The sequence below is a fragment of the Streptomyces sp. H27-H1 genome (assembly GCF_026627445.1).
Classification (GTDB): Bacteria; Actinomycetota; Actinomycetes; order Streptomycetales; family Streptomycetaceae; genus Streptomyces.
This window is the reverse complement of the sequence record NZ_JAPNLJ010000007.1, coordinates 183,666-279,184: the sequence shown is the minus strand read 5'-3', so window position 1 is coordinate 279,184 and position 95,519 is coordinate 183,666. Positions and strand designations below refer to the sequence as shown.

Here is a 95,519-nt window from a genome sequence, read left to right as displayed (position 1 = left end):
CGGCACGTCGCCCACACATCCGGCCCGACCGTCTCCCCGACCCACTCCCCTTGAACCACAACAACGAGTCTGGCCCCGCCGCTGACGCGGCGGGGCCAGAACCCAACATCTTCATCAGCCTTCTAGGCCTCCTTCTGCGGAGGAGGCCACTCCTGGCCCCAGTCGGCGTCACGCGCCGCCTTGTACAGGTCGCCGTGGCGCTTGGTCACGTTGACGTGGGTGTGGCCCTCGCTCTCGGGGCCGCACAGCTCCAGCAGTACCAGCCCCTTCCGGATCTGCGGCCTGCGCGTGATCCGGGAGGCGGCCGGCTCCACCGGGAAGCGGGTGGCGGCCACGTAGCTGAACTTCTCGTCCTCGTACGGGAGGGAGCCGCCCTTGACCTGGCGGTGCAGGGAGGAACGGCTGACCCGGGTCGAGAAGTGGCACCAGTCCCGGCCGACCTCGATCGGGCAGGTCCCGTCGTGCGGGCACGGGGCCGCGACCCGCAGTCCGGCCTCGATCAGCTGGTCGCGGGCCTCGCGGATGCGCAGGTACCCCTCCGGCGTGCCCGGCTCGACCACCACCACGGCCTGACCGGCGCGGGCCGCCTCGGCGACGACCTCGCGGCGGGCCTCCGGGACCAGTTCGCCCAGCACGTACGAGACCGTCACCAGGTCCGCGTCGGGAAGCGCCATGCCGGCTCCGATGACGGTCCGCCGCCACTCGGCGGCCCGCAGTGCCGGGGAGTCGGAGGCCGCGGCCAGCTCCTTGCCGAGGACCAGCGCCGGGTCCGCCCAGTCCAGTACCGCCGTCTCGCGGGGCCCGCCCCAAATGGCGTCCACCGCCCAGGCCGCCGAGCCGGTGCCGCCACCGACATCCACGTGCGAAGCCGGGGACCAGTCCGGGGCCGCCTCGGCGAGGCCGTCCAGGGCGGACCGTGCGGCCTCGAAGGTGGCGGGCATCCGGTACGCCGCGTACGCCGCCACGTCCGAGCGGTTCCGCAGGACGGGGGTGTCGGTGGGAGTCAGCCCGCGGTAGTTGGAGATCAGCCGCTCCACGGCGGCCGTGGCCTGCTTCTGCGGGAGTCCTGCGAGCAGGCCGGCGAGGGCGCTGCGCAGGGTTTCGGCGGTGGTGGTGGCGGAGTCGTTCACCCGCGAAGTTTACGGGGCCGATCCCGTGCGGGTGGCCGGGCATGGTCTCGGCGCCTCAAACGCCGGCGGGGGCTGGGGTCGGCCCGGCGGGGCCGGAGGGTGCGGCGGCGTCGGGAGGCTCGGGGCTCCGCCCGGGACCCCGCGCCTCAAACGCCGGCGGGGCTGGAATTGGCCGACGCGGCTGGGATCGGCCCGACAGCGCTTGGGCCGGTCCCGCCGGGGCTGGATGCCCCGGCGGGAAGGAAGGTCGCAGGCTGGGAAGGAAGGGCGCCCGGGCCGGGGAAGGGCCCGGCCCGGGAGTGGTGCGGAGTCGGGAAGGTGCCGGCCCTCGGGGGGTCAGGGCTGGGTGGGGTGGGGGGTTGTGGGGCGCCAGGGGCGGCAGAGGGCTGTGAAGCAGAGGATTGCCAGGAGGGAGCAAGTTGTCTGGACGAGGGCCATCGGGATGGCCGTGTCCTCGCCGGCGATGCCTACCAGGGGGGAGGCGATGGCTCCCACCAGGAAGGAGGAGGTGCCGAGGAGGGCGGAGGCCGAGCCGGCCGCGTGCGGGGCGCGCATCAGGGCCTGGGCGTTGGTGTTCGGCAGGACCAGGCCCATCGCGGACATCAGGACGAACAGCCCGGCGCAGATCGCGAAGAGCCCGACCTCGCCGAAGACCCCGGCCGTCATCAGGAGCAGGGCGACCGACGCCGCCGTGATGACCGCGAGGCCGTACGCCAGGACCTTGTCCATGCTGACCCGGCCGACCAGCAGCTTGCCGTTGACCTGGCCCACGGCGATCAGGCCGATGGAGTTGACGCCGAACAGCAGGCTGAAGGTCTGCGGCGAAGCACCGTAGATCTCCTGCACGACGAACGGCGAGGCGGAGATGTACGCGAAGAGCGCCGCGAAGGCGAAGCCGCCGGCCAGCGTGTAGCCGGCGAAGACGCGGTCGGCGAACAGCCCGCGCATGGTCAGCAGCGCGGCGCCGACGCCGCCGGTCTGGCGCCGTTCGGGCGGCAGCGTCTCGCCGAGCCGCTGCCAGACCAGGAAGGTCAGGGCGGTGCCCACGACGGTGAGGACGACGAAGACCCCGCGCCAGTCGGCGAAGCGCAGTATCTGGCCGCCGATGAGTGGGGCGATGATCGGCGCCACGCCGGATATGAGCATCAGGGTGGAGAAGAACCGGGCCATCTCGACCCCGTCGTACAGGTCGCGCACGACGGCCCGTGCGATCACGATCGCGGCCGCGCCGGCCAGGCCCTGGAGCAGCCGGAAGCCGATCAGTAGCTCGGCGCTCGGGGCGAAGGCGCAGGTGGCGGTGGCGAGGACGTAGACGACCATGCCGATGAGCAGGGGGCGCCGGCGGCCCCATTTGTCGCTCATGGGGCCGATCACCAGCTGGCCCAGGGCCATGCCGGCGAGGCAGGCGGTGAGGGTGAGCTGGATGGTGGCGGCCGGGCTGTTCAGGGCCGTGGTGACCGCGGGCAGCGCCGGCAGGTACATGTCCATGGACAGCGGGGGGAGCGCGGTGAGCCCGCCGAGGACGAAGGTGACGAGCAGTCCGGTCCGGCGGGCGGCCGTCAGGGGTGGGGTGGTGAGAGGGGAGGGATTCGTGGTCGACGAGTCCTTCGAGGGCGCTGTCGCGGGGCCTCGCTCCGACATACGGAACTCCAGTCTTCTTATCGTGTCTTCACACCCCCTGATGGCCCCATGTTCTCAGCAATCGGAACGTCCCGGAGCCGAAGTCCCGTGTGACGTAGCCTGCGGCCCCATGAGCGCACGTGTGAACAAGATCGCCGTAGTGACCGGAGCGGGCTCGGGGATCGGCCGCTCCGTGGCCCTGACCCTGGCCGCCGCCGGTTGGTCGGTGGCCGTGGCGGGCCGCCGGGCCGAGCCGCTGGAGGAGACCGCCAAGGCCGCGAGTGAGGCCGACGCCGCCGCCGACGTGCTCTGCGTCCCGGCCGACGTCAGCGATCCGGACGACGTGGCCGCGCTGTTCGAGACCGTGCGGGAGCGCTACGGGCGGATCGACCTGCTCTTCAACAACGCGGGCACCTTCGGCCCGGCCGGAGTCGCCCTGGAGGACCTCTCCTACGAGGCCTGGCGCTCGGTGGTCGACGTCAACCTCACCGGTTCGTTCCTCTGCGCGCAGGCGGCCTTCCGGGTGATGAAGGCCCAGGACCCGCAGGGCGGCCGCATCATCAACAACGGCTCCATCTCGGCGCACGTGCCCCGGCCGAACTCGATCGCGTACACCGCGACCAAGCATGCCATGACCGGCCTGACGAAGTCCCTGTCGCTGGACGGACGCCCCTACGGGATCGCGTGCGGGCAGATCGACATCGGCAACGCGGCCACCGAGATGACCGAGCGGATGCAGAGCGGGATCATGCAGGCCAACGGGCAGCTCGCGGTGGAGCCCGTCATGGACGCCGCCGACGTGGCGCGCACGGTGCTGCACATGGCGGAGCTCCCGCTGGGGGCCAATGTGCAGTTCGCGACGGTGATGGCGACCGCGATGCCCTACATCGGGCGCGGCTGATCCCGGCTTCGGACGCGGCTGATCCCGACACAGGGCGCGGCTGATCCCCCGGCCCCCCGGGGGAATGCCCGCCGGCAGACCGGGGTTGTGGCGATCATGACTATCGAGGTATTGCGCTACACCGCCTTCTCCGACGACCCGGAGGGCGGCAACCCGGCCGGGGTCGTGCTCGACGCGAGCGGTCTGGACGAGGCGGCCATGCTGGGGATCGCCGCCGAGCTGGGCTACAGCGAGACGGCCTTTCTCACCGCCCCGCCCGAGGGTCTCGGCGGGGAGCCTGGACGGGCCTTCACCGCGCGCTACTTCAGCCCCAAGGCGGAGGTCCCGTTCTGCGGGCACGCGACCGTGGCCACCGCCGTCGCGCTCGGCGAGCGGGTCGGCCCCGGCGAGCTGGTGTTCGCGACCCGGGCGGGCACCGTGCCGGTGTCGGTGACCCGGGAGGGCGGCGGTCTGCGGGCCACCCTGACCAGCGTCGAGCCGCACACCGAGGAGGTGGCCCCGGCCGACCTTGCCGAGGCCCTGGCCGCGCTGGACTGGCCGGCCGCCGACCTGGACCCGCAGTTCCCGCCGCGCATCGCCTACGCAGGCGCCCGCCACCTGGTGATCGGCGCCGCCACCCGGGCCCGGCTCGCGGACCTCTCGTACGATTTCACCCGGCTGGAGGCGCTGATGCGCAGCCTCGACCTGGTCACCGTGCAGCTCGTGCACCGGGCGGGCCCGGCGGAGTTCCACGTGCGCAACCCCTTCCCGGTCGGCGGCGTCGTCGAGGACCCGGCGACCGGCGCGGCCGCCGCCGCGTTCGGGGCGTACGCACGCGAGAGGGGCCTGGTCCCGGCCGACGCCGTGCTCACCCTCCACCAGGGTGCCGACATGGGCCGCCCGGGCCGCCTCACCGTGGAGCTGCGCTCCGGCGACTCCCGGGTCCGGGTCGGCGGCGCGGGGACCCGGATTCCGTAATGCCCGTCGGGGGGACGCCCGTCGAGGTCCACGAGGTGCTGCCCGCCGGGCTGGCCGCGCGGGTGGCGGCCCTGGAGGCGCAGGCATGGCCCGGGCCGGCCCCCGGGCACGATCCGGCGCTCGCCCCGCGCGCGGTACTGCTGCTGGACGCCGACGGGCGCCTCGCCGCGTCCCTGGCGCAGTTCAGCTGCGACCGGGAGCTGGTCCCGTTCTACGTGGCCGCCGGCTTCGAGCCGCTTCCCGGCACGGTCCTGGTCGACGGCACTCCCGCGGACCCTCCCCCGGACTCCGTCCGGGACCCCCTGGCGACGGACGCCCCGGGCCTCGGCAAGACGGTGCTCGGGGCCTTCTTCGCCCAGGGCGCCGGCCCCGCCGACGGTGAGGGCGCCGACGACGAAGGCCGCGCGGACGAGGTCCGCGCGGCCTTCACCGGCATCCGCGTCCCCCTCTGCCCGGGGACGGTCGACAGGCTCTGGTGAGTCAGGAGCGGCTCGGCTCCGGCTGCGGCGCGGCCGACTTGGGCGACCCGGCCAGGAACAGCGCGAGCACCGGGACCAGGTACAGGGCCCACACCACGACCTGGAGCACGGTCGGGTCCGGCTGGAAGTTGAAGGTGCCCTTCAGCAGGGTCCCGTACCAGCTGTCCGGCGGGATCGTCTCGCTGATGTCGAAGGCCTTGTTGGCCAGCCCCGGCAGGAAGTCGGCCTCCTGCAGGTCGTGCACGCCGTACGCGAGCACGCCCGCGGCGACCACGACGAGCATGCCGCCGGTCCACGTGAAGAACTTCGACAGGTTGATCTTCAGCGCGCCCCGGTAGAACAGCCAGCCCAGAACGATCGACGACCCGATGCCGAGCAGGACGCCGATCAGCGGGGCCGCGCCGTCACCGGCCGCGTGCACCGAGCGCCACACGAACAGCGAGGTCTCCAGGCCCTCCCGGCCGACGGCCAGGAACGCCGTCGCCACCAGAGCGCCGGTGCCCATCGCGAGCGCCGCGTCGAGCTTGCCGTGGAGCTCGGCCTTCAGGTGCCGCGCGGTGCGCTTCATCCAGAAGACCATCCAGGTGACCAGGCCGACCGCGACGATCGACAGGGAGCCGCCGATCGCCTCCTGCGCCTTGAAGGTCAGTTCCTGCGTGCCGAATTCGAGGCCCGCGCCGAAGGCCAGTGACAGTGCGGCGGCCAGGCCGACACCCAGCCACAGGGACGCCAGCTTGTCCTTGTTCCCGGTCTTGACCAGGTAGGCGATGAGGATGCAGACGATGAGGCTGGCTTCCAGCCCCTCGCGCAGCCCGATCAGATAGTTGCTGAACACTTCGGTTCTCCCGGTCCCTTACGCGAACAGCGTCCGGCCCCACCAGTCGTCCTTGTCGCGGACGCCCGGCGGGACGGCGAAGACGGCCGAACCCACGTGCTGGATGTATTCGTTGAGGACGTCGGACTTGGCCAGCCGACGCTGGATCGGTACGAAGCCCTTGCGTACGTCGCGCTGGTAGGCGAGAAAGAACAGGCCCGCGTCGAGCCGGCCCAGCCCGTCCGTGCCGTCGGTGAAGGAGTAGCCGCGGCGCAGGATCGTCGCACCGTCGTTGCTGTCCGGGTGGGCGAGCCGTACGTGCGCCTCCGGCTTCATCGCCTTCAGGAACGGCTCGTCGCGCTCCTTGGACTTGCCGACGGGGGCACCCTCGCCCTTGTCGCGGCCGAAGATGTCCTCCTGCTCGCCGAGCGAGGTGCGGTCCCAGGTCTCGATGTTCATCCGGATCCTGCGGGCGACCAGGTACGAGCCACCGGCCAGCCAGTCCCCGCCGTCCCCGGCGCTGACCCACACGTGCTTGTCCAGCGCGGCCTTGTCCGTGCCCGAGATGTTCCGGGTACCGTCCTTGAAGCCCATCATGTTGCGCGGGGTCTGCTCGTCGGGCGTCGTCGAGGAGGTCTTGCCGAAGCCGAGCTGCGACCAGCGGACGGCGACCTTGCCGAAGCCGATGCGGGCGAGCTGGCGGATGGCGTGCACCGCGACCTGCGGGTCGTCCGCGCAGGCCTGCACGCACAGATCGCCGCCGGAGCGGGCCGCGTCGAGGTTGTCGCCGGGGAAGGCCTCCAGGTCCACCAGGGCGTCGGGGCGCTTGCCCTCCAGCCCGAAGCGGCCCTTGGCGAACAGGCCGGGCCCGAAACCGACGGTCAGGGTGAGACGGGAGGCCTTCAGGCCCAGCGCCTCGCCCGTGTCGTCCGGCGGCGCCTCCGGCAGGCCGCCGTAGCCGCCCTCGCCGACCGGGTGACCGGCCGTCATCAGCCGGGCCGCCTCCGTCCACTCCTTGAGGAGTGTGACCAGCTCGGCACGGTCCTTCGTCTTCACGTCGAAGGCGGCGAAGTGCAGGCGGTCCTGGACGGCGCTGGCGATACCGGCCTGGTGCTCCCCGTGGAACGGCACGGCCGCACCGGCCGAGGCCGCCGAGACCATGTCGGAGCCGGAGCCCATCGCCATGGCCGTACCGCCGGCCGCGGCGGCGCCGAGCGCGAGGCCCGCACCGCCCCAGCCGAGGACGGAGCGGCGCGAGGGCGCGGCCTTGGCCTGCCCGGGCGCATCGCCGCGGGCAGCATCAGCGGCTTCGTCCCGACCCTGCTCGGACACCGGCTCGTTCATATGAGGATCTCCCGCCTTCTCAGCTGATCCGGAGTTACTTCGCGACCGCGGCGGCCAGCTTCGAGAGCGGCTCGGCCAGCGCGTTGACGCCGTCGGAGAGCTCCTTGCGCTGCTCGTCGGTGACCTTGTCGTAGGCGGTGAACTCGTACGAGGCCTTGTTCGGGCGGTACTTCTCCAGCAGGTTGTTCAGTGCCGCGAACTGCTTGTCCAGCTCCGCGGTGAGCGCCGGGTCCGTCTTCGAGGTGACCGGCTTGAGCAGCTCGTACGCCTTCTCCGCGCCCTCGACGTTGGCCTTGAAGTCGACCAGGTCGGTGTGGCTGTAGCGCTCTTCCTCACCGGTCACCTTGCCGGTGGCGACCTCGTCGAGGAGCTCCTTGGCGCCGTTCGCCATCGAGGTGGGGGTGATCTCCGCCTGGCCGACCTTCTTCTGCCAGTCGGCCAGGTCGGTCATCAGGATCTCGGCGAGCTTCTTGTCCGCGTCGTCGATCTTGTTGCCGGCGAAGAGGGATTGCTCCAGCTTGTGCCAGCCGGTCCAGTCCTGGCCCGGCTCCAGGCCGTCCTCGCGGACGTCGACCTTCGGGTCGATGTCACCGAAGGACTCGGCGACCGGCTCGGTGCGCTCCCAGCCGATGCGCGAGGGGGCGTACGCCTTCTTCGCGGCCGCGACGTCGCCGGCCTTGACCGCGTCCGCGAAGGCCTGCGCCTTGGGGACGGTCTCGTCGGCCTGCTCCTGCACGTACTTGCGGTACGCGGCGACCGCGGCATCGGCCTCGGGGCTGCGCTTCTCGGTGCCGCCCGAGCCGGTGGCCTTGACGCTCTGGCGGATGCCGTCGCCCTTCATACCGGGCTTGCAGGCGACCTCGTAGTCGCCGGCCTTGAGCTCGGCGGTGATGGTGGCCTTGGTGCCGGGGCCGATGTTCTCGCGCTCCGCGACGATGCGGTCGTCGGGGAAGAGGATGTAGAGCTCGGTGACCTTGGAGCCCTTGTTCTCCACCTCGAACGCGACCTTGCCCGCGGGGAACTCCTTCGTGGAGACCTCGCAGGCGGAGTCGGAGGCCGCCACGCGCACCAGGTCCGCGCTGCCCGACTCGCTCTTCTGGGAGCAGCCGGTGACCGCGGTGATGGCGGCCACGACGGCGGCCGCGGCGGCGACGGTGAGGCGGGCGGGGCGCATAGGGAGCTCCTGGCAGTCTGGCGTTCGGCAGACGACCGCCCCGATCGGATGGGGGCGGCCGGTGAGGCGGACCTAACTTAACCGAGGCTTACCTCACCCATACCCGTGCGTCCAGTGATTCAGCGCACACCTTTCGAATCCGGACACGGAGCCGTTACGGCCTCCCCATGCCGACCCCAAGGCGGGGTCAAGCCGAGGTCAAGCCGGGGTGCGCGTTCCGTGCGGCGGAACGCGGCTCGCCCGCGTCCCGTACGGGGACCACCAGCGGCGCCCCGGTGCGCGGGTGCGCCAGGACCTCCACCGGCTGGCGGTAGACCCGGCGCAGCAGCCCGTCCTCGAACACCTCCGCAGGCGGGCCGTCCACCACTGTCCGGCCCTCGTGCAGGACGGCGACCCGGTCCGCGTACGCCGCCGCAAGGCCCAGGTCGTGCAGGACGACCCCGTCCCCGGCCGCCGCCCGCTCCCGGCAGATCCGCAGCACCCGCTCCTGGTGGCGCAGGTCCAGGTCCGCCGCCGGCTCGTCGAGCAGCAGCAGCGGGACCCGCTGGGCCAGTACGCGGGCCGGCGCGACCCGGGCCCGCTCCCCGCCGGAGAGCGCCGAGAACGGGCGCTCCGGGAAGTCCGTCACCTCGGTGGCGGCCATGGTGCCGGCCACCGCCTCCTCGCACCTCTACAAGGCCGAGTACAGGACCAGTCGAGTGCAAGACCAAGGGCGGGCTGCTCGCACTGAACGCCGTACGCGCGGCGCTCACCGCGGAAGGCGCCGCGGCCTTCGCCAACGACACCTCCGGCTCCATGTACAAGCCCGGAGACCGGCTCGACGACGTCAACCTGACCGTGTCCGTGGACAAGGGCGCCGTCCTGCCCGCCCGCGGGTGGCGCACGGCCCAGAACTGACCCGTGCTTGAATGCCCGCGTGAACGATCTCGACGTCCTGAAGGTGTTCTGCGCGGGTGACGGCAGCCACGGCAACCTGCTCGGCGTCGTACGCGACGGCCGGTCCTGCCCCGACGACGCGTCCCGGCAGGCGATGGCGGCCGAACTGGGCTACAGCGAGACGGTGTTCGTCGACGATCCCGAACGCGGGATCGTCGACATCCGTACCCCCGGCACCAGGATGTCCTTCGCCGGGCACCCGTTGGTCGGGGTCGCGTGGCTGCTCGACATCGAGGAGCTCCAGCCTCCGGCGGGCGCCGTATGGGCGCGCGACGACGGGGAGTTCACCTGGATCACCGCCCGGCCCGAGTGGGTCGTGGGCAAGCGCACGGAGCAGTACGCCGACGCCGCCGAGGTGGAGGCGCTGCCCGCCCCGCCGCCGGGCGAGGGCTGGCTGTACGCCTGGGCGTGGGAGGACGAGGCCGCGGGCCGGATCCGGGCCCGCGGCTTCCCGCGCCGGCCGGACGGGGCGATCGTCGAGGACGAGGCCACCGGCTCGGCGGCGATCCTGCTGACGGCCCAGCTGAACCGGGCCCTGAACATCACCCAGGGCGCGGGCTCCCAGATCCTCACCGCCCCCGGCCCGGACGGCACGGTCGAGATCGGTGGCCGCGTCCGCTTCGCCCCGGGCGGGAACTGAGTACGGGAGCCGGTACGCGGCGCTGCGCGCGTGAGTGCGGAGGAGGGGGGGGGGCCCCCGGGGCCCCCCCCCCCTCCACCGCACTCACGCCCCGGCGGCTACGGCTACGCGCTCATCGGGAACTGCTCGCCCAGCTCGCGGAAGACCGCGCCGTTGAAGTCGAAGGCGCGCTTGCACTCGTCGATGATGCGCTGCTTCTCCAGGTCGTCCGCGGAGATGGCGTCCAGCAGCTCGCGGTAGGTCCGCTTGAAGGCGGCCGGGTTGGAGATGTCCGCGAAGACGTAGAAGCGGACGCCGTCGCCCTTGCGCTCGAAGCCCCAGGTCCGCTCCGCCTTGTCGCGGATGATCTGGCCGCCGGAGAGGTCGCCCAGGTACCGGGTGTAGTGGTGGGCCACGTAGCCGCCCGGCCAGGAGGAGGCGCACTCGGCCACGCGGGCCGCGTAGGCCTCGGTGGCGGGCAGCGCGACCAGGCTCTCGCGCCATTCGGGACCCCGCAGGTGGGCGAGGTCCCGCTCGATCTCGGTCAGGCGCATCAGCTCGGGCTGGATGAACGGGCCGGCCACCGCGTCGTCCCTGAGGGCCTCGGCAGCGTCCTCCAGGGCCCGGTAGACGAACCACAGCTGCTCGGTGTAGCGCGTGTACGCGTCCACCCCGAGCCGGCCACCGAGCAGGTCGCTCATGAAGGTCGAGGTCTCTGCCTCGGTGTGCTGCTCGTGCGAGGCGACACGGATGACGGTGGAGAAGGCGTCCAAGGCGGACCTCCGAGAAATCGGAAGAAAAGGGGGAGCCGGGTGCGGCGGCCGTGCCGCCACACCCGATCCTCCTACTTAGGCTTACCTAAGTCAATGTGTTCCCGACGCCTTGTCGGTAAAACCTCCGGGAGGTGAATTCCTCGGACGGGTCAGGGCAGCGTCAGGATCTCCGCCCCGGTGTCCGTGACCACCAGCGTGTGCTCGAACTGCGCGGTCCGCCTGCGGTCCTTCGTGACGACCGTCCAGCCGTCCTCCCACATGTCGTACTCGTGGGTGCCCAGGGTCAGCATCGGCTCGATGGTGAAGGTCATCCCGGGCTCGATGACGGTGGTGGCGTGCGGGCTGTCGTAGTGCGGGACGATCAGGCCGGAGTGGAAGGACGAGTTGATCCCGTGCCCGGTGAAGTCCCGGACGACGCCGTAGCCGAAGCGCTTCGCGTACGACTCGATGACCCGGCCGATGATGTTGATCTGCCGGCCCGGCCTCACGGCCTTGATGGCCCGGTTCAGGGACTCGCGGGTGCGCTCCACGAGCAGCCGCGACTCCTCGTCCACGTCCCCGCACAGGTACGTGGCGTTGTTGTCGCCGTGCACCCCGCCGATGTACGCGGTCACGTCGAGATTGACGATGTCGCCGTCGCGCAGGACGGTCGAATCGGGGATCCCGTGGCAGATGACCTCGTTGAGCGAGGAACACAGGGATTTCGGGAAACCGCGGTAGCCCAGCGTCGAGGGGTAGGCGCCGTGGTCGCACATGAACTCGTGGGCGACCCGGTCCAGCTCATCGGTGGTCACCCCCGGCGCGATCAGCTTGGCGGCTTCTTCCATCGCCTGGGCGGCGATCCGGCCGGCGATGCGCATGGCCGCGATGGTCTCGGGCGTCTGCACCTCCGGTCCGGTGTACGGAGTGGGCGCCGGCTTGCCCACGTACTCGGGCCGGCGGATGTTTCCGGGAACGGAACGGACGGGAGTGAGCTCGCCTGGTACGAGCAGCGACTGGCCAGACATACGAGCGAGTGTATCGAGCGGGTATGGGGCAGCATGGCGACAGAGAGAGGAGCCTGACGATGGCCCTGTTCAAGAAGCGCCAGGTGGGTAAACCGGGCGAGTGGTACTACTGCCTGGTCCACAAGAAGGTCGAGGAAGGCCCCGAGTGCCCGGCGAAGGACCGTTTCGGCCCCTACGCGACACCCGAAGAGGCGACCCACGCCATGGAGACGGCGCAGGAGCGCAATCTCGAATGGCAGAACGACCCCAAATGGAACGACAAGACCCGCGAGGAACAGGAAGGCGAAGCCACTCCCTGAAGCCCCGGGGCTACCAGCGGCTGGGCGGCGGCGCGGCCAGCTGGTCGGCCAGCCGCGCCAGCCGGTCCCGGAACCGCCTGGGCCCGCGCTGCACCGGCAGGCTGTTCTCCCCGGCCGCCGCGCTGACCAGGTGCTGCACCGTGTCCAGGTCCAGCTCGGCGGCTCCGGCCGGCACGGACAGCACCTCGTGCGCGAGCGTCCCCAGATCCGCGTCCCCCCCGTCCAGGGACAGGACGGTCGCCCCCGCACGCCGGGCGTCGTGCACCCGCTCCAGCAGCCCGTCACCGGGGTGATCCGGAGCCACCACCAGCAGGGTGTGACCTCGTCGGGCCGCCTCCAGGCGGCTCAGGCCGACCGAGAGGTGCGGGGCGTCACCGGGCAGCACCCGGTGACGTACGAGCGTGGGCGCCAGCTCGGGCAGCCCCGACCAGGCGGCCTCGTCGACCAGGTGTGCGGTCATGTGCCAGGGCTCGTACTGCTCGGTCCCGACCAGCAGCAGGTTCCCGCCGGCGGGCACGACCGACCGCCGCAGCGTCCCGGCGAACCGGCGCGCGGCGCCGGGCCACTGCGTACCGGCGAGCACCTCGCGCAGCAGCGCGACTCTCACGGCGTCCATATCGGCATCCTGCCGTATGGAAGGGACATACGGGAGCCGTTCCCCCCATCTCCCGCCCTGCCCGCCCATCTCCCGACCCGCCGCTCATCTCACGCCGTCCGCGCATTCGACTCCGGCGATCTCGCCGCTACCCTCGCCCCCATGACCTCCACAGACAGCACGCAGCAGCCCGCGAAGGCTCCCGCCAAGGACCCGTGGGACCTTCCCGACGTCTCCGGCCTCGTCGTAGGCGTCCTCGGCGGTACCGGCGACCAGGGCCGGGGCCTCGCCTACCGGCTCGCCCGCGCCGGCCAGAAAGTGATCATCGGCTCCCGCGCCGCCGACCGCGCGCGGACCGCCGCCGACGAGCTCGGGCTCGGGGTGGAGGGCGCGGACAACGCCGAGTGCGCGCGCCGCAGCGACATCGTGATCATCGCGGTGCCGTGGGAGGGCCACGCCAAGACCCTGGAATCGCTGCGCGAGGACCTCGCCGGCAAGCTCGTGGTCGACTGCGTCAACCCGCTCGGCTTCGACAAGCAGGGCGCGTACGCCCTCCAGGTCGAAGAGGGCAGCGCGGCCCAGCAGGCCGCCGCCCTGCTGCCGGACTCCCGGGTCACGGCGGCCTTCCACCACCTCTCGGCGGTGCTCCTCCAGGACGCGTCGGTCGACGAGATCGACACCGACGTGATGGTCCTCGGCGAGGTCCGCGCCGACACCGACATCGTCCAGGCCCTCGCCGCCCGCATCCCGGGCATGCGCGGGGTCTTCGCGGGCCGGCTGCGCAATGCCCACCAAGTCGAATCCCTGGTGGCCAACCTCATCTCCACCAACCGCCGCTACAAGGCCCACGCGGGCCTGCGCGTCACGGACGTCTGAGCCCGGCGGGCCCGTGCGGGCCCCGCCGAGGGCCACCCGCCCGGCCTCCGGACGGGTGGCCGTGCCCCTCAGCCGCGACGGCCGGCGCGGCCCTCGACCGGGCCCAGATGCGCCACCACACCGTGGTAGAAGCGGTCCACGGCATCGTCCACGCTGCGGATGAACCCGGACTCCGTGTTCCCCCGCGTGCTCCCCATCCCCTTCAGCAGGGACAGCCGGAAACCGACGACCGCGGCACCGTCCACCGGCACCAGACTCCCCGGCTCGGGCCGCAGCCGCTCCAGCGTGCCGCGCGGCCCGCTCCCCGGCCCCGCCCCCGCTTTCGGCCCCGCCTCGACGAGGCTCTCCACGTGCAGGTCCGCCGGAGCCTCGGCGAGCAGCTTCAGCAGCCGTTTCACCGTGACCAGGGTCGAGGCCCCCTCCGGGGCCGGCACGTCGACGGACGTCCGTACCTTGGAGGTCCTGAGGTCGGCGCCCACCGCGATGACACTGCTGGTCCCGTCGACGCGCAGCTCCGCGGAGAGCTTCCCGTCGGCGCACAGCCGGTCCGCCGCCCCGACCCGCCGGGCCTGCGGATCACTGTCCCGCCGGGCCCGCTGCACCGGCAGCGCCTTCTGCCCGAGCTCCCCGCCCAGCCGCAGACAGACCTGGCGGATCAGCCGCTCCCAGCTCTCCACGACCTCCACCGTCCGGGCGTCCCCGAGGCCGAGGGTCTCGTCCTCGATGCCCTTGCGTACGGGGACCCACGCGGCGCCCATGTTCTGGAACCCGTGGCAGCCGGACTGCTCGTGCCGCAGGTACTCCAAAAGCTCCTGGAGCAGCCAGGCGTGCGCGGCGTTGCCCACGCCCTCGTGCCGGATCAGCAGCTGTGCCTGGTGGGCGACCTCCGTCCAGGACAGGTGCCAGAGGCTGACCTTGTGCTTGCGCCGCCCGTCGACCTTCACCTCCACCATGGGGCGGCCCTCCAGGGCCACGTCGTTGGAGAGGGTGACCACGGCCTCGTAGCCGCGGCGCGCGGCGATGTCCATGTACTCCTGGACCTGTTCCGCCCTGAGCGGGTTGCCGTTCGTCTTGGTCTCCACGAGCGCCGTCCACAGCTTGCCGGCGCGCTCCACCCGGATCACCCCGTCGGGGCGTCGCGGAGTGTCCCCGTGGGGGAGGGTGACCTCCGTGAAGGTCTGCATCCGGCCGGCGGGCGCGCCGAACCCGGCGGTGAGACGCCGGCCGAACTCCGGCACCTGCGCCATGACCGACAGCAGCACAGAGGTGGCGCGCACCTCCCGCTCCTTGTCGTTCTTGAGCGAGGGGACGGGGAACAGACGGGCCTGGCTCCAGGACTCGTTCTCGGCGAGGGACTTCTTGGCCACCTTGGGCAGGGTGACCTTCTTCCTGGTCGTACGGGGAAGGCGCTCTCCACGCCCGCGTCGTCGATGGAGTAGCCGACCAGCGTTTCCCCGGAGCGGTCCGCGACCGTCATCCGCAGGTCGTCGAGGTCTCCGAAGCGCTCGCCGGCGTACCGGCTGGCCGCCACCACGATCCGGGCGACGCCCTGCGGGACCGCCGTCAGGTCCACACCGATGCGGTCCTCGTCGCCGTTGTCGGTCGGGGCCTTGCCCAGCAGCTGCACGCTTCCGTCGGCCGCCGCCGGATTGTTGTAGAAGTAGAAGTCGTTCTCGCCCCGGACCTTGCCGTTCTCGTCCAGCAGCAGCACCGAGACGTCGGCGTCTCCCGCCCCCGAAGCGCTGCTTCAGCTCAGGCTCACGACGACCGCCCCGGCGTCCTCGCTGAGGGCGGTCAGACTGACGTTCGCGCCCTTCGGGATCTCCTGCATGTCTTCCCCCCGGTCCTCCGCACCCCCTGCGCGGTGCGCCTCGGGCGAACCGTCGCCGCGGGGGGAGGAAAAGATGACGGTATGGCGGAAATCAGCCGGACGGGAGCACGCCGGGGCATGGGGGACACTGGAGGGGCTCGAACCGCTTCAGCGTCTCCGAGGAGCCCCCGCCATGCCCCGCCTTGCCGTGTTCGCCGTCATCCTCTGCGTCCTCGCCACGGCCGCAGCCGTGGTCTCCTTCGTCGAGGGCAGCCTGCTCGGGATCGTGTGGGTGCTGATGGCGGGAGTCACCTCGAACATGGCGTGGTACTACCTGCGCAAGGCGAAGATCGAGAAGGCCCGGGCCGCGGGCTGATCCGACCCGGCACGACCCGGCACGGCCCGGCCCGGCCCGGTCCGGAAGAGACGCTCTAAGACGCCTGGCAGAAGCCGCTGGTGTCCTGCCAGAACTGGTAGAGGTTGCGGCCGCAGTAGGCCTCCAGCTCGCTCACGCCGAGCGCCGACAGCACTCCGTACACCGCGTCGAAGAAGTACGCGTTGATCTCCGGGATCCACAGCAGCGCGAAGACGGCCAGCAGGCCGAACGGGGCCAGCGGTGCCACCTCGCGGCGGATCCGGTGGGAGAGCCAGGGCTCGATGATGCCGTAGCCGTCCAGGCCCGGAACCGGCAGGAAGTTCAGGATCGCCGCCGAGACCTGAAGCAGGGCCAGGAAGCCGAGCGCGAAACGGAACGCCATCGGGACCCCGTCCAGGGCGTTCAGCCAGAACGGGGCCGTGCAGACCGCCGCGAAGGCGACGTTCGTCAGCGGGCCCGCCGCCGAGATGAGGCTGTGCCGCCACCGCCCCTCGATCCGGTCGCGCTCGATGTACACCGCGCCGCCGGGGAGACCCAGGCCGCCCATGATCACGAAGAGCACCGGCAGGACGATGCTGAGCAGCGCGTGCGTGTACTTGAGGGGATTCAGCGTCAGATAGCCCTTCGCGCCGACACTGAGGTCTCCGCTGTGCAGGGCGGTGCGGGCGTGCGCGTACTCGTGCAGGCACAGGGAGACGATCCAGGCCGCCGTGACGAAGAGGAAGACCGCCAGCCCCAGGCTGGTCGAGTACCCCGTCCACACGGCCCACCCCGTCACCGCCATGACGGCGAAGATGCCGAGGAACACGGGACTGATCTGCCGGTCGCCGCGGTCGTGACTGCGGGGGTGGCTACGGTTCTGACTGCCCTGGGGACCCATACGGCGAACCTATCCCGCAGGCGGCACCCGACGGGGCCCCGGGCCGGAGACAATGGGCCGGTGCGTTACACGATGCTCGGCACCACCCAGGCCCTCCGCGACGACGGGAGCACCGTCCCCGTGGGCGGGGCGCGGCTGCGCGCGCTCCTGACCGCGCTCGCGCTGCGGCCGGGGCGGGCGGTGCCGGCGGCCTCCCTCATCGACGAGGTGTGGGACGGGGACCCGCCGGTGGACGCCCTCGCGGCGCTCCAGGCACTGGTGGGACGGCTCCGCAGGGCGCTGGGGCGCGAGGCGGTGGGGTCCGGAGAGGGCGGCTACGTACTCGTCGCCGACCGGGACGACATCGACCTTTACCGCTTCGAGCGGCTGGCGCGGGCGGCCGGGACCGCCGCCGACCCGGCCGAGACGGCCGCCCTGTACGACGAGGCCCTCGCCCTGTGGCGCGGCGAGCCGCTGTGCTCGCTGCCCGGTTCGGGGCCGGAGGCCGCCCGCTGGGAGGCGCTACGGCTCGACGCGCGCCGGGGCCGCCTGGACGCGGCGCTTGCGCTGGGCGAGGCGGAGCGGGTCCTGCCGGAGCTCACCGCACTGTGCGCGGGCCGGCCGCTGGACGAACCCCTGCAGGCCCTGCGCATCCGCGCACTGCGCGACGCGGGCCGCCCGGCGGAGGCACTCGCCGCCTACGAAGCGGTCCGCCGCGACCTGGCCGGCCGCCTGGGCACCACCCCCGGCCCCACGCTCCGCGCCCTCCACACGGCCCTGCTGACACCACTTCCCCCGGCTTCCACCAGCCCGGGCCGCCCCGACCGGCCCGGCCCCACGGTGGCGACCGGCCGGACCCACCCGGCCGGACCCGCCGCGCCGACCGGCGGGACCCACCCGGCCGGACCCGCCGCCACCGACACCGGGACGACGGCCGCCCCCGGCGTGGTCGCGGCCTCGCCGGGTTCCCCCGCGTCCCAGGCCGGCCCCGGCGAGGCCGGGACAGCTCCCAGCCGTGCCGACCAGCCCACCCATCCGGCTGCGCCGGGCCGGCCGCACCGGCCCCCGTCGGCGCCGTCCGGGCCGGGGAGCGGGGCACCGGACCGGGCCGACGCGCTGCCCGGGCAGGATCACGTACCGCCCGGGCAGCATCACGTACCGCCCGGCCTGGGCGCGGGCAACCTGCGGATGCGGCTGACCACCTTCGTCGGCCGGGAGAAGGACATCCGCGTCATCGGGGACGACCTCGCCCGGTCGCGGCTCGTCACCTTGCTCGGACCCGGCGGAGCCGGCAAGACCCGGCTGTCGCAGGAGGCCGCCGAGGCGCACGCACAGGCCGGCCGCGGCATGCCGGACGTACGCCCCGACCCCCCGGAGGACCGGTCCGCCGACTCCGGCCACACCCCCGCCACCACGGGCCCCGGCTCTGCCGGCCAGGGTTCGCACCCTGGCGACTCAGGCTCCGCCCCCGGCGGGCTCGGCTGGGTCGACGGGGTGTGGTTCGTGGAGCTGGCGCCCGTGGACGACCCCGAGGACGTCGCCGAGGCCGTGCTCGCCGCGCTCGGGGCGCGGGAGACCAAGTTGCGCGGCGGCTCCGCCGAGGAGATGCGGGTACTGACCGAGCGCGCGGGGGACCGACCCCTCGACCGCCTCGCAGAGCATTGCGCGCGCCGCCGGATGCTGCTGATCCTCGACAACTGCGAGCACGTCGTCGACGCCGCCGCCCGCCTCGCCGAAGAGGTGCTCGCGCGCTGCCCCGGCGTACAGATCCTGGCCACCAGCCGCGAACCCCTCGGCGTGCCGGGCGAGACCCTGCGCCCGGTGGACCCGCTGCCCGACCCCGTCGCGCTCCGGCTGCTCGGCGACCGGGGGGCCGCCGCCCGGGCGGGGTTCACCGTGGACGAGGACCCGGCCGCCGCCGTGGAGATCTGCCGCCGCCTCGACGGGATGCCGCTCGCCATCGAGCTGGCCGCCGCCCGGCTGCGGCTGCTCACCCCCCGCCAGATCGCCGACCGCCTCGACGACCGGTTCAGGCTCCTGACCGGCGGCGCCCGCACCCACCTGCCCCGCCAGCAGACCCTGCGCGCGGTCGTCGACTGGTCCTGGGACCTCCTCGACGAGCCGGAACGGGCCGTCCTGCGCCGCCTGTCCGTCTTCGCCGGCGGCTGCGACCTCGACGCCGCCGAGGCCGTCTGCGCCGACGCGCCGGCCGGGGCCGCCGCCGCGAACCTCGCCGTCGGTGACCTCGACGTCGCCGACCTGCTCGGCTCCCTCGTCGACAAGTCCCTCGTCGTCGCCGCCCCCGACGGCCCCGCCGGCATGCGCTACCGCCTCCTGGAGACCGTCGCCGAGTACGCCGCCGACCGACTCGCCGAGGCCGGCGCGGACCGTCCGGACACCGAGCGGCGCCACCTCACCCACTACCGGGAACTCGCCCGCACCACCGAGCCGCTGCTGCGCGGTCACGGCCAGCGCGCCGCCGCCGACCGGATCGCCACCGAGTACGAGAACCTGCGTACGGCCCTGCGGCGCGCCGTCGCCGCCCAGGACGTCGGCGAGGTGCTCTGTCTGCTCCACTCCCTCGCCTGGTACTGGCAGATGCACGACCTGCGCACCGAACTCCGCCACTGGTCCGCGGCCGCCTCGGCCCTCGGCCCCGACCCGTTCGCCCCGCCCGTGGTCCCCGCCCCGCCGGTCTACGAGCGGATCGTCGACACGCCCCCGCCGTACGAGGGCGAACTGCTCACCGAGGGCTGGCGCGGGATCCAGGTCATGAGCCTGGCCTCCCGCGACCAGACCGACGCCAACTGGTCCAGCCCGGAAGTGCGGGTCCAGGTCGACGGCATGATCGCCGCCTACCGCCCGGGACTGCCGCAGACCTGCCGGGCCCCGGGCGTCATGTGGATCTACGCCGTGATGATCGCCGGGAAACCGGGGCTGCTCCACGAGGTCATCGAGGGGACCGTCGAGACCGCCCGTGGCCTCGGCTACCGCTGGGAGCTCGCCTCCGCCCTCCAGCTGCGCGCCAACATCCTGGCCAACCGCGCCGACTGGGCCGGCGACGCCTCCCGCGATGCCGAGGAGAGCCTCGCCGTGTTCCGTGAGCTCGGCGACGACTGGGGCTGCGCCGAAGCGCTCTCCGCGCGCGCCGAGGCAATGGAGAAGTCCGGTGAGTACGTCCTGGCCGCCCAGGACTTCCGCGCCGCCATCGAACACGCCCGGCGGCTCGGCGCCAAGGCCCAGGTCATGGTCCTGCAGGTGCGGATGGCCGGCACGCTCGTGGAGAGCGGAGACATCGAGGAGGCGGAGGAGCTCCTCAACCGGCTCCTGCCCGGAGTCGACCACGTCGGCAACGAGGCGCGGCCCGCCGCTCGGATGTTCCTCGCCGGCATCTACGGCCGCACCGGCCGCGTGGCCCGGGCCCGGGCGGAACTCCAGGTCCTGCGCGAGGAGTTCTCCTTCGGCGCCTACGCCATCTTCGACGGGTTCCTGCTCGGCACGATGGCCTGGCTCGACAATCAGGAGGGCAAGTACGAGGACGCCCTCGCTCTGGTCCGCCGCGCCATCGAGAGCGCCCAGGACCCGCTGGCCCTGCTCATCGCCCCGCACCTCCCGGCCGTGTACCTGCTGACCGCAGCCGTCTCTCGCGCCGGACTCGGCGGCCCCCGGGGGGCGTACGACGCCGCGCGCCTGATCGGCGCCTACCGTGCCCTCGTGCCGCCCCGCCACTTCCCGATCAGCATCGAACGCGCGGACGCCGAGTGCGCCGAGCGCCTGGCCCGGGCCGCGCTCGGCGACGCCGCGTACGAGGCGGCGTACGCCGAAGGCGGCGGCCTCACCCTGAAGGAGGCCACCGCCCTCGTCTGACCCGGTCTGCGACCGGAGTCTCCGCCCGGGACGCGATCCGGAACGGACCGGTCCGCGGGTCAGGTCTTCTGGCGGAACTTCCGCACGGCGAGCGGCATGGTCACCAGCGTGATGCCGACCGACCAGGCCAGCGTGATCCACACGGAGTTGCCCAGCGGGGTCCCATTGATCAGGGCTCGGGCCGCGTCGGCCAGGTTGGACAGCGGGTTGACGTCGGTGAAGCTCTGCAGCCAGCCGGGCATCGTCGTCGGCGGGGCGAAGATCGAGCTGCCGAACTGCAGCGGCATCAGGACCAGCATCGCGATGCCCTGCACGGCCTGCGGGGTCTTCATGGTGAGACCCAGCAGGATGAAGATCCACATCAGCGAGGAACCGAAGACCGCCGCCAGTCCGATGGACAGGAACAGGTCCAGCACCGAGCCCGTGATCGAGAGGCCGAGCAGGAAGCCCATGCCGAGCAGGATCGCGATGGCGACCATCATGCGGCCGAGCTCGACCACGATCTTGGCGATGAGCACCGAGGAACGGGCGATGGGCATGGACCGGAACCGGTCCATCACGCCCTTCTTGAAGTCGTCGTTGACCCCGGTGCCGACACCCATGGCGATGTTCATGCCCATCATCGCCATCAGGCCCGGGACCACGTAGTTGACGTACTCGCCCTGGTTGCCCTTGCCTGCGATTGCGCCGCCGAAGACGAACACGAACAGCAGCGTGAAGATGATCGGCATGAACAGGACGTCGAACATCGACTCCGGGTCCTGCTTGATCTGCAGGACGTTGCGCCGGGCCAGGGCGCCGATGTGGCGTAGGTTGCCCCGCAGGCCGATCCGGCCCTCGTCGGCCGGGACGGGTCCGCCGGCCGGGGGAGCCGCGGTGGGGCTGGGCTTCGTCGTGGTTACGGTGCTCATGCCGCGACCTCCTCGATCTGCTGGTGGGGGACGGAATCCTGAACGGTGGGCTTCTGACCGGTGATGGACAGGAAGACCTCGTCCAGGCTGGGCAGGTAGGTGCTGATGTCGGAGATCCCGTACCCGCGGGCCGCCAGCAGGCCCACCACGGCGGTCAGCTGCTCGTCCGCGAGGATCGGGACCAGCAGGACCCCCTCGTCCGGGACGGCCTGCGAACCGGCCGCCCCGTCCAGACCGGCCTCCCCCAGGGAGCGGGCCATGCCCGGCAGATCCGTCGGGTCGCTGGCGCGGATCCGCAGGGTCCGGCCGCCGACGCGCGCCTTCAGCTCGTCGACCTTGCCGTTGGCGATGACCTTGCCGCGGTCGATGACCGTCAGCTCGTTGGCGAGCTGCTCGGCCTCCTCCATGTACTGGGTGGTGAGCAGGACGGTGGCGCCCTCGGCGACCATCCGCTGCACCTCGTCCCACACCTCGTTGCGGGTGCGGGGGTCGAGGCCGGTGGTCGGCTCGTCCAGGTACAGCACGGCCGGGCTGCCGATCATCGAGGCGGCCAGGTCGAGCCGGCGCCGCATGCCGCCGGAGTAGTTCATGACGGCCTTCTTGGCGGCCTCCGTGAGGGAGAACCGCTCCAGCAGCTCGTCGGCACGGCTCCGGGCGCTCTTACGGGGCAGGTCCAGCAGCCGGCCGATCATGTAGAGGTTCTCCCAGCCGGAGAGCTTCTCGTCGACCGAGGCGTACTGGCCGGTCAGGCCTATGGTCCTGCGCAGCTGCCGGGGCTGGCGGACCACGTCGAAGCCGGCGACGAAGGCCGTGCCGGCATCGGGGGTGATCAGGGTGGACAGGCAGCGCACCAGGGTGGTCTTGCCCGCCCCGTTGGGGCCGAGGACCCCGAGGACGGTTCCCTCGCGGACATCGAGGTCCACGCCGTCGAGGGCTTTGGTCTCGCCGTAGTGCTTGACCAGCCCCCGGACCTCTACGGCGTTCGAGCCGTTCAGGGGATTCTTGTCGTTTCGCGTCATGTCCACCATGGGACCAGACGCCACTGACAAACCACCTACAGGCGACCTACAGCCCGGGGCGGTGCTCCGACAGATCGCCGACACGGCACGGGCACGGCAGCGGCACGGCGCCGCCGAGGGCCCGCCGGCAGACAGCCGACGGGCCCTCGGCGGCCGTCGTACTAGTGGAAGGCGTGCTCTTCCTGCGGGAACGTTCCGCCGACCACGTCCTCGGCGAAGGCCTTCGCCGCGTCGCCCATGGTCCGGCGGATGTTCGCGTACTGCTTGACGAACTTCGGCATCTTCCCGCCGGTCAGCCCCATCATGTCCGTCCACACCAGCACCTGCGCGTCGCACTCCGAGCCCGCGCCGATGCCGACCGTCGGAATGTGCAGGGACCTGGTGACCTCGGCGGCCAGCTCGGCGGGGACCAGCTCCAGCACCACCCCGAAGGCGCCCGCGTCCTGCGCCGCCTTCGCGTCGCGCAGCAGCTGGTGCGCGGCCTCGTCGCCTCGGCCCTGCACCCGGTAGCCCATGGCGTTCACGGACTGCGGGGTCAGGCCCAGGTGGGACATGACCGGGATGCCCGACTGCACGATCAGCTCGGTCTGGCGCAGCGAGCGCTCGCCGCCCTCGAGCTTCACCGCTCCGACCCCGGCCTCCTTGACCAGCTGGGTGGCGCTGCGCAGCGCCTGCACCGGGCCTTCCTGGTAGGAGCCGAAGGGCAGGTCGCCGATGATCAGGGCCCGGCTGGTGCCGCGCACGACGGCTGCCGACAGCATGGTCATCTCGTCCATCGTCACTGGGACGGTGGTCTCGTAGCCGAGGTGGCAGTTGCCCATCGAGTCGCCGACGAGCATGACCGGGATCCCGGCCTCGTCGAACACGGACGCGGTCATGGCGTCGTAGGCGGTGAGCATGGGCCACTTCTCGCCGCGTTCCTTGGCGAGGGTGAGGTCGCGGACGGTGATGCGCCGGGTGCCCGAGCCTCCGTACAGGGTGGGGGAGGCGGCCTCACGGGCAGGCGAAACGGCATGCGTCATTGCAACTGCTCCTTGCTGTTCATCTCGAGGCACCCTTACGGCGTCCCCGGACTCTCCACCATGGTGGCACTCCCGGGGCCCGGGCGGGAAGTGGCACGAGGGCCGGTTCGGTCGGGCGGACGGACCGCACGGCAATGTGCGCGTTCCGTGACAAGCGGAACCCGGGCCGCTAGCCCGTTCGTCCTCCCGGACGTACGGCCGACACACAATCGGCGCGGAACGCTCCGCATATCGCCTAGGGTCAAGAGGCGGAGACGGAGTGCGAGCACGGCAGCGAGGGCAGTGGCATGGCACAGGCGTACATGACGGAGACGGGGAGCGGCGGGTCGGAGCCCGATCCCTCCCGGGCGGGTCTCCGGCGCCGGCTGGTGGAGCTGGGGCGGGATCCGGGCATCTGGCGCCGCGGGATCGTGGTCGCCGCGATCGCCGCGCTGATCTCGCTCGTCATGCTCCTGCACGCCGAGCTGCCCAACGACATCGGCAACCTCGGCAGCCTCACCGAGACCTTCCTGCCCTGGCTGGGCCTGGCCGTCCCGCTCCTGTTCGCCGCCGCGCTCTTCCGTAAATCAGCCACCGCGCTGATCGCGATACTGCTGACCGCCGCGGTGTGGGTGAACCTCTTCGGCGGCCTGGTCACCGACAAGGCGCACGCCGGCGGCAACCTCACGGTCGCCACCCACAACGTAGACGCCGACAACACCGACCCCACCGGCACCGCCGCCTCGGTCGCCAAGGCCGGAGCCGACGTACTGGCCCTGACCGAGCTCAAGGGCAGCGCCGTCCCCCTCTACGAGAAGGCCCTCGCGGGCACGTACAAGTACCACGCCGTCGAAGGCACCGTCGGCCTGTGGAGCAAGTACCCGCTCGTCTCCAGCAAGCCCGTCGACATCAAGATGGGCTGGACCCGGGCCATGCGCGCCACCGTCCGGACCCCCTACGGCGAAGTGGCCGCCTTCGTCGCGCACCTCCCCTCGGTCCGGGTCAAGCTCAAGGCCGGCTTCACCGCCAATCAGCGCGACAACAGCGCGGACGCCCTCGGCTCCGCGCTCGCCGCGGAACCGCTGAGCCGGGTCATCCTGCTCGGCGACCTCAACGGAACGGTCAACGACCGGGCCCTGTCCGAGGTCACCTCGCAGCTGCGTTCCACCCAGGGCGCGTCCGGCGACGGCTTCGGCTTCAGCTGGCCCGCGCAGTTCCCGATGGCCCGCATCGACCAGATCCTGGTCCGCGGGGTCACCCCCGAGGCCTCCTGGACCCTGCCCCGCACGGGCAGCGACCACCTGCCGATCGCCGCCCGCGTCACCGTGAAGCCGTAGGACCGGACGGGACGGGGCGGGACCGGACGGGTTCCTACGCCTGCTCGCGCCAGCCGTTCGTGATGGGCAGCCGGCGGTCCTTGCCGAAGCCCTTCGCGGAGATCTTCGTGCCCGGCGGGTACTGCCGGCGCTTGTACTCGGCCATGTCCACCATCCGCAGGGTCTTGGCGACGAGCTCGCGGTCGTAGCCGGCCGCGACGACCGCCTCCAGACCCTGGTCGCGGTCGACGTACAGCTCGAGGATCCCGTCCAGCACGGGGTAGTCCGGCAGCGAGTCCGTGTCCACCTGCCCGGGGCGCAGCTCGGCGCTCGGGGGCTTGACGATGGAGTTCTCCGGGATCGGCGGGGTCTCGCCGCGTTCGGCCGCAGCCCGGTTGCGGTACTCGGCGAGGCGGAAGACGTCCGTCTTGTAGACGTCCTTGATCGGGCCGTACGCGCCCACCGAGTCCCCGTACAGGGTGGAGTAGCCGACGGCCAGCTCCGACTTGTTGCCCGGGGCCAGCACGATGTGGCCCTCCTGGTTGGACAGCGCCATCAGCAGGGTGCCGCGCAGCCGGGACTGCAGGTTCTCCTCGGCGAGCCCGGACAGGCCCAGCGAGCCCATGTAGGCGTCGAACATCGGCTCGATCGACACGGTCCGGAAGTTCAGGCCGGTCCGATCGGCCAGATCGGCCGCGTCGCCCTTGGAGTGCTCCGAGGAGTACTTGGACGGCATCGAGACGCCGTACACGTTCTGCGCGCCGATCGCGTCGCAGGCGACGGCGGCCACGAGCGCGGAGTCGATACCGCCGGAGAGGCCGATCAGGACCGAGCGGAACCCGTTCTTCCGTACGTATGCGCGCAGACCCACGACCAGCGCGTCGTAGATCTCCTCGTCGTCCTCCAGCCGGTCGGCGTAACCGCCGGTCACGACCGGGTCGTACGGCTCCACCGGCTCCTCGGTGAGGATCACGCGGTCGATGCGCAGGCCGTCCTCGACGGTGCCCTCGGCGGGGGTGTCCGAGGCGGCAGGCAGGTCGAGGTCGACCAGTACGCAGCCCTCGGAGAACTGCGGGGCGCGCGCGATGACCTCGCCCGCGGAGTCGACGACGATCGAGTCCCCGTCGAAGACCAGCTCGTCCTGCCCGCCGATCATCGCCAGGTAGGCGAGGGTGCAGCCGGCCTCCTGGGCGCGCTTGCGCACCAGTTCCAGGCGGAGGTCGTCCTTGTTGCGCTCGTACGGGGAGGCGTTGATCGAGATCAGCAGGCCGGCCCCGGCGGAGCGGGTGGCGGGGACGCGCCCGCCCTCCTGCCAGAGGTCCTCGCAGATGGCCAGGGCCACGTCCACGCCCCGCACCCGGATCACCGGCTGGGTGTCGCCCGGCACGAAGTACCGGAACTCGTCGAAGACTCCGTAGTTGGGCAGGTGGTGCTTGGCGAAGCGCAGGACGACCTGCCCGCCGTACAGCACGGCGGCCGCGTTCTCCGGGGACCCCGCGGGGCGGCCGAGCCGGGGCACGGCCCGCTCCGTACGGTCGAGGTAGCCGACGACGACCGGAAGCCCGCCGAAGCCCTCGGCCGCCAGCCGCTGCGCGAGCTCGCGCAGCGCGGAGCGGGAGGCCTCGACGAAGGAGCCGCGCAGGGCGAGGTCCTCGACGGGGTACCCGGTCAGCACCATTTCCGGGAACGCCACCAGGTGGGCGCCCTGTTCGGCGGAGTGCCGGGTCCAGTGGACGACCGAGTCGGCATTGGCGGCGATGTTGCCGACCTGCGAGTCGATCTGATTCAGAGCGAGGCGTAGTTGAGGCACGCGGCCCAGTCTAATCGTCTTTCTGACGCGATGTCCTGGGAGTTGCCGGGCCGCCGGGTCGCCGCAGGCCTCGGAGCCGCCGGTTCAGCCGATCGGGCCGCTCCAGATCGCGTCGTCGTACGTGGTGCCGGGCGCGATCTCGAAGTGCAGGCTCTTGGTCCCCTCGGGCACGATGAAGGCGAAGGTGCCGGTCATCGACTCGCCGGCCAGGACCGAGCCCTTGAACATCTTCGGCACGGAGCCGTCGAAGGCCATCTCGGCCTCGGTGCCCTGGTCGTCGCGGGCGTGCGGCATGGCCAGGTTGACGTCGAGCGCGGCCCCCGAGTTGTTGACGATCTTCACCTTCACCTTGACCGCGTTGCCCTTGCGGGCCTCGGGCGGGTAGGCCGTCGAGGACGGGGTGTACGGGGCCGCGCTCTGCACGACGACCTGGACTCCGTCCTCGTAGGTGTAGGGCTTGCCCCAGGCCAGGGCCGAGTTCATGCCCGGAATGTCGGAGGGGGATGGCGTGGGGGCCGGCTCCGTCGGGGTGGCGGGGGAGGTCGGCTCGTCGTCGTAGTAGCCGTCGTAGTAGTCGTCGTCGTACGAGCGGTTGTCGGCGACCCTCGCGTCGATCTTTTCGATGACGGTGTTGGTGATGAACCAGCCGCCGACCGAAGCGCCGAGACCGAGGACGCTGAGGACCGTGCCGATCGCGGCCATGGTGGCGCGCGGCGCGCCGCGGCGCGCGTTGACGACGGCCGCGATGCCGATGGCGACGCCGGTCAGGGCGAGGAGGGCGCCGGCCCAGAAGAAGAAGGGGACGAGGCCGACGAGAATGCCGAACAGCCCGAGGAGCAGAGCGGCGACGGCCAGCCCGTTCGAGACGGCCGGCGGCGCCGGGAAGCCGGGCGCCTGCGGGCCGCCGGGGTAACCACCGGCGGGCGCGGCCCAGGGGTTGGCGGGTGCGGGGGCGCCGGGTGCGGCGGGGTACGGCGCTCCCCACACGGGCGCCGCAGGAGCTCCGGACGGCGCCCCCGGGGCGGGGGTGACCGGGGCGAAGGAACCGGGGGCGGGAACCTGGGCGAAGGGCTGAGCGGGGGCCGCGGCCTGGCCTGCTGCCGGTACGCCCGCCCCGGCGCCCGCCGGAACCGCGTCCGCGGGCTGCGCCGGAACCGCGTCCGCAGGCTCGCCCGGGGCCGCTGCCGCGGCCGCGTCAGCAGGCTGCGCCGGACCTTCGGGCAGCGGTGGGGTCGGGGCCGGAGGCTTGGACGGAGTCAGGGCCGGAGGCTTGTCGAGGGACAGGGGCTGCGCGGGCGTCGGTATGGAATCCGCCTCGGGTACGGGCGCGCCCGCGGGCTCCGTCGGCGAGCCGGAAGGGGTGCTGGGCGGGTTCGGCGGGGTGCTCATACCGGCGGGGAGTCCTTCAGATCGCAATCGGCGCGTGACGATCACCAGCCTGCCATGGAACCCGGCCTGCCCGGCGAGGATTTCGGCCCCCGGCGGCCGGGCCGGCGGCGCGCTCGAGACGGCGTGCCACCGGCCCCTTCCGGAGCGGGATCCGGCTAGCGCCGGTAGCCGAGTACGGTCATCATCCCGGCCTCCGAGTGGTAGACGTTGTGGCAATGCACCATCCACAGACCGGGATTGTCGGCGTCGAAATCGACCGTCAGCTTCCCGCCCCCAGACTTCGTCCGGGAGGTGCCCCCGGGCAGCACCACCGCCGTGTCCTTGCGGGCCCCGCCCGGCCGGCCGCCGAGGGCGAAGGTGTGCCCGTGCAGGTGGAGCGGGTGCCACATCGTTGTGGAGTTGTTGAACTCCAGCCGGACCCGTTCCCCCGCCTGCACCGGGTGGCGCTGGTCCGGCGCGTACGGCTTGCCGTCGAAGGCCCAGTCGTACGCGGCCATCCCGCCGGTCAGCTTGATCCGCACCGTACGGTCCGGTTCGCGCGCGGCCAGCGCCACCGGCTCCGCCGCCTTCAAGGCGTCCGCCGTCAGCGGCCGTCCGGACAGTTCGGCCGGCCGGGTCGCGGCGGTCGGCGCCGCCCCCGAACCGGTGCGCAGCACCGCGAGCGCCGCCGCCGAGTCCCCCTTGCCCTCGGCGAGCGCGGTCAGCGGGAACACCCCGTCGCCCGCCGTCACCAGGACGTCGTAGCGCTCTCCCATGCCCAGCAGGAGCGAGCGGGCGGCCGTGTGTTCGACGGGGAAGCCGTCGGTGTGGGTGACGGTGAACTCGTGGCCGCCCAGGGCGATCCGGAAGGCGGAGTCCCCGCCCGCGTTGATGATCCTGAGCCGGATCCGGTCGCCGGGGCGGGCGGTGAAGACCGAGGGGTCCTCGGCAGTGCGGCCGTTGACCAGGTAGTGCGGGTACGCGACATCGCCCGGGTCCTTGCCGAGGACCTCGCTGACGACGCCCATGAGGACGCGGGACGGGCCGCCGCTCGCGCCGGCGGAGGGCGTGCCCATGGAGCCGGAGCCGGAGCCGTGGCCCGAGTGGCCGCCGCCCGAGCTCATGTCCATGCCCTTGCGGAGTTCGGTGAGCACGGCGTCGGGGGTGGAGCCGTCCACCCCGTCGAGCCAGTCGTCGAGTACGACCACCCACTCCTTGTCGTAGGAGAGAGGCTCCTTGGGGTCCTCGACGATCAGCGGCGCGTACAGGCCGCGGTCCTGCTGGACCCCGGAGTGCGGATGGAACCAGTACGTGCCGGGGTGCGTGGCGGCGAACTCGTACCTGAACGACCCGCCCGGCGCGATGTCCCGCTGGGTCAGCCCCGGCACCCCGTCCATGTCGTTGCGCAGCGCCAGGCCGTGCCAGTGCAGGGAGGTTGCCTCGGGGAGGTTGTTGGCCAGGGTCAGGGCGAGGGTGCCGCCCGCGGTGACCCGTACCTCCTGGCCCGGCAGCTTGTCCCCGTACGCCCACGAGCGGACGGTACGGCCCCCGCCGAGGTCGAGCGGGGTGGCGGTGGCCGTCAGCCGCACCTCGGTGAGTGGACCGGTGGCCTTGCGGGCGGCCTCGGCGGCCCGTACTTCGGCGCCGGCCGGGTCCACGTAGCCGCCGGGTGCGGCGGCGGGGGAGGACGCCCCCTTGCCCGTGGACCCGGAGCCGTGGTCCATGCCGGCCATACCGGAGTCCGAGCAGGCGGAGAGCAGCCCGGAGCCGGCGAGGGCGGCGCCGGCACCGAGGACGGCGCGGCGGGAAGGGGAGGAGGGGGAGGAAGGGGAAACGGAAGAGCGCGGGAATGAGCGCGGGAGAGAGCGCGGGAGAGAGCGCACGGCGGAACACCTCGTGATGGTGTGTGGCGGGCAGGTGGGCACCGTCTGCATCCGCCCCGAAGACATGCGGGGGCGACGGCGGAGCCCGGCCTATACGCGCAGAACCGCCAGCAGGGTGAGGAGTCCGCGGGGTGGCGGCGGGTCCGGACCGCCGGACCGGCCCGGCGCGCGTGCCGCGCCCCCGAGCGGCGTAGCACGGCGCGGGCCGGCCAGTCCGGCTCCGAGGACCAGCAGGGGGAGGGCGACCAGTACGGCGAGACACACGGACATGGGGTCCATGCCGGTGTGCTCCGGGGACGGGGCCTCCGCGGCGGCGGGGGTGGCCGCGCCGGCGATGGTGGCGGCCGCCATCTCCGACGAGGTCGTCATCTCCGACGATGCCGCCATCTCCGACGGGGCCGTCACGTGCGACCGGGCCGTCATGTCCGGCGCGTCGTACGGTCGGCCGCCGTGCGCCGCCCCGGACGGCGTATGCCCGCCCTGGGGAACGAAACGGGTCGACGGCACGTCCTCCATGGCGTGGGCCGGCGTCGGATGGCCCACCGTGTGCATGGCCGCGATGCCCAGCAGCAGCGCGGCGAACAGCAGCAGCCGGGGCCACCGGACTGCTGGTCGCTGGATGCGCTGGACTGGGCGGGTCATGGGCGAAACCCTACCCGGGGTGGGTATCCGATCGTAGGACCGGGCCCGGCCGCGTCTAGGATTAGTCGCATTATGTCCACAAAAGATCCCCCGCTGAACCCCGGGAGCCGCCAGAGCCCCCAGCACTCCCGGAGCCCCCTCAAGCACTTGAAGCCCGTGCAGTCCCGGAGATCCTGGAAGTCCGTGAACACCCCCTTCGCCACGGCCGGGTCGACCGGTGCCCGCCCCGTAGCCCTCCTCATCGGGCTCGGCGCCGCCGCCTACACCGCGTGGGTCCTCGAAGTCGTCCTCTCCACGGGCCTGAACCCCATCGAGACGTACGTCAGCGAGCTCGCGGCCCAGGACCAGCCGCTCGGCGGCCTGTTCCGGGCCACCGACTTCACCGCCGGCCTCTTCGTGCTCCTCGGCGGCCTCCTCGCACTGGTCCGCCTCGCCGGACGCCTCGAACCCCGTCGGCTCTGGTCGGTCGCCGGCTGGTCCGGGGTCACCCTCTTCGGCGCCGCCACCGCGGCGGACGCCTGGCTGCCGCTCAGCTGCACGCCGACCGTGGACCCCGAATGCGCTGCGCGGGAGACGGCCGGACTGGTCCCCGCCACCCATCAGGCGCACGCCGTCAGCAGCAGTCTCGCCATGACGGGAGCACTCGTCGGGATCGTGGCCCTCACGCTCGCCGCCCGGCGCTACGGCCGCCTGGCCCCGCTCGCGCGGTTCGGGCCCGCGCTCGTCGCACTCGAACTGCTCGCCACCGTCTGGACCCTGGTCTCCATCGCTCTGTTCACCGCCGGGCACGGCACCTGGGCGCTCGGTGCCGGGCAGCGGCTCCAGGTGCTGTTCGTGGCCGTCTGGCTGGGCCTGCTCGCGTACTCCGTCCACCGGGAACGCCGTACGTGAGCGGTTCCGCGGACATGTCCGCTCCCGGCCGGGTGGGCCGGTTCGTCCGAGTCCCGGCGACCCCCGCGCCCCCCGCGACCCCGGCCGCCCCGGCCGCCGCCCCTGCCGTCGACCGGGTGCCGCTGCACGTGGTCGTGGAGGGCTCCGGACCCCCGGTGGTCCTCAGTGCCGGACTCGCCATGGCCTGGTTCGACTGGGACCCCGTGGCGGAGCTGCTCGTCGCCGCGGGCCGTACCGTCGTCCGCTTCGACCGTCCGGGGCACGGGCTGAGCGCACCCGCCGTGCGTCCGGCGTCCGCCGCCGGGGAGGCCCACCGGATCGCCGGACTGCTGGACGCCCTGGGCCTGGGCGCCGAGCGCGTCACCGTGGCCGGGCACTCCATCGCCGGGTTCCACGCCGAGGCCTTCGCCCGGCTGTACCCCGGGCGCACCGCCGCCTTGGTGCTGGTCGACAGCAGCGTGGAGGAGCGGCCCCGTACGGTCCTGCCCGCGGGGGTGCGCACCGGCGCGGCCCGGCTGCTCGGCCGGGCCGTGAGCGCCGCCGGGCTGCCCGCCGCGCTGGGCCCCTGGGCCCGGCGGGCCGCCGTACGGGCATCCCGCGCGGGCGGCGCGGACCCGGCCGCGCGGGACCTCGTACGCCGCTGCTACCGGACCGGCCGGGTATGGCGCGGAGCCCTGCTGGAGAACTCCGGCTACCCCGACGCGGCCGCCGAGGTACTGGCGCTGCGCGCGGAGCTGCCGCTGACCGCGCCCGCCACCGTGCTGGCCGGTCACGACCCCGGCGCGCGCCGGGGCGGCCTGGGCTGGCTGGGCCGCCAGGCCGCGCTGGCGGATGCGCTGGGCGCCCGTTTCGAGGTCGCGGAGCCGGCCGGACATCTGGTCATGCTGGACCGCCCGCACCAAGTGGCGCGGGCGGTCCTGTACGCGGCGCGGCCGGTGGCTGCGGGAGGGCTCTAGCTCCGGGCGTAGACCTTCTCGGCCCAGCCGGCTATCTGCTGGTCCGACAGGTGCTTGGCCAGGTCGGCCTCGCTGATCATCCCGACCAGCCGCTTGTTGTCGATGACCGGGAGGCGGCGGATCTGGTGGCTCTGCATCTCCTCCAGCACCTCGGAGACGTCGGCGCCCGCGTCGATCCAGCGCGGGGTGCCCCGGGCCATGTCGCCGGCCGTGGTCTTCGCGGGGTCGTGCCCCTTGGCCACACAGCCGATGACGATGTCGCGGTCGGTCAGGATGCCGCAGAGCCGTTCGTTGGAGTCGCTGATGGGTAGCGCCCCCACATCGAGCCGGCTCATCAGCTGCGCGGCCCGGTCCAGGGTCTCGGTGGCGGGGATCCACTGGGCCCCGGGGTTCATGATCTCTCCGGCGGTGGTCATCGCGTAAACCTCCTGAGCACGCCGTAGCGGCCGGGCGCTGGTGCGCCCGCCTCGGCGTATTCATCCTCATTCGCCCGTTCGGACCACGCGACTCCACACGGGTGACAGGGGGCCGTACGGGTGACGGATCCGGCCCCGCCACCGCCCCTCCTCACCCCGCCGGCGGCTCCGCCCCGCGCTGCTTCAGCATGTCGGCCATCAGGCTGAGCTCCGACTGCTGGGCCTCGACCATGCCCTGGGCCAGCGCCCGCTCGGCCGGGTTCTCGCACTGGGTCGCGCACCCCCGGGCCATCGCGACGCCGCCCTTGTGGTGGTCGGTCATCAGCCGCAGGTAGAGCACCTCGGCGTCCCGGCCCTCGGCGGAGCCGAGCTGTGCCAGCTCCGCCTTCGTGGCCATGCCGGGCATGAGCGCGCCGGGCTTGGTGACGACCCCGCCCATGTCGTGGCCCTCCATGCCCGCGGCGCCCTGCGTCCCCATCCAGGACATCGGCGGCTCGTCGGCCACCGACTTGGGCAGTGCCCACAGGTCCAGCCAGCCCAGCAGCATGCCGCGCTGATTGGCCTGGGTGTTGGCGATGTCGTAGGCGAGGCTGCGTACCGGCTCGTCCTTCGTGCGGTCGCGCACGATGAACGACATCTCCACCGCCTGCTGGTGGTGCACGGCCATGTCCCGGGCGAAGCCCGCGTCGGCGGAGTAGAGCCCCGGCGTACGGGAGGACGGGGCGGAATCGGCTCCCCCCGCGGTGGCGACCGTGGCCCCCACCGCGAAGAGCAGCGCCAGGCCGACGGCCGAGCCCGCGGCCCAGTACGTACGGGCCACCGAGCCGCTACCGGCCGTACGGGTCACTTGTCGGCCAGCCCGTTCGTGCAGGCCGCGCCCGGCTCGGGGGTCTGCGGGCCCTGCACGTACTTGGTGAGGAACGTCGCCACCCGGGCGTCGTCCGCCGTGTCCACGGTCAGCTGCTTGCCCCACGCGCTGAGCATGATCGCGCCGGTCTGCTCCTTGTCGGGGCTCATCAGCGTGTACGGGGTCTTGGCCACCTTGGCGGCGAGCTTGTCGACGTCGGCCTTGGCGGCCTTGTCGTTGTACGTCACCCACACGGCGCCGTGCTCGAGCGAGTGGACGGCGTTGACCTCGGGAATCGGGTTCGTGTAGACGTCGCCGTTGCAGTTCATCCAGCGGGGGTTGTGGTCCCCGCCGACCGGCGGGTTCATCTCGTACTTCACCGGGGTCTCGACGTGCTTGCGGCCGAGTGTCTTGGCGTCCCAGGTCTGCTCGCCCTGGACCGGCGCCTTCGCCTTGGCCTCGTCGGCGTCCTTCTTGTTCTGCTGGTCGACCATCACCCATGCGCCGAAGCCGATGAGCCCGGTGACGATGGCGGCCGACGCGGTGATCGCGATGGCCTTGTTGCGCCGGTCGCGCGACTGGTCGGCGCGGCGCATCTCGGCTATTCGCGTCTGGCGGGAGTTGTTGGTCTCGGTCTTCCTGCTGGCCATGTGCCCTGAATCCTTTTGCTGAGGGGGGTGGAGGGAGAACGCGCTGCCTGGGCGAACCGGGACCGGTCAGGTCCGCAGTACTTGGAGGGCGTGCAGGTCGGGGCCGCGCGCGAGCGCCGAAGGCGGCCGGATCCCCGCCGCGGGTGCGGGGCGTACGGCGGGCGCGGGCCCGCCGCCGGCCACCACGGCGCCGGCCTGCGGGGGTCCGGGCAGCACCCCGGGGGTCACGTGCGAGAGCGCGGAACAGCCGGGCGGGCCGGACGGCGACAGGCAGGAGACGTGCTCCGGCGCGTGCGGCGCCGCCGATCCGTAGGGTTCGGCCCCGGGCCGTGCGCACAGCAGGGCCGCGCCGGCCAGCACCCCGAAGGCCATCAGGAGGAAGGGGAGGGCATGGCGGAGCGGCGGACGTCCCCGACGCCCCCGCTCGGTGTGCTTCCCACCCCCCATGGGCGCCGATGGTAATGCTCATGACGGGCCCAAGGTCAGTGCGGGGGTGCCGCCGGCTTTCCGGGGTGCGTAATCTGGCGGAAACCACTGCTGGCGATACTGGGCCGGCCCGACTGTGCCCCCGCCCCCGCGGTGGTGGTGCACAGGCCGCCTGAACTGCGAGGATGAAGCCATGGACAAGCAGCAGGAATTCGTCCTCCGGACGCTCGAGGAGCGCGACATCCGCTTCGTGCGGCTGTGGTTCACCGATGTACTGGGCTTCCTGAAGTCCGTCGCGGTAGCGCCGGCGGAGCTGGAGCAGGCCTTCGACGAGGGCATCGGCTTCGACGGCTCGGCCATCGAGGGGTTCGCGCGGGTCTACGAGTCCGACATGATCGCCAAGCCGGACCCGAGCACCTTCCAGATACTGCCGTGGCGCGCGGAGGCCCCCGGGACCGCCCGGATGTTCTGCGACATCCTGATGCCGGACGGCTCCCCGTCGTACGCGGACCCGCGGTACGTCCTCAAGCGCATCCTGAACAAGACCTCCGACCTGGGCTTCACCTTCTACACCCACCCGGAGATCGAGTTCTTCCTGCTCAAGGACAAGCCGCTGGACGGCACCCGGCCCACCCCCGCGGACAACTCGGGCTACTTCGACCACACGCCGCAGAACGTCGGCATGGACTTCCGCCGCCAGGCGATCACGATGCTCGAATCCATGGGCATCTCGGTCGAGTTCAGCCACCACGAGGGCGCCCCCGGCCAGCAGGAGATCGACCTGCGCTACGCCGACGCCCTCTCCACGGCCGACAACATCATGACCTTCCGCCTGGTCATGAAGCAGGTCGCACTGGAACAGGGAGTCCATGCCACCTTCATGCCGAAGCCGTTCTCGGAGTACCCCGGTTCGGGCATGCACACCCACCTCTCCCTCTTCGAGGGCGACCGCAACGCCTTCTACGAGTCGGGCGCCGAGTACCAGCTCTCCAAGGTCGGCCGCTCCTTCATCGCGGGCCTGCTCCGCCACGCGGCCGAAACGGCGGCGGTCACCAACCAGTGGGTCAACTCCTACAAGCGCATCTGGGGCGGCTCCTCCCGCACCGCCGGCTCCGGCGGCGAGGCCCCCTCGTACATCTGCTGGGGCCACAACAACCGCTCGGCCCTGATCCGCGTCCCGATGTACAAGCCGGGCAAGACGGGCTCCTCCCGCGTGGAGGTCCGCTCGATCGACTCGGGCGCCAACCCCTACCTGACGTACGCCGTCCTCCTGGCCGCGGGCCTGAAGGGCATCGAGGAGGGCTACGAGCTCCCGGCCGGCGCCGACGACGACGTCTGGGCCCTCTCCGACGCGGAACGCCGCGCGATGGGCATCGAGCCCCTCCCGCAGAACCTCGGCGAGGCCATCGCCCTGATGGAGCGCAGCGAACTGGTCGCCGAAACCCTCGGTGAGCACGTCTTCGACTTCTTCCTCCGCAACAAGAAGCAGGAGTGGGAGGAGTACCGGAGCGAGGTCACGGCCTTCGAGCTCCGCAAGATGATGCCGGTGCTGTAAGCGCAGCTCAGCAGCACTGTCAGAAATTTCTGACACTCCGGGCCGACGGTCGATGACCGTCGGCCCGGAGTCGTCTCGGCTACGCCGTCGGTACCGCGCGGTGCCAGGTAGTGCGGGTGGAGGTGGCGAGGGTGGTGGTGACGTGGAGTTCGGCGTCCAGGCCCAGGACCGCCGTCGTCGTTTTGCCGCCCGGTTCCTGGATGCCCGCCGGGGCGCCCGCGAAGAGCACTTCGGACTCCGTCCACGCCGGCGGGCCGCCGAGGGACGTGGTGCTGATGGTGCCCGAGCCGGTGCGGCCCGCGATGACGCGGCCCGCCACGCCGACCGCGCCGTAGCCCGCCCGGCCGCCGGTCTCCGCGATGCTGGAGACCACCGGCAACGCGCCGCCGGCCGCCGCCGTGACCAGGGCGGTGCGTACGGCCCCGGAGTCGGGGCGCCGGAAGTAGAGGCGTATGCCCGCCGCCTCCGGGGCCGCCGTGAGGGGGAGGGTGGTGGCGGGGAGCCCGGTCGGGAACGGTCCGGCCAGCGGGGCGCCGGGGGCGGGCTGGATCCAGGCGAGCACCGACTGGGTGGTGGCGACGTAGACGTGGCGGCGCCCGGCGGAGTCGGTGGCCGTCACCGGGTCGGACTGGAGGTCGCCGCCACCCAGCTGCTGCCAGCCGCCGAAGGCCCCCGAGGGCCGGTCCTGGGTCCTGGCGAGCAGGACGCGCCGCGAGTTGCGGACGTACACCGTCAGCCGGCCGTCCTGGTCGACTGCCGCCGTGGGCGCGCTGATCGAGGAGATTCCGGACTCGTCGCCGGGCTCCGGGGTGCCGAGCGAGACCCACGCCATGAAGGGGCCGCCGGGCACGGACTGGGCGGCGTAGACGATCTCGCGCCGGTAGTCCTCCGGCCGGTCGCCGAAGACGGTGCGGGTGGCGAGGACGACGACGCGCCCGTCGGGCAGGCGGGCGGTGGTGGCACCCGGGTCGATGCCGGTGCCCGGCAGCAGCGCCGGACCCTGCCAGGCGGCGCCGGCGCCGGTGCCGGCGCCGCGGTTCCAGACGGCCATCTGGCCGTCGAGGGCGGCGAAGGCGTACAGGTGGCCGGTCGTGCCCTGCGCCAGCCAGGAGGAGTGGTCGCCGCGTACGTAGCGCAGCGACTCGGCCCAGTTGTGGCCGGCCGGGTTGCCCGCCACCTTGCGGTCGCCGCAGCCGGAGGTCGAGCCGCAGTAGTTCTGCTTGTCAGACCAGGCGTACGTCTTGAGGAAGCCGACCTTCTGCTGGGCCGTCTGCGGGTCCAGCGTGTGCGGCAGCCTGCCGTTGTGGTACCCGAGGTAGTTCTGGACGGTGAAGCGGGGCCGCTGCCCCAGCGGTACCCGCGCCGCGTACGAGGCGGCCCCGGCCTGCGCGAACCGCGCCGAGTACGTGTGGTCCTGATGGTCGGTGACCTTGCCGGTCTCCGGGTACCGGCCCGGCGTCGGGTCCAGCATCCGTATCGTCGTCGGCTTGTACCGCTCCAGGATCCCCGATATCGCCGCTATCACCTGGTCCTTGGTGTACCTCGGCGGCTGCGTCACCGGGGTCTCGGCGGCGAGGTACGGGGAGACCGTCGGGGTCCGGCCGTTCCACAGGCCGCGCAGGTTGTCCACGGTGTCGGTGGTGGAGGCGCGGGCCTCGCGTATCTGCATCCAGACCAGGTTGATGTGGGGCTTCGCCACCAGTACGTCGAGCTCGGCGTGGCCGCCGCCGGCGGTGGATATGACCGTACGCCGCCACGCGCTGGTGCGGTCGCCGGTGGCCATCTGCGCGTAGGCCGCGCGTATGCCGTTCTGCCGGGCCTCCGCGTAGTGGCGCCGGTCGACGGGCTGCGCCGGGTCCTTGGCCGCGCCGCCGACCGCCCCGTTGCGGCCGTCGGCCTCGCCGGAGGTGAGGTAGAGGGTGGTGAGCGGGGTGCCGGCCGTCAGGGAGCGGATGATGTCCGGGTTCATGAAGTACAGGTCGTCGTCCGGGTGGGCGACGATCTGTACGACCGAGCCGGCGGTGATGCTCGCCGGGACGACGGCCGAGGGATCGGGTCCCGGGACGACCTCGGCCGCGGTCTGCTGGCCTGAGGCGACGGCGAGCGCACCGGTGACCCCGACGGTCAGCATCGGGAGCACGGTCGCGAGGAGGAAGCGTCGGCGGGATACGGGCATCGGTTACGCCTCGGGGTCGTTCTGGCAGGAAGGACCGGGTGGAGCTGTCGGTCAGTCAGTGAGAGTCCATTTCGGCACAGTTGGTTCACTCGGTTGGCCGATGAGTTCCTATGCGGTCCGATATGTGGACATGGGCGCCGGACGCATGCCGGTTCCAGGGGTCGTCCGTGTCCTAAGTCACTCGGCGGCCGCACCCCCGGTCCTCGGCGGCCGCACCCCCGGCCGTTCGCGCGCGCCACCAAAAAACGCCCCCCCGGGGGGCGTTGACGGGTTCGCGTGAGCCGCTTCCGGCGAGACGCGCCAGGGAGGCTCCGACGAAAACCGGACAACCCGCCACATCCTGCGCGCGGTGAGCCGAACGCCTGCTCCGGCTAGGCTCTTCCCGGGCGGAAGCGCGGACCCTGCCGACGGCGGCAACCCGCGAAACCGCCCGGCCACGGCAAGGGCAGGCCGACGTACGCGGGAGGCGGCGGGATGACAGTCCCGGGACGCAGGAGCAGTACCTTCAGCCGACTGCTGCGCAGCGGGTTCACCGACCTCGCGGCCGCCACCCGGCTGCTCGACACCGACGAGCTGGCCGCCGTACGCACCGATCCGGTGCTCCTCGACGCACTCGGGGCCACCGCCGATCCCGACCTCGCCCTCCTCGGGCTGGTCCGCATCGCAGAGGCGCAGACGCCCGAGGAACTGCCCGTCCTCCTCGGCACCCTCGTCAGCGCCAAGCCCCTGCGCGACCGCCTCCTCGGCGTACTCGGCGCCTCCGAGGCCCTCGCCGACCACCTCGCCCGCCACCCCAGGGACTGGCAGGCCCTCGTCACCTACGAGGCCGCCGATCTGCACCCCGGGCTCCCCGAGTTCGAGCAAGGGCTGGCCGGCGCCCACGACCCCGTCGACCTGCGCGTCGCCTACCGCCGCTGCCTGCTCTCCATCGCCGCCCGCGACGTCTGCGGGACCATAGACGTAGCCCAGACCGCCGCCGAACTCGCCGACCTCGCCACCGCCACCCTCCGCGCGGCCCTGCGCATCGCGAGCGCGGCCGCCCCCGAGGACGCGGCGGTCTGCCGGCTCGCCGTCATCGCGATGGGCAAGTGCGGCGGCAACGAGCTGAACTACGTCTCCGACGTGGACGTCATCTTCGTCGGGGACGCGGCCCCCGGCGCGGACGAGGGCAAGGCCGTCCAGGCCGCCGCGCGCCTCGCCTCCCACCTCATGCGGATCTGCTCCGAGACCACCGTCGAAGGCACCATCTGGCCCGTCGACGCCAACCTGCGCCCCGAGGGCAGAAACGGTCCGCTCGTCCGCACCCTCTCCTCCCACCTCGCCTACTACCAGCGCTGGGCCAAGACCTGGGAGTTCCAGGCTCTCCTGAAGGCCCGCGCCGTCGCGGGCGACGAGGCGCTCGGCGCCGAGTACATCGACGCCACAACTCCCCTCGTCTGGCAGGCCGCCGAACGCGAGAACTTCGTCGGCGACGTCCAGGAGATGCGCCGCCGCGTCGTCGACAACATTCCCGCCGCCCAGGTCGACCGCGAGCTGAAACTCGGCCCCGGCGGCCTGCGCGACGTCGAGTTCGCCGTTCAGCTCCTCCAGCTCGTACACGGCCGCTCCGACGCCACCCTGCGCTCCGGCAGCACCCTCGACGCGCTCCAAGCCCTCGCCGCCGGCGGCTACGTCGGGCGCGCCGACGCCGCCCAACTGCACGACGCGTACCGCTTCCTGCGCGCCATGGAACACCGCATCCAGCTCTACCGGCTGCGCCGCACCCACCTCGTCCCCGAGGACGAGGCCGACCTGCGGCGCCTGGGCCGCTCGCTGGGCCTGCGCACCGAACCCGTCGCCGAGCTCAACAAGGCCTGGCGCCGGCACGCCTCCGTCGTCCGCCGCCTGCACGAGAAGCTCTTCTACCGGCCGCTCCTCGACGCCGTGGCCCAGCTCGCCCCCGGCGAGACCCGGCTCTCCCCGCGCGCCGCCGGCCAGCGCCTCGAAGCCCTCGGCTACGCCGATCCGGTCGCAGCCCTGCGCCACCTCGAAGCCCTCGCCTCCGGAGTCACCCGCGCAGCCGCCATCCAGCGCACCCTGCTGCCCGTGCTCCTCGGCTGGTTCGCCGACTCCGCCGACCCGGACGCGGGCCTGCTGAACTTCCGCAAGGTCTCCGACGCCCTCGGCAGGACCCCCTGGTACCTGCGCCTCCTGCGCGACGAGGGGGCCGCCGCGGAGAACCTCGCCCGGGTGCTCTCCGCCGGACGCCTCGCCCCCGACCTCCTCCTGCGCGCACCCGAGGCCGTGGCCCTGCTGGGCGACCCCGAAGGCCTGGTTCCCCGTACCCGCGAGGCCCTGGAACAGGAGGTGCTCGCCGCCGTCGGCCGCGCCGACAACCCGGAAGCCGGTGTGGCCGCCACCCGCGGAGTGCGCCGCCGCGAGCTGTTCCGCACCACCGCCGCCGACATCATCGGCTCCTACGGTACGGAGGACAGCCCTGCCGAGGAGGACCACGGAGCCCTGGTCGACCGGGTCGGCCGAGCCGTCTCCGAGCTCACCGCCGTCACCGTCGCCGGAGCCCTGCGCGCCGCCGTCCAGGGCCACTGGGGCGACACCCTGCCCACCCGCTTCGCGATCATCGGCGTGGGCCGCTTCGGCGGCCACGAGCTCGGCTACGGCTCCGACGCCGACGTCCTGTTCGTCCACGAGCCGCGCGAGGGCGTCGACGAACAAGAGGCCGCCAAGGCCGCCCAGAACGTCATCGCCGAGATGCGCCGGCTCCTCCAACTCCCCACCGCCGACCCGCCGCTGATCATCGACGCCGACCTGCGCCCCGAAGGCCGCTCCGGCCCCCTGGTCCGTACGCTCTCCTCCTACGCCGCCTACTACCGCCGCTGGTCCCTGACGTGGGAGTCCCAGGCCCTGCTGCGCGCCGAACCGGTCGCCGGGGACCTCGAACTAGGCGGCCGCTTCATCGAATTGATCGACCCGCTGCGCTACCCGGTGGAAGGCCTCGGCGAGGACGCGGTCCGCGAGATCCGGCGGCTGAAGGCCCGCATGGAATCGGAACGACTGCCCCGCGGCGCGGATCCCACCCTGCACACCAAACTCGGCCGCGGTGGCCTCAGCGACGTCGAGTGGACCGTCCAGCTGATCCAGATGCGGCACGCCTGGGCCGAACCGGGCCTGCGCACGACCCGCACCCGCGAGGCCCTGGCCGCCGCCCACGCGGCCGGCCTGATCCCCACCGAGGAGGCGCAGATCCTGGACGAGGCCTGGGTGCTGGCCACCCGGGTCCGCAACGCCGTGATGCTGGTCCGCGGCCGCGCGGGCGACACCTTCCCCTCGGAAGCCCGCGAACTGGCGGCGGTCGGCCGCTACCTCGGCTACCAGGAGGGCCGCGTCGGCGAAATGCTCGACGACTACCGCCGCATCACGCGGCGCGCGCGGGGCGTGGTGGACGAGCTGTTCTACGGCGGCTGACGGCGACTGAAGGCGGCCGGCGGCGGATGCCTGCCGGCCGTACGCGAGCTGCCGGGCGGCGCCGGCAGTTCGCCACCTACCCGCCGATGCGTACCAGTGCGAGGCTGATGTTGTCGGGGCCGCCGGCCTCGATGGCGGCCTTCCACAGCTCGAACGCGGCCTTGCCGTCGTCGTGCACCCGGAGCACCTCGTTGATGGCCTCGTCGGGCACCGGGTCGGTCAGGCCGTCGCTGCACACCAGGTAGCGGTCGCCCATGGACAGCGGGAGCGTCGCCACATGAGGGGTCAGGACGTGGTGCACGCGGGTTCCGCCGAGCGTCTGCGTCACGGCCGACGTGGTGCGGTGCCCCGGCAGTGGCGGCGGGCTGTCGTCCACGCTGACCTGCCGCAGCCCCTCGGGGGCCGCGTGGTACACCTTGCTGTCGCCGACGTTGAACGACAGCAGCGACTCCGCCGTGATCAGGGTGCCGGCGATCGTGGTCCCCATGCCCACCAGTTCCGGGCGGCCCTCCGTGGCCGAGTGCACCGCGAGGTTGCAGCGGTTCAGCGCGTCCTCGATGGCCGGGGCGCCGTCCAGCGAGGGGCCGAGCAGCGACAGCTCGCGGACGACCAGCTCGCTGGCGACCTCGCCGGCCGGCTGCCCGCCCAGCCCGTCGGCCACCGCGACGACGAGCGGTCTGCCGAGGGGGAACAGGAGCGTCTGGGGGCTCTGGGTCGTGGTCCCGCACAGCGTCCACGGCCCGACGACCAGGCTGTCCTCGTTGTGCTCGCGGACCAGCCCCACATGGCTCAGGGCGGTCACGGCTATGTACGCCACCACGACGTCCCGCCTCTCCGCGACGGCAGATGCGTTCCTCGCCCCATTGTCCCGCCGCTCGGCACGCGGCGCGTGATCGGCCCCCGGGAGGGGGCCGATCGGCTCGGGCTCAGCCCGCGCTGCGTACGGCCGCCACGGCCTCGGTGACCGTCCGCGCCATCGGCGTGGTCGGGCGGCCGATCAGCCGGGCGAGGTCGCCGGAGGTGCCGGCCAGCCGGCCGCGCTCGACGGCCAGGTCCACGTCGACCAGGATCTCGGCGAACGGGGCCGGGACCCCGGCGCCGGTCAGCACGGCGAGGTGGGCCTCGGGGGTCACCGGGTGGTACGCGATCTCCTGCCCGGAGGCCGCCGCCACGGCCGCCGCGTACTCCGCGAAGGACCAGGCCACGTCGCCGCTGAGCTCGTACGCCTTGCCGAGGTGGCCCTCCCCGGCCACCACCGCGGCGGCCGCCGCCGCGTAGTCGGCCCGCGCCGCCGAGGCCACCCGGCCCTCGCCCGCGTTGGAGAGGACCGCTCCGTGTGCGAGCACCGGCGCCAGGTTGCCGGTGTGGTTCTCGGTGTACCAGCCGTTGCGCAGGAAGGTGTACGGCAGACCCGAGGCGAGGACCAGCTCCTCGGTGGCCCGGTGCTCGGCGGCCAGCTCGAAGTCCGCTTCGGGCCCGCCCAGGATGCCGGTGTAGGCGAGCTGCGCCACCCCGGCCTCCTTCGCCGCGTCGATCACGGCGGCGTGCTGGGCCACCCGGCGGCCGACCTCGCTGCCGGAGATCATCAGCACCCGGTCGCCGGCGCGGAAGGCCCCGGCGAGCGTCTCGGGCGCGCTGTAGTCGGCGATGCGCAGCTCTACGCCCAGGGCGGCGAGCGGGGCGGCCTTCGCCTTGTCGCGGACTACGGCGGCGATCTCCCCGGCGGGGACCCCTCGGCGAGCAGCTCGTCGATGACGAGACGGCCGAGTGCTCCGGTGGCTCCGGTGACGACGATGCTCATGGTGACTGACTCCCTGGTATTGCTTCCCGCTGCCGGGGCTTCCGGGCTGCGGGACTTCCCGTTTCCGGGCTTGTGCACTCACCGTACGACGGGCGCTAACGAAAAGGCAGTACCAACTTTGAAGTAAGGTACTGGCGTGGGAGTAAGTGAGAAGTGGACCCGGGCCGAGGCCATGTGCCCGCACCGGCTCGTCCTGGAGCACGTCACCAGCCGCTGGGGCGTCCTGGTGCTGGACGCCCTGCTCGACCGCGCGTACCGGTTCAGCGAGCTGCGCCGGAACATCGGCTCGGTCGCCAAGGTCAGCGAGAAGATGCTGGCCCAGACCCTCCAGACGCTGGAGCGCGACGGGTTCGTGCACCGCGACGCCAAACCGGTCATCCCGCCCCGCGTCGACTACTCGCTGACCCCGCTGGGCCGCGAGGCCGCCGAGCGGGTGCGGGCCCTCGCCCATTGGACCGGCCTGCGCATGGAGGCGGTACAGGAGGCCCGCGAGGCCTACGACAGGACGAAGGCGGAGGCTGTGCAGTTGACGGAGGCGGCGGCGCTCTAGTGCCGTCCCCGGAGCCGGCCGGCCTGCGCGACGGGCCACACTGCGCGACGGGCCACACTGCGCGAATCAGCCGGCCTCCGCACCGCCCCGCAGGGTCCTGGCGTACGCCAGGAACGCCGCCAGGCCGACCTCGAAGGCGGCCTCCGCGCGCCCCGGTCCGGCGGGGCCCTGCGCGGCCAGCGCCTGCGCCAGCAGCGGGGTCCGCGGGGTCGGCTCCCACATGGCGTCAGGGGCCGCGAGGTCCAGGGCCGAGCCCAGGACCAGGTTCTCCAGGCCCGTCAGCAGCGGCATCACCCGCTCCACGCGGAAGCCGGCCCCCAGCAGCAGCGCCACCGCCTGCTCGTACTGCGCGAGCACCGCGGGCGCCCGTACCGGGGTGGTCATCAACAGCGGGATGGCGCGCGGATAGGCGGCGAAGGCCGCCCGGTAGGAGCGGGCCCAGGCCTCCAGCGCCGCGTCCCAGGGCTCCGCGGCCAGCGCCCCGCCGTCGATCCCGGCGCACACCCGCTCCCGTATCAGCTCGATCACCCCGGCTCGGCCGTCCACGTGGTGATACAGCGAACCGGTCTGCACCCCGAGTGTCCGCGCGATCTGCGGCACGCTGAACTCGCCCTGCTCCGCGAGCAGTTGCAGGGCGGCAGCCCCGATCCGCTCCAGGTCGAGCAGTGGGGTGCGTGGCCGCGCCATCGTATTTCTCCCGCCGTCAGGTCTTCCCGTACGCCAAAACCGGAGGCTACATTGCCGCAAACCGAAAGCCTTTAGGTTTTCGCGTCCCTGCCGCCTGCCGTTCGCAGAAGGGTGCTCCCGCATGCCCGAAACGCCGCCGGACCCGACCGCAGCCAGACCCGCAACAGCCGGGCCCCCAGCAGCCGGGCCCGAAGCAACCAGGCCCGCAGCGGACGGCGCCCCGGCCGGCGGGCCCACCCTCCGCCGCGCCACCCTCGGCACCGCCGACATCTCCTTCTTCGTCGTCTCCGCCGCCGCCCCCCTCACCGTCATGGCCGGTGTCGCCCCCGTCGCGATCCTCCTCGGCGGCATCGGCGCCCCCGCCGGCTATCTCCTCGCGGGCCTGACCCTCACCGTCTTCGCCGTCGGCTTCACCACCATGAGCCGCCACGTCCGCAGCGGCGGCGCCTTCTACGCGTACATCGCCCGCGGCCTCGGCAAGCGCGTCGGCATCGGCGCCGCCCTGCTCGCCCTCATCGGCTACAACGGCATGGAGATCGGCGTCTACGGCCTCCTCGGCACCACCACCGCCGACACCGCCCACTCCCTGGCCGGCCTCGACGTCCCCTGGCTGCCCGTCTCCCTCGCCGGCCTCGCCCTCGTCTGGTACGGCGGCTACCGCTCCATCGACTTCGGCGCCAAACTCCTCGGCGTCCTGCTCGTCGCCGAGACCGGAATACTCGTCCTGCTGGCCGCCGGAGTGCTCATCGAGGGCGGCGCCCACGGACTGTCCGCCGGCTCCTTCGCTCCCGGCGCGGTACTCGTCCCCGGCACCGCCGCCGTCCTGGCCTTCGCCTTCGCCGCGTTCACCGGGTTCGAGTCCACCGTCATCTACCGCCGCGAAGCCCGCGACCCCGACCGCACCGTTCCGCGCGCCACCTACATCGCCGTCGCCTTCCTCGGCCTCTTCTACGCCTTCATCGTGTGGACCGTCATCCAGGCCTTCGGCTCCGAGGAGGTCCTCACCGTCGCCGCCCAGGATCCGGCAGGCCTCTTCTTCACCGCCATCAGCACCTACGTGGGCCCCTGGGCGGCCGACCTGATGCACCTCTTCATCGTCACCAGCGTCATCGCCTCCCTCCTCGCCTTCCACAACGCCATCAACCGCTACGTGCTAGCCCTCTCCGAGGAGGGCGTCCTGCCCGCCTCCCTCGGCCGGATCCACCCCCGCCACGGCTCCCCGTACCTCGCCGGCCTCGCCCAGAGCGCCCTGGGCGCCGTCATCGTCCTCGGCTTCGCCCTCGCCGGAGCCGACCCCTACCAGCAGCTCCTGCTCTGGGTGAACACCCCCGGCATGATCGGCCTCATGGCGCTGATGCTGCTCGCCGCCATCGCCGTACCCGTCTACTTCCGCCGCGTCCGGCACGACGAGGGGCCCTGGCGGACCCTGATCGCGCCCGTCACCGCCGCCGTGCTGCTGGCCGTCGCGATCTGCCTGGTCGTCTCCAATGTCGGCCTCTTCACCATGGCCTCCACCACCGTCAACACCGTCCTCGTGGCCCTCGTCCCCGCCGTCTTCCTGGCCGGGCTCCTCCTCGCCCAGCGCCTGAAGACCCACCGGCCGGACGTCTACGCCCGCTTCGCCGAAGAACCCGCCCCCGAAGGAGAACACCAGCCGTGCCCGCTGCCGACACCGTCCTCACCGGAGCCCGCGTCCGCACCCTCGACCCCGCCCGCCCCGAGGCCCGCGCGGTAGCCGTCCTCGGCGGCGACATCGTCGCCGTCGGAGACGAGGCCGACGTCCGCGACTGGCGCGGCCCCGGCACCGAAACCATCGACCTCGCCGGCGCCACCCTCACCCCCGGCCTCACCGACGCCCACAGTCACCCCGTCTGGGGCATCGAGATGGCAGGCGGCACGGACCTCTCCGCCGTCACCGACCTCGACCAGCTCCGCGCCGCCCTGCGCACCGCCGACCGGGGCCCCGGCGGCTGGGTCACCGGCTTCGGCCTCGACCACAACGCCTTCGGCGGCCGCCCCCTCGACAAGGCCCTGGTCGAGGAGGCCCTCGCCGGCGCCCCCGCCTTCCTGCGCCTCTACGACGGCCACTCCGCCCTCGCCTCCGGCGCGGCCCTGGCCGCCGCCGGGATCACCGGCCCGCGCACCTTCACCCAGCGCTCCGAGATCGTCTGCGATCCCGACGGGCGCCCCACCGGCCACCTCGTCGAACACGCCGCGATGGCCCTGGTCGGCTCGCTCGCGCCGAAGCCCGCGTACACCGAGCGCCGGGAGCGCCTCACGGGACTGCTCAGCGACATGGCCGCCACGGGCCTGACCGGTGCGCACGTCATGGACCTCGGCGACGGGGACGTACCGGCCCTGCTGGCGACCGCGGAGTACGAGGGCGACCTGCCGCTGCGGCTGAACCTCTCGCCCTGGTGCATGCCGGGCGCCACCACGGCCGACCTGGAGGAGCTGATCGGGCTGCAACGGCTCCTGGGCCGCCACTGGAAGGTCGGCGGGGTCAAGTTCTTCATGGACGGCACGGTCGAGGGGGGCACCGCCTGGCTCGAGCACGCCGACTGCCACGGCCGGGGCACGGACGCCTTCTGGCCCGACCCGCACGCGTACGCCGAGGCGGTACGGGTCCTCGACGCGGCCGGCGTGCGCACCGCGACCCACGCCATCGGCGACGCGGCGGTACGGCACGTCCTGGACACCGTGCAGTCACTGGGCGCGCGGGCCCGGATGCGGCACCGGATCGAGCACATCGAGACGGTCCCGGACGGCCAGCTGAAGCGGTTCGCGGAGCTCGGGGTGATCGCCTCCATGCAGCCGCCGCACACCGCGTACACCCGGGCCGACCACAGCGACGAGTGGTCCAAGCGGCTGGGGGAGGAGCGGGCCGGCCGCGCCTGGCGCTGCCGGGACCTGCGCGAGGCCGGCGCGGTGCTCGCGCTGGGCTCGGACTGGCCGATCGCCCAGTACGACGCCCGCCAGATCCTCGCCACCGCCCGCAGCCCGCGCGGGGCGGCCTCGGCCGGTACGGGGGCCTGGACCGGGGCGGCCCTGAGCGGGCTGATGGCACTGGAGGGCATGACCTCGCACGCCGCGCTGGCGGCGGGGGAGGAAGCGGTGGCGGGCCGGATCGCGCCCGGGTTCCGGGCGGACCTGACCGCCTTCGGCCTGGATCCGGTGGACGCCGCGGCGGACGAGCTGGCAGGGGCGCCGGTCCGGCTCACCATGTCGGGCGGCCGGATCACCCACAGGGAGCCGTGAGGAGCGCGCCCCGCGCGCTCAGCGCCGGAAGCGGCTCAGCGCCGGATGGTTCAGCACGGCCGCCGCCACCGGGTGGCGGCCGGTCTCCTCGGGCCGGCGCGGCAGCCGGTGCGGCAGCGAGCCGTACCAGGCGCGGGAGACGCCGTAGCCGAAGGCCAGGCAGAGCATGCCGCCGACGGCGTCGAGCCAGAAGTGGTTGGCGGTGGACACGATCACGATCAGTGTCGCCGTCGGGTAGAGCAGGCCCAGGATCCGGGCCCAGGGGGCGGAGGCGACCGCGAAGATCGTCAGCCCGCACCAGAGCGACCACCCTATGTGCATCGAGGGCATGGCCGCGTACTGGTTCGACATGTGCTTGAGGTTGCCCGAGGCCATGGAGCCCCAGGTGTGGTGGACCAGCACCGTGTCCACGAAGCCCCGCCCGTCCAAACCCTGCCCGTTCATCAGCCGGGGCGGCGCGAGCGGGTAGAAGTAGTAGCCGACCAGGGCCACGCCCGTGGTGGCGAAGAGGATCAGGCGGGTGGCCGCGTAACGCCCGGGATGAAAGCGGTAGATCCAGACCAGGACGCCGATGGTCATGACGAAGTGGAGCGTGGCGTAGTAGTAGTTCATGCCGACCACCAGCCACGTCACCGAGTTCACGGCGTGGTTGACGCTCTGCTCCACGGCGATGCCGAGGGTCTGCTCGACCTTCCAGATCCAGTCGGCGTTCGCGAGCGCGGCCGCCTTCTGCTCGGGCACGGCGTTGCGGATCAGCGAGTACGTCCAGTAGCTGACCAGGATCAGCAGGACCTCGAACCAGATCCGGGGGCGCCGGGGCACGCGCAGCCTGGAGAGCAGCGCACGCTCGGACGACTCCGGGCGGTCCTGGCTCTCGGCCACGGGGGGTGACGAGACGTCCGTCCGGGTATCCAGTGTCTTCACGCTCGCTTCACCCATAGGAAAAGAGTCTGCCAGATGCGGACACGCCTCCGATCATCCCTCGGGACGGTCTTGGCCGCAGCCTCTCCGCCTCTCGGACGACCCGCGGCCGGGCTCCCCTAAGGGTTCGGGAGGCACAAGGAGCACGGGAACCTCAGGGGCCGGAAGCCCTTGGGCTGCCTCAGGGGCGCGCGGGGCCCCGGCCCTGCTGCGGGCCCGAAGCGGTCGAACCGCGGACCACCAGCTCGGGCAGGAAGACGAACTCGCTGTGCGGGGCCGGCGTACCGCCGATCTCCTCCAGCAGGGTCCGTACCGCGGCCTGGCCCATGGCCTGCACGGGCTGGCGGATGGTGGTCAGCGGCGGATCCGTGAACGCTATGAGCGGGGAGTCGTCGAACCCGACCACCGACACGTCCTGCGGAACCTTGAGCCCCTGCTGCCGGGCCGCCCGGATCGCACCGAGCGCCATCATGTCGCTCGCGCACACCACCGCCGTGCAGCCGCGCGAGATGAGCGCCGCCGCGGCGGCCTGGCCGCCCTCCAGCGTGTAGAGGGAGTGCTGGATGAGCTCCTCGACCTCGTCCTCGGTGAGTCCGAGGCGCTCCTTCATGCCCAGCCGGAAACCCTCGATCTTGCGGAGCACCGGCACGAACCGCTTGGGCCCGACGGCCAGCCCGATCCGGGTGTGCCCGAGCGCCGTCAGATGGGTCACCGCGAGCTGCATCGCGGCCCGGTCGTCGGGGGAGACGAAGGGGGCCCGCACCTTGTCGGAGAAGCCGTTGATGAGGACGTACGGGACGCCCTGGCCGCGGAGTTGGTCGTAGCGGCCCATGTCGGCCGTGGTGTCCGCGTGCAGTCCGGAGACGAAGATGATCCCGGAGACCCCGCGGTCGACCAGCATCTCCGTCAGCTCGTCCTCGGTGGACCCGCCCGGCGTCTGCGTGGCCAGCACCGGCGTGTACCCCTGCCGGGTCAGCGCCTGGCCGATGACCTGGGCGAGCGCCGGGAAGATGGGGTTGTCGAGCTCGGGAGTTATCAGGCCGACGAGTCCCGCGCTGCGCTGGCGCAGCCGTACGGGGCGTTCGTAGCCGAGGACGTCGAGGGCGGCCAGCACGGATTCACGGGTGCCTGCGGCCACACCGGGCTTGCCGTTGAGCACGCGGCTGACTGTGGCTTCGCTGACCCCCGCCTGGGCTGCGATGTCGGCTAGCCGTGCGGTCACGGGATTGGACTGTACCGGTCGCACGCTACAAAGCCCACCAGGTGCACGAATCCGGGGGAAGACGGACGGTCCGCCCGTCCGTCTCGACCGGAGCACTGGACAGGACGGGGCGTCCGGGCGAGGGCAGTTCGAGCGGAACGGACCGGGTGTTGAGCGTGCACGCGAAGCCGGGACGGGTGAAGAGCAGCGCCCCCTCCGGCGCGGGCAGCCACCGCATGCCGGCGTCGGAGGCGGTGTCCACCCCGGTGTCCACCCCTGTGTCCACGTCGGCGTCCGCGCCGGTGTCCGCAGGGGTGTCCGCAGGGGTGTCCGCCGTGGGGTCGGCGGCAGGGCCGTCCGACGCGGGGCCGGCCGCCGGTCCGGGCAGCCCCGCCTCCGGAGCCCCGAGGCCCGGCATCGCGCGGCGCAGCTCCAGGGCGGCGCGGTAGAGCTCCAGGGTGGAGTGCGGATCGCCGGTCTGCGCGGTCACGCTGAGCCCGGCCCAGTCGGCCGGTTGCGGAAGCCAGCTGCCGGCCGGCCCGAAGTCGTACGGAGGCTCCGCGCCGGACCAGGGGAGCGGTACGCGGCAGCCGTCGCGCAGCCCGTCCTGCCCGGCGCTGCGGATGAAGGCCGGGTCCTGGCGGACGGCGTCCGGAAGGTCGCTCACCTCGGGCAGGCCCAGCTCCTCGCCCTGGTAGACGTACGCCGATCCGGGCAGGGCCAGCATCAGCAGCGCGGCCGCCCGCGCCCGGGCCAGGCTGCCGTAGCGGGTGCGGTGCCGCACGACGTCGTGGTTGGACAGCACCCAGGTGGTGGGGGCGCCCACGGAGGCGGTGGCGGCCAGGGACTCGTCGATGACGGTCCGCAGCGCGACGGTGTCCCACGGGCAGTTCAGGAAGCGGAAGTTGAAGGCCTGGTGCAGTTCGTCGGGACGGACGTACAGCGCGAGCCGCTCGGAGGTGGGCGCCCAGGCCTCGGCGACCCCGATGCGCGGCACCTCGTAGGAATCGAGGAGCCGCCGCCAGGAGCGGTGGATCTCGTGGACGCCGTCCTGGTCGAAGAAGGGGAGAGGCTCGGTGCCGATGAGGCTGGCCTGCGCGCCGCGGCCGATGTCCGGCAGGCCCGGTGCCTTGACCATGCCGTGGGCCACGTCCACCCGGAAGCCGTCGACGCCGAGGTCGAGCCAGAACCGCAGAACGGCGGCGAACTCCTCGGCGACCCCGGGCTCCTCCCAGTTCAGGTCGGGCTGCTCGGGGGCGAAGAGGTGCAGGTACCAGGCGCCGTCGGGGGTCCGGGTCCAGGCCGGCCCGCCGAAGACGGACTCCCAGTCGTTGGGCGGGAGCTCCCCGGCGGGCCCCAGGCCCGGGTGGAAGTGGTAGCGCTCCCGGGCCCCCGGCTCCCCGGCGAGCGCCGCCCGGAACCAGGCGTGCTGCTCGGAGGTGTGGTTCGGGACCACGTCCACGATGATCCGCAGCCCCAGCGCGTGTGCGGCGCGGATGAGGTCGTCGGCGTCGGAGAGGTCCCCGAAGAGCGGGTCGACCGCCCGGTAGTCGGCGACGTCGTAGCCGCCGTCCGCTTGCGGGGAGGCGTAGAAGGGGGTCAGCCACACCGCGTCGACGCCGAGCCGGGCCAGGTGGGGCAGCCGCTCGCGGACCCCGCGCAGGTCCCCGACGCCGTCGCCGTCGCTGTCGGCGAAGGAGCGTACGTACACCTGATAGATGACGGCATCGCGCCACCAGTCGCCGCTCGTGGCGGCCTTGCTGGAAGTACTTGCAAGCCGGGAGGCGGTCAACTCGTGGGTCATATCGGGTCAACGCGCGTACACACCCCCTGGTTGCGGGCCCGGACAGTCGAAGAGGGTTCGAACTAACAGCAAGCTGCGGCAACCGTACGGACACGCAGATGTAACGATCAACCGTTCTTGCAGAAATTTGCCGCAAGGTCTTTCGGTCGGCTTTCAGGCTTGTTACGTTCTCGGCAACTCGGGACCGCGAGGCGCGGCCGGGATCATCGAAGGAGTTCATATGCGGCGTGGCATAGCGGCCACCGCGCTGGTCGCGGCTCTGGCGCTCGCGGCGACGGCTTGCGGCGGTGACACCAAGGACGCCGGCGACGGCGCCAAGGCCGACGGAGAGCTCTCCGGCACGGTCACGTGGTGGGACACCTCGAACGACGCCGAAAAGGCGTCCTTCCAGAAGATCGCAGAGGCGTTCACCGCCAAGCACCCCAAGGTGACCGTCAAGTACGTCAACGTCCCCTACGGCGACGCGCAGAACAAGGTCAAGAACGCCTTCAGCAGCGGCTCCGAGGCCCCCGATGTGATCCGCGCCGACGTCGGCTGGGTCGCCGACTTCGCCTCGCTCGGCTACCTCGCCGAGGTGCCGGCGGACACGGCCAAGAAGATCGACGCCGAATTCCTGCCCCAGGCCGCCGCGAGCGGCAAGTACGAGGGCAAGACCTACGCCGTCCCGCAGGTCATCGACAGCCTCGGCCTCTTCTACAACAAGAAGATGCTCGCCGACGCCGGCGTCCAGCCTCCCAAGACCCTGGAGGAGGTCAAGACCGCCGCCGCCGCCATCAAGGCCAAGAGCGGCAAGGCCGGCCTCTACCTGCGCGGCGACGACTCCTACTGGTTCCTCCCCCTCATCTACGGAGAGGGCGGCGACCTCGTCGACGCGAAGACCAAGACGGTCACCGTCGACAACGCGGCGGGCGTCAAGGCCTTCAAGGCCGCTCGTGACCTGGTCACCTCGGGTGCGGCGATCACCAACGCCACCGACGGCTGGGTCAACATGCAGACCGCCTTCAAGACGGGCGAGGCCGCGATGATGATCAACGGCCCCTGGGCCGTGGCCGACAGCCTGGCGGGCGACCAGTTCAAGGACAAGACCAACCTCGGCGTCGCCGCGGTCCCGGCCGGCTCCGTCAAGGCGGGCGCCCCGCAGGGCGGCCACGACCTCGCCGTCTACGCGGGCTCCAAGAACATCGCCGCGGCGAACGCCTTCGTCGACTACATGACCTCCCAGGAGGTCCAGGTGCAGTCCACCAAGGACCTGAGCCTGCTCCCGACCCGGACCGCCGCCTACGAGCAGCCCGACGTCAAGTCGAACGAGATGGTCCAGTTCTTCAAGCCGGCCGTGGACAAGGCCGTCGAGCGCGCCTGGATCCCGGAGAACGGCTCCCTCTTCGAGCCGCTCAAGGTCGAATACACCAAGGCGATCACCGGGGCGTCGAGCCCTGAGGACGCGGCCAAGGCGGCCGGCGTCGAATTCCGCAAGATCCTCAAGGGCTGGAAGTAACGAACCATGGCTGCTCACACCAGCCAGTCGGTGGCGAAGGCCGCGGGCAGCGAGGTCGGTCAGGATGCCGACAACGCCGCCCGCGGCCGTAGCCGCAGGACTGACAGCAGGACCGACGGCGGGAAGCGCTCCGCCGGCCCCGGGCTGAAGCGGGCCCTGGCCACCCACTGGTACGCCTGGGCCATGATCACCCCCGTGGTGCTCGTGCTCGGCGTGATCATCGGCTGGCCGCTCGTGCGCGGCGTCTACCTGTCGCTGACCGACGCCACCGAGCGCAACGTCGGCCGCACCATCGGCGCCAACCACATCGAGGCGACGTACGAGTTCGTCGGACTCGACAACTACGCCGCCGTCCTCGCCGACCCGGTGTTCCTGCAGCGGCTGGTGTGGACGGTGCTGTGGACCGTCGCCTGCGTGTCGATCACCTTCGCGCTCGGCCTCGGCCTCGCCACCCTGCTCAACCGCGAGTTCAAGGGCCGCGCCGCCTACCGGATGGCGCTCATCCTGCCCTGGGCCGTTCCCGGATTCGTCTCCGTCTTCGCCTGGCGGTTCCTCTTCAACCGCGACAACGGCATCCTCAACAAGATCCTCGAAGGCGGCGGCATCTCCGCCGTCCCGTGGCTCGACGACCCGAACTGGGCCAAGATCGCGGTCATCGCCGTCAACGTCTGGCTCGGCGTCCCCTTCATGATGGTCGCCCTGCTCGGCGGCATGCAGTCGATCCCCGGCGAGCTCTACGAGGCCGCCGAGATGGACGGGGCCCGACCCTGGCAGCGGTTCCGCCACATCACCCTGCCGGGGCTGCGCTCGGTCAGCATGACCGTGATCCTGCTCTCCACCATCTGGACCTTCAACATGTTCCCGGTGATCTTCCTGCTCACCCGGGGCGGTCCCGGAGACGCCACCGAGATCCTGGTGACCCAGGCCTTCCGGGAGGCGTTCGTGACGAGCCCGCGCGACTTCGCCGTCTCGGCGACCTGGGGCGTACTGATCCTCCTGCTGCTCATGATCTTCGCGCTGGTCTACCGGCGCTCGCTGCGCAAGCAGGGAGAGGTGTGGTGACCGTGACGACGAACGCCAGTCCCAGGACGTCCGCCACGGCGGCTTCCGTCCGCCCGCGCGGCAAGCGCTCCCCGCTCGCCTCCGCCGGTCTGCACGCCACCCTGGCCATCGCGTCGGTGATCGCCATCTTCCCGGTGCTGTGGGTCCTGCTCACCTCCCTCAAGCCCGCGAAGCACGCCATCACCACGGACTTCGTGAAGGAACCGACCCTCGACAACTACCGCTACCTCGCGGAGTCGACCTCCTTCCTCACCTGGTTCGGCAACTCCGTCCTGGTCGCCGGCATCACCACCGTCCTCGGGGTGTTCATCGCCGCCACCACCGGATACGCCGTCAGCCGCTTCAAGTTCCCCGGAATGAAGCCGCTGATGTGGACCCTGCTCATCACCCAGATGTTCCCGATGGCCATCCTCATCGTCCCGCTCTACAACCTCATGGGACAGCTCGGACTGCTGAACCAGCCGCTCGGCCTCGTGATCACCTACCTCACCATCGCCGTGCCGTTCTGCGCCTGGATGATGAAGGGCTTCTTCGACACGATCCCGATCGAGATCGACGAATCCGGCCGGGTCGACGGACTCAACCCCTTCGGCACCTTCTGGCGCCTCATCCTCCCGCTGGCCAAACCCGGCCTCGCGGTCACCGGCTTCTACGCCTTCATCACCGCCTGGGGCGAAGTCGCGTACGCCTCCGCCTTCATGGTCGGCGACGAACACCTCACCCTGGCCGGCGGACTGCAGACCTTCGTCACCCAGTACACCTCCAACTGGGGTGCGATGAGCGCCGCTTCCATCCTCATCGCCATCCCCGCGGCGTTCTTCTTCCTCTTCGCCCAGCGTCACCTCGTCGCCGGGATGACGGCAGGCGCGACCAAGGGCTGACCCGCCCCGTCACGGGCTGACCACCCGCTGCGCCCGCCCCCTCTCACCCCCGGCCCGACCTCTCCAAGGACGACATGACCCAGCACCTCGCCGACGCGCTCCCCACCTCCACCGGCACCCAGCCCGGCTGGTGGAGAGAAGCGGTGATCTACCAGGTCTATCCGCGCAGTTTCGCCGACTCCAACGGAGACGGCATGGGGGACCTCGAAGGCATCCGCAGCCGACTTCCCTACCTCAAGGAGCTCGGGGTCGACGCCGTATGGCTCAGCCCCTTCTACGCCTCCCCGCAGGCCGACGCGGGCTACGACGTCGCCGACTACAGGGCCATCGACCCGATGTTCGGCAGCCTCCACGACGCCGACGCCGTGATCCGCGAAGCCCACGCCCTGGACCTGCGGATCATCGTCGACCTGGTCCCCAACCACTGCTCCGACCAGCACGAATGGTTCAAGCAGGCGCTGCGCGAAGGCCCGGGCAGCCCGCTGCGCGAACGCTTCCACTTCCGCCCCGGCCGAGGCGCCGACGGCACCGAGCCCCCCAACGACTGGGAATCCATCTTCGGCGGGCCGGCCTGGACCCGGATCGCCGACGGGGAGTGGTACCTGCACCTCTTCGCCCCCGAGCAGCCCGACTTCAACTGGGAACACCCCGCCGTCCAGGACGAGTTCCGCTCGATCCTGCGCTTCTGGCTCGACCTCGGCGCCGACGGTTTCCGCATCGACGTGGCCCACGGCCTGGTCAAGGCCCCCGGCCTGCCCGACCTCGGCCGCGGCGAACAGCTCAAGCTGCTCGGCAACCAGGTGCTGCCCTTCTTCGACCAGGACGGCGTCCACGAGATCTACCGCTCCTGGCGCCTGGTCCTCGACGAGTACGCGGGCGACCGCATCGGCGTCGCCGAGGCCTGGACGCCCAGCGCCGACCGCACGGCCATGTACCTGCGGCCCGACGAACTGCACCAGGCCTTCAACTTCCACTACCTGAACACCGGCTGGGACGCGAAGGCGCTGCGCGCCACCATCGACGAATCCCTGGACGCGATGCGCCCGGTGGGCGCCCCCACCACATGGGTGCTGTCCAACCACGACGTCGTACGCCACGTCACCCGCTACGGCGGCGGCGAGCAAGGCCTCGCCCGGGCGCGGGCGGCCGCGCTGCTGATGCTCGCCCTGCCCGGATCGGCGTACGTCTACCAGGGCGAGGAGCTCGGCCTCCCCGAGGTCACCGAACTCCCCGACTCCGTCCGCCAGGACCCGGCCTTCGCCCGCGGCGCCGGGCAGGACGGGCTGCGCGACGGCTGCCGCGTACCGATCCCGTGGTCGGGTACCGAAGCCCCGTACGGCTTCGGTACGGGCGGCAGCTGGCTGCCGCAGCCCGCCGAGTGGGCCGGCCTGAGCGTGGCCGCGCAGACCGGCGACCCGGCCTCGACCCTGGAGCTCTACCGCGCCGCGCTGCGCCTGCGCCGCTCGCACCCGGAGCTGGGCGCGGGCGACGCGGTGGAGTGGCTGGATGCCCCCGAGGGCGTCCTGGCCTTCCGCCGGGGGGACTTCACCTGCACGGTGAACACGACCGCCGAGCCGGTACGGATGCCCGCGCCCGGCACGGCGCTGCTGGCGAGCGGGGACCTCCCCGACCCGTCGGTGCTGCCCGCCGACACGGCGGTGTGGTGGCGGGGGTGACCTCCCCGCTGCGGCTGACGGACATCGCCGCGCAGGCCGCGGTCAGCGAGGCGACCGTCAGCCGCGTGCTCAACGGCAAGGCGGGCGTGGCGTCCGGCACCCGGCACAAGGTGCTGGCCGCCATGGACCTGCTGGGCTACGAACGCCCGGTCCGGCTGCGCCGGCGCAGCAACGGCCTGGTCGGCCTGCTGACCCCGGAGCTCACCAACCCGATCTTCCCGGCGTTCGCCCAGGTGATAGAGCAGACGCTTGCCGGGCACGGCTACACACCGGTGCTGTGCACGCAGACCCCGGGCGGGGCCACCGAGGACGAACTGGTGGAGCAGCTGGAGGAGCGCGGTGTCACCGGCATCGTGTTCCTGTCGGGCCTGCACGCGGACTCCTCGGCGGACCCGTCGCGCTACCAGCGACTGTCGGCCCGCGGAGTCCCGTTCGTCCTGATCAACGGCTTCAACGAACAGGTCCAGGCCCCCTTCATCTCCCCCGACGACCGCGCGGCGGCGGAGATGGCGGTACGGCATCTGGAGGACCTCGGCCACCGCAGGATCGGCCTCGCGATCGGGCCGACGCGCTACGTCCCGTCGGCCCGCAAGGAGGCGGGCTTCATCGCCGCCCTCCCGTCGGCCGCCGCCGACGGCCTGATCCAGAGCACCCTGTTCACGGTGGAGGGCGGCCACGCCGCCGGCGGAGCCCTCCTGGACCGGGGCTGCACGGGCATCGTGTGCGGCAGCGACCCGATGGCGCTGGGCGTCATCCGGGCCGCCCGCGAACGGGGGCTGCGCGTCCCGGAGGACGTCTCGGTGGTCGGCTTCGACGACTCCCCGCTGATCGCCTTCACGGACCCACCCCTGACAACGGTCCGCCAGCCGGTACGCGCCATGGCCACGGCGGCGGTCGGAGCCCTCCTGGAGGCGGTGGCCGGCACCCCGGTCCAACGCACGGAGTACGTCTTCCAGCCGGAACTGGTGGTACGGGGGTCCACGGGTCAGGGGCCGGGGGGGTAGGGAGAGTTTCCCGGTACCTGGGGTCACGGGGGCCTGTGCTGCGGGTTGGGGTCTGGCTGCGTCGGGCTCCGGGGGGAGCCCGGGTGTCCAGTGTCATTCCGTGCCGGGCCGGTCCCTCAAGGGTGGCCGAAGGCCATCGCGTAGCGACGCGACGAAGGAGCGCCCTTGACCGACCGGCCCACACCGAAAGGACGCTGGACTGGAGGGACGCCCACCGGCACTCACGCAGCCACCACCCACCCCGCAGCCCAAGCCACCCACCCCACCCCCGCCGGGCACCTCCCGCAGCCCCCGCTCGGCCCGCAGCCCGCGCCCCACCCCCGACCCGCCGCGCCCCCGCCCGAAACAATTCTGCAACCTCTTGCGCAAAGTCTTGCAGGCCTTCCGCCTGGCACCTACGGTCGCTGCAATCCCCGACTCGGCCGTGACCGGTCCCCACCCGGCTCCGTGCCTCTCCGCCAGGAGGAACACCCCATGCTGACCCGTGCTCGCGCCGTCAGAGCCGCCGCCGCGCTGCTCTCCGTGTCCGCCGTCACCGCCGTGACCGCCCTCGCCGTGGTCGGTGGGCCCGCCCCGGAGGCGGTAGCCGCCGCACCTGGGGAAAAGGACGTCACCGCCGTCATGTTCGAGTGGCGGTTCGAGTCCGTGGGCAAGGCGTGCGGGGAGAGCCTCGGGCCCGCGGGATACGGCTACGTCCAGGTCTCGCCCCCGCAGGAGCACATCCAAGGCGGCCAGTGGTGGACCTCGTACCAGCCCGTCAGCTACAAGATCGCCGGCCGGCTGGGTGACCGTGCCGCCTTCAAGGCCATGGTCGACGCCTGTCACGCCGCCGGCGTGAAGGTCGTCGCCGACTCCGTCATCAACCACATGGCGGCCTCCGACGGGACCGGTACCGGCGGCAGTTCGTACACGAAGTACAACTACCCCGGCATCTACTCCGGCTCGGACATGGACGACTGCCGGTCCTCGATCTCGAACTACGGCGACCGCGGCAACGTCCAGAACTGCGAGCTCGTCCAGCTCGCCGACCTGGACACGGGCGAGGAGTACGTACGCGGCCGGATCGCGGGTTACCTCAACGACCTGCTCTCCCTCGGCGTCGACGGGTTCCGGATCGACGCCGCCAAGCACATGCCCGCCGCCGACCTCACCAACATCAAGAGCCGGCTGAGCAACCCGAACGCCTACTGGAAGCAGGAGGCGATCCACGGCGCCGGCGAGGCCGTCTCGCCCACCGAGTACCTCGGTAGCGGCGACGTGCAGGAGTTCCGCTACGCCCGCGACCTGAAGAGGGTCTTCCAGAGCGAGAACCTCGCCAACCTGAAGAACTTCGGCGAGGCGTGGGGGTACATGCCCGGAAGCCAGGCCGGTGTCTTCGTCGACAACCACGACACCGAGCGCGGTGGCGACACGCTGAGCTACAAGAACGGCTCCGCCTACACGCTCGCCAGCGTCTTCATGCTGGCCTGGCCCTACGGGTCGCCCGACGTGCACTCCGGCTACGAGTGGACCGACCGGGATGCCGGTCCGCCCAACGGCGGCGCGGTGAACGCCTGTTACACCGACGGGTGGAAGTGCCAGCACGACTGGCGGGAGATCTCCTCCATGGTCGGTTTCCGCAACTCCGCACGCGGCCAGGCCGTCACGGACTGGTGGGACAACGGGGGCGACCAGATCGCCTTCGGGCGCGGTGCCAAGGCGTACGTGGCGATCAACCACGAGTCCTCCGCGCTGACCCGGACCTTCCAGACCTCCCTGCCGGCCGGTGACTACTGCGACGTGCAGAGCGGTCGCGCGGTCGCCGTGGACTCCGGCGGGCGGTTCACCGCCACCCTCGGTGCCGGGACGGCCGTCGCCCTGCACGCGGGTGCACGGAGCTGCGGAAGCGGACCCGTCGTGACGCCGAGCCCGACCCCGACTTCGACGCCTACCCCGACGCCCACCGCCACCCCCATCACCGCCGCCGGGGCCTCCTTCGCCGTCAACGCCACCACCGTCATCGGCCAGAACATCTACGTCACCGGTGACCGCGCCGAGCTCGGCAACTGGAACACCGCCAGCGCCCTCAAGCTCGACCCGGCCGCCTACCCCGTCTGGAAGCTCGACGTCACGCTCCCGCCCGGCACGGTCTTCGCGTACAAGTACGTCCGCAAGGACGCCGCCGGGAACGTCACCTGGGAGAGCGGAGCCAACCGGTCCGCCACGGTCCCCGCGAACGGCAAGGTCACGCTGACCGACACCTGGCGCAACTGACCCTCCCGCCCCACCCCGTCCCGCACCCGAGGAGATCCGCCTTGATACGCCCCGCCCTCGCCGGCGCCGCCGGAGTGCTCGCCGCCACCCTGGCCGTGACGCTCCTGCCCGCCCTCCCGGCCGCCGCGTCGGCCGCCGCCAAAGCGCCGCCGGCTCCACCTTCGGACGGCAAGATGGCCGCCGAGTCCGCGCGACACGATCTGACCCGGGAGCAGTTCTACTTCGTGCTGCCGGACCGGTTCGCGAACGGCGACCCGCGCAACGACCGGGGCGGTCTGACCGGTTCCCGGCTGGAGACCGGGCTGGACCCGACGGACAAGGGGTTCTACCAGGGCGGGGACCTCAAGGGGCTCACCGACCGGCTGGACTACATCAAGGGGCTCGGCACCACGGCCATCTGGATGGCGCCGATCTTCAAGAACCAGCCGGTGCAGGGGACGGGCAAGGACGCCTCGGCCGGCTACCACGGGTACTGGATCACGGACTTCACCCAGGTCGATCCGCACTTCGGGACCAACGCCGACCTGGAGCGGCTGATCGACAAGGCGCACGGGAAGGGGATGAAGGTCTTCTTCGACGTCATCACCAACCACACCGCCGACGTCGTGGACTACCGGGAGGCGTCCTACGGGTACCTCTCCAAGGGCGCCTTCCCCTACCTCGCCAAGGACGGGCTGCCGTTCGAGGACGCGGACCACGCCGACGGCGGGGGGAAGTTCCCGGCCGTGGACGGCGACTCCTTCCCCCGCACCCCCTTCGTCCCGGCGGCGAAGAAGAACCTGAAGTCCCCGGCCTGGCTCAACGACCCGACGATGTACCACAACCGGGGCGACTCCACCTTCGCCGGCGAATCGTCCGACCAGGGCGACTTCTTCGGCCTCGACGACCTGTGGACCGAGCGTCCCGAGGTCGTGGAGGGGATGGAGAAGATCTACGAGAAGTGGGTCAAGGATTTCGACATCGACGGCTTCCGGATCGACACCGTGAAACACGTCGACCTGGGGTTCTGGACGCAGTGGGCCACCGCCCTCGACGCGTACGCGGCCAAGCGCGGCCGCAAGGACTTCTTCATGTTCGGCGAGGTCTACTCCGCCGACACCGCGGTCACCTCCCCGTACGTGACCCGGGGCCGGCTCGACGCCACCCTCGACTTCCCGCTCCAGGAGGCGATCCGCTCCTACGCCGCCCAGGGCGCGGGAGCCGGCCGGCTGGCCTCCGTCTTCGGCGACGACTACCGGTACACCACCGACAAGGCGAACGCCTACGAGCAGGTCACCTTCCTCGGCAACCACGACATGGGCCGCTTCGGGACCTTCCTGAAGCAGGACCGGCCCGGCGCGGGCGAGCAGGAGCTGCTGGACCGCTACCGGCTGGCCAATGAGCTGATGTTCCTCTCCCGGGGCAACCCGGTGATCTACTCCGGCGACGAGCAGGGCTTCACCGGCGCGGGCGGCGACAAGGATGCGCGCCAGCCCCTCTTCGCCTCTCGGGCGGCCGACTACCTGGACGACGACCAGCTCGGAACGGCGCGCACGCATGCGAGCGATGCTTACGATCCGGAGCACCCGCTCTACAAGCAGATCAGTGCTCTCTCGAAGCTGGCCAAGGACAACCCGGCCCTCCGCGACGGCGTTCAGAGTGAACGTTTCTCCGACGGTTCGGCCTACGCCTTCGCCCGCACCGACACCCGTACCCGCACCGAGTACCTGGTCGCGGCCAACAACGCCACCGAGCCCCGCACCATAGAACTCGACGCCCCGGCCGGCGCCCAGTACCGCACCCTGTACGCAGGAGGAGCAGCCGCAGACAAGGCCCTCCCGCGCGCCTCGGCCGCCGGCAAGCTCACCGTCACCCTCCCCGCGCTCGGCACCGTCGTCCTCCAGGCGACCGCCCCGACCGCCAAGCCCGCCGCCTCCTCCGCCAAGCCCTCCGTCACCCTCAAGGCCCCGGCCCCCGGTGCCACCGGCACCGTCGAGCTCTCCGCCGTGGTGACCGGCGACCCCCTGAGCCGGGTCGTGTTCGCCGCCCAGACCGGCACCGACAAGTGGCAGGTCCTCGGCTCCGCCGACCACGCCCCGTACAAGGTCACCCAGCATGTGACGGCCGCCGCCGGCACCCCGCTGCGCTACAAGGCCGTCGTCGTCGACTCCGCCGGCCGCACCGCGAGCGCCCTCGCCGCATCCACCGCCGGCCAGACCCCGCCCGCCGAGATCCCCACCGCCACCCAGCGCGACTACGCGATCGTCCACTACAACCGCCCCGACGGCGACTACACCGACTGGCGCCTGTACGCCTGGGGCGACCTCGCCGAGGGCGAGGCCACCACGTGGCCCGCCGGGCACGATTTCACCGGCCGCGACGCGTACGGCGCCTTCGCCTACGTCAGGCTCAAGCCCGGTGCGAGCAGCGTCAATTACCTCGTCATCGACAAGGACGGCAACAAGGACGTCGCCACCGACCGCACCCTCGACGTCACCAAGACCGGCGAGGTCTGGCTCGACCAGGGCAAGGAAGCCCCCCGCCCCGAGCGTCCCGCCTACCCGCCGCAGGACCAGTCGAAGGCCGTCCTGCACTACCAGCGCCCCGACGGCGCCTACGAGGGCTGGGGCCTGCACGTCTGGACCGGAGCGGCGACGCCCACGGAGTGGTCCAAGCCGGTGCTCCCCGTCCGCACCGACTCCTACGGCGCGGTGTACGAGGTCCCCCTCGCCGCCGGGGCCGCCACCCTCAGCTACATCCTCCACAACGGCGACGCGAAGGACCTCCCGACCGACCAGTCCCTCGACGTGAAGGCCAACGGCAACGAGGTGTGGATGCTCGGCGGCAAGGAGAAGTACCTCCTCCCGCAGCCGGCCGGCAGCGCCGCCGCCCTGGACCTCACCAAGGCCCAGGCCGTCTGGATCGACCGCGACACCGTCGCCTGGAACGCCCCGCAGGCCGCCGCCTCCCTCCAGCTCCTCGCCTCCCGCGAAGGCGCCGTCAAGGTGGAGAACGGCGCCCTGACCGGCCGCGCCCAGTGGCTGCGCCTGGCCAAGTCCGAGCTGACCGCCGCCCAGAAGCAGAAGTTCCCGCACCTGGCCGCGTACGCCGCCTACACGGTCGACCCGCGCGACCGGGACCGCGTACGGGAAGCCCTGCGCGGCCAGCTCGTGGCAAGTGCCCGTGCCGCCAACGGCGCCGTCCTCGCCGCCACCGGCGTGCAGCTCGCCGGTGCCCTCGACGACCTCTACACGACCGGCGCCCAGCTCGGCCCCGTCTTCAAGGACGGCCGCCCCACCCTCTCCGTCTGGGCCCCGACCGCCCAGCAGGTCGCCCTGGAACTGGACGGCCGCACCGTGGCCATGCGCCGCGACGACGCCACCGGCGTCTGGTCGGTGCGCGGTGAGCGCGGCTGGACCGGCAAGCGCTACCGCTACGCCGTCACCGTGTGGGCCCCGAGCACGGCGCAGGTGGTCCGAAACCTCGTCACCGACCCGTACTCCACCGCCCTGACCACGGACTCCGCGTACAGCCTGGCCGTGGACCTGGCCGACCCGAAGCTGGCCCCGGCCGGCTGGCGCGAACTGAAGAAGCCCGCGCCCGTGCCGTTCACCTCCGCGCAGATCCAGGAGCTGCACATCCGCGACTTCTCCGTCGCCGACCGCACCAACACCCACCCCGGCCAGTACCTGGCCTTCACGGACACCGCCTCGACGGGCATGCGCCACCTGCGCGACCTGGCCGCCGCCGGGACCTCGTACGTCCACCTCCTGCCCGCCTTCGACATCGGCACCATCCCGGAGAAGCCCGCGGACCGCACCGAGCCCGCCTGCGACCTGAAGGTCTACGCCCCCGACTCCGAGGAGCAGCAGGCCTGCGTGGCCGCCGCGGCCGCGAAGGACGCCTACAACTGGGGCTACGACCCGCTGCACTACACGGTCCCCGAGGGCTCGTACGCGAGCGACCCGAACGGCACGGCGCGCACGGTGGAGTTCCGCCGCATGGTGCAGTCGCTGAACGGCGCGGGCCTGCGCACGGTGATGGACGTGGTCTACAACCACACGGTGGCGTCCGGCCAGTCCGACAAGTCGGTGCTGGACCGCATCGTCCCCGGCTACTACCAGCGGCTGCTGGCCGACGGCTCCGTCGCCAACTCCAGCTGCTGCGCCAACACCGCCCCCGAGAACGCCATGATGGGGCGACTCGTGGTGGACTCGGTGGTCACCTGGGCCAAGCAGTACAAGGTCGACGGCTTCCGCTTCGACCTCATGGGCCACCACCCGAAGGCCAACATCCTGGCCGTGCGCGCCGCCCTCGACGCGCTGACCGTCGCCAAGGACGGCGTGGACGGCAAGAAGATCGTCCTCTACGGGGAGGGCTGGAACTTCGGGGAGGTCGCGAACGACGCCCGTTTCGTCCAGGCCACGCAGCAGAACATGGCCGGCACCGGTATCGCCACCTTCTCCGACCGCGCCCGTGACGCGGTGCGCGGCGGCGGTCCTTTCGACGAGGACCCGCGCGTCCAGGGCTTCGCCTCCGGCCTGTTCACCGCCCCGAACGCCTCCCCGGCGAACGGCACCGCGGAGCAGCAGCGCGTCCGGCTCCTCCACGACCAGGACCTGATCAAGGTCGGGCTGACCGGCAACCTCGCCCCTTACGCCTTCACGGATTCCACCGGCCGCGCGGTCAAGGGCTCCGAGGTGGACTACAACGGCGCCCCGGCCGGATACGCGGCGGCGCCCGGCGACGCGCTCGCGTACGTCGACGCCCACGACAACGAGTCGCTCTTCGACGCCCTGGCGTTCAAGCTCCCGGAGGGCACTTCGGCGGCCGACCGGGCCCGTGCGCAGGTCCTGGCCATGTCCGTCGCCGCCCTCTCCCAGGGGCCGGCCCTCTCGCAGGCGGGCACGGACCTGCTCCGCTCCAAGTCCCTGGACCGCAATTCCTACGACAGCGGGGACTGGTTCAACGCCATCCACTGGGACTGCCGGGACGGAAACGGCTTCGGCCGCGGCCTGCCGCCGGCCGCCGACAACCTCTCGAAGTGGCCCTACGCGAAGCCCCTGCTGGCGGCGTCCGCCCCCGGCTGCGCGGAGATCGACGGCGCTTCGTCCGCGTACCGCGACCTGCTGAGGATCCGTACGGCGGAACCGGCGTTCGCCCTGACCACCGTCGAGGCGGTCCAGTCGAAGCTGGCCTTCCCCCTCTCGGGCCACGAAGAGACCCCGGGCGTGATCACGATGACCCTGGGCGACCTGGTGGTGGTCTTCAACGCCGCCCCGGACGCGCAGACCCAGCGCGTCCCGGCCCTCGCGGGCACGGCCTACGCCCTGCACCCGGTGCAGGCGGCGGGCACGGACACGGTGGTCAAGAAGTCGGCCTACGCGGCGGCGAAGGGGGAGTTCACGGTCCCTGCCCGCTCGGTGGCGGTCTTCAAGCGGGGCTAGTTCCCGGGCGGGAATCCTGTGGGAGGCGGCCGGTCAGACGACGGTGAGCTGATCGAGCCGCTTCTCCAGCAGGATCACCCCGTACACCCGCCCGTCCCTGCCCTCCTTGTGGGGGAACTCCCCGACCACCCGGTAGCCCGCGCCCTGGTAGTACGCGAGCAGCCGGGGGTTGGTGGAGACGCAGTCCAGCCGCGCCCGCTCGCGGCCGGTCCTGGCGATGCGCCGCTCGGAGTGTTCGAGCAGCCGCCGGCCGGCCCCGGCGGGCGCGGCCTCGCGTTCGACCATGAGCCGGTGCACGTAGCCTGCCACGGGCGGCTGGATGCCCCAGGCCTCCTCGTCGGACCACCACAGCTCGTACGCCCCGACCGCGTGCCCGTCGCCGTCGGAGGCGATCCACACCTCGCCCTCGCGCATGATCGCGTGAAAGTGCGCGGCGTCCTTCTCCCCGGGTTTCCACTGCTCGATGCCGTGCGCGGCCATCCAGCGGGCGGCCTGGTCGTACAGCGCCACCAGCGTGCCGGCGTCCTTCTCCTCGGCCTGCCGGAACACGATCCCGTCGTCAATGATCACGCGGGCATTATTGCGCGGTATTCGATCAAGAAACGTTGATCAACGCGGACCGGGTACCGACGTCCCGCCCGTGGCGACGGGCACCAGGGCCGCCAGCCGCCCCACCAGTTCCCCGAACGGCCCATCGGCCGGCTCGTCCACGAGGATCCGTACGAGAATGCCCGCCATCTCGGCGTCGTAGGCGGCGCTCACCGCGGCCAGCGCCGCGAAATCGTGCACCAGCTGCAACTCCAGCTCGGCGCGCGGGATCCGCCGTCCGTCCAGCCAGATCAGCGCGGTCGACTCGGCCAGCGACACCCACGAGCGCACCACGAGTTCCAGCCGGGCGGGCGGATCCTGCCGGTCGACGCCCAGGTGCGAGAGGATCTGCTCGTACGCGGCCTGCCGCACCTCGTCGATCATCGCGTTGGCCCGGTTGCTGCCGACCGCCGGACCGCCCCGCATCAACGCCGAGAAACCGGGCCCGTGCTCGTCGACGAAGGCGAAGAACCGCCCCATGACCCGGAGCAACCGCGCGCCGAGCGGCCCCTCCTGGGGCTCCACGAACCGCAGCGCGAGCTCGTCGGCCGCCCGCCGCAGCGCTGCCTCGTACAGGCTCAGCTTGCCGGGAAAGTAGTGGTAGACCAGCGGCCGCGATATCCCCGCGGCCGCCGCGATCTCGTCGATGGACACATCGTCGGGCGACCGGTGGCTGAACAGCTCCAGCGCCACCCCGATCAGCTGCTGCCGCCGCTCCTCGACACCCATCCTGCGCCGCACCCCGGTTGTCATGCGGACACCCTACTGCGCGCTCGCGCACAGGTGACCGGCCAGTCCCTCAGAGGTCCAGGACCAGGTGGTCCGAGGCTGCGCGGGAGACACACAGGAGCATCGAATCCTCGTGTTCGCCGTCCGTGAGGAGGGTGTCGCGGTGATCGATGTCCCCCGCCAGGACCCGGTGTTGGCAGGTGCCGCAGAAGCCCTGCTCGCAGGAGTACGGGGTATTGGGCAGCTCCCGGCGCACAGCGGTCAGTGCGGACTCCGTCGCCGCCACCTCCACGACCCGCCCCGAGCGGCGCAGTTCCACGGTGAAGGGCTTCGCGTCTCCGCCGCCGGCCGCCGGTGCGAAGCGCTCAAGGTGGACCGGGGCGCCCGCAGGGGCGGCGGCCGCTTCGACGGCCGCCATCAGGGGGGCCGGGCCGCAGCAGTAGACCAGGGTGTCCTGGCCGAGCGCGCCTAGCGCGGACAGGTCGGGGAGTCCGGCCTCGTCCTCGGGGACGACCGTGACCCGGTCGCCGTACCGGGCGAGTTCGGCCAGGAAGGGCATCGAGGCGCGCGAGCGGCCCCCGTAGAGCAGGGTCCAGGCCGCGCCCGCCGCCGTCGCCTCCCGGAGCATCGGCAGGAGCGGGGTGATGCCGATGCCGCCGGCGACGAAGGCGTAGGACGGGGCCGGGGTGAGGGGGAAGCGGTTGCGGGGCGGGCGGACCGGAAGTTCCGTGCCCTCCACCAGCTGGGCGTGCGCCTCGCGCGAGCCGCCGCGGCCGTCCTCCACGAGCCGGACCGCGATCGTGTAGCGGCCCCGGTCGGCGGGGTCGCCGCACAGGGAGTACTGGCGGACCAGCCCCGACGGGAGCTGTACGTCCAGGTGCGCGCCCGGGGTCCAGTCCGGGAGGTCCGCCGATTCCAGCGTCAGGGACAGGACTCCGTGCGCAGGCTCCGTACGGGACACGATCAGCGCCGGGATCCACCGGCGCGGCGAGTGCCCCGACACCGGGACCTCCAGCGCGGGCAGCGGCCAGAGGGGGGATCCGGCGTCGATGCGCCTGCCGATCGCGCGCTTCGCCAGCCATGCGGCGCCCGCGAGCGCGGTCACCGTGAGGGCGCGGTTCATCCGTGGAGACCGCCGTTCGCCGGGTGGAGACCGCCGTTGGCGCCGGGCGAGGAGGCCAGGTAGGCGACGGCCTGCGCCGTGGAGCCCTCCTGCGAAGGGTGGTACGTACGCGCGAGGTACGTCGGGATCGACTTCAGCATCGCGCCCGCGGACGGCAGGGTCCCCTTGCGGCCCGAGCGGTAGAACTGGCCCACCGAGGCCTTGGAGCCGGGCGGGAGCCCGGGGTCGTGTTCCATGAAGTAGCGCGATCCGCGCTGCCACAGGAAGACCAGCGCCGTGAAGGCGGTGGCCCAGGTGCGGGCCCGGCGGCGGTAGTTGCCGTCCAGGTGCATGAAGAGGTCGAAGGCCACCGACCGGTGCTCGACCTCCTCCGCGCCGTGCCAGCGCAGCAGGTCCAGCATCATCGGGTCCGCGCCGCGCCGGTCCAGTTCCTCGGCGTTGAGGATCCAGTTGCCCAGGAAGGCCGTGTAGTGCTCGATCGCGGCGATCATCGCCACCCGCTCCATCAGCCACCACTTGCGGGCCCCGCCCGGCGGCAGCGTCCGGTCGCCGAGCAGCTTCTCGAAGAGCCAGTCGACCTGGGCCGTGTAGGGGGTCGGGTCCAGGCCCAGCCGCTTGAGGTGGGGGAGTACGTCGTCGTGCGCGCTCGCGTGCATGGCCTCCTGGCCGATGAACCCGACGACGTCCTCGCGCAGCCGCTCGTCCGTGATGTACGGGAGCACCTGCTTGTAGACGTGCACGAACCAGCGCTCGCCCGCCGGGAGCAGCAGGTGCAGCACGTTGATGGTGTGGTTGGCGAAGGGGTCGCCGGGCAGCCAGTGCAGCGGGGTGTCCTCCCAGGAGAAGGACACGTCGCGGGCCTTGAGATCTATGTGTTCCGACGCCACGGGGGCGGGCGACGCGGGCGGCGTATTAGACATGGCGTCAATGTACTGATGGGTAGAAGGGAGGGAAACCCCTCTGCCGGCACTTCCTGCCGCCCCCGCCCCGGGCTACCTCAGCACGCCCGCCTTCGAACCGTCCGTGAGCTTGCCCGTCAGCTCCACCTGCGCCCCCGCCGGAGCCTTCACCGCCAGCCGGTTGCCCGTGGCGACCCCGCTCACCTGGCCGCCGCCCACGGTCAGCGAGGCGAACTGCGCACTGCCCGCCGCCAGTACGTACCACTGCCCGGCCTTCGATTTCCACAGCACCCCGGCCAGCACCCGCGGCTCCCGCGGCCCGCACGCCGGCGAGCCCTCCGCCTTCGCCGCCTGCGCGGCCAGCGGCGCCCCCGGGGCCAGGAACTGCGCCTGCACCCGGTCCGCCGTGCCCTGCCAGGTCTCCGCCCGGGTGCACAGCCAGGTCGCGGTGCCGTCGCCCCCCGGCAGCGGCTGCTTCGCGTACGTCCACGCGTTGACCGTGCGGACCCCGTGCGAGCGCACCGACGGCAGCAGGCAGGCGATCCGCGACCAGTCGCCCAGCTCCGCGCCCTCCGTCACGTTCCGCTCGGCGCCCGGCGCCCCCGAGGTCAGCCGGGCCGGGGTCAGCTCGCCCAGGTCGGTGATCAGCCGGGTCGCGCCGTCGCCGGTCACGGCCAGGGCGTTCCAGCTCGTACACGTACCGTCCGGGGCGGGGCTCGCCACCGGCGGAGTGACCCCCTCCGGCGTCAGCTTGAGCTTGGCCGGGGCGCCGCCCGGCTTCACCAGGTCCCGCAGCGCCGCGCCCGTCACCCACGGGGCCGCCAGATAGCGGACGTTGCCGTCGACCCGGCTGAGCACCAGGGCCGTCGCCGTGTCCGCCGAGGCCCCGTCGGTCCGGGCGAAGTCGAGGGCGGCGATATCGGTACCGGAGCGCGGTTCGGCGTACCGCACCACGCGCAGGCCGTCGTACAGCAGGACCACGACGGCCTGGTCGACGGTGCCGGCGAACAGCAGCTGCGGCGGCCCCATCGGCGGCCCGGACGGGGTGCCCGGGGTGGCCGAGACCACGACCGAGCGGCCCGGCCGGGCCCAGACGGCCAACGCCCGCCGCAGCAGCACGGCGTCGTCGACGCGGTCGCCGCGCGCGGGCCAGCCGGAGTAGTCGGTACGGGAGGACGTACGCCAGAGCGTGGGCGCGACCCGGACCAGCTGCCCGGGGTCCAGAGCCTGCTCCGCCGCCGCGTTCTTCGCGTAGAGCGGGGCGGCGGCCCCGTCGGTCCCCCACCCGCCGCCCGGCAGCGCGAGCAGCGCCCCGCATACGGCGAGGGCGATCCCGGCGGCGATCCCGGCCCGTACGAGCCGGCGGCGGCGCAGCAGATCGGTGGGCCGCGCCTGGAGCACACAGGGATCGAACTCGGGGGAGGCGAACAGCTCGTCGGTCGCCGGATCACCGGATTCCGCGACGGCGGCCGCCGGGTTGACCACCCCGGCCTCCGCCAGCACCCGCAGCACCTCCGGCTCGGGCAGCCGCTCCAGCGCCCGCAGTACGCAGGCCGCTCGGCCCGGCCCGTCGAGGGTGGCCAGCCACTGGTCGAGGGCCAGCTCCTCGGCGCCGCCGGAGCGCGGGAACAGCCGCAGCCCCCACACCTGGGGGAGCAGCGGCGGCAGTTGCGTACGCCGGGGCAGTGCGCGGAACGTCAGCGGGATCCCGGCCTCCAGGGCGGAGCGCAGCACCCGCAGCCGTACGTACGCGTAACCGGACTCCGGACCGGCGCCGCCCCGCTGTCCCGGCACCCCGCCCTGCACCGCCGCCTGGGCGGCGGCCGCTCCGTCCCGGCGGCCGCGCGGCAGGGCGCGCTGGGCCATCGAGTGGGCGGTGAGGACCCGCCGGTTGCGGCCGAGGGCGGGCGGCAGCACCAGGTAGGCCAGCCGCACCAGCCGGGGATAGTGCTCGACGATGGCGGCCTCGGCCTGTTCGACGTCGGGGGAGGGGGGGCGGGTGGCGGTATCCGGCGCAGTCACGTTCAGCAGAACGAGCGAATGGTCGGATGGTCACCCGGTCCCAGCGCGCGCGTTCGGACCGGCCGCCCCCTCAACGGCCGCAGGGGTTCACACGACGAGGCGGGCGCGCAGCGCCTCGACCGTCTCGTCGGAGACGCCGAGCCCCTCGCGCACGTACTTCTCCATCGAGCCGTAGCGCGTGTTCACCTCGTCGAGCGCGGCCTCCAGGTAGGAGGGGAAGACGCCGATCAGCGCCAGCGCGATGTCCGGGTCCCCGCCGGCCGCGGTGAAGCCCTCGATCATCGGGGCGAAGGCGATCCGCACCGCCGGGTTGACCGACAGGTACTCGCTCATCAGCGTCTCGTCGTCGGCGCCCAGCAGCGACAGGACCACGGTCGCGCCCCAGCCCGTACGGTCCTTGCCCGCCGTGCAGTGGAAGAGCAGCGGTCCGGACCGCGGGTCGGCGAGCTCGGTGAGCAGCAGCCGGTACGCGGACTGCGCCGAGGCGGAGCTGACCAGCGAGCGGTAGATGCTGGCGAACAGGGCCTGCGCTTTGCCGCCGCCCAAGTGCTCCTCGGCCACCACCGGGTCGGACAGCAGCTCCTTGAGCTGGGCGGCGGGAATCCTCCCGGGGTCGCCGTCGCCCGCGGTGTCGGCCGTCACCTTGTCGGCCAGGGCGTCGGCGATGAGCAGCCGGGCGCCGGCCGGTATCCGGTCCGGGTGGTCGCCGCGCTCCACGTCGGTGCGGAAGTCGACGACGGTGGCGATGCCGAGCGCGGCCACCGCCTGGTCGACCTCGAGGTCGAGCCGGTCGAGCTGGCCCGCGCGCAGCACCAGACCCGGGCGGATGCTGCGGCCGCCGGAGAGCGGGGTGCCGCCGAGGTCCCGGAGGTTGGCGACGGTCTTGGCGGGGGTGACGGTCATCGTGGCGGCTCCAACGTGATCAGTGAATCGAATGATCGGAGAACTGAACGGCTCGGAACGATGCACGCCGGGTGACGCGTGTCATCTATCTGATTTTCGGAGATTTCGCTCCGGAAAGGTAATCGGCGGCCAGGGAGACCCCGAGGCCGAGCCCGAGAGCCACCAGGTGCCCGGCATCGGTGAAGGTCCGCTCCCGCCGCAGCACCGGGCGGACGGCGAGTGCCAGCAACCCGACCCGGGCGGTGGTGCGCACCGGCCCGCGCGCAAGCGCCGAGGTCAGCGCCCCGAGGACGGTGTTGAACCCGTAGCTGGTGCCCACGTCCACCGCTCGCCGGGTCCGCGGCCCGGCCGTCCGGCGCAGCACCCCGTACACCAGGAGGGTCGCCGTGACGTGCCCGAACAGGAAGGCGGCGGCCGTCCACCAGGCGCCGTAGGCGTACTCGGCGTACCCGAGGACGGCGGCCAGCAGCAGCGCGTACGGCAGCGGCATCGGCTCCTCCACGAGGAGCGCGCTGGCCGGCAGGGTCTCCCAGCGGCCGGCGTCCAGGTTGTCGGCGTTGGTGGAGCAGCGGATCAGCAGCCGTTCCCGCGCCGCCGGATCCAGCCGCCCCAGGGCGTACGCCCCCAGCTGGACCGTGCCCGTATATACCGTGCTCACCGGGACCGTCCACGCCAAGGGGCTCATCGGGCCATGATCGGCCACGGGGGTGCCGCGGGGCGAGCCGGGGGCCCATGGCAGCATTCGCAGGTCATGTCACACAGCCCCGCGCCGATGCGCGCCACGCGGGCCGCGGTATTCGCGGCGGTGGCCGTCGCACTGGGCGCGGCGGGGCATTCGTACATGTCCGGTACGGACATTCCCGCACTGGGCCTTCTGGCCGCATTCGGGATGACCGGAGGGCTCGCCTGGCTCTCCGCCGGGCGCCGGCGCGGACCGCTCCCCATCACCGCCGCGCTGCTCGCCGTGCAGACGGTCCTGCACCTCGTCTTCTCCGCCTCGGGCGGGAGCGGGCCGGTGACGGGCGTGGGCATGGGCATGGGCGTGGGCATGGGCGTGGGCGTGGGCATGGGCATGGGCGTGGGCGTGGGCCTGGAGGGTGCGGACACGGAGGACATGCACTCCATGCACTCCATGCACTCGATGGACGGCATGGACGGCATGGACGGCATGCACGCGATGGAGGGCATGAGCGGTATGGCCGGCATGGGCGACATGGCGGCCGGCCACGCCCACGACGGACTCGGCATGATCGCCGCACACGTGCTCGCCGGGCTGTTCTGCGCGCTCTGGCTGGCCTGGGGCGAGGCCGCCGTCTTCCGGCTCGCCGCCGCCCTCGCGGCCGGGGCACTGCTCGCAGCCCGGCCGCTCTCCCGGGTGCTCGCCCTGCTCCGGCCGCGCGGGCTCCCCGTCCCGGCGACGCCCGCGTTCCGGACCGCCGGATACGAGCGGCCGCGGACCCTGCGCGGCGCCGTGCACGCGCACACCGCCGAACGGCGCGGGCCGCCCGTGCGCGGACGGATCCGTATCACGGCCCCCGGCCGCCCTGCCCGCGCCTGACCGAACGGCGCACCTCCTCGGTGAGGGGGCGAGACCTGGGGCCGCTCACCCATGTCTTCGCCAACACCTAGGACACCCATGTCTCTCGACGAGGCCGCGGAACTCCGCGCAGCGGACCCCGACGCCCCCGCCCGCACGCCCGGCACCTGGGCCGCCCTGCGGCCGCTGCTGCTGCGCCTGCACTTCTACGCCGGGGTGCTGATCGCCCCGCTCCTGTTCGTCGCCGCCACCACCGGGCTGCTCTACGCCGGCTCCTGGCAGGCCGAGAAGATCCTCTACGCCGACCAGCTGACGGTCGACCGCGTCGGCGCGAGCGCGCAGCCGCTCGGCGCCCAGGTCGCCGCCGCCGAGAAGGCCGCGCCCCAGGGCACGGTGACGGCCGTGTGGCCCGCGCCCGAGGCGGATGCCACCACCCGGGTGATCATGGAAAGCCCGGGACTCGCCGAGGGCGAGACCCTCACCGTGTTCGTCGACCCGTATACGGCCGAGGTCCGCGGAAAGCTCACCACCGTCGGTGACGCGCTGCCGTTGCGGGCCTGGCTGAGCGAGCTCCACTCCAGCCTGCAGCTCGGGGAGTTCGGCCGGAACTACAGCGAGCTCGCCGCGAGCTGGCTGTGGGTGGTCGCGCTCGGCGGGCTCGCGCTGTGGATCGGCCGCAACCGTGCGCGCAGGGCCGCCCTCGTCGTGCCCGACCGCACGGCGGCCGGCCGACGCAAGACCCTGTCCTGGCACGGCTCCGTCGGCGTCTGGATCGCGGTCGCCCTCGTCGGCCTCTCCGCCACCGGCCTGACCTGGTCGAAGTACGCCGGCGAGAACATCGGGGAGCTTCAGGACCGCCTCGGCGGCAGCACCCCGGCCGTCTCCGCGAAGCTCCCCGGAGCCCCGGCCGCCGAAGCCGGTGGTGAGCACGCCGGGCACGGCGCGGCCGGCGGTGACCAGGCGGCGGCGCCCGCCCCGGCCGACGGCATCGGCATCGACGCGGTGGTGGCCGCGGCCCGGGCCGCCGGGGTCACCGAGTCCTTGCGGATCACCCTGCCGGCCCAGGGCAAGGGATACGTGCTCAAGGAGCAGGACAAGCAGCTGCCGGTGCACCTGGACGCGGTCTCCGTGGACCCCGCCGACGGCCGGATCCTCGGCGAACTCCGCTTCGCCGACCACCCGCTGCTCGCGCAGCTGACCCGCTTCGGCATCGATCTGCACATGGGCCTGACCTTCGGGTTCGCCAACCAGCTGGCGCTGGCCGCGCTGGCGGTCCTGGTGATGTTCATGGTCGTCTGGGGATATCGCATGTGGTGGCTGCGCCGCCCGACCAAGGAGCGCAGGCTCTCGGCCGGCCGCCCCCAGCCGCGCGGGGCGTGGCGCAAGCTGCCGGTCACCGTGCTGCTGCCGCTGGCCGCCGCGACGGCCCTCGCGGGCTGGTTCGTACCGATGGTGGGCATCAGCCTGCTGGTGTTCCTGGCGGCGGACCTGCTGATGGGCTTCGCGGCGTCGAAGCGAAGGACGCGGCCCGGGGCGCAGGTCTGAGTGCGGTCTCTCGGCCGGGGCCCGGTCGCGGGCCCCGGCCGACGTATCACCCGGTCTTCCAGAGCGTGAGCGTGGTGACGTAGTCGGGCATGGGGTTCAGGGCCGACCTGCTCGTATCGATCAGGACGTCGGTGATGCGGAGCATGGCCAGGTTGCCGTCGCTGGTGACGGTGCACAGCACGGTCCCCTTCGGGAGCACCTTGCCCGGCCTCAGCTGGTCGCCGTACAGCTTGGACGGCATGGCGTCGGTGCCGACGGCCTCCCGGCACTCCTCCGGCGTACTGCCCGGACTCCTGCCCGTGGCCGTCAGGAACTCCAGACCCTCGTCGCTCCAGGTCTGGTAGGTGAGCTCCATGTCCGGGATCTTCCCGATCTTCCCGTTGGGATGGACCTTCGGGGCGTCCAGGTCGACGTGCGTTCCCGTGCCGGAGGAAGGGGTCCGCAGGGTCAGGGGCTTGTCCTGGAAGACCACCGTGTACGCGGCCTTCGGCGAGGAGGCGGCCGAGGGCGAGGCCTTCGGCGTGGAGGAGGCCCGGGCCGGGTCCGGGGACGCGGGCGGGGCCTGGGCCTCCTGCCGGGCGGCGGGCGACTTGGCATCGTCCTTGGAGTCGTCCCCGTCCGTCAGCCAGAGCGCGGCGCCCGCTCCCGCGAGGACGGCCAGTACGAGGGAGGCGGCGACGAGCCCGCCCCGGAACCCCTTCGAGGCGGGAGCGGCAGGGGCGGATGCGGGGCTCGGGCCCGGCGCGAACGTCGGGTGGCTCGGCTGCGGCGGCCCGGCGGGCCGGGGCGGCGTGGACGCCGTGTCCGCATGGTGGACCCCGGTGAAGGCGCCGGTCGTCCCGGTCCCCGCGCCCGTACCGCCCGGGCCGAACTGACCCACTCCCGCGCCCGCGTCCGCCACCGTCGCCGCCGGCGGATGCTCCGTGGCCCGCACCCGCCGGGCGATCTCCAGCCATGTACTGCGGCGTGCCGATGACCCCGCCGGTGCGGGTGAGCTGCGTACTGTCGGCGGCCCGGGCGATCCCGAAGTCGATGACGTACGGCCCGGCCGCGCCGAGCAGGAGGTTGGCGGGCTTCAGGGCGCGGTGCACGACCCCCGCGGAGTGGATGGAGCCGAGGGCCCGCGCCGTGCAGCCGATCAACTGGAAGACGGCGGGCAGCGGGAGTGGACCGTAGGCGTTCAGGGCGTCGTGCAGCGACAGGCCCGGTACGAAGACCGAGGCGAGCCAGGGCGAGGCGCCTGTCGTGTCGTGGTCGAGTACCGGAACGAGGTGGTAGCCCTGCACCCGTCGCGCGGCCCGCACCTCCTGCTCGAAGCGGCGTCGGAAGTCCGGATCCTGCCCGAACTCCCGGCGGATCAGCTTCAACGCGACGGGCTGCCCGCCGCGCGTGTGCGAGAGGTAGACGGTGCCCATGCCGCCCTCGCCGATCCGGGCGGTCAGCCGGTAGCCGGCTGCCTCGCGGGGGTCCTGGGGCTCAAGTGGGGCAAGTATGCCGCCGATTCCGGTAGCCACGGCTGCGAGGCCTACGACAGCGCCCCGGGGCGGACGGCGCTGGCCTGCGGAAAGCCGCCTGGAGCGCGGTCAGTTGAGCCCCGGCCGCCGAGGCGCGTGGGCGGTCCCGCACTCCCCCTCGTGAGTACGGGAACGCCGGTGCGCCGGCTCGGTCAGGGGGCGTACTTGTACCCCACCCGGCGTACGGTCTGGATCGCGCCGCGGTGGGCGGCGCCCAGCTTGCGGCGCAGTCGCGCGACGTGGACGTCGACCGTACGGCCGTCGCCGACGTGGCCGTAGCCCCAGACGGTGGTCACCAGTTGGTCGCGGCTGTGTACCCGGTGCGGGTGCGCGACCAGGTGGGCCAGCAGCTCGAACTCCAGGTACGTCAGGTCCAGGACCTCGCCGTCCACCTCGGCGGTGCGCTGCGCGGGGTCGATGCGGACCAGGGAGTCGCCGGTGACGGCCGCCGCGCCGGCCGTCGGGGCGGCGGGTACGGACTGCGGGGAGAAGGCGATCGGCGGCTGCTGGTCGGCCGGTACGAGCAGCAGGTAGCCGACCATCGGCGGCTGGCCGGGCAGGGTTGGCAGGGTGTGCGCGGGAGCCGGCAGCCAGGTGGCGCCGGGCGGAAGGAAGTCCGCGACGCGGGCCACCTCGTCGCGGTCCACGGACCGCAGGCGGTGGCGCGGACTGGGCGGGAAGGCCGGGTAGGCCAGGGGATAGGTCGCAGCGGAGGTGGCGGAAGCGAAGGAACGGGTGTTCGCCATGAGTGGTCAGCTCTTTCACGCGGAGTGGCCGGCAGGAGACGTGCGTGCATGCGTCGCGCATGCGGCGTCTTGTGTCGTACCGCGCAGACCGAAGGCCTCGACGGGGAAGTTCGGTTGGAGATCCCGGAGGCTTTAGAGGGCCGGCGCGTTCTTCGCGCGGCAACACACCCGGTCGAAATCGTGATCCTGACGGGAAGGCCAGAACGGTTCGAGGTCGCTGCGACCTGTCGAGGTGTACGAGTGGCTGGCCATGTCGCCATTCAAGCAGATGCGAGGGCACCGGGGCAGACCCCTGTCTCATCTGGTGGATCGGAATCTCATATTCCGTGATCATGGGGTGAACGGAGTACTGCAATCCCGACAAACCGTCAACCGGTCAGCCGCCTCCGCCAGTCCAGACCCGTCACACATATCGCATCGTGGGCGGATCCATCCCACCCCCAGGCCAGCCCGACCCCGTCGAGAGCCGCCACCACCTCCCGGCCCACGGCGGCGGTCCGCGCCTCGTCGGCCGCGTCGTCGCCGGTGGCGAAGCCCCCGTAGAAGAGGTACAGGTCCCCGCCGTCGGCGGCGCCCTCCGTGCACTGGGAGTGGAAGAAGACGAACCCGCGCGCGTCCGGCGGGCCGTCGCCCCGGATCTCCGCCAGACCGCAGCCGCGGCAGCAGGCGAAGTTCTCCCGCGCGGTGATCCCGGCTTCGCCGAGCGAGGCGAAGGCCCGCGCCAGCCGTTCCGGGTCGGTCTCACCCACCCAGCCGGCCTGCTCGGCGACCCGCTCCCGCCAGAGCCGGGTCACCAGCTGCGCGGCCTGCTTCCGGGACACCGGCCGGACCGTACCGTCGACCAGGTGGTCCTCGGCGCTCTCGGTGAGGGTCGCCCGGTCGTGGTAACCGCCGCGCAACCAGCCCCGTACGGCCTGCTCCAGCTGCCTCTCCACCTCGGGCGGCAGCGGCTCCGCCGGCTCCTCGGCGGCGAATTCGAGCCGCTCCCAGACCGGGCCGAGGTCCCAGCCCTTCTCCTGGCGGGCCCAGCGGGCCATGACCTCCACGACCTCGGCCGCGGTGGGGAGGTGGGTCTGGAAATGACGGTCGTGGGAACCGGCGCGGTGCTCCAGCTGGTACGCGCCGGCACCGTCGTACGCGACCTGGATGAAGACCTCCGGGTCGCTCGCGATCCGCTCCACGATGAGGAAATCGTTCTCGTCCGCGCCGAGGCGCCCCGCCAGCTCGGACAGGAAGGGCATAGAGGGGCGCTCGTAGGAACGGCCGTGCGCGGTCTGGACTCTGATCGGCAGCATGCGGACACCGTGTCAGACGGGTCTGACACGGCTGCCGGGAGGGGCGTGCCGAGTGGAACGCCGGCGCCCGCCGGGCCACGGGGCCCGGCGGGCGCCGGATCGTACGAGTGTGGAGGGGAGGTCCTAGACCAGACCGTCCTTCTCCAGGGCGGTGCAGCAGGTGTCCGTGATGAGGCGGGTCACCACGTACGGGTCCACGTTGGCGTTCGGGCGGCGGTCCTCGATGTAGCCCTTGCCGTCCTTCTCCACCTGCCACGGGATGCGGACGGAGGCGCCGCGGTCCGAGACGCCGTAGCTGAACTCGTTCCACGGGGCCGTCTCGTGCAGCCCGGTCAGGCGCTCGTCGATGCCCGCGCCGTAGTGCTTGACGTGGTCCAGCGGCTTGCTGCCCTCGCCCAGGGACTCGCACGCGGAGATGATCGCGCGGTAGTCCTCGCGCATCGCCTTCGTGGAGAAGTTGGTGTGCGCTCCCGCGCCGTTCCAGTCGCCCTTGACCGGCTTCGGGTTCAGCGTCGCGGAGACGTTGAAGTCCTCGGCGATGCGGTAGAGCAGCCAGCGCGCGATCCACAGCTGGTCGGAGACCTCCAGCGGGCCGACCGGGCCGACCTGGAACTCCCACTGGCCGGGCATGACCTCGGCGTTGATGCCGGAGATCGCCAGGCCCGCCGCGAGGCAGTGGTCCAGGTGCTTCTCGACGATGTCACGGCCGAAGATCTCGTCCGAGCCGACGCCGCAGTAGTAGCCGCCCTGCGCGGCCGGGAAGCCGTTGACCGGGAAGCCGAGCGGGCGGGCGCCGTCGAAGAAGGTGTACTCCTGCTCGATGCCGAAGATGGGGGCCTGGGCCCCGAACTTCTCGGCGATCGGACGCAGCAGCGCGCGGGTGTTCGACTCGTGCGGGGTCATGTCGATGTTCAGGACCTCGCACATGACGAGGACGTTGTCGCCGCCGCGGATCGGGTCCGGGCAGGAGAACACCGGCTGCAGTACGCGGTCGGAGGCGTGGCCCTCGGCCTGGTTGGTGCTCGAACCGTCGAAGCCCCAGATCGGCAGCGCGTCGCCGTCCGCCAGGATCCTGGTCTTGGAACGCAGCTTCGCAGTCGGCTCGGTTCCGTCGATCCAGATGTACTCAGCCTTGTAGCTCACGGGCCCCATCCTTCGGTGCGTCGCTCCGGCGCAGACTCTGCGGATGCTGCGCTGCGTCCTGCGGTTCGCGGCTTGCGAATTCGTTCTGCGGTGTAGACCGCAGCGTGCCCGCTCGCGATTTCTCTTCCGTTGCCCGTGTGTGAACCCCGTGTTACCGAGGTTTGCATCGCAGGCTGTGGTGGTTGTGCGGGTTGGCGTCGGAACACCCGTACGAGTGGGGCAGACTGGGCGGGTGAGCATTTCGTACGATGTGACGTCCGCCGGAGATGCCGCCTCTGAGGCCGCTTCCGGGCCCCCCCTCCGGGTCGGGTTGCTGGGCACCGGCCCCTGGGCCTGCCGCACGCACGCCCCCGCCCTCGCCGCGCACACCGGCTTCGAGTTCGTCGGAGTCTGGGGCCGGCGCCCCGAAGCCGCGGCCGAACTGGCGCGCGAGTACGGCGTGAAGGTGTACGAAGACACCGACGCGCTGTTCGCCGACTGTGACGCCGTGGCCTTCGCCCTCCCTCCCGACGTACAGGCCCCGCTCGCCGTGCGCGCGGCCGCCGCCGGCTGCCATCTGCTGCTCGACAAACCCGTCGCCACGACCCCGGCCGACGCCCGCGCCGTCGCCGAGGCCGTGGCCGAGCACGGGGTCGCCTCCGTCGTCTTCCTCACGCTGCGCTTCGCCGAGCCGAGCGCCGGCTGGGTCGCGGAGCAGGCGGAGCGCACGGGCTGGTTCACCGGTGCCGCGCACTGGCTCGGCGCGGTCTTCGCGCCCGACGGCGAACCCGGTGATTACGCCGACTCGCCCTGGCGCAGGGCCAAGGGCGGGCTGTGGGACGTGGGCCCGCACGCCCTGTCCGTACTCATTCCGATCCTCGGCGACGTCACCGAGGTCAGCGCCACCCGCGGGCCCGCCGACGTGGTCCAGCTGGCCCTGCGCCACAGCTCCGGCGCGGCCAGTACCGCCGTACTCAGCCTCAGTGCCCCGAGCGCGGCCGCCGGGGTGGGGCTGGAAGTGCGCGGGACCGCCGGCGTCTTCGGCCTGCCGGAGTGGAGAGACGTCCCGGGGGCCTACGGCCGCGCCCTGGACGCACTGCTCGCCTCGGCCCGTACCGGGGTCCCGGACGTGCGGGGGGCGGAGTTCGGGGCCAGGCTGACGGAGATCCTGGCGGAGGCGGACGGGCAGCTGCCGGTGTGAGCCCTCGGGGGCGCCGCTACTTGATGAGCGCGTTGGCCACGATGACGGCCAGTCCGATCGTGGCGTCGGCGACGCCGATGAGCAGCGCCGAGGCGAGCTTGTAGCCGACCCGCAGGGCCACGAAGGCGCCCCAGGCGAAGAGCATCGCGGTGTTCACGCCGAGCCCGATGGCCGTGACCCCGTGCGAGTCCCAGTCGGCGAGCCCGGCGGTGAGCAGGAGCAGGACCGTGGGAAGAGTGGCCGCGATCATGGGCCACTCGTTCCACAGTGCCCGCCCCAGGATCCGCCACCGGTGTCCCGCGGAACCGGGCTGATGGGTGCTCATGTGGTGGGAGTACCCGTGCGCGAGCCCCGCGGTGGCGGCGGTGACGAGCACCCAGCTGGCGTCGTAGAAGGGGGTGTACTCCCCGCCCTTCTGGTCGAGCGCGGCCAGCAGCCCGGACGCGAGGACGGTCCCGTACACCCCGCCGAACATCCAGTCGGCGCCGCGCCGGGGCGGGGGGAGCGCAGGCGCCGGAGCGACCGGCCCCGCCGGAGGCTCGCCGGGCATGGCGGGCACGGTGGGCCGCGGGTGCTGCTGCTCGTTCACGACGGATCCTTTGTTGCGGTAAGTCCTCTTTGTGCTGTCCCCACCCTACGAGGCGCGGGATGAGGTCGGGATGAAGGCCGTGACGGGGACGGGCACGGGGGCGGGCACGGGGGCGGGCGCGGTGACAGGCGAGGTGACAGGCGCAGGGCGCCCCACCCCGGTGGCGCAGCGGCGGAATACCTTGGTGCGCTGGCGACTTGAACCCCGCATGGCAACTCTTGGACTCATCGGAAGCGGCAACATCGGAGGCACCCTCGCACGGCTCGCCGTGGACGCGGGGCTGGACGTGGTACTCAGCAATTCCAGGGGACCGCAGACCCTGGACGGCCTGGTCGCCGAACTCGGCCCGCGGGCCCGGGCCGCCACCCCGGCCGAGGCGGCCGCCGCCGGCGACTGGGTGGTAGCCACCATCCCGCTGGGGAACTACCGCGAGCTGCCCGCCGACGCGCTGGCGGGGAAGGTCGTACTCGACACGCTCAACTACTACCCCCAGCGGGATGGGCTCTTCCCCGCCCTGGAGGCGGAGGAGACCACCACCAGCGCGCTCGTCCAGGAACACCTGTCCGGGGCGCAGGTCGTCAAGGCCTTCAACAACATCTACTTCAACCACCTGCTGCTCCTCGCCCGCCCGGCCGGCTCCCCGGACCGGTCGGCCCTGCCGATCGCCGGCGAGGACCCGGCGGCCCGCGCGTCCGCCACCCGCCTCCTCGACCTGCTCGGCTACGACGCGGTCGACGCGGGGACCCTCGCCGAGAGCTGGCGCTTCCAGCGCGATACCCCCGTGTACGTCCACCCGTACGCCGAGGACCTGGCCCGCCCGGGCGGCCTCGCCCAGGACCCGGGATCCGTCGCCGACGCGGCGGCGATCCGCGACGCCCTGGCGAAGGCCGTCCGTCCGGCCGGCTCCGCAGAATGAGGATCCTGACGGTCGGAGCCGGCGCCGCGGGCGGCTACTTCGGCGCGCGCCTGGCCCGGGCCGGCCGGGACGTCACCTTCCTGGTGCGCCCACGGCGGGCCGAGGCCCTGCGTGCGCGAGGACTCCGGGTGAGCGGGCCGGGTGAGGAGATCGCGCTGGCCCCGCACCTGGTCACCGCCGACGCGCTGGCGGGGACGTACGACCTCGTCCTGCTGTCGGTGAAGTCCACCTCCCTCGAGGCGGCCGTCCGGGACCTCGCTCCGGCGGTCGGCCCCGGGACGGCGATCCTGCCCCTGCTCAACGGAATGGCCCACCTCGACCACCTCGCGGACCGGTTCGGGGACGCGGCGGTGCTCGGCGGAGTGGCCAAGGTGGTCACCACCTTGAACGAGCACGGCGACATCGTCCGCCTGGCGCCGCCCGCCGTGGTGCTCACCGGTGAGCGGGACGGCCGTCCCTCCGCGCGGGTGGACGCCGTGCGCGAGGTACTGGCCGGGGCGGGGATCGACACCCCCCACGTGCCCGACATCATCGGCGCCATGTGGCACAAGTGGGTCTTCATCACCACCCTGGCGGCGGTGACCTCCCTCGCGAGGGGAGCCGTCGGCGAGGTCAACGCCGTGCCCGGCGGGACCGAGTTCGGCCTCGCCGTCCTCGCGGAGGCGGCCGCCGTGTCGGCTGCCTCCGGGCATCCGGTGCCCGAATCCGAACTCGCCTTCACGGCGCGGACGCTGGCCGCACCGGACTCGCCGCTGACCCCGTCGATGTACCGGGACCTGCTCGCCGGTCACCCGACCGAGGTCGAGCACGTCCTCGGCGACCTGTCCGCCCGGGCCCGATCCCTCGCCGTGCCCACTCCGCTCCTCGACCTCGCCGCCCTGCAGCTACGGGTCAACCAGCGGCGGGTGTCGGCCGGGCAGCCCTAGGGCCTGTGTGATGTCGTGATCAGTCGGGGGTCTTCAGGAGGTCGTCGATCCAGATCATTGCGGCACGGAGATGGACGCCGGCGAGGTAGCTCTCGGGTGATTTGTCGTAGCGAGTGGCGATGCCTCGCCAGGCCTTGAGCTTGTTGATCAGGCGCTCGACGGTGTTCCGCTCTTTGTAGAGGTCTGCGTCGTAGCTGACGGGTCGGCCGCCTCGGGCGCCCTTCTTCCTCCGGTTGGCGGCTTGGTCCCTCTTCTCTGGGATGACCGCCTTGATGTTGCGTTTGCGCAGGTAGGCGCGGTTGCCGCGGGATGAGTAGGCCTTGTCCGCGGCGACCGCGCCGGGCCTGCTGCGAGGACGACCGACAGGCAAGCGGACTCGAACCCGCTTGAGCACGGGGATGAACTGCGGGCTGTCCCCGGCCTGCCCAACGGTCAGGACCAGTGCGAGTGGGCGGCATCTGCGGTCCGCGGCGAGGTGGAGTTTGCTGGTCAGCCCGCCCCTGGATCTGCCGAGCAGGGCTTCCTTCAGGCGGAGCTTGTGTCTGCGCCGGACGCGCCGGCGCTCGGCCTGTCCGTTCTGTTCCTCCGGTCCGCCCCTTTTTGCCGGGCGGTCTCATGTTCCTGTGCGGCTTCCTCCAGGGCGTCCATGAGGTGCTTGCTGACGCGCATGCCCGCGGCGTCGTGATGGGCGCGAACCGTTGTGGAATCCACGCTGACCAGCGACAAGTCGCTCCGTCCGGCGCGGGCGGCCTCGGCGATCAGGCCTTCCAGGAGGGCGGAGAACACGCCGGCGTTCCGCCAGACCCGGAAACGCCCGTAGACGGTGGCCCATGGGCCGAACTCGGCAGGCATCTCCCGCCACTGACCGCTGGACCGGAACCGCCAGATCACCCCCTCGAACTGCTCCCGCAGCCGCTCGGGGTACGGGCCATACCTACCGATCGGCAGGTATGGCTCGATGAACTTCCACTGGGCATGGGTGAGTTGCCTGCGAGTCACAACCACAGTCCTATCGAATCCACCCCACGAAGAGCACAGAACTCAAGAACTGATCACGACATCACACAGGCCCTAGGGGGCGCCGGCGGTGGAGGTGCGGGAGAGGGCCTCGCGGACGGCCTCCTCCGAGCGGGCCACCACCGCCGTGCCGTCCTCGGCCGTGATGATCGGGCGCTGGATCAGCTTCGGATGAGCCGCCAAGTGGCTGATCCAGCGGCCGCGGGCCTCCTCGGTCTCCTCGCGCGGCAGGTCCCTCCCCCAGACTCCGTCCGGGGGGACCCCCGGACCGGTCTCCTTGGCGAGGGGGTCCGAGGTGCGGGTGATGTCCCAGGGCTCCAGGCCCAGCCGGCCCAGGACCTCGCGGATCTCGGCCTCGGAGGGCACGTCCTCCAGGTAGCGGCGGACGGTGTACTCGGCGCCCTCCGCGTCCAGCAGGGCCAGCGCGCTACGGCACTTCGAGCAGGCGGGGTTGATCCAGATCTCCATGCCGGAAAGCTTAGCGAGGCGGCGTCTGGCCAGGTCCTTTGTCAGTGGTCACCGGTAAAATCAAAGGAGAAGGACAGGACGCCAACTACCGTTTGGGAGGCTGTAGATGGCCACTGCCATGACCCTGCACACCATCGAGCCCGTCAAGAAGAAGCCGCTGCCCGCGGGGCTGCCTCGCGAGTGGTACGAGAGCCACAACCGGCGCCTCAAGGCGATGCGGCTGGCGATATCCCTGCTCGACTCGGGCACGTATGACGTACAGCGCGCCACCAACCGCAAGATCCGTGCGATGGCCGTCCGGACGGGCATCCGCCGGCCGTCGAACGTCACCTGCAAGCTGGTCCGCTCCTTCATCCGCGACGCCGGGTAGGCGGCCCGCACCGGCCGGACCCAGCCCGCCTCGGGGACCTTCGGGAAGCCGAAGCCGTAGCCCTTGCTCCTGGAGCCACGGCAGCAGCTTTTCGAGGGCCTCGACGGACTGGGAGCGGTCGCCGCCCCCGCCGTGCACGAGGATCGTCGGCCCCTTGGTCTTCAGCTGCTCCTGCACGGTGCTGACGATCTCGTCCGCGCCGGGCCTGTCATCGTTTGATCATGGGTTCGGTACGGCGTGGTCATCGCGCGCCGGCGCCGGGCCGTTTCCCGCCCCGGTTTCCACCTCGGCCCCCGCCCCGGAGTGCGTCCCGGTCCCCGTCCAGGGACAGCACCAGCAGTGCCACGTCGTCGCGCGGCCCGCCCCCGGTGAAGGACCGCAAGTCCCGCCACACCGCCGGGGCCAGCCCCGCCGGATCCGTCGCCAGTACGGGCATCCGCGCGGCCAGCGGGTAGAAGTTCCCCGCCGCGTCGCGGGCCTCGGTCACCCCGTCGGTGTACATCACGAGCCGGTCCCCGGGGATCACCGGGATCTCGGCCGGCGCCGCCGGGGTGGGACCGGCCAAGCCCAAGCCGAGCGGAGGCCCCGGGGCCACGTCGACCTCCGAGACCGTGAAGCCCCGTAGCAGCAGAGGCGGGGGATGGCCGCACGAGACGATCCGTACGAGGTCCAGCCCGGGCGGGAACTCCAGCAGCACCGCCGTCGCGAAGAGCTCCGCATGCTCCACGGCCGCCGAGTCCGCGAGCAGCCGCCGGTCCAGCCGGGCCGCCACCGTCGTGAGCTCCACGTCGTCCAGGACCCCCTCCCGGAAGGCGCCGAGCAGCGAGGCCACCGTACCGACGGCGGCCAGGCCGTGGCCCTGGACGTCGCCGATCAGCGCACGCACTCCGTAGGGGCCGGCCCGTACGTCGTACAGGTCGCCGCCGACCAGGGTGCCGTGCTGCGCCGCTCGGTACAGGCCCGCACAGCCGACCGCGCCGACCCGCTCGGGGACGGGCGGCAGGACCGCGAGCTGCGCCGCCTCCGCGACGGTGCGCACGCTCACCAGCTGGGCGTCACGGCGTTTTCGGACCCAGGCGACCACCACGCTGAGCAGGCCGATCGCCGCGACCGTCGCGAGGTCGGAGCCCCGGGCATGGGCGATGCCGAGCGAGGGCAGGCCGACGAGGACGAGCACCGTCGCGGCGAAGAGGGCCGTCCCGGTGGCCCCGTACGCGAAGGCGGCCACCGGCGGGAGTCCGGCCAGGAAGTAGCCCAGCTCGACATCGCCCGGGGTGATGCTCTGCACGAACACCAGCACCACCAGCGCCACCGCAGGCGCGAGGCGGGCCCAGCGCGGCGGCGGCGCCCCGCGCGGCCAGCCCGGTTCCTCGCGTCGGCGTCTCACCCCTCCACCCTGATCCCGACGGGGGAGGGGCGCACGCCGGGTGGCTCCTTGCGGCCGCGGCCGCGACAGTGGTGGCGTGACGGAAGCGGATGGCGCGACGCAGAGCGCGCAGATGAGTACCAGGCTGAACTGGCTGCGCGCGGGGGTGCTCGGCGCGAACGACGGAATCATCTCCACGGCGGGCCTGGTCGTCGGCGTCGCCGGGGCCACGACCTCGCGGACGGCGATCCTGGCGGCCGGCGTCGCCGGGCTGCTCGCGGGCGCGCTGTCGATGGCGGCGGGGGAGTACGTGTCGGTCAGCTCCCAGCGGGACTCGGAGAAGGCCGCGCTGGACCTGGAGCGGCGGGAGCTGGCGGACTCCCCCCAGGAAGAGCTGGAGGAACTGACGGGGCTGCTCGTGCAGAGGGGGCTGAGCGAGCCGGTGGCTCGGGAGGCGGCAGAGCAGCTGACGGAGCGGGACGCGCTACGGGCCCACGCGCGGGTGGAGCTGGGGATCAACCCCGACGAACTGGCCAATCCGTGGCACGCGGCGGCGGCGAGCCTGGTGGCCTTCACGGTGGGGGCGCTGCTGCCGCTGCTCGCGATCGTCCTGCCGGGGGCTTCCGGGAGGGTGCCGGTGACCGTGGTCGCGGTGCTGCTGTCCCTGACCCTGTGCGGGGTGCTCAGCGCACGGCTGGGCGGGGCGCCCGTGGCCCGGGCGATCCTGCGCAACGTCGCCGGTGGCGCCCTGGCCATGACCGTGACCTACGCGGTCGGCACCTGGCTGGGCGCAGCCACCTGACCGCCGGAACCCGGCCGCCCCCGGCTCTCCGCTGCGCGGGCTCGTCCCCTACCCGCCCTTCCCCCGTTCCCCGGGCGCTGCCCGGACCCCGGTCCTCAAGCGCCGGGCGGGCTGAAAGATCCTGTGGCTCCGCCCCGGATCCCGGTCCTCAAACGCCGGGCGGCTGAAAGGACCTGGGGCTGGGCTGGAAGGCCCCTGGGGCTCGCCCCGGAGCCCGTGCCTCCCGCGGGCAGCTCCAGGTTCCGCCCATGCATCCAGGCCGGCGGCGGCCAGAATCCAGCCCCGCCGGCGTTTGAGGCGACGCCTTCAGCCTCGTCGGCGATTGAGGCGCGGGCAACCGGCGCCGGACAGCACCCCGCCGGGGCTCCGCTGCGAAGATGGGGGCATGCGTATCGCAGTCACCGGTGCCACCGGGCTCATCGGCAGCGCCCTCGGGCGGTCACTGAAGGCCGACGGACACGATCTCGTCCGCTTCGTGCGGCGAACCCCGGAAGGCCCCGAGGAGGCGCGGTGGGACCCGCAGCGGGGGTACGTCGACCCGGAGGGGCTCGCCGGGTGCGGAGCCGTCGTGCACCTCGCCGGGGCGGGGGTCGGAGACCACCGCTGGACGGCCGCGTACAAGCGGGAGATCCGCGACAGCCGGGTCAAGGGCACGGCCGCCATCGCCTCGGCCGTCGCCGCCATGGCCGACCCGCCCGCGACGCTGGTCTGCGGATCCGCCATCGGGTACTACGGCGACACGGGAGACCGCACGGTCGACGAGGGCTCCCGGGCCGGCGAGGGGTTCCTTCCCGAGGTCTGCGTCGAGTGGGAGGCCGCCGCCGCGCCCGCCCGGGACGCCGGGATCCGGACCGTGTTCGCCCGTACGGGACTGGTCGTCGCCGCCGAGGGCGGGGCCTGGGGAAAGCTGTTCCCCATCTTCAAGGCCGGCATCGGCGGCCGGCTCGGCAACGGCCGCCAGTACTGGTCGCACATCTCGATGCACGACGAGATCGCCGCCCTGCGCCACCTGATCGACACGCCCGCCTTGACCGGGCCGGTGAACCTGACCGCCCCCGAGCCCCTGACCAACCGCCAGGTCACCGCCGCGATGGGCCGGGTCCTGCACCGCCCGGCGGTGTTCGCCGTGCCCGCGCCGGTGATGCGCGTGGTGCTCGGGGAGTTCGCCCAGGACGTGCTGGGCAGCCAGCGGGTGCGCCCCACCCGGCTGCTGGAGTCCGGGTTCGTCTTCCGGTACCCCGGCATCGAGGATTCCATCAGGGCGGCGCTCGGCGGCCCTGAGGCCTGAGGGGGAGCATTCGCCGCGCGCGTGCGACCGTACGTGAGCCGAATGCGACCGCCGTGCGACCGGAGTTGACCGCATCACCCGTAATGGTCCGCCCAACTCGGGTTCCGCTCGACCCCGTTGGGGGAAGGAGGTTCCCCACACAGCTGGGCCGACCTCGGGGAGGGGCACGTGCTCAACAGCGCACACGCACACCATGCGGACGTGGTCATCGTAGGAGCCGGAGTCTCCGGACTCGCGGCAGCGCACCACCTGATCGCGGCCGGCGTCACGGTCATCGTCCTGGAGGGCGCCGACGACCCCGGTGGCCGGATGGCCACCGAGACGGCGGACGGCTTCCGGCTCGACCGGATCGGCCAGTTCCTCAACACCGCCTACACCGAGCCGGCCCGCACCCCGGGCCTGGAAGGCCTGGTCCTCAAGCCCTTCGCGCCCGGCGCCCTCGTCCACACCGACGGCAGAACGCTGCGCGCCGGGGCCCTCACCCCCGCCCGCGCCCTGACCAGCGGATCCCTCGACCAGGCCCGGATCGGCGCGGCGCTCGCCCGCCTCGCCGCGCTGCCCGAGGAACGTCTCCTGGCCCGCCCCGAGCGCACCGCGCACGCCGCCCTGAGCTCCCGGAGCCTCGGTACGACGCTGCGCCCGCTCCTCGCCGCGCTCCTGCGCGACCCCGGACTCACCACCTCCAGCCGCGTCGCCGACCTGGCCCTGCGCACCTTCGCGCGCGGCCGCCTCGCCGTACCCGAAGGCGGCGCCGACGCCCTGCCCCGACTGCTCGCCGCCGGGCTGCCGCCCGGCACCGTACGCACCGGGGTCCGGGTCCGCTCCGTGGCCACCAACCTGGTCGCCACCGAGGAGCACGGAGACTTCAGCTGCCGCTCGGCCGTCCTGGCCACCGGCGCCCGGGCGGCCGCCGAACTGCTCCCGGGCCTGCGCGTGCCCGCCTTCCACGAGGTGACCGTGCTGCACCACGCCACCACCACGCCGCTGCCCTGGGACGGCTCGCTGCTCCTGGACGGTGACCCGGACTGGCCCGTCGCCCACACCGCGGTGATGAGCGCCGTCGACCCGACGCGCGCCCCGGCCGGCCGCAGCCTGGTCACCACCACCGTGCTCGGCCCGCCGCCACCCACCCGCACGGTCGCCTCCCGTCTGGCCCGGCTCTACGAGACCGCGACCCGGGACTGGGAGCTCCTCGCCGTCCACCACACCCCCGAGGCGGTACCCGCCATGCCGCCGCCGCACGACACCCGGCGCACGGTCCGGGTACTGGCCGGGCTGTACGTGTGCGGCGACCACCGGGACACCAACACCGTCGAGGGGGCCCTGCGCTCGGCCCGCCGCGCCGCCGCCGCCCTCCTGCGCGACTTCGGCATCCCCGTCCCGGCCGTCCCGGAGGCGGCCCTGCCCATGGCGGCCTGAGACCGGGAGCCGGGGCCCGGTCCCGACCGGTACCGGGCCCCCGGGGGCCCGCGCCCGGCCGCCGGACGGAGTCCGGCGCAGCGCCCCGAAGCCGGTGAGGCCCCCAGGGGCCGAACCGTGCGCGGGGCGCGTCGGACATCAGGACAGCGCGGCCACCCGGTCCCGGTACGTCCGCACGGCCGACGCGTCCCGGTACGGCTCCAGCCGCCGCTCGAAGTCCCGTACGTACTCCACCGCCCGCACCGACCGCATCTCCATGGCCTGCTGCGCCGCCTCCGCACCCAGCGCACACGCCTGGTCCAGCTCGCCCAGCCCGAGCCGCGCCGAGGCCAGCACCACCCGGCAGAACAGCCGCGAGCGCGCGTAGGAGGGCGCCCGCAGCTGCAAGGACCGCTCCGCGTGCTGCGCCGAGGCCCGGTACTGCTGCAGGTCCCGGTGACAGTGCCCGAACTCGTCCGCGAGCTGCGCCTCGTCGTAGTCGCGCGCCCAGTGCGGTACGTCGTCCCCCGGCCGGGCCGCGCCCAGCGCCCGCTCGGCCCGCACCAGCGAGGCCGTAGACGCCCTGACCTCCCCGAGCACCGCGTGCCCGCGTGCCTCCGCCGAGTGCAGGAGCGCCTGCACCACCGCAGGCGGCCCGGAGCCCACGCCCTGCTGGGCCACCCGGGCCAGCTGCACGGCCTCCCGGCCGTGGCCGAGGTAGACCGCCTGCTGGCTCATCGTGATCAGCACGTACGCCCCGTACGGCCGGTCCCCGGCCGCCTGGGCCAGGCGCAGTGCCTGCACGAAGTACCGCTGGGCGAGCCCGTGCGCGGCGATGTCGTAGGAGGTCCAGCCCGCGAGCCGGGTCAGATCGGCGGCGGCGGAGAACAGCCGGCGCCCCGTGGCCTCCCCGTAGGTGCCGCGGAGCATCGGCTCGGCCTCGTGCTCCAGGTACCGCACCAGGGCCTGGCGGGCGTGGCCGCCCCCGTAGGCGTGGTCCAGGGTGCGGAACAGCTCGCCCACCGATCTGAGCGCCGCGATGTCACCGCCCGTCACCCGCTGCCCGGGCCCGCGGTCGATCTGCCGCTGCCGGGGCACCGAGGCCCGGCCGGGCAGGGGACGGCTCTGCTCGGGGACGCGCGTCGCGGCCTGCTCCGCACCCCGGCCCACCCGCTCGTCGGCCCGCCCGATCAGCCAGTCGCGGCTGGGCACCACCAGCCCGGCGGGGGTGAAGGCGATCTTGCGCAGCTCGGCGTGCGAACCGGAGTCCTTGCGCCACAGCCCGCTCGCGATGTCGACGGCCTCCTCGGGGGTGGCCGCGAACTCCAGCCCCGCGTACACCGGGGCGCACGCGTCCAGGCCCAGGTCCTGGGCCGACAGCCGCCGCCCCAGGCGCCGGGTGAACACTTCCGCGATCAGCGCCGGGGTGGTGCCGCGCGGCTGCTGCCCGCGCAGCCAGCGGGTCACGGAGGTCTTGTCGTACCGCAGGTCGAGACCGTGCTCCAGACCGAGCTGGTCGACGCGGCGGGCGAGCCCGGCGTTGGAGAACCCGGCCTCGGCGATCAGTGCCGAGAGCTGCCGGTTGGGGACGCGCTGGGCAGGTCGTTCCGTCATCGGCTCCACGGTCTCCTGACGTGACGGACCGGAGACCCGGCCCTGTGAACGGCGTGAATGTAGCGGCGAACTCCGCCCACACCGCCCTCTCTGTCCCACATTCATCCGATCGTGTGCAGAACCGGTGGGTCTCTTTACGGACTGACCCCCTCCACCCGCGTACGCTGCGGCCATGACCCGCCGGCCCACCGGGGCTCCTCCCCCCGGCAGCTGCGAGCGCCCCGACGGCGACGGCAGCCATGCAGAAGCCACGGCCTCGCCGCCCGTCCCCGAGCCGCCCGTCCCCGAGCTGGCCGCGCCCGAGCTGACGGAGGCGGAGTGCCGGCGGTGCGGGACCTACATCGCGGGCCTCGACGGGCGCTACGCGTGCGGGGTCTGCGGCTGGGTGAACGACCACTCCGAAGGGCACCGCAGACTGCCCCGGGCGGACGAGGACCCGGACCGGCCGAGGGGGCGCAGGCGGCCGAAACAGCTGCTCGGACCCCCGGAGCCCGAGCTCGTCGCGGAGGCCGGGACGGGCGGCTGACGGGGCGCGCCGGGGCCGCCGTACCCTTGCTTGGTGCGATAGGTGCACACAGCAAGTTCGTCGGCAGGTTCAACGAGGAGGCGCCGCGGTGGCTGAGCTTGGGTTTGTCCGCATGGGCTTCGGCCCGGAGGCCGTCGAGTACACGGTGGCCTGGGAAGAGCAGCGCCGCGTGCACGCGGCCCGCTTCGCGGACGAGATCGAGGACACCTGCCTGCTGCTGGAGCACCTGCCGGTCTACACGGCCGGCCGGCGCACCGCGGACAGCGAGCGCCCGCTCGACGGCACGCCCGTCGTGGACGTGGACCGCGGCGGCAAGATCACCTGGCACGGACCGGGCCAGCTGGTCGGCTATCCGATCATGAAGCTGCCACGTCCGGTGGACGTGGTCGCCCACGTCCGCCGCCTGGAGGACGCGCTGATCCGCACTGCCGCCGAGTTCGGCCTGGAGACCACCCGCGTCGAGGGGCGCAGCGGGGTCTGGGTGCTCGGCGACCCGGTGGAGGAGCGTCCGAAGATCGGCGGCCTCTCGCTGGACTTCGACCCGCGGCTGCACGACGAGGAGTTCGACCCCCGGCTGAACGGCCCCGAGTACGCCCCGTCCAACGCCGGCCAGCGCCGCGAGGACCGCAAGCTCGCCGCCATCGGCATCCGGGTCGCCAAGGGCGTCACCATGCACGGTTTCGCGATCAACGTGAATCCCGACAACACCTGGTTCGACCGGATCGTCCCCTGCGGGATCCGGGACGCCGGTGTGACCTCGCTCTCGTACGAGCTGGGCCGCGAGATCACCATCGCCGAGGTGCTGCCGGTGATCGAGGGGCACCTGAAGGACGTACTGGAGCAGGCGGAGCCGCGGCCGCGGGAGATCGAGCCCGCGGTGGGTTCGTAGGGCTCGCGCCCGGTCCTGGGAATGGGCCCGGCCGCCCGCAGGTTGGCCGACGTAAGAGCGTATGAAATTACGGGCGTACCCTGGTGGGCGCCGAAGAATCGAAGTCACAGGGAGCCGGTCGTGTCCGCAGTCGCACCCGACGGACGCAAGATGCTGCGCCTCGAGGTCCGTAACGCCCAGACCCCCATCGAGCGCAAGCCCGAGTGGATCAAGACCCGGGCGAAAATGGGTCCCGAGTACACCAAGATGCAGGCCCTGGTGAAGGGCGAAGGACTGCACACGGTGTGCCAGGAAGCCGGCTGTCCGAACATTTACGAATGCTGGGAGGACCGCGAGGCCACCTTCCTCATCGGTGGCGACCAGTGCACCCGGCGCTGTGACTTCTGCCAGATCGACACGGGCAAGCCCGAGGCGCTGGACCGGGACGAGCCCCGCCGCGTCGGCGAGTCCGTCGTCACGATGGACCTGAACTACGCCACCATCACGGGCGTCGCGCGCGACGACCTGGCGGACGGCGGTGCCTGGCTCTACGCGGAGACCGTGCGCCAGATCCACCAGCAGACGGCGGGCCGCGAGAGCGGCCAGACCAAGGTCGAGCTGCTCGCCCCGGACTTCAACGCGGTCCCGGAGCTGCTGGAAGAGGTCTTCGCCTCCCGCCCCGAGGTCTTCGCCCACAACATCGAGACGGTGCCGCGCATCTTCAAGCGGATCCGCCCCGGCTTCCGCTACGAGCGCTCGATGGACGTCATCACCCGGGCGCGGGCCTACGGCCTCATCACCAAGTCCAACCTGATCCTGGGCATGGGCGAGGAGCGCGAGGAGGTCAGCCAGGCGCTGAAGGACCTCCACGAGGCGGGCTGCGAGCTCATCACCATCACCCAGTACCTGCGGCCCTCGCCGCGCCACCACCCCGTCGAGCGCTGGGTGAAGCCGGCCGAGTTCGTGGAGCTGGCGCAGGAGGCCGAGGAGATCGGCTTCTCCGGAGTCATGTCCGGTCCGCTGGTGCGTTCCTCGTACCGCGCCGGCCGGCTCTACCAGCAGGCGATGGAGAAGCGAGCGACCGTCTGAGACGATCGCCCCGGGCGAGCGTCTGATGCGTGCGTGGCACGCGGAACGCGTGAGGCCAGAGGTATGTGAACTCGCGCACAAAGTCTTACCTGTGGGTAACACCGCACCGATGCGGCCCCTAGGCTCTTCCTCGGAAGGCCCGGCGGGCCGCATCAAGGTTTCATCACTGTTTGACCGGTCGGTCATCCCCTGGTAACACCAGTCAGTGACGATTGCTCGACGCACCGCACACACGCTGCGCCGCACACGCTTGGCACCTCCCGACGTCAGCTCCGTGAAAGGCTCGACATCATGCAGGCCGCGCCCGTACGCGCCACCGCCATCCCGTCCTTCACCGACGCCGTCCGCGGCCTGGAGTCGCTGCTCATGAGCGGCGCCCGGCGAAACGCCTGGACGGCCGTCCTCGAAGACCGCCGCAGGGCCAAGGACCGGGTCGAAACCGAGCACGTACTCGAGGCCGCGGCGACCCGCACCGAGAAGGCCACGTAAACTTCGCTTCATGGCGAGGAAGTCAAACGCAGAGACTGCTGCGAACCCCGGGCGACTGAAGCAGATCGCCCTGACGTACAAGATGACGCGCAAGGCGGACCCGAAGGTCGGTCTGATCGTCGCGGGCGTGGGAATCGTCACCTTTGGTGTCTTTCTTGCGATCGGCTTCCTGATCGACCACCCGGTCTACCTGGGCATTCTGGGCTTCCTGGTGGCGTTCCTGGCGATGGCGATCATCTTCGGACGGCGGGCCGAGACGGCCGCCTTCGGACAGATGGAGGGACAGCCCGGTGCGGCCGCGGCCGTACTGGACAACGTGGGCCGGGGCTGGAGCACCACCCCCGCCGTCGCGATGAGCAAGCAGCAGGACATCGTCCACCGTGCCGTGGGCAAGGCCGGCGTGGTCCTGATCGCGGAGGGCAACCCGAACCGGGTGAAGCCCATGCTCGCGAACGAGAAGAAGAAGCTGGCCCGGATCATGCCCGACATCCCGGTCCACAACTTCATCGTGGGCACGGGCGAGGGCGAGGTGCCGCTCAAGAAGGTCCGTACGACCTTGATGAAGCTGCCCCGCGTGCTCTCCGGGCCCCAGATCACCCAGGTCAACGACAAGCTGCGGGCCATGGGTGACCTGCTGAGCAACATGCCGATCCCGAAGGGCCCGATGCCCAAGGGGATGCGCATGCCGCGCGGCGGAAAGATGCGCTGATCCGCTTTTCTTATCCGCCTTTCGTATACAACGCAGAGAGGGGCGCCCCGGGCCGACGACCTGATGCTCTTCAAGT

General features: G+C 72.5%; 78 protein-coding genes and 5 pseudogenes. 37 read left to right on the top strand and 46 right to left on the bottom strand.

Features of this window, described 5'->3' with window-relative positions; genetic code table 11:
• Positions 1–122: 122 nt before the first annotated feature.
• Positions 123–1,130 carry a small ribosomal subunit Rsm22 family protein gene (locus tag OTB20_RS10640; protein WP_267816686.1) on the bottom strand — a complete coding sequence of 336 codons (1,008 nt, stop codon included), beginning with the start codon at positions 1,128–1,130 and terminating at the stop codon, positions 123–125.
• 336 nt (positions 1,131–1,466) lie between these two features.
• Positions 1,467–2,771 (bottom strand): multidrug effflux MFS transporter, encoded by a 1,305-nt coding sequence (locus tag OTB20_RS10635; RefSeq protein WP_267816684.1) that lies wholly within the window; start codon positions 2,769–2,771, stop codon positions 1,467–1,469.
• Between the two features lie 109 nt (positions 2,772–2,880).
• Between OTB20_RS10635 and OTB20_RS10630 the strand changes: the two genes are divergently transcribed.
• The 3 genes from OTB20_RS10630 (at position 2,881) to OTB20_RS10620 (ending at position 5,087) form a co-directional block, all read left to right on the top strand.
• Positions 2,881–3,651 carry an SDR family oxidoreductase gene (locus tag OTB20_RS10630; RefSeq protein ID WP_267816682.1) on the top strand — a complete coding sequence of 257 codons (771 nt, stop codon included), beginning with the start codon at positions 2,881–2,883 and terminating at the stop codon, positions 3,649–3,651.
• A gap of 96 nt (positions 3,652–3,747) precedes the next feature.
• Entirely contained in the window at positions 3,748–4,608 is an 861-nt protein-coding gene (locus OTB20_RS10625) for a PhzF family phenazine biosynthesis protein (protein WP_267816718.1), read from the top strand.
• The gene (locus tag OTB20_RS10620; protein ID WP_267816680.1) at positions 4,608–5,087 is read left to right on the top strand and encodes a hypothetical protein; all 480 of its coding nucleotides are present in this window, start codon (positions 4,608–4,610) and stop codon (positions 5,085–5,087) included. Before OTB20_RS10625 ends, OTB20_RS10620 begins: the two co-directional genes overlap by 1 nt.
• 1 nt (position 5,088) lies before the next feature.
• Here the strand turns inward: OTB20_RS10620 and efeU are convergent, their stop codons facing one another.
• From efeU to OTB20_RS10600, 4 genes and pseudogenes are all read right to left on the bottom strand, one after another.
• Positions 5,089–5,922: an iron uptake transporter permease EfeU gene (efeU, locus tag OTB20_RS10615; protein ID WP_267816679.1), complete on the bottom strand. Its 834-nt coding sequence runs from the start codon at positions 5,920–5,922 to the stop codon at positions 5,089–5,091.
• 18 nt (positions 5,923–5,940) lie between these two features.
• Positions 5,941–7,233, bottom strand: a complete 1,293-nt coding sequence (gene efeB / locus OTB20_RS10610) for an iron uptake transporter deferrochelatase/peroxidase subunit (protein WP_420716366.1) — start codon at positions 7,231–7,233, stop codon at positions 5,941–5,943.
• Between the two features lie 46 nt (positions 7,234–7,279).
• A complete protein-coding gene (efeO, locus tag OTB20_RS10605) occupies positions 7,280–8,419 on the bottom strand; it encodes an iron uptake system protein EfeO (protein WP_267757852.1) in 1,140 nt (379 codons plus the stop codon).
• A 187-nt stretch (positions 8,420–8,606) separates the two neighbouring features.
• Positions 8,607–9,083, bottom strand: a pseudogene (locus OTB20_RS10600) (ATP-binding cassette domain-containing protein); the annotation flags it as partial.
• 252 nt (positions 9,084–9,335) lie between these two features.
• Here OTB20_RS10600 and OTB20_RS10595 point away from each other — a divergent pair.
• On the top strand, positions 9,336–9,995 hold the full coding sequence (locus tag OTB20_RS10595) for a PhzF family phenazine biosynthesis protein (protein WP_267816675.1): 660 nt from the start codon (positions 9,336–9,338) through the stop codon (positions 9,993–9,995).
• 104 nt (positions 9,996–10,099) lie between these two features.
• On the opposite strand, the gene OTB20_RS10590 is transcribed toward OTB20_RS10595, so the two are convergent.
• Positions 10,100–10,747: a heme oxygenase (biliverdin-producing) gene (locus tag OTB20_RS10590; RefSeq protein ID WP_267757850.1), complete on the bottom strand. Its 648-nt coding sequence runs from the start codon at positions 10,745–10,747 to the stop codon at positions 10,100–10,102.
• A gap of 149 nt (positions 10,748–10,896) precedes the next feature.
• Positions 10,897–11,754 (bottom strand): type I methionyl aminopeptidase, encoded by an 858-nt coding sequence (gene map, locus OTB20_RS10585; protein ID WP_267816673.1) that lies wholly within the window; start codon positions 11,752–11,754, stop codon positions 10,897–10,899.
• Between the two features lie 59 nt (positions 11,755–11,813).
• On the opposite strand from map, the gene OTB20_RS10580 reads away from it, so the two are divergent.
• On the top strand, positions 11,814–12,053 hold the full coding sequence (locus tag OTB20_RS10580) for a hypothetical protein (RefSeq protein WP_267816671.1): 240 nt from the start codon (positions 11,814–11,816) through the stop codon (positions 12,051–12,053).
• A 10-nt stretch (positions 12,054–12,063) separates the two neighbouring features.
• Here the strand turns inward: OTB20_RS10580 and OTB20_RS10575 are convergent, their stop codons facing one another.
• The gene (locus OTB20_RS10575) at positions 12,064–12,669 is read right to left on the bottom strand and encodes a hypothetical protein (RefSeq protein ID WP_267757847.1); all 606 of its coding nucleotides are present in this window, start codon (positions 12,667–12,669) and stop codon (positions 12,064–12,066) included.
• A gap of 141 nt (positions 12,670–12,810) precedes the next feature.
• Between OTB20_RS10575 and npdG the strand changes: the two genes are divergently transcribed.
• On the top strand, positions 12,811–13,524 hold the full coding sequence (gene npdG / locus OTB20_RS10570) for an NADPH-dependent F420 reductase (protein ID WP_267816668.1): 714 nt from the start codon (positions 12,811–12,813) through the stop codon (positions 13,522–13,524).
• A gap of 68 nt (positions 13,525–13,592) precedes the next feature.
• On the opposite strand, the pseudogene OTB20_RS10565 reads toward npdG, so the two are convergent.
• Positions 13,593–15,355 (bottom strand): annotated as a pseudogene (locus OTB20_RS10565) (TerD family protein).
• Between the two features lie 172 nt (positions 15,356–15,527).
• Between OTB20_RS10565 and OTB20_RS10560 the strand changes: the two are divergent.
• A complete protein-coding gene (locus tag OTB20_RS10560) occupies positions 15,528–15,710 on the top strand; it encodes a hypothetical protein (RefSeq protein WP_267816666.1) in 183 nt (60 codons plus the stop codon).
• A 55-nt stretch (positions 15,711–15,765) separates the two neighbouring features.
• On the opposite strand, the gene OTB20_RS10555 is transcribed toward OTB20_RS10560, so the two are convergent.
• Positions 15,766–16,590 carry a site-2 protease family protein gene (locus OTB20_RS10555; protein ID WP_267816665.1) on the bottom strand — a complete coding sequence of 275 codons (825 nt, stop codon included), beginning with the start codon at positions 16,588–16,590 and terminating at the stop codon, positions 15,766–15,768.
• 72 nt (positions 16,591–16,662) lie between these two features.
• Here OTB20_RS10555 and OTB20_RS10550 point away from each other — a divergent pair, with 72 nt between their 5' ends.
• Positions 16,663–20,436, top strand: coding sequence for an AfsR/SARP family transcriptional regulator (locus OTB20_RS10550; RefSeq protein ID WP_267816716.1), 3,774 nt, complete (start codon positions 16,663–16,665; stop codon positions 20,434–20,436).
• Positions 20,437–20,495: 59 nt separating this feature from the next.
• Here OTB20_RS10550 and OTB20_RS10545 read toward each other — a convergent pair whose 3' ends face one another.
• The 3 genes from OTB20_RS10545 to panB form a co-directional block, all read right to left on the bottom strand.
• On the bottom strand, positions 20,496–21,347 hold the full coding sequence (locus OTB20_RS10545; RefSeq protein WP_267816664.1) for an ABC transporter permease: 852 nt from the start codon (positions 21,345–21,347) through the stop codon (positions 20,496–20,498).
• Positions 21,344–22,375, bottom strand: a complete 1,032-nt coding sequence (locus OTB20_RS10540; protein ID WP_267816714.1) for an ATP-binding cassette domain-containing protein — start codon at positions 22,373–22,375, stop codon at positions 21,344–21,346. Before OTB20_RS10540 ends, OTB20_RS10545 begins: the two co-directional genes overlap by 4 nt.
• 152 nt (positions 22,376–22,527) lie before the next feature.
• Complete coding sequence (gene panB, locus OTB20_RS10535; RefSeq protein WP_267816662.1) at positions 22,528–23,388, bottom strand: 3-methyl-2-oxobutanoate hydroxymethyltransferase; 861 nt, start codon at positions 23,386–23,388, stop codon at positions 22,528–22,530.
• Between the two features lie 287 nt (positions 23,389–23,675).
• Between panB and OTB20_RS10530 the strand changes: the two genes are divergently transcribed.
• Positions 23,676–24,704: an endonuclease/exonuclease/phosphatase family protein gene (locus OTB20_RS10530; RefSeq protein ID WP_267816660.1), complete on the top strand. Its 1,029-nt coding sequence runs from the start codon at positions 23,676–23,678 to the stop codon at positions 24,702–24,704.
• Between the two features lie 34 nt (positions 24,705–24,738).
• Here the strand turns inward: OTB20_RS10530 and OTB20_RS10525 are convergent, their stop codons facing one another.
• The 4 genes from OTB20_RS10525 to OTB20_RS10510 all read right to left on the bottom strand — a co-directional run bounded on the left by OTB20_RS10525 (position 24,739) and on the right by OTB20_RS10510 (position 30,386).
• Positions 24,739–26,493, bottom strand: a complete 1,755-nt coding sequence (locus tag OTB20_RS10525; protein WP_267816658.1) for an NAD+ synthase — start codon at positions 26,491–26,493, stop codon at positions 24,739–24,741.
• A gap of 84 nt (positions 26,494–26,577) precedes the next feature.
• Positions 26,578–27,882 (bottom strand): DUF4352 domain-containing protein, encoded by a 1,305-nt coding sequence (locus OTB20_RS10520; RefSeq protein ID WP_267816656.1) that lies wholly within the window; start codon positions 27,880–27,882, stop codon positions 26,578–26,580.
• A gap of 155 nt (positions 27,883–28,037) precedes the next feature.
• Positions 28,038–29,621, bottom strand: coding sequence for a multicopper oxidase family protein (locus OTB20_RS10515; RefSeq protein WP_267816712.1), 1,584 nt, complete (start codon positions 29,619–29,621; stop codon positions 28,038–28,040).
• 213 nt (positions 29,622–29,834) lie between these two features.
• Positions 29,835–30,386 (bottom strand): hypothetical protein, encoded by a 552-nt coding sequence (locus tag OTB20_RS10510; RefSeq protein ID WP_267816654.1) that lies wholly within the window; start codon positions 30,384–30,386, stop codon positions 29,835–29,837.
• Positions 30,387–30,569: 183 nt separating this feature from the next.
• Here OTB20_RS10510 and OTB20_RS10505 point away from each other — a divergent pair, with 183 nt between their 5' ends.
• Positions 30,570–31,277: a DUF998 domain-containing protein gene (locus OTB20_RS10505; protein WP_267816652.1), complete on the top strand. Its 708-nt coding sequence runs from the start codon at positions 30,570–30,572 to the stop codon at positions 31,275–31,277.
• Entirely contained in the window at positions 31,274–32,233 is a 960-nt protein-coding gene (locus OTB20_RS10500) for an alpha/beta fold hydrolase (RefSeq protein WP_267816650.1), read from the top strand. Before OTB20_RS10505 ends, OTB20_RS10500 begins: the two co-directional genes overlap by 4 nt.
• On the opposite strand, the gene OTB20_RS10495 is transcribed toward OTB20_RS10500, so the two are convergent.
• The 4 genes from OTB20_RS10495 to OTB20_RS10480 all read right to left on the bottom strand — a co-directional run bounded on the left by OTB20_RS10495 (position 32,230) and on the right by OTB20_RS10480 (position 34,593).
• On the bottom strand, positions 32,230–32,649 hold the full coding sequence (locus tag OTB20_RS10495; protein ID WP_267816648.1) for a CBS domain-containing protein: 420 nt from the start codon (positions 32,647–32,649) through the stop codon (positions 32,230–32,232). The two genes, OTB20_RS10500 and OTB20_RS10495, sit on opposite strands and share 4 nt — an antisense overlap.
• 151 nt (positions 32,650–32,800) lie before the next feature.
• Complete coding sequence (locus OTB20_RS10490) at positions 32,801–33,496, bottom strand: DUF305 domain-containing protein (RefSeq protein ID WP_267816646.1); 696 nt, start codon at positions 33,494–33,496, stop codon at positions 32,801–32,803.
• On the bottom strand, positions 33,493–34,146 hold the full coding sequence (locus tag OTB20_RS10485) for a DUF3105 domain-containing protein (RefSeq protein ID WP_267816644.1): 654 nt from the start codon (positions 34,144–34,146) through the stop codon (positions 33,493–33,495). Before OTB20_RS10485 ends, OTB20_RS10490 begins: the two co-directional genes overlap by 4 nt.
• Before the next feature lie 66 nt (positions 34,147–34,212).
• Complete coding sequence (locus OTB20_RS10480) at positions 34,213–34,593, bottom strand: hypothetical protein (RefSeq protein WP_267816642.1); 381 nt, start codon at positions 34,591–34,593, stop codon at positions 34,213–34,215.
• A gap of 172 nt (positions 34,594–34,765) precedes the next feature.
• Between OTB20_RS10480 and glnA the strand changes: the two genes are divergently transcribed.
• Positions 34,766–36,127 carry a type I glutamate--ammonia ligase gene (glnA, locus tag OTB20_RS10475; protein ID WP_267816641.1) on the top strand — a complete coding sequence of 454 codons (1,362 nt, stop codon included), beginning with the start codon at positions 34,766–34,768 and terminating at the stop codon, positions 36,125–36,127.
• 79 nt (positions 36,128–36,206) lie between these two features.
• On the opposite strand, the gene OTB20_RS10470 is transcribed toward glnA, so the two are convergent.
• The gene (locus OTB20_RS10470; RefSeq protein ID WP_267816640.1) at positions 36,207–38,303 is read right to left on the bottom strand and encodes a PIG-L family deacetylase; all 2,097 of its coding nucleotides are present in this window, start codon (positions 38,301–38,303) and stop codon (positions 36,207–36,209) included.
• A gap of 474 nt (positions 38,304–38,777) precedes the next feature.
• Here OTB20_RS10470 and OTB20_RS10465 point away from each other — a divergent pair, with 474 nt between their 5' ends.
• Positions 38,778–41,765 carry a bifunctional [glutamine synthetase] adenylyltransferase/[glutamine synthetase]-adenylyl-L-tyrosine phosphorylase gene (locus OTB20_RS10465; protein ID WP_267816638.1) on the top strand — a complete coding sequence of 996 codons (2,988 nt, stop codon included), beginning with the start codon at positions 38,778–38,780 and terminating at the stop codon, positions 41,763–41,765.
• Between the two features lie 76 nt (positions 41,766–41,841).
• On the opposite strand, the gene OTB20_RS10460 is transcribed toward OTB20_RS10465, so the two are convergent.
• Positions 41,842–42,582, bottom strand: coding sequence for a PP2C family protein-serine/threonine phosphatase (locus OTB20_RS10460; RefSeq protein WP_267816710.1), 741 nt, complete (start codon positions 42,580–42,582; stop codon positions 41,842–41,844).
• A gap of 109 nt (positions 42,583–42,691) precedes the next feature.
• Positions 42,692–43,566 (bottom strand): annotated as a pseudogene (locus tag OTB20_RS10455) (NAD(P)H-binding protein).
• 172 nt (positions 43,567–43,738) lie between these two features.
• Between OTB20_RS10455 and OTB20_RS10450 the strand changes: the two are divergent.
• Entirely contained in the window at positions 43,739–44,116 is a 378-nt protein-coding gene (locus tag OTB20_RS10450) for a winged helix-turn-helix transcriptional regulator (protein WP_267816708.1), read from the top strand.
• A gap of 66 nt (positions 44,117–44,182) precedes the next feature.
• Here OTB20_RS10450 and OTB20_RS10445 read toward each other — a convergent pair whose 3' ends face one another.
• Positions 44,183–44,803 carry a TetR/AcrR family transcriptional regulator C-terminal domain-containing protein gene (locus OTB20_RS10445; protein ID WP_267816636.1) on the bottom strand — a complete coding sequence of 207 codons (621 nt, stop codon included), beginning with the start codon at positions 44,801–44,803 and terminating at the stop codon, positions 44,183–44,185.
• A 121-nt stretch (positions 44,804–44,924) separates the two neighbouring features.
• Between OTB20_RS10445 and OTB20_RS10440 the strand changes: the two genes are divergently transcribed.
• Both OTB20_RS10440 and OTB20_RS10435 read left to right on the top strand, forming a co-directional pair.
• Complete coding sequence (locus OTB20_RS10440; protein WP_267816635.1) at positions 44,925–46,538, top strand: APC family permease; 1,614 nt, start codon at positions 44,925–44,927, stop codon at positions 46,536–46,538.
• Positions 46,460–48,061 (top strand): amidohydrolase, encoded by a 1,602-nt coding sequence (locus OTB20_RS10435; RefSeq protein ID WP_267816633.1) that lies wholly within the window; start codon positions 46,460–46,462, stop codon positions 48,059–48,061. The genes OTB20_RS10440 and OTB20_RS10435 overlap by 79 nt, the downstream gene beginning before the upstream one ends.
• An 18-nt stretch (positions 48,062–48,079) precedes the next feature.
• Here OTB20_RS10435 and OTB20_RS10430 read toward each other — a convergent pair whose 3' ends face one another.
• The 3 genes from OTB20_RS10430 to OTB20_RS10420 all read right to left on the bottom strand — a co-directional run bounded on the left by OTB20_RS10430 (position 48,080) and on the right by OTB20_RS10420 (position 51,987).
• On the bottom strand, positions 48,080–49,000 hold the full coding sequence (locus OTB20_RS10430; protein WP_267816631.1) for a phosphatase PAP2 family protein: 921 nt from the start codon (positions 48,998–49,000) through the stop codon (positions 48,080–48,082).
• A gap of 163 nt (positions 49,001–49,163) precedes the next feature.
• On the bottom strand, positions 49,164–50,204 hold the full coding sequence (locus OTB20_RS10425) for a LacI family DNA-binding transcriptional regulator (RefSeq protein ID WP_267757813.1): 1,041 nt from the start codon (positions 50,202–50,204) through the stop codon (positions 49,164–49,166).
• Between the two features lie 25 nt (positions 50,205–50,229).
• Positions 50,230–51,987: an alpha-amylase family glycosyl hydrolase gene (locus OTB20_RS10420; RefSeq protein ID WP_267816630.1), complete on the bottom strand. Its 1,758-nt coding sequence runs from the start codon at positions 51,985–51,987 to the stop codon at positions 50,230–50,232.
• Positions 51,988–52,207: 220 nt separating this feature from the next.
• Between OTB20_RS10420 and OTB20_RS10415 the strand changes: the two genes are divergently transcribed.
• The 7 genes from OTB20_RS10415 (at position 52,208) to pulA (ending at position 65,784) form a co-directional block, all read left to right on the top strand.
• Complete coding sequence (locus OTB20_RS10415; protein ID WP_267757810.1) at positions 52,208–53,482, top strand: extracellular solute-binding protein; 1,275 nt, start codon at positions 52,208–52,210, stop codon at positions 53,480–53,482.
• Between the two features lie 6 nt (positions 53,483–53,488).
• Positions 53,489–54,544, top strand: coding sequence for a carbohydrate ABC transporter permease (locus OTB20_RS10410; RefSeq protein ID WP_267816628.1), 1,056 nt, complete (start codon positions 53,489–53,491; stop codon positions 54,542–54,544).
• A complete protein-coding gene (locus OTB20_RS10405) occupies positions 54,541–55,425 on the top strand; it encodes a sugar ABC transporter permease (RefSeq protein ID WP_267816626.1) in 885 nt (294 codons plus the stop codon). The genes OTB20_RS10410 and OTB20_RS10405 overlap by 4 nt, the downstream gene beginning before the upstream one ends.
• Before the next feature lie 74 nt (positions 55,426–55,499).
• Positions 55,500–57,101, top strand: a complete 1,602-nt coding sequence (locus OTB20_RS10400) for a glycoside hydrolase family 13 protein (RefSeq protein WP_267816624.1) — start codon at positions 55,500–55,502, stop codon at positions 57,099–57,101.
• Positions 57,089–58,105: a LacI family DNA-binding transcriptional regulator gene (locus OTB20_RS10395; protein WP_267816622.1), complete on the top strand. Its 1,017-nt coding sequence runs from the start codon at positions 57,089–57,091 to the stop codon at positions 58,103–58,105. Before OTB20_RS10400 ends, OTB20_RS10395 begins: the two co-directional genes overlap by 13 nt.
• A 474-nt stretch (positions 58,106–58,579) precedes the next feature.
• Complete coding sequence (locus tag OTB20_RS10390) at positions 58,580–60,358, top strand: carbohydrate-binding module family 20 domain-containing protein (RefSeq protein ID WP_267816620.1); 1,779 nt, start codon at positions 58,580–58,582, stop codon at positions 60,356–60,358.
• 41 nt (positions 60,359–60,399) lie between these two features.
• Positions 60,400–65,784, top strand: coding sequence for a pullulanase-type alpha-1,6-glucosidase (gene pulA, locus OTB20_RS10385; protein WP_420716365.1), 5,385 nt, complete (start codon positions 60,400–60,402; stop codon positions 65,782–65,784).
• A 33-nt stretch (positions 65,785–65,817) separates the two neighbouring features.
• Here pulA and OTB20_RS10380 read toward each other — a convergent pair whose 3' ends face one another.
• From OTB20_RS10380 to OTB20_RS10350, 7 genes are all read right to left on the bottom strand, one after another.
• Positions 65,818–66,354 carry a GNAT family N-acetyltransferase gene (locus OTB20_RS10380; protein WP_267816618.1) on the bottom strand — a complete coding sequence of 179 codons (537 nt, stop codon included), beginning with the start codon at positions 66,352–66,354 and terminating at the stop codon, positions 65,818–65,820.
• A 39-nt stretch (positions 66,355–66,393) separates the two neighbouring features.
• The gene (locus tag OTB20_RS10375; protein ID WP_267816616.1) at positions 66,394–67,125 is read right to left on the bottom strand and encodes a TetR/AcrR family transcriptional regulator; all 732 of its coding nucleotides are present in this window, start codon (positions 67,123–67,125) and stop codon (positions 66,394–66,396) included.
• A gap of 46 nt (positions 67,126–67,171) precedes the next feature.
• Positions 67,172–68,224 carry a PDR/VanB family oxidoreductase gene (locus tag OTB20_RS10370; RefSeq protein ID WP_267816614.1) on the bottom strand — a complete coding sequence of 351 codons (1,053 nt, stop codon included), beginning with the start codon at positions 68,222–68,224 and terminating at the stop codon, positions 67,172–67,174.
• Positions 68,221–69,144, bottom strand: a complete 924-nt coding sequence (locus OTB20_RS10365; RefSeq protein ID WP_267761366.1) for a metal-dependent hydrolase — start codon at positions 69,142–69,144, stop codon at positions 68,221–68,223. The genes OTB20_RS10370 and OTB20_RS10365 overlap by 4 nt, the downstream gene beginning before the upstream one ends.
• Before the next feature lie 72 nt (positions 69,145–69,216).
• Complete coding sequence (locus OTB20_RS10360) at positions 69,217–71,145, bottom strand: hypothetical protein (RefSeq protein ID WP_267816612.1); 1,929 nt, start codon at positions 71,143–71,145, stop codon at positions 69,217–69,219.
• A gap of 87 nt (positions 71,146–71,232) precedes the next feature.
• A complete protein-coding gene (locus OTB20_RS10355) occupies positions 71,233–72,048 on the bottom strand; it encodes a tyrosine-protein phosphatase (protein ID WP_267816610.1) in 816 nt (271 codons plus the stop codon).
• 85 nt (positions 72,049–72,133) lie between these two features.
• Positions 72,134–72,733: a rhomboid-like protein gene (locus tag OTB20_RS10350; RefSeq protein ID WP_267816608.1), complete on the bottom strand. Its 600-nt coding sequence runs from the start codon at positions 72,731–72,733 to the stop codon at positions 72,134–72,136.
• A 66-nt stretch (positions 72,734–72,799) separates the two neighbouring features.
• Between OTB20_RS10350 and OTB20_RS10345 the strand changes: the two genes are divergently transcribed.
• The gene (locus tag OTB20_RS10345; protein ID WP_267816606.1) at positions 72,800–73,606 is read left to right on the top strand and encodes a hypothetical protein; all 807 of its coding nucleotides are present in this window, start codon (positions 72,800–72,802) and stop codon (positions 73,604–73,606) included.
• Between the two features lie 78 nt (positions 73,607–73,684).
• Positions 73,685–75,130, top strand: a complete 1,446-nt coding sequence (locus OTB20_RS10340; RefSeq protein WP_267816605.1) for a PepSY-associated TM helix domain-containing protein — start codon at positions 73,685–73,687, stop codon at positions 75,128–75,130.
• Between the two features lie 46 nt (positions 75,131–75,176).
• Here the strand turns inward: OTB20_RS10340 and OTB20_RS10335 are convergent, their stop codons facing one another.
• From OTB20_RS10335 to glnII, 5 genes and pseudogenes are all read right to left on the bottom strand, one after another.
• Positions 75,177–76,064 (bottom strand): hypothetical protein, encoded by an 888-nt coding sequence (locus tag OTB20_RS10335; protein WP_267816603.1) that lies wholly within the window; start codon positions 76,062–76,064, stop codon positions 75,177–75,179.
• Positions 76,065–76,137: 73 nt separating this feature from the next.
• Positions 76,138–76,545, bottom strand: a pseudogene (locus OTB20_RS10330) (protein kinase domain-containing protein); the annotation flags it as partial.
• Positions 76,546–76,796: 251 nt separating this feature from the next.
• Positions 76,797–77,390, bottom strand: a complete 594-nt coding sequence (locus tag OTB20_RS10325) for a winged helix-turn-helix domain-containing protein (RefSeq protein ID WP_267816601.1) — start codon at positions 77,388–77,390, stop codon at positions 76,797–76,799.
• A gap of 368 nt (positions 77,391–77,758) precedes the next feature.
• The gene (locus OTB20_RS10320) at positions 77,759–78,685 is read right to left on the bottom strand and encodes a DUF6891 domain-containing protein (protein WP_267816599.1); all 927 of its coding nucleotides are present in this window, start codon (positions 78,683–78,685) and stop codon (positions 77,759–77,761) included.
• A 123-nt stretch (positions 78,686–78,808) separates the two neighbouring features.
• Entirely contained in the window at positions 78,809–79,828 is a 1,020-nt protein-coding gene (glnII, locus tag OTB20_RS10315) for a glutamine synthetase (RefSeq protein WP_267761422.1), read from the bottom strand.
• Between the two features lie 250 nt (positions 79,829–80,078).
• Between glnII and OTB20_RS10310 the strand changes: the two genes are divergently transcribed.
• On the top strand, positions 80,079–81,008 hold the full coding sequence (locus tag OTB20_RS10310) for a Gfo/Idh/MocA family protein (RefSeq protein WP_267816704.1): 930 nt from the start codon (positions 80,079–80,081) through the stop codon (positions 81,006–81,008).
• Between the two features lie 16 nt (positions 81,009–81,024).
• Here the strand turns inward: OTB20_RS10310 and OTB20_RS10305 are convergent, their stop codons facing one another.
• Positions 81,025–81,597, bottom strand: a complete 573-nt coding sequence (locus OTB20_RS10305; RefSeq protein WP_267816597.1) for a hypothetical protein — start codon at positions 81,595–81,597, stop codon at positions 81,025–81,027.
• A gap of 208 nt (positions 81,598–81,805) precedes the next feature.
• Here OTB20_RS10305 and OTB20_RS10300 point away from each other — a divergent pair, with 208 nt between their 5' ends.
• Together OTB20_RS10300 and OTB20_RS10295 are read left to right on the top strand one after the other, a co-directional pair.
• Positions 81,806–82,513 carry an NADPH-dependent F420 reductase gene (locus OTB20_RS10300; RefSeq protein WP_267816595.1) on the top strand — a complete coding sequence of 236 codons (708 nt, stop codon included), beginning with the start codon at positions 81,806–81,808 and terminating at the stop codon, positions 82,511–82,513.
• Complete coding sequence (locus OTB20_RS10295; RefSeq protein ID WP_267816593.1) at positions 82,510–83,439, top strand: 2-dehydropantoate 2-reductase; 930 nt, start codon at positions 82,510–82,512, stop codon at positions 83,437–83,439. The genes OTB20_RS10300 and OTB20_RS10295 overlap by 4 nt, the downstream gene beginning before the upstream one ends.
• A 19-nt stretch (positions 83,440–83,458) precedes the next feature.
• On the opposite strand, the pseudogene OTB20_RS10290 reads toward OTB20_RS10295, so the two are convergent.
• Both OTB20_RS10290 and OTB20_RS10285 read right to left on the bottom strand, forming a co-directional pair.
• Positions 83,459–84,438, bottom strand: a pseudogene (locus OTB20_RS10290) (IS5 family transposase).
• Positions 84,439–84,510: 72 nt separating this feature from the next.
• A complete protein-coding gene (locus OTB20_RS10285; RefSeq protein ID WP_267816591.1) occupies positions 84,511–84,924 on the bottom strand; it encodes an ArsC/Spx/MgsR family protein in 414 nt (137 codons plus the stop codon).
• Between the two features lie 106 nt (positions 84,925–85,030).
• Between OTB20_RS10285 and OTB20_RS10280 the strand changes: the two genes are divergently transcribed.
• The gene (locus OTB20_RS10280; RefSeq protein WP_267816589.1) at positions 85,031–85,294 is read left to right on the top strand and encodes a hypothetical protein; all 264 of its coding nucleotides are present in this window, start codon (positions 85,031–85,033) and stop codon (positions 85,292–85,294) included.
• A 241-nt stretch (positions 85,295–85,535) separates the two neighbouring features.
• Here OTB20_RS10280 and OTB20_RS10270 read toward each other — a convergent pair whose 3' ends face one another.
• Complete coding sequence (locus tag OTB20_RS10270; protein WP_267816587.1) at positions 85,536–86,681, bottom strand: PP2C family protein-serine/threonine phosphatase; 1,146 nt, start codon at positions 86,679–86,681, stop codon at positions 85,536–85,538.
• A gap of 112 nt (positions 86,682–86,793) precedes the next feature.
• On the opposite strand from OTB20_RS10270, the gene OTB20_RS10265 reads away from it, so the two are divergent.
• From OTB20_RS10265 to OTB20_RS10255, 3 genes are all read left to right on the top strand, one after another.
• Positions 86,794–87,462, top strand: a complete 669-nt coding sequence (locus tag OTB20_RS10265) for a VIT1/CCC1 transporter family protein (protein ID WP_267816585.1) — start codon at positions 86,794–86,796, stop codon at positions 87,460–87,462.
• A 385-nt stretch (positions 87,463–87,847) separates the two neighbouring features.
• On the top strand, positions 87,848–88,750 hold the full coding sequence (locus OTB20_RS10260; RefSeq protein WP_267816583.1) for a TIGR01777 family oxidoreductase: 903 nt from the start codon (positions 87,848–87,850) through the stop codon (positions 88,748–88,750).
• Positions 88,751–88,918: 168 nt separating this feature from the next.
• Positions 88,919–90,169 carry an FAD-dependent oxidoreductase gene (locus tag OTB20_RS10255; RefSeq protein WP_267816581.1) on the top strand — a complete coding sequence of 417 codons (1,251 nt, stop codon included), beginning with the start codon at positions 88,919–88,921 and terminating at the stop codon, positions 90,167–90,169.
• Positions 90,170–90,307: 138 nt separating this feature from the next.
• Here the strand turns inward: OTB20_RS10255 and OTB20_RS10250 are convergent, their stop codons facing one another.
• A complete protein-coding gene (locus OTB20_RS10250; RefSeq protein ID WP_267816579.1) occupies positions 90,308–91,762 on the bottom strand; it encodes a regulator in 1,455 nt (484 codons plus the stop codon).
• A 172-nt stretch (positions 91,763–91,934) separates the two neighbouring features.
• Here OTB20_RS10250 and OTB20_RS10245 point away from each other — a divergent pair, with 172 nt between their 5' ends.
• The 5 genes from OTB20_RS10245 to OTB20_RS10225 all read left to right on the top strand — a co-directional run bounded on the left by OTB20_RS10245 (position 91,935) and on the right by OTB20_RS10225 (position 95,443).
• Positions 91,935–92,288 carry a hypothetical protein gene (locus OTB20_RS10245; protein WP_267816577.1) on the top strand — a complete coding sequence of 118 codons (354 nt, stop codon included), beginning with the start codon at positions 91,935–91,937 and terminating at the stop codon, positions 92,286–92,288.
• 88 nt (positions 92,289–92,376) lie between these two features.
• On the top strand, positions 92,377–93,177 hold the full coding sequence (gene lipB / locus OTB20_RS10240) for a lipoyl(octanoyl) transferase LipB (protein ID WP_267816575.1): 801 nt from the start codon (positions 92,377–92,379) through the stop codon (positions 93,175–93,177).
• Positions 93,178–93,297: 120 nt separating this feature from the next.
• Positions 93,298–94,245, top strand: coding sequence for a lipoyl synthase (gene lipA, locus OTB20_RS10235; RefSeq protein ID WP_267758544.1), 948 nt, complete (start codon positions 93,298–93,300; stop codon positions 94,243–94,245).
• A 291-nt stretch (positions 94,246–94,536) separates the two neighbouring features.
• The gene (locus tag OTB20_RS10230; protein ID WP_267758543.1) at positions 94,537–94,734 is read left to right on the top strand and encodes a hypothetical protein; all 198 of its coding nucleotides are present in this window, start codon (positions 94,537–94,539) and stop codon (positions 94,732–94,734) included.
• Positions 94,735–94,744: 10 nt separating this feature from the next.
• Complete coding sequence (locus tag OTB20_RS10225; protein WP_267758541.1) at positions 94,745–95,443, top strand: DUF4191 domain-containing protein; 699 nt, start codon at positions 94,745–94,747, stop codon at positions 95,441–95,443.
• The last annotated feature ends 76 nt before the right edge of the window (positions 95,444–95,519 follow it).

Excerpts from the sequence above, each read along its gene's own strand:
- OTB20_RS10635 (WP_267816684.1), bottom strand. The coding sequence starts at position 2,771 with ATGTCGGAGCGAGGCCCCGCGACAGCGCCCTCGAAGGACTCGTCGACC.
- OTB20_RS10630 (WP_267816682.1), top strand. The coding sequence starts at position 2,881 with ATGAGCGCACGTGTGAACAAGATCGCCGTAGTGACCGGAGCGGGCTCG.
- OTB20_RS10625 (WP_267816718.1), top strand. The coding sequence starts at position 3,748 with ATGACTATCGAGGTATTGCGCTACACCGCCTTCTCCGACGACCCGGAG.
- OTB20_RS10620 (WP_267816680.1), top strand. The coding sequence starts at position 4,608 with ATGCCCGTCGGGGGGACGCCCGTCGAGGTCCACGAGGTGCTGCCCGCC.
- efeO (WP_267757852.1), bottom strand. The coding sequence starts at position 8,419 with ATGCGCCCCGCCCGCCTCACCGTCGCCGCCGCGGCCGCCGTCGTGGCC.
- map (WP_267816673.1), bottom strand. The coding sequence starts at position 11,754 with ATGTCTGGCCAGTCGCTGCTCGTACCAGGCGAGCTCACTCCCGTCCGT.
- OTB20_RS10580 (WP_267816671.1), top strand. The coding sequence starts at position 11,814 with ATGGCCCTGTTCAAGAAGCGCCAGGTGGGTAAACCGGGCGAGTGGTAC.
- OTB20_RS10575 (WP_267757847.1), bottom strand. The coding sequence starts at position 12,669 with ATGGACGCCGTGAGAGTCGCGCTGCTGCGCGAGGTGCTCGCCGGTACG.
- npdG (WP_267816668.1), top strand. The coding sequence starts at position 12,811 with ATGACCTCCACAGACAGCACGCAGCAGCCCGCGAAGGCTCCCGCCAAG.
- OTB20_RS10560 (WP_267816666.1), top strand. The coding sequence starts at position 15,528 with ATGCCCCGCCTTGCCGTGTTCGCCGTCATCCTCTGCGTCCTCGCCACG.
- OTB20_RS10555 (WP_267816665.1), bottom strand. The coding sequence starts at position 16,590 with ATGGGTCCCCAGGGCAGTCAGAACCGTAGCCACCCCCGCAGTCACGAC.
- OTB20_RS10550 (WP_267816716.1), top strand. The coding sequence starts at position 16,663 with ATGCTCGGCACCACCCAGGCCCTCCGCGACGACGGGAGCACCGTCCCC.
- OTB20_RS10545 (WP_267816664.1), bottom strand. The coding sequence starts at position 21,347 with ATGAGCACCGTAACCACGACGAAGCCCAGCCCCACCGCGGCTCCCCCG.
- OTB20_RS10540 (WP_267816714.1), bottom strand. The coding sequence starts at position 22,375 with ATGGTGGACATGACGCGAAACGACAAGAATCCCCTGAACGGCTCGAAC.
- panB (WP_267816662.1), bottom strand. The coding sequence starts at position 23,388 with ATGACGCATGCCGTTTCGCCTGCCCGTGAGGCCGCCTCCCCCACCCTG.
- OTB20_RS10530 (WP_267816660.1), top strand. The coding sequence starts at position 23,676 with ATGGCACAGGCGTACATGACGGAGACGGGGAGCGGCGGGTCGGAGCCC.
- OTB20_RS10520 (WP_267816656.1), bottom strand. The coding sequence starts at position 27,882 with ATGAGCACCCCGCCGAACCCGCCCAGCACCCCTTCCGGCTCGCCGACG.
- OTB20_RS10510 (WP_267816654.1), bottom strand. The coding sequence starts at position 30,386 with ATGACCCGCCCAGTCCAGCGCATCCAGCGACCAGCAGTCCGGTGGCCC.
- OTB20_RS10495 (WP_267816648.1), bottom strand. The coding sequence starts at position 32,649 with ATGACCACCGCCGGAGAGATCATGAACCCCGGGGCCCAGTGGATCCCC.
- OTB20_RS10485 (WP_267816644.1), bottom strand. The coding sequence starts at position 34,146 with ATGGCCAGCAGGAAGACCGAGACCAACAACTCCCGCCAGACGCGAATA.
- OTB20_RS10480 (WP_267816642.1), bottom strand. The coding sequence starts at position 34,593 with ATGGGGGGTGGGAAGCACACCGAGCGGGGGCGTCGGGGACGTCCGCCG.
- glnA (WP_267816641.1), top strand. The coding sequence starts at position 34,766 with ATGGACAAGCAGCAGGAATTCGTCCTCCGGACGCTCGAGGAGCGCGAC.
- OTB20_RS10470 (WP_267816640.1), bottom strand. The coding sequence starts at position 38,303 with ATGCCCGTATCCCGCCGACGCTTCCTCCTCGCGACCGTGCTCCCGATG.
- OTB20_RS10465 (WP_267816638.1), top strand. The coding sequence starts at position 38,778 with ATGACAGTCCCGGGACGCAGGAGCAGTACCTTCAGCCGACTGCTGCGC.
- OTB20_RS10450 (WP_267816708.1), top strand. The coding sequence starts at position 43,739 with ATGTGCCCGCACCGGCTCGTCCTGGAGCACGTCACCAGCCGCTGGGGC.
- OTB20_RS10445 (WP_267816636.1), bottom strand. The coding sequence starts at position 44,803 with ATGGCGCGGCCACGCACCCCACTGCTCGACCTGGAGCGGATCGGGGCT.
- OTB20_RS10440 (WP_267816635.1), top strand. The coding sequence starts at position 44,925 with ATGCCCGAAACGCCGCCGGACCCGACCGCAGCCAGACCCGCAACAGCC.
- OTB20_RS10430 (WP_267816631.1), bottom strand. The coding sequence starts at position 49,000 with ATGGGTGAAGCGAGCGTGAAGACACTGGATACCCGGACGGACGTCTCG.
- OTB20_RS10420 (WP_267816630.1), bottom strand. The coding sequence starts at position 51,987 with ATGACCCACGAGTTGACCGCCTCCCGGCTTGCAAGTACTTCCAGCAAG.
- OTB20_RS10415 (WP_267757810.1), top strand. The coding sequence starts at position 52,208 with ATGCGGCGTGGCATAGCGGCCACCGCGCTGGTCGCGGCTCTGGCGCTC.
- OTB20_RS10410 (WP_267816628.1), top strand. The coding sequence starts at position 53,489 with ATGGCTGCTCACACCAGCCAGTCGGTGGCGAAGGCCGCGGGCAGCGAG.
- OTB20_RS10400 (WP_267816624.1), top strand. The coding sequence starts at position 55,500 with ATGACCCAGCACCTCGCCGACGCGCTCCCCACCTCCACCGGCACCCAG.
- OTB20_RS10390 (WP_267816620.1), top strand. The coding sequence starts at position 58,580 with ATGCTGACCCGTGCTCGCGCCGTCAGAGCCGCCGCCGCGCTGCTCTCC.
- OTB20_RS10375 (WP_267816616.1), bottom strand. The coding sequence starts at position 67,125 with ATGACAACCGGGGTGCGGCGCAGGATGGGTGTCGAGGAGCGGCGGCAG.
- OTB20_RS10370 (WP_267816614.1), bottom strand. The coding sequence starts at position 68,224 with ATGAACCGCGCCCTCACGGTGACCGCGCTCGCGGGCGCCGCATGGCTG.
- OTB20_RS10365 (WP_267761366.1), bottom strand. The coding sequence starts at position 69,144 with ATGTCTAATACGCCGCCCGCGTCGCCCGCCCCCGTGGCGTCGGAACAC.
- OTB20_RS10355 (WP_267816610.1), bottom strand. The coding sequence starts at position 72,048 with ATGACCGTCACCCCCGCCAAGACCGTCGCCAACCTCCGGGACCTCGGC.
- OTB20_RS10350 (WP_267816608.1), bottom strand. The coding sequence starts at position 72,733 with ATGAGCCCCTTGGCGTGGACGGTCCCGGTGAGCACGGTATATACGGGC.
- OTB20_RS10345 (WP_267816606.1), top strand. The coding sequence starts at position 72,800 with ATGTCACACAGCCCCGCGCCGATGCGCGCCACGCGGGCCGCGGTATTC.
- OTB20_RS10340 (WP_267816605.1), top strand. The coding sequence starts at position 73,685 with ATGTCTCTCGACGAGGCCGCGGAACTCCGCGCAGCGGACCCCGACGCC.
- OTB20_RS10325 (WP_267816601.1), bottom strand. The coding sequence starts at position 77,390 with ATGGCGAACACCCGTTCCTTCGCTTCCGCCACCTCCGCTGCGACCTAT.
- OTB20_RS10320 (WP_267816599.1), bottom strand. The coding sequence starts at position 78,685 with ATGCTGCCGATCAGAGTCCAGACCGCGCACGGCCGTTCCTACGAGCGC.
- OTB20_RS10300 (WP_267816595.1), top strand. The coding sequence starts at position 81,806 with ATGGCAACTCTTGGACTCATCGGAAGCGGCAACATCGGAGGCACCCTC.
- OTB20_RS10295 (WP_267816593.1), top strand. The coding sequence starts at position 82,510 with ATGAGGATCCTGACGGTCGGAGCCGGCGCCGCGGGCGGCTACTTCGGC.
- OTB20_RS10285 (WP_267816591.1), bottom strand. The coding sequence starts at position 84,924 with ATGGAGATCTGGATCAACCCCGCCTGCTCGAAGTGCCGTAGCGCGCTG.
- OTB20_RS10280 (WP_267816589.1), top strand. The coding sequence starts at position 85,031 with ATGGCCACTGCCATGACCCTGCACACCATCGAGCCCGTCAAGAAGAAG.
- OTB20_RS10265 (WP_267816585.1), top strand. The coding sequence starts at position 86,794 with ATGAGTACCAGGCTGAACTGGCTGCGCGCGGGGGTGCTCGGCGCGAAC.
- OTB20_RS10260 (WP_267816583.1), top strand. The coding sequence starts at position 87,848 with ATGCGTATCGCAGTCACCGGTGCCACCGGGCTCATCGGCAGCGCCCTC.
- OTB20_RS10250 (WP_267816579.1), bottom strand. The coding sequence starts at position 91,762 with ATGACGGAACGACCTGCCCAGCGCGTCCCCAACCGGCAGCTCTCGGCA.
- OTB20_RS10245 (WP_267816577.1), top strand. The coding sequence starts at position 91,935 with ATGACCCGCCGGCCCACCGGGGCTCCTCCCCCCGGCAGCTGCGAGCGC.
- OTB20_RS10230 (WP_267758543.1), top strand. The coding sequence starts at position 94,537 with ATGCAGGCCGCGCCCGTACGCGCCACCGCCATCCCGTCCTTCACCGAC.
- OTB20_RS10225 (WP_267758541.1), top strand. The coding sequence starts at position 94,745 with ATGGCGAGGAAGTCAAACGCAGAGACTGCTGCGAACCCCGGGCGACTG.